Annotated in this window: 111 protein-coding genes and 3 tRNA genes (2 of these 114 cut by a window edge); 66 read left to right on the top strand and 48 right to left on the bottom strand. The window is 54.8% G+C overall.

What is annotated here, in order from left to right; genetic code table 11:
- Positions 1-878, top strand: partial view of a cellulose biosynthesis regulator diguanylate cyclase DgcQ gene (gene dgcQ, locus ACG0Z5_RS04365; protein ID WP_394445615.1) — the 3' portion only. Its footprint begins 826 nt before the window's first position; only the last 878 of its 1,704 coding nucleotides appear in the window; its start codon lies beyond the left edge, outside the window; the stop codon is at positions 876-878.
- Here dgcQ and ACG0Z5_RS04360 read toward each other — a convergent pair.
- Positions 857-1,672 (bottom strand): mannosyl-3-phosphoglycerate phosphatase-related protein, encoded by an 816-nt coding sequence (locus ACG0Z5_RS04360; protein WP_394445613.1) that lies wholly within the window; start codon positions 1,670-1,672, stop codon positions 857-859. The genes dgcQ and ACG0Z5_RS04360 overlap by 22 nt on opposite strands.
- 201 nt (positions 1,673-1,873) lie before the next feature.
- Positions 1,874-2,101, bottom strand: a complete 228-nt coding sequence (gene yodD / locus ACG0Z5_RS04355; RefSeq protein WP_319627754.1) for a YodD family peroxide/acid resistance protein — start codon at positions 2,099-2,101, stop codon at positions 1,874-1,876.
- Positions 2,102-2,242: 141 nt separating this feature from the next.
- Here yodD and dsrB point away from each other — a divergent pair, with 141 nt between their 5' ends.
- Positions 2,243-2,431 carry a protein DsrB gene (gene dsrB, locus ACG0Z5_RS04350; RefSeq protein WP_319627755.1) on the top strand — a complete coding sequence of 63 codons (189 nt, stop codon included), beginning with the start codon at positions 2,243-2,245 and terminating at the stop codon, positions 2,429-2,431.
- A 46-nt stretch (positions 2,432-2,477) separates the two neighbouring features.
- On the opposite strand, the gene rcsA is transcribed toward dsrB, so the two are convergent.
- From rcsA to fliF, 14 genes are all read right to left on the bottom strand, one after another.
- Complete coding sequence (gene rcsA / locus ACG0Z5_RS04345; protein WP_319627756.1) at positions 2,478-3,101, bottom strand: transcriptional regulator RcsA; 624 nt, start codon at positions 3,099-3,101, stop codon at positions 2,478-2,480.
- A 280-nt stretch (positions 3,102-3,381) separates the two neighbouring features.
- On the bottom strand, positions 3,382-4,176 hold the full coding sequence (gene fliR / locus ACG0Z5_RS04340) for a flagellar biosynthetic protein FliR (RefSeq protein ID WP_394445610.1): 795 nt from the start codon (positions 4,174-4,176) through the stop codon (positions 3,382-3,384).
- A gap of 5 nt (positions 4,177-4,181) precedes the next feature.
- On the bottom strand, positions 4,182-4,451 hold the full coding sequence (gene fliQ / locus ACG0Z5_RS04335) for a flagellar biosynthesis protein FliQ (protein WP_319627758.1): 270 nt from the start codon (positions 4,449-4,451) through the stop codon (positions 4,182-4,184).
- Between the two features lie 11 nt (positions 4,452-4,462).
- Entirely contained in the window at positions 4,463-5,200 is a 738-nt protein-coding gene (fliP, locus tag ACG0Z5_RS04330; RefSeq protein ID WP_394445607.1) for a flagellar type III secretion system pore protein FliP, read from the bottom strand.
- On the bottom strand, positions 5,200-5,583 hold the full coding sequence (gene fliO, locus ACG0Z5_RS04325; RefSeq protein ID WP_394445605.1) for a flagellar biosynthetic protein FliO: 384 nt from the start codon (positions 5,581-5,583) through the stop codon (positions 5,200-5,202). The genes fliP and fliO overlap by 1 nt, the downstream gene beginning before the upstream one ends.
- A 1-nt stretch (position 5,584) precedes the next feature.
- Positions 5,585-5,998 carry a flagellar motor switch protein FliN gene (gene fliN / locus ACG0Z5_RS04320; RefSeq protein ID WP_319627761.1) on the bottom strand — a complete coding sequence of 138 codons (414 nt, stop codon included), beginning with the start codon at positions 5,996-5,998 and terminating at the stop codon, positions 5,585-5,587.
- Complete coding sequence (gene fliM / locus ACG0Z5_RS04315) at positions 5,995-6,999, bottom strand: flagellar motor switch protein FliM (protein WP_319627762.1); 1,005 nt, start codon at positions 6,997-6,999, stop codon at positions 5,995-5,997. The genes fliN and fliM overlap by 4 nt, the downstream gene beginning before the upstream one ends.
- Before the next feature lie 4 nt (positions 7,000-7,003).
- Entirely contained in the window at positions 7,004-7,471 is a 468-nt protein-coding gene (gene fliL, locus ACG0Z5_RS04310; RefSeq protein ID WP_394445602.1) for a flagellar basal body-associated protein FliL, read from the bottom strand.
- Positions 7,472-7,576: 105 nt separating this feature from the next.
- The gene (gene fliK, locus ACG0Z5_RS04305) at positions 7,577-8,803 is read right to left on the bottom strand and encodes a flagellar hook length control protein FliK (RefSeq protein WP_394445601.1); all 1,227 of its coding nucleotides are present in this window, start codon (positions 8,801-8,803) and stop codon (positions 7,577-7,579) included.
- On the bottom strand, positions 8,800-9,243 hold the full coding sequence (gene fliJ / locus ACG0Z5_RS04300) for a flagellar export protein FliJ (RefSeq protein ID WP_394445599.1): 444 nt from the start codon (positions 9,241-9,243) through the stop codon (positions 8,800-8,802). Before fliJ ends, fliK begins: the two co-directional genes overlap by 4 nt.
- Positions 9,244-9,263: 20 nt before the next feature.
- A complete protein-coding gene (gene fliI, locus ACG0Z5_RS04295; RefSeq protein WP_394445597.1) occupies positions 9,264-10,634 on the bottom strand; it encodes a flagellar protein export ATPase FliI in 1,371 nt (456 codons plus the stop codon).
- Complete coding sequence (gene fliH / locus ACG0Z5_RS04290; protein WP_394445595.1) at positions 10,634-11,329, bottom strand: flagellar assembly protein FliH; 696 nt, start codon at positions 11,327-11,329, stop codon at positions 10,634-10,636. The genes fliI and fliH overlap by 1 nt, the downstream gene beginning before the upstream one ends.
- Positions 11,322-12,320, bottom strand: a complete 999-nt coding sequence (gene fliG / locus ACG0Z5_RS04285) for a flagellar motor switch protein FliG (protein ID WP_319627768.1) — start codon at positions 12,318-12,320, stop codon at positions 11,322-11,324. Before fliG ends, fliH begins: the two co-directional genes overlap by 8 nt.
- The gene (gene fliF, locus ACG0Z5_RS04280) at positions 12,313-13,992 is read right to left on the bottom strand and encodes a flagellar basal-body MS-ring/collar protein FliF (RefSeq protein WP_394445594.1); all 1,680 of its coding nucleotides are present in this window, start codon (positions 13,990-13,992) and stop codon (positions 12,313-12,315) included. The genes fliG and fliF overlap by 8 nt, the downstream gene beginning before the upstream one ends.
- Before the next feature lie 214 nt (positions 13,993-14,206).
- Between fliF and fliE the strand changes: the two genes are divergently transcribed.
- Positions 14,207-14,518, top strand: coding sequence for a flagellar hook-basal body complex protein FliE (gene fliE / locus ACG0Z5_RS04275; RefSeq protein ID WP_394445592.1), 312 nt, complete (start codon positions 14,207-14,209; stop codon positions 14,516-14,518).
- A gap of 96 nt (positions 14,519-14,614) precedes the next feature.
- Positions 14,615-15,028, top strand: coding sequence for a lipoprotein YedD (gene yedD, locus ACG0Z5_RS04270; RefSeq protein ID WP_394445590.1), 414 nt, complete (start codon positions 14,615-14,617; stop codon positions 15,026-15,028).
- Between the two features lie 53 nt (positions 15,029-15,081).
- Here the strand turns inward: yedD and amyA are convergent, their stop codons facing one another.
- From amyA to fliD, 4 genes are all read right to left on the bottom strand, one after another.
- Positions 15,082-16,569, bottom strand: coding sequence for an alpha-amylase (gene amyA, locus ACG0Z5_RS04265; RefSeq protein ID WP_394445588.1), 1,488 nt, complete (start codon positions 16,567-16,569; stop codon positions 15,082-15,084).
- Positions 16,570-16,650: 81 nt separating this feature from the next.
- A complete protein-coding gene (gene fliT / locus ACG0Z5_RS04260) occupies positions 16,651-17,034 on the bottom strand; it encodes a flagella biosynthesis regulatory protein FliT (RefSeq protein ID WP_394445586.1) in 384 nt (127 codons plus the stop codon).
- A complete protein-coding gene (gene fliS, locus ACG0Z5_RS04255; protein WP_319627775.1) occupies positions 17,034-17,444 on the bottom strand; it encodes a flagellar export chaperone FliS in 411 nt (136 codons plus the stop codon). Before fliS ends, fliT begins: the two co-directional genes overlap by 1 nt.
- A 22-nt stretch (positions 17,445-17,466) precedes the next feature.
- Positions 17,467-18,876: a flagellar filament capping protein FliD gene (gene fliD, locus ACG0Z5_RS04250; RefSeq protein WP_394445584.1), complete on the bottom strand. Its 1,410-nt coding sequence runs from the start codon at positions 18,874-18,876 to the stop codon at positions 17,467-17,469.
- A 278-nt stretch (positions 18,877-19,154) separates the two neighbouring features.
- On the opposite strand from fliD, the gene ACG0Z5_RS04245 reads away from it, so the two are divergent.
- The 9 genes from ACG0Z5_RS04245 to sdiA all read left to right on the top strand — a co-directional run bounded on the left by ACG0Z5_RS04245 (position 19,155) and on the right by sdiA (position 28,488).
- Positions 19,155-20,456, top strand: a complete 1,302-nt coding sequence (locus ACG0Z5_RS04245; RefSeq protein WP_394445583.1) for a FliC/FljB family flagellin — start codon at positions 19,155-19,157, stop codon at positions 20,454-20,456.
- A gap of 163 nt (positions 20,457-20,619) precedes the next feature.
- The gene (locus tag ACG0Z5_RS04240; RefSeq protein ID WP_394445581.1) at positions 20,620-21,351 is read left to right on the top strand and encodes an RNA polymerase sigma factor FliA; all 732 of its coding nucleotides are present in this window, start codon (positions 20,620-20,622) and stop codon (positions 21,349-21,351) included.
- A gap of 52 nt (positions 21,352-21,403) precedes the next feature.
- Entirely contained in the window at positions 21,404-21,952 is a 549-nt protein-coding gene (fliZ, locus tag ACG0Z5_RS04235; RefSeq protein WP_394445579.1) for a flagella biosynthesis regulatory protein FliZ, read from the top strand.
- An 85-nt stretch (positions 21,953-22,037) separates the two neighbouring features.
- Positions 22,038-22,838, top strand: a complete 801-nt coding sequence (tcyJ, locus tag ACG0Z5_RS04230; protein ID WP_394445577.1) for a cystine ABC transporter substrate-binding protein — start codon at positions 22,038-22,040, stop codon at positions 22,836-22,838.
- A 361-nt stretch (positions 22,839-23,199) separates the two neighbouring features.
- Positions 23,200-25,107, top strand: a complete 1,908-nt coding sequence (locus tag ACG0Z5_RS04225) for a hypothetical protein (RefSeq protein WP_394445575.1) — start codon at positions 23,200-23,202, stop codon at positions 25,105-25,107.
- Between the two features lie 102 nt (positions 25,108-25,209).
- A complete protein-coding gene (gene dcyD, locus ACG0Z5_RS04220; RefSeq protein ID WP_394445573.1) occupies positions 25,210-26,196 on the top strand; it encodes a D-cysteine desulfhydrase in 987 nt (328 codons plus the stop codon).
- Positions 26,197-26,208: 12 nt separating this feature from the next.
- On the top strand, positions 26,209-26,877 hold the full coding sequence (gene tcyL, locus ACG0Z5_RS04215) for a cystine ABC transporter permease (RefSeq protein ID WP_319627783.1): 669 nt from the start codon (positions 26,209-26,211) through the stop codon (positions 26,875-26,877).
- Complete coding sequence (gene tcyN, locus ACG0Z5_RS04210) at positions 26,874-27,626, top strand: L-cystine ABC transporter ATP-binding protein TcyN (protein ID WP_394445572.1); 753 nt, start codon at positions 26,874-26,876, stop codon at positions 27,624-27,626. The genes tcyL and tcyN overlap by 4 nt, the downstream gene beginning before the upstream one ends.
- 139 nt (positions 27,627-27,765) lie before the next feature.
- Positions 27,766-28,488, top strand: a complete 723-nt coding sequence (gene sdiA / locus ACG0Z5_RS04205; RefSeq protein ID WP_394445570.1) for a transcriptional regulator SdiA — start codon at positions 27,766-27,768, stop codon at positions 28,486-28,488.
- 71 nt (positions 28,489-28,559) lie between these two features.
- Here sdiA and ACG0Z5_RS04200 read toward each other — a convergent pair whose 3' ends face one another.
- Positions 28,560-28,784: a DUF2594 family protein gene (locus ACG0Z5_RS04200; RefSeq protein ID WP_319627786.1), complete on the bottom strand. Its 225-nt coding sequence runs from the start codon at positions 28,782-28,784 to the stop codon at positions 28,560-28,562.
- A gap of 457 nt (positions 28,785-29,241) precedes the next feature.
- Here ACG0Z5_RS04200 and uvrY point away from each other — a divergent pair, with 457 nt between their 5' ends.
- The 7 genes from uvrY (at position 29,242) to ACG0Z5_RS04165 (ending at position 33,554) form a co-directional block, all read left to right on the top strand.
- Positions 29,242-29,898 (top strand): UvrY/SirA/GacA family response regulator transcription factor, encoded by a 657-nt coding sequence (uvrY, locus tag ACG0Z5_RS04195; protein ID WP_319627787.1) that lies wholly within the window; start codon positions 29,242-29,244, stop codon positions 29,896-29,898.
- Complete coding sequence (uvrC, locus tag ACG0Z5_RS04190) at positions 29,895-31,727, top strand: excinuclease ABC subunit UvrC (protein ID WP_394445567.1); 1,833 nt, start codon at positions 29,895-29,897, stop codon at positions 31,725-31,727. Before uvrY ends, uvrC begins: the two co-directional genes overlap by 4 nt.
- Before the next feature lie 55 nt (positions 31,728-31,782).
- Entirely contained in the window at positions 31,783-32,331 is a 549-nt protein-coding gene (pgsA, locus tag ACG0Z5_RS04185) for a CDP-diacylglycerol--glycerol-3-phosphate 3-phosphatidyltransferase (protein WP_394445565.1), read from the top strand.
- A gap of 150 nt (positions 32,332-32,481) precedes the next feature.
- A tRNA-Gly gene (locus ACG0Z5_RS04180) sits at positions 32,482-32,557 on the top strand.
- Between the two features lie 39 nt (positions 32,558-32,596).
- Positions 32,597-32,670, top strand: a tRNA-Cys gene (locus tag ACG0Z5_RS04175).
- 13 nt (positions 32,671-32,683) lie between these two features.
- Positions 32,684-32,770: transfer RNA gene (locus ACG0Z5_RS04170), tRNA-Leu, on the top strand.
- A 118-nt stretch (positions 32,771-32,888) separates the two neighbouring features.
- Positions 32,889-33,554: a YecA family protein gene (locus ACG0Z5_RS04165; RefSeq protein WP_394445563.1), complete on the top strand. Its 666-nt coding sequence runs from the start codon at positions 32,889-32,891 to the stop codon at positions 33,552-33,554.
- 42 nt (positions 33,555-33,596) lie between these two features.
- Here ACG0Z5_RS04165 and tyrP read toward each other — a convergent pair whose 3' ends face one another.
- The 4 genes from tyrP to ACG0Z5_RS04145 all read right to left on the bottom strand — a co-directional run bounded on the left by tyrP (position 33,597) and on the right by ACG0Z5_RS04145 (position 38,282).
- The gene (gene tyrP / locus ACG0Z5_RS04160) at positions 33,597-34,808 is read right to left on the bottom strand and encodes a tyrosine transporter TyrP (RefSeq protein WP_394445561.1); all 1,212 of its coding nucleotides are present in this window, start codon (positions 34,806-34,808) and stop codon (positions 33,597-33,599) included.
- 175 nt (positions 34,809-34,983) lie between these two features.
- Entirely contained in the window at positions 34,984-35,481 is a 498-nt protein-coding gene (gene ftnA / locus ACG0Z5_RS04155) for a non-heme ferritin (RefSeq protein WP_319627791.1), read from the bottom strand.
- A 193-nt stretch (positions 35,482-35,674) separates the two neighbouring features.
- Positions 35,675-36,004 carry a YecR family lipoprotein gene (gene yecR, locus ACG0Z5_RS04150; protein ID WP_394445559.1) on the bottom strand — a complete coding sequence of 110 codons (330 nt, stop codon included), beginning with the start codon at positions 36,002-36,004 and terminating at the stop codon, positions 35,675-35,677.
- Between the two features lie 106 nt (positions 36,005-36,110).
- The gene (locus ACG0Z5_RS04145) at positions 36,111-38,282 is read right to left on the bottom strand and encodes an HD domain-containing phosphohydrolase (protein WP_394445557.1); all 2,172 of its coding nucleotides are present in this window, start codon (positions 38,280-38,282) and stop codon (positions 36,111-36,113) included.
- Between the two features lie 249 nt (positions 38,283-38,531).
- On the opposite strand from ACG0Z5_RS04145, the gene ACG0Z5_RS04140 reads away from it, so the two are divergent.
- The gene (locus ACG0Z5_RS04140) at positions 38,532-39,170 is read left to right on the top strand and encodes an RpiB/LacA/LacB family sugar-phosphate isomerase (protein WP_394445555.1); all 639 of its coding nucleotides are present in this window, start codon (positions 38,532-38,534) and stop codon (positions 39,168-39,170) included.
- 37 nt (positions 39,171-39,207) lie between these two features.
- On the opposite strand, the gene ACG0Z5_RS04135 is transcribed toward ACG0Z5_RS04140, so the two are convergent.
- A complete protein-coding gene (locus tag ACG0Z5_RS04135; RefSeq protein WP_394445553.1) occupies positions 39,208-40,629 on the bottom strand; it encodes an MFS transporter in 1,422 nt (473 codons plus the stop codon).
- 136 nt (positions 40,630-40,765) lie between these two features.
- Between ACG0Z5_RS04135 and ACG0Z5_RS04130 the strand changes: the two genes are divergently transcribed.
- Positions 40,766-41,020 (top strand): DUF2766 family protein, encoded by a 255-nt coding sequence (locus tag ACG0Z5_RS04130; protein ID WP_319627796.1) that lies wholly within the window; start codon positions 40,766-40,768, stop codon positions 41,018-41,020.
- A 69-nt stretch (positions 41,021-41,089) separates the two neighbouring features.
- Here the strand turns inward: ACG0Z5_RS04130 and ACG0Z5_RS04125 are convergent, their stop codons facing one another.
- Both ACG0Z5_RS04125 and ACG0Z5_RS04120 read right to left on the bottom strand, forming a co-directional pair.
- A complete protein-coding gene (locus ACG0Z5_RS04125) occupies positions 41,090-42,433 on the bottom strand; it encodes an anaerobic C4-dicarboxylate transporter (RefSeq protein WP_319627797.1) in 1,344 nt (447 codons plus the stop codon).
- A gap of 167 nt (positions 42,434-42,600) precedes the next feature.
- Positions 42,601-43,107 carry a non-heme ferritin-like protein gene (locus tag ACG0Z5_RS04120; RefSeq protein WP_319627798.1) on the bottom strand — a complete coding sequence of 169 codons (507 nt, stop codon included), beginning with the start codon at positions 43,105-43,107 and terminating at the stop codon, positions 42,601-42,603.
- Positions 43,108-43,367: 260 nt separating this feature from the next.
- Between ACG0Z5_RS04120 and ACG0Z5_RS04115 the strand changes: the two genes are divergently transcribed.
- The 6 genes from ACG0Z5_RS04115 (at position 43,368) to otsA (ending at position 50,118) form a co-directional block, all read left to right on the top strand.
- Positions 43,368-43,925 (top strand): DJ-1/PfpI family protein, encoded by a 558-nt coding sequence (locus ACG0Z5_RS04115; protein WP_394445550.1) that lies wholly within the window; start codon positions 43,368-43,370, stop codon positions 43,923-43,925.
- 284 nt (positions 43,926-44,209) lie between these two features.
- Complete coding sequence (locus tag ACG0Z5_RS04110) at positions 44,210-45,190, top strand: arabinose ABC transporter substrate-binding protein (protein WP_319627800.1); 981 nt, start codon at positions 44,210-44,212, stop codon at positions 45,188-45,190.
- Positions 45,191-45,247: 57 nt separating this feature from the next.
- Positions 45,248-46,762 (top strand): L-arabinose ABC transporter ATP-binding protein AraG, encoded by a 1,515-nt coding sequence (araG, locus tag ACG0Z5_RS04105; protein WP_394445548.1) that lies wholly within the window; start codon positions 45,248-45,250, stop codon positions 46,760-46,762.
- 22 nt (positions 46,763-46,784) lie between these two features.
- Positions 46,785-47,765, top strand: a complete 981-nt coding sequence (araH, locus tag ACG0Z5_RS04100; RefSeq protein WP_394445546.1) for an L-arabinose ABC transporter permease AraH — start codon at positions 46,785-46,787, stop codon at positions 47,763-47,765.
- Between the two features lie 162 nt (positions 47,766-47,927).
- Positions 47,928-48,719 carry a trehalose-phosphatase gene (otsB, locus tag ACG0Z5_RS04095; RefSeq protein WP_394445544.1) on the top strand — a complete coding sequence of 264 codons (792 nt, stop codon included), beginning with the start codon at positions 47,928-47,930 and terminating at the stop codon, positions 48,717-48,719.
- Positions 48,694-50,118: an alpha,alpha-trehalose-phosphate synthase gene (gene otsA / locus ACG0Z5_RS04090; protein WP_394445542.1), complete on the top strand. Its 1,425-nt coding sequence runs from the start codon at positions 48,694-48,696 to the stop codon at positions 50,116-50,118. Before otsB ends, otsA begins: the two co-directional genes overlap by 26 nt.
- Before the next feature lie 38 nt (positions 50,119-50,156).
- Here otsA and uspC read toward each other — a convergent pair whose 3' ends face one another.
- The gene (gene uspC / locus ACG0Z5_RS04085) at positions 50,157-50,585 is read right to left on the bottom strand and encodes a universal stress protein UspC (protein WP_394445540.1); all 429 of its coding nucleotides are present in this window, start codon (positions 50,583-50,585) and stop codon (positions 50,157-50,159) included.
- A 792-nt stretch (positions 50,586-51,377) separates the two neighbouring features.
- Here uspC and flhD point away from each other — a divergent pair.
- The 17 genes from flhD to cheZ all read left to right on the top strand — a co-directional run bounded on the left by flhD (position 51,378) and on the right by cheZ (position 68,791).
- Positions 51,378-51,728, top strand: a complete 351-nt coding sequence (gene flhD, locus ACG0Z5_RS04080) for a flagellar transcriptional regulator FlhD (protein WP_319785973.1) — start codon at positions 51,378-51,380, stop codon at positions 51,726-51,728.
- 2 nt (positions 51,729-51,730) lie between these two features.
- A complete protein-coding gene (gene flhC / locus ACG0Z5_RS04075) occupies positions 51,731-52,309 on the top strand; it encodes a flagellar transcriptional regulator FlhC (protein ID WP_319627806.1) in 579 nt (192 codons plus the stop codon).
- A gap of 128 nt (positions 52,310-52,437) precedes the next feature.
- On the top strand, positions 52,438-53,328 hold the full coding sequence (gene motA, locus ACG0Z5_RS04070; RefSeq protein ID WP_319627807.1) for a flagellar motor stator protein MotA: 891 nt from the start codon (positions 52,438-52,440) through the stop codon (positions 53,326-53,328).
- Positions 53,325-54,254, top strand: coding sequence for a flagellar motor protein MotB (gene motB / locus ACG0Z5_RS04065; protein ID WP_394445536.1), 930 nt, complete (start codon positions 53,325-53,327; stop codon positions 54,252-54,254). The genes motA and motB overlap by 4 nt, the downstream gene beginning before the upstream one ends.
- A 4-nt stretch (positions 54,255-54,258) precedes the next feature.
- Complete coding sequence (cheA, locus tag ACG0Z5_RS04060) at positions 54,259-56,298, top strand: chemotaxis protein CheA (protein WP_394445534.1); 2,040 nt, start codon at positions 54,259-54,261, stop codon at positions 56,296-56,298.
- 21 nt (positions 56,299-56,319) lie between these two features.
- Entirely contained in the window at positions 56,320-56,823 is a 504-nt protein-coding gene (gene cheW / locus ACG0Z5_RS04055; protein WP_319627810.1) for a chemotaxis protein CheW, read from the top strand.
- Positions 56,824-57,215: 392 nt separating this feature from the next.
- Positions 57,216-57,737, top strand: coding sequence for a spore coat protein U domain-containing protein (locus ACG0Z5_RS04050; RefSeq protein WP_394445677.1), 522 nt, complete (start codon positions 57,216-57,218; stop codon positions 57,735-57,737).
- 80 nt (positions 57,738-57,817) lie between these two features.
- Positions 57,818-58,303 (top strand): spore coat U domain-containing protein, encoded by a 486-nt coding sequence (locus tag ACG0Z5_RS04045; RefSeq protein ID WP_394445675.1) that lies wholly within the window; start codon positions 57,818-57,820, stop codon positions 58,301-58,303.
- 16 nt (positions 58,304-58,319) lie between these two features.
- Positions 58,320-59,084, top strand: coding sequence for a molecular chaperone (locus tag ACG0Z5_RS04040; protein WP_394445532.1), 765 nt, complete (start codon positions 58,320-58,322; stop codon positions 59,082-59,084).
- Positions 59,060-61,447, top strand: coding sequence for a fimbria/pilus outer membrane usher protein (locus tag ACG0Z5_RS04035; protein WP_394445530.1), 2,388 nt, complete (start codon positions 59,060-59,062; stop codon positions 61,445-61,447). The genes ACG0Z5_RS04040 and ACG0Z5_RS04035 overlap by 25 nt, the downstream gene beginning before the upstream one ends.
- Positions 61,447-62,418, top strand: a complete 972-nt coding sequence (locus ACG0Z5_RS04030) for a spore coat protein U domain-containing protein (protein ID WP_394445528.1) — start codon at positions 61,447-61,449, stop codon at positions 62,416-62,418. Before ACG0Z5_RS04035 ends, ACG0Z5_RS04030 begins: the two co-directional genes overlap by 1 nt.
- Before the next feature lie 78 nt (positions 62,419-62,496).
- Complete coding sequence (gene tar / locus ACG0Z5_RS04025; RefSeq protein ID WP_394445527.1) at positions 62,497-64,158, top strand: methyl-accepting chemotaxis protein II; 1,662 nt, start codon at positions 62,497-62,499, stop codon at positions 64,156-64,158.
- A 36-nt stretch (positions 64,159-64,194) separates the two neighbouring features.
- On the top strand, positions 64,195-65,796 hold the full coding sequence (gene tap / locus ACG0Z5_RS04020) for a methyl-accepting chemotaxis protein IV (protein WP_394445526.1): 1,602 nt from the start codon (positions 64,195-64,197) through the stop codon (positions 65,794-65,796).
- A gap of 22 nt (positions 65,797-65,818) precedes the next feature.
- Positions 65,819-66,685 carry a protein-glutamate O-methyltransferase CheR gene (gene cheR, locus ACG0Z5_RS04015; RefSeq protein ID WP_394445524.1) on the top strand — a complete coding sequence of 289 codons (867 nt, stop codon included), beginning with the start codon at positions 65,819-65,821 and terminating at the stop codon, positions 66,683-66,685.
- Positions 66,682-67,731 carry a chemotaxis response regulator protein-glutamate methylesterase gene (locus tag ACG0Z5_RS04010; protein ID WP_394445522.1) on the top strand — a complete coding sequence of 350 codons (1,050 nt, stop codon included), beginning with the start codon at positions 66,682-66,684 and terminating at the stop codon, positions 67,729-67,731. Before cheR ends, ACG0Z5_RS04010 begins: the two co-directional genes overlap by 4 nt.
- A 15-nt stretch (positions 67,732-67,746) precedes the next feature.
- Positions 67,747-68,136 (top strand): chemotaxis response regulator CheY, encoded by a 390-nt coding sequence (gene cheY / locus ACG0Z5_RS04005; RefSeq protein ID WP_319627819.1) that lies wholly within the window; start codon positions 67,747-67,749, stop codon positions 68,134-68,136.
- A 10-nt stretch (positions 68,137-68,146) separates the two neighbouring features.
- Positions 68,147-68,791 (top strand): protein phosphatase CheZ, encoded by a 645-nt coding sequence (gene cheZ, locus ACG0Z5_RS04000; protein ID WP_394445519.1) that lies wholly within the window; start codon positions 68,147-68,149, stop codon positions 68,789-68,791.
- Between the two features lie 42 nt (positions 68,792-68,833).
- Here cheZ and ACG0Z5_RS03995 read toward each other — a convergent pair whose 3' ends face one another.
- From ACG0Z5_RS03995 to ACG0Z5_RS03980, 4 genes are all read right to left on the bottom strand, one after another.
- Positions 68,834-69,919, bottom strand: coding sequence for a fimbrial protein (locus ACG0Z5_RS03995; protein WP_394445517.1), 1,086 nt, complete (start codon positions 69,917-69,919; stop codon positions 68,834-68,836).
- A 55-nt stretch (positions 69,920-69,974) separates the two neighbouring features.
- Entirely contained in the window at positions 69,975-72,530 is a 2,556-nt protein-coding gene (locus tag ACG0Z5_RS03990) for a fimbria/pilus outer membrane usher protein (protein ID WP_394445515.1), read from the bottom strand.
- An 8-nt stretch (positions 72,531-72,538) separates the two neighbouring features.
- Positions 72,539-73,231 (bottom strand): molecular chaperone, encoded by a 693-nt coding sequence (locus ACG0Z5_RS03985; RefSeq protein ID WP_394445513.1) that lies wholly within the window; start codon positions 73,229-73,231, stop codon positions 72,539-72,541.
- A gap of 131 nt (positions 73,232-73,362) precedes the next feature.
- Complete coding sequence (locus ACG0Z5_RS03980) at positions 73,363-73,953, bottom strand: fimbrial protein (RefSeq protein ID WP_394445511.1); 591 nt, start codon at positions 73,951-73,953, stop codon at positions 73,363-73,365.
- 441 nt (positions 73,954-74,394) lie between these two features.
- Between ACG0Z5_RS03980 and flhB the strand changes: the two genes are divergently transcribed.
- From flhB to lpxA, 6 genes are all read left to right on the top strand, one after another.
- Complete coding sequence (gene flhB / locus ACG0Z5_RS03975; RefSeq protein WP_394445509.1) at positions 74,395-75,549, top strand: flagellar biosynthesis protein FlhB; 1,155 nt, start codon at positions 74,395-74,397, stop codon at positions 75,547-75,549.
- Positions 75,542-77,620, top strand: coding sequence for a flagellar biosynthesis protein FlhA (flhA, locus tag ACG0Z5_RS03970; RefSeq protein WP_394445508.1), 2,079 nt, complete (start codon positions 75,542-75,544; stop codon positions 77,618-77,620). The genes flhB and flhA overlap by 8 nt, the downstream gene beginning before the upstream one ends.
- The gene (locus ACG0Z5_RS03965; RefSeq protein ID WP_394445506.1) at positions 77,620-78,012 is read left to right on the top strand and encodes a flagellar protein FlhE; all 393 of its coding nucleotides are present in this window, start codon (positions 77,620-77,622) and stop codon (positions 78,010-78,012) included. Before flhA ends, ACG0Z5_RS03965 begins: the two co-directional genes overlap by 1 nt.
- A 249-nt stretch (positions 78,013-78,261) precedes the next feature.
- Positions 78,262-79,848: an MFS transporter gene (locus ACG0Z5_RS03960; RefSeq protein ID WP_394445504.1), complete on the top strand. Its 1,587-nt coding sequence runs from the start codon at positions 78,262-78,264 to the stop codon at positions 79,846-79,848.
- Between the two features lies 1 nt (position 79,849).
- Positions 79,850-80,989 (top strand): glycoside hydrolase family 105 protein, encoded by a 1,140-nt coding sequence (locus ACG0Z5_RS03955; protein ID WP_394445502.1) that lies wholly within the window; start codon positions 79,850-79,852, stop codon positions 80,987-80,989.
- A gap of 122 nt (positions 80,990-81,111) precedes the next feature.
- Positions 81,112-81,903 (top strand): acyl-ACP--UDP-N-acetylglucosamine O-acyltransferase, encoded by a 792-nt coding sequence (gene lpxA / locus ACG0Z5_RS03950; RefSeq protein ID WP_394445500.1) that lies wholly within the window; start codon positions 81,112-81,114, stop codon positions 81,901-81,903.
- 47 nt (positions 81,904-81,950) lie between these two features.
- On the opposite strand, the gene argS is transcribed toward lpxA, so the two are convergent.
- On the bottom strand, positions 81,951-83,684 hold the full coding sequence (argS, locus tag ACG0Z5_RS03945; protein WP_394445498.1) for an arginine--tRNA ligase: 1,734 nt from the start codon (positions 83,682-83,684) through the stop codon (positions 81,951-81,953).
- A gap of 190 nt (positions 83,685-83,874) precedes the next feature.
- Between argS and ACG0Z5_RS03940 the strand changes: the two genes are divergently transcribed.
- Complete coding sequence (locus tag ACG0Z5_RS03940; protein ID WP_394445496.1) at positions 83,875-84,447, top strand: VOC family protein; 573 nt, start codon at positions 83,875-83,877, stop codon at positions 84,445-84,447.
- Between the two features lie 65 nt (positions 84,448-84,512).
- The gene (gene cutC, locus ACG0Z5_RS03935) at positions 84,513-85,253 is read left to right on the top strand and encodes a copper homeostasis protein CutC (protein WP_394445494.1); all 741 of its coding nucleotides are present in this window, start codon (positions 84,513-84,515) and stop codon (positions 85,251-85,253) included.
- Between the two features lie 229 nt (positions 85,254-85,482).
- Here the strand turns inward: cutC and cmoB are convergent, their stop codons facing one another.
- The 5 genes from cmoB to ACG0Z5_RS03910 all read right to left on the bottom strand — a co-directional run bounded on the left by cmoB (position 85,483) and on the right by ACG0Z5_RS03910 (position 89,082).
- Positions 85,483-86,457, bottom strand: coding sequence for a tRNA 5-methoxyuridine(34)/uridine 5-oxyacetic acid(34) synthase CmoB (gene cmoB, locus ACG0Z5_RS03930; RefSeq protein ID WP_394445492.1), 975 nt, complete (start codon positions 86,455-86,457; stop codon positions 85,483-85,485).
- A complete protein-coding gene (gene cmoA / locus ACG0Z5_RS03925) occupies positions 86,454-87,197 on the bottom strand; it encodes a carboxy-S-adenosyl-L-methionine synthase CmoA (RefSeq protein WP_394445490.1) in 744 nt (247 codons plus the stop codon). Before cmoA ends, cmoB begins: the two co-directional genes overlap by 4 nt.
- A 38-nt stretch (positions 87,198-87,235) precedes the next feature.
- The gene (locus ACG0Z5_RS03920) at positions 87,236-87,631 is read right to left on the bottom strand and encodes an MAPEG family protein (protein WP_319627835.1); all 396 of its coding nucleotides are present in this window, start codon (positions 87,629-87,631) and stop codon (positions 87,236-87,238) included.
- Positions 87,632-87,700: 69 nt separating this feature from the next.
- The gene (locus tag ACG0Z5_RS03915) at positions 87,701-88,519 is read right to left on the bottom strand and encodes a DUF72 domain-containing protein (RefSeq protein WP_394445488.1); all 819 of its coding nucleotides are present in this window, start codon (positions 88,517-88,519) and stop codon (positions 87,701-87,703) included.
- Positions 88,516-89,082, bottom strand: coding sequence for a hydrolase (locus tag ACG0Z5_RS03910; protein WP_394445486.1), 567 nt, complete (start codon positions 89,080-89,082; stop codon positions 88,516-88,518). The genes ACG0Z5_RS03915 and ACG0Z5_RS03910 overlap by 4 nt, the downstream gene beginning before the upstream one ends.
- Positions 89,083-89,328: 246 nt before the next feature.
- Between ACG0Z5_RS03910 and aspS the strand changes: the two genes are divergently transcribed.
- The 4 genes from aspS to ruvC all read left to right on the top strand — a co-directional run bounded on the left by aspS (position 89,329) and on the right by ruvC (position 92,944).
- Positions 89,329-91,116, top strand: a complete 1,788-nt coding sequence (gene aspS / locus ACG0Z5_RS03905; protein WP_394445484.1) for an aspartate--tRNA ligase — start codon at positions 89,329-89,331, stop codon at positions 91,114-91,116.
- Between the two features lies 1 nt (position 91,117).
- A complete protein-coding gene (nudB, locus tag ACG0Z5_RS03900; RefSeq protein ID WP_394445483.1) occupies positions 91,118-91,561 on the top strand; it encodes a dihydroneopterin triphosphate diphosphatase in 444 nt (147 codons plus the stop codon).
- Positions 91,562-91,647: 86 nt separating this feature from the next.
- Positions 91,648-92,388, top strand: coding sequence for a YebC/PmpR family DNA-binding transcriptional regulator (locus ACG0Z5_RS03895; protein WP_319627840.1), 741 nt, complete (start codon positions 91,648-91,650; stop codon positions 92,386-92,388).
- A 34-nt stretch (positions 92,389-92,422) separates the two neighbouring features.
- Positions 92,423-92,944, top strand: a complete 522-nt coding sequence (gene ruvC, locus ACG0Z5_RS03890) for a crossover junction endodeoxyribonuclease RuvC (protein ID WP_319627841.1) — start codon at positions 92,423-92,425, stop codon at positions 92,942-92,944.
- 28 nt (positions 92,945-92,972) lie between these two features.
- On the opposite strand, the gene ACG0Z5_RS03885 is transcribed toward ruvC, so the two are convergent.
- On the bottom strand, positions 92,973-93,560 hold the full coding sequence (locus tag ACG0Z5_RS03885) for a YebB family permuted papain-like enzyme (RefSeq protein WP_394445482.1): 588 nt from the start codon (positions 93,558-93,560) through the stop codon (positions 92,973-92,975).
- 212 nt (positions 93,561-93,772) lie between these two features.
- Between ACG0Z5_RS03885 and ruvA the strand changes: the two genes are divergently transcribed.
- Positions 93,773-94,384: a Holliday junction branch migration protein RuvA gene (gene ruvA, locus ACG0Z5_RS03880; RefSeq protein ID WP_394445481.1), complete on the top strand. Its 612-nt coding sequence runs from the start codon at positions 93,773-93,775 to the stop codon at positions 94,382-94,384.
- A gap of 8 nt (positions 94,385-94,392) precedes the next feature.
- Positions 94,393-95,403 carry a Holliday junction branch migration DNA helicase RuvB gene (gene ruvB, locus ACG0Z5_RS03875; RefSeq protein ID WP_319627844.1) on the top strand — a complete coding sequence of 337 codons (1,011 nt, stop codon included), beginning with the start codon at positions 94,393-94,395 and terminating at the stop codon, positions 95,401-95,403.
- Between the two features lie 32 nt (positions 95,404-95,435).
- Here ruvB and znuB read toward each other — a convergent pair whose 3' ends face one another.
- Positions 95,436-96,221, bottom strand: a complete 786-nt coding sequence (gene znuB / locus ACG0Z5_RS03870; RefSeq protein WP_394445480.1) for a zinc ABC transporter permease subunit ZnuB — start codon at positions 96,219-96,221, stop codon at positions 95,436-95,438.
- Positions 96,218-96,973 (bottom strand): zinc ABC transporter ATP-binding protein ZnuC, encoded by a 756-nt coding sequence (gene znuC, locus ACG0Z5_RS03865; RefSeq protein WP_394445479.1) that lies wholly within the window; start codon positions 96,971-96,973, stop codon positions 96,218-96,220. Before znuC ends, znuB begins: the two co-directional genes overlap by 4 nt.
- A 77-nt stretch (positions 96,974-97,050) precedes the next feature.
- Here znuC and znuA point away from each other — a divergent pair, with 77 nt between their 5' ends.
- The 3 genes from znuA (at position 97,051) to lpxM (ending at position 100,430) form a co-directional block, all read left to right on the top strand.
- The gene (znuA, locus tag ACG0Z5_RS03860; protein WP_394445478.1) at positions 97,051-97,995 is read left to right on the top strand and encodes a zinc ABC transporter substrate-binding protein ZnuA; all 945 of its coding nucleotides are present in this window, start codon (positions 97,051-97,053) and stop codon (positions 97,993-97,995) included.
- Between the two features lie 15 nt (positions 97,996-98,010).
- On the top strand, positions 98,011-99,336 hold the full coding sequence (gene mepM / locus ACG0Z5_RS03855) for a murein DD-endopeptidase MepM (RefSeq protein ID WP_394445477.1): 1,326 nt from the start codon (positions 98,011-98,013) through the stop codon (positions 99,334-99,336).
- Positions 99,337-99,455: 119 nt separating this feature from the next.
- Positions 99,456-100,430, top strand: a complete 975-nt coding sequence (lpxM, locus tag ACG0Z5_RS03850; RefSeq protein ID WP_394445476.1) for a lauroyl-Kdo(2)-lipid IV(A) myristoyltransferase — start codon at positions 99,456-99,458, stop codon at positions 100,428-100,430.
- Positions 100,431-100,491: 61 nt separating this feature from the next.
- Here lpxM and ACG0Z5_RS03845 read toward each other — a convergent pair whose 3' ends face one another.
- The 5 genes from ACG0Z5_RS03845 to ACG0Z5_RS03825 all read right to left on the bottom strand — a co-directional run bounded on the left by ACG0Z5_RS03845 (position 100,492) and on the right by ACG0Z5_RS03825 (position 106,559).
- Complete coding sequence (locus ACG0Z5_RS03845) at positions 100,492-101,721, bottom strand: NupC/NupG family nucleoside CNT transporter (protein ID WP_394445475.1); 1,230 nt, start codon at positions 101,719-101,721, stop codon at positions 100,492-100,494.
- The gene (locus ACG0Z5_RS03840; protein WP_394445473.1) at positions 101,718-102,686 is read right to left on the bottom strand and encodes a nucleoside hydrolase; all 969 of its coding nucleotides are present in this window, start codon (positions 102,684-102,686) and stop codon (positions 101,718-101,720) included. The genes ACG0Z5_RS03845 and ACG0Z5_RS03840 overlap by 4 nt, the downstream gene beginning before the upstream one ends.
- A complete protein-coding gene (locus tag ACG0Z5_RS03835; protein ID WP_394445471.1) occupies positions 102,683-103,897 on the bottom strand; it encodes a PfkB family carbohydrate kinase in 1,215 nt (404 codons plus the stop codon). Before ACG0Z5_RS03835 ends, ACG0Z5_RS03840 begins: the two co-directional genes overlap by 4 nt.
- Before the next feature lie 224 nt (positions 103,898-104,121).
- A complete protein-coding gene (gene pyk, locus ACG0Z5_RS03830) occupies positions 104,122-105,564 on the bottom strand; it encodes a pyruvate kinase (protein WP_394445470.1) in 1,443 nt (480 codons plus the stop codon).
- 125 nt (positions 105,565-105,689) lie between these two features.
- Positions 105,690-106,559: a MurR/RpiR family transcriptional regulator gene (locus tag ACG0Z5_RS03825; protein ID WP_394445469.1), complete on the bottom strand. Its 870-nt coding sequence runs from the start codon at positions 106,557-106,559 to the stop codon at positions 105,690-105,692.
- A gap of 356 nt (positions 106,560-106,915) precedes the next feature.
- Between ACG0Z5_RS03825 and zwf the strand changes: the two genes are divergently transcribed.
- The 3 genes from zwf (at position 106,916) to ACG0Z5_RS03810 (ending at position 111,115) form a co-directional block, all read left to right on the top strand.
- Entirely contained in the window at positions 106,916-108,391 is a 1,476-nt protein-coding gene (zwf, locus tag ACG0Z5_RS03820) for a glucose-6-phosphate dehydrogenase (RefSeq protein ID WP_394445468.1), read from the top strand.
- Between the two features lie 234 nt (positions 108,392-108,625).
- The gene (edd, locus tag ACG0Z5_RS03815; RefSeq protein ID WP_394445467.1) at positions 108,626-110,437 is read left to right on the top strand and encodes a phosphogluconate dehydratase; all 1,812 of its coding nucleotides are present in this window, start codon (positions 108,626-108,628) and stop codon (positions 110,435-110,437) included.
- Between the two features lie 39 nt (positions 110,438-110,476).
- The gene (locus ACG0Z5_RS03810; protein ID WP_319627857.1) at positions 110,477-111,115 is read left to right on the top strand and encodes a bifunctional 4-hydroxy-2-oxoglutarate aldolase/2-dehydro-3-deoxy-phosphogluconate aldolase; all 639 of its coding nucleotides are present in this window, start codon (positions 110,477-110,479) and stop codon (positions 111,113-111,115) included.
- Positions 111,116-111,188: 73 nt separating this feature from the next.
- Here the strand turns inward: ACG0Z5_RS03810 and purT are convergent, their stop codons facing one another.
- Positions 111,189-112,367 carry a formate-dependent phosphoribosylglycinamide formyltransferase gene (purT, locus tag ACG0Z5_RS03805; protein WP_394445465.1) on the bottom strand — a complete coding sequence of 393 codons (1,179 nt, stop codon included), beginning with the start codon at positions 112,365-112,367 and terminating at the stop codon, positions 111,189-111,191.
- Between the two features lie 177 nt (positions 112,368-112,544).
- Between purT and ACG0Z5_RS03800 the strand changes: the two genes are divergently transcribed.
- A protein-coding gene (locus ACG0Z5_RS03800) for a tellurite resistance TerB family protein (RefSeq protein WP_394445464.1) crosses the window boundary here: on the top strand, positions 112,545-112,973 show its 5' portion. Its footprint extends 231 nt past the window's final position; the window shows 429 of its 660 coding nt (coding positions 1-429); its start codon is at positions 112,545-112,547; its stop codon lies off the right edge, out of view.

The following is a 112,973-nucleotide window of genomic DNA, read 5'->3' as shown; positions in this document are numbered from 1 at the left end:
ACGGCGAGTTCCGTTTGTACGACAAGAAAATGAATCTGCTGGCCAGTTCGATGACCAACAATGGCACCACCCCATCGCCGTTAAGCGAACAGGAAAAAGCCCAGTTGGCCCATGCGTTTGAGCGTGATACCCGCGGTGGATTGCGCTTCACCACCCGATACGTGAACTGGGAAAAAATGCGCAATTTCGATGGGGTGCTGGTTCGTATTCATCACCTGGATGAAGGCGTGCGCGGTGATTTCGGTATTATCTCTGTGGCGCTGGGTCTGGTGTGGGCTTTATTTACCTCGATGCTGATCCTGTCGTGGGTGGTTATCCGCCGTATGGTAAGCAACATGAGCACCCTGCAAGCCTCGCTGCAATGGCAGGCGTGGCATGACGGCCTGACGCGGCTCTACAACCGCAGCACGCTGTTTGATTTGGCAGGCAAGGCCGCCAAACAATGCGAAGAGCAGGGACGTTCAGTGTCGGTTATTCAGCTCGATCTGGATTTCTTCAAGAGCATCAATGACCGCTTTGGTCATCAGGCCGGAGACCGGGTGCTGAACCACGTGGCGGGAATGATAAGTTCACAGATCCGCCAGGAAGACCTGGCCGGTCGCGTGGGCGGGGAAGAGTTCTGCATTGTCCTGCCGGGCACAACCCGGGGGGACGCCTGCGCCATGGCCGAACGTATCCGGGCGCGGATAAATAATCGAGAGATATTGATTGGTAAGAGCGAAACGCTGCGCATCAGCGCGTCGTTAGGCGTGAGCAGCAGTGAGGATAAAGGGCTGTACGACATTGAGTATCTGCAATCCATTGCCGATAGTCGACTGTATCTGGCGAAGCAAAAAGGGCGAAACCGTGTCTGCTGTCAGGACGATGACAGCCAGTAATCGAGCCCTTCGCGCCAGCCGTCAGGGCCACTTTGCCGGGTGTGATACGCGCGTTCGGGCGTATCATCCCGCAGCCTGACGCCATCGCGGTTTAACCCTTTCACCACCACTGCGTAATCGGTGGTGTCCAGCAGCGGCGCGTCGTTCGGCCCGTCGCCCAGCCCAATCGATACCCGACGAAACCCTTCGCGCTGCTGATAGCGGCCCAGCAGCCAGGTCACCGCCTGGGCTTTGCCACCGCGCGCATCCAGCACGTGCCAGAAGCGCGCCCCCTGCACAAATTGCAGTCCTAGCGAGGCCAGCGTTGCGCTAAATTCTGCCATTCGTTCATCACTATCACGCCAGATAAGCGTTTCTGACGCCTCATGCAGGCGGGCCAGGGCCGCATGTTTGAGGTTCATGCCGGTCCACTCTGCAATCTGTTGTTCACTGACGTCGGAAAAGGTGGTGAATTTGAATCCGTCATTTTCCCGTAACTGTTGCAGTACATCCTGAATTTCCGCATGCGGTGAGCCGGTTATCAGCCGCGGATACGCATCGTCGTCCTGCCAGGCCTCCGCCAATTGGATGACCGCCCCGTTTTCGGCAATAAGCGGCTGCAGGCCCAATCCAAGTTCTTTTTGCAGCAGCATCATCTCCGCCGCGGTTTTACTGCTGCACAACACCACGGGAACCTTATGCTCCTGTAGGCGCAATAACCAGTCGCTGGCAGGCTGCCAGAGCTGAGTGTGACTGTCGAGCAGGGTGCCCTCAACGTCGGTAAACACGATCAGGGACTGTTGCAGATCAGGCATTACTTCTCCTTAAACGTAAAAGCAGGCCAGAAAATTCCTAAATACATTCATGGTAATTATGAATAATGCTTGTCTTGCAAAAAAATTGAGGATAATGTTTTACCCGCATCAGATTTCCTGGTGTAACGAATTTTCAAGTGCTTCTTGCGAAGGCAAGCTTCAACCCGACCACTCCGTGGCCGGGTTTTTTTTAGCCCGCGTTCAGCGATTCACTTCACTGATGCTGAAGTCGTGAATATCCAGTTCGAAGGCTTCGGCCAGCTCACGCCAGGTGTGGTATTCCCGGCCATCGACGCTGACGTGATGGGTGGAATCCCCGGCGCGGTGTACTTCGCTTTCGCTAATTTCGTTGATGGCATCCAGCAGGGCATCCACATCAACGTTCACCTCGCGCTTGGCGGTGTCGCTGTACTCTTTAGCGGTTTTCATCAGAGGCTCCTCTTGCATGGCTGACGACATTACCCATCACAAAGTATAGTCGGTCGAAAAAAACAGCCATTGGCAGCGCGGACGCTGTCAGGGCGGACGTTTTGTTCTACACTGGCTGAAGTAAAAGACAGGAGAAAAGGTATGCAGGTTAACGATCGCGTAACGGTCAAAACGGACGGTGGCCCACGTCGGCCGGGCGTGGTACTGGCTGTGGAACAATTTAGTGAAGGGACGATGTATCTGGTTTCGCTGGAAGATTATCCAATGGGGATTTGGTTCTTTAACGAAACGGGCCATCAGGATGGCATTTTTGTCGAAAAAGTAGACTAAACGATTTTCCACTGGCGGAGTATTTCCGCCAGTGCTGTCGGCATTTTCAGCGCATATTGACATAGATCCCGCTGGTTACATTATCTGTCAATCGGACAACATGATAAATAACCTGCTTATTGTGGGTTTTTATTTTCTTTTTAATATTACCTTTATGTGATGATACCGTTTTTGCCTTAATATTCATCTGGTCGGATATCTGAATCGTTCCCTGTCCCGACATCCACATTTTCAACATACTTGATTCGGTCCTGCTGAGAGACAACGTGGGGATCTTTACCCGACTCACATTGTCGCTGATCTTCTGCAGGTAATCCGCCAGAATTCCGTCTAATGACTCAGGCTTAATCGACTTCGAACTAATTAACAGATTATCTCGGACCAACAGGTACTCATCAAAATGAATATTGGCAATTGCCATAAATACGATAAACAGTGTCCTGGGGTGTTGATTAATGATCTGCTTAATATGCTGACTGCTTTCTGTATCGTGGATAAAACAGTCTTCATTAATGAACACGACAGCCGGGTGTAACGCCCTGCAGGCCTCTTCAAGCTCACTGATGGTCTCAACGTCGCCGATATCACGTTTTCTGATGCCCCGGCTGGTCAAGTACCCGGTTAATCCAAGCCGGGTGTAACTGCATAGATCCATAATAATCGTTGACATGGCAAACCCTCACTCAATGCATAACGATAATTAACCCAAGCCCGATTACTTCTTATTTGTCACCGTGCGCTAAACCAGCAGTTTCAAAGAGCATGACAGAGAATCGGGCGACCTCAACTATCCCGTAAAGTTACGTATAATTTGCCAGGAATCATCTCAAAGTAAAGTAAATGTTAGGATGTGTGAGGGACCTAAAAACAATTAACCCGCGCCAGAGTTATCCTGGTAGATGTTTTTGCAAAGTGGTTTTAAGAATATCCTTAGGATGCCCCTTTTAATATTAAGGAGAACTTATCTTAGGTAACTCACTGATAATATCTGCCAATAGATCGAATATTTCGCTGAACAGATGTTCACAGAAGGGAGCGATGAGCGGCATTAACGCGGCCATCAAAATAATGCCAACGGTCAAGGTTATCGGGAAGCCGATAACAAACACCGACAGCTGCGGGGCCATGCGGTTCAACATGCCCAGCGCCAGGTTAATGGTCAGCAGCAGGGTGATGACCGGCAGGGCCAGCATCAGGCCGTTGAGGAAGATAAGCCCCCCGGCGCGCGTCAGTGCCATAAATGCGTTGCTGTTCAGCGGCTGGCCGCCAATCGGCAGGGTATGGAAGGTATCCACCAGCATCGAAATCAGCCACAGATGGCCGTTGAATACAAGAAACAGCAGCATCGCCAGCATATCCATAATGCGGGCGAGGACCGGCATACTGAGGTGGCTGCTTGGGTCGACAAAGGTGGCGAACGACAGGCCCATTTGCAGGCCGATAATTTCCCCGGCGGTACGCACCGCGGCGAAGGCAAACTGCATGGTAAAACCGAGCGCAATGCCGATCAGGATTTGCTGCATCGCCAGCCATAGCGCGTTGGGTGAGAAAATCGTCACGTCGGTGGCGGGCAGGGAAGGCGCAATGATAAAGGTAATGATGACCCCGAGCCCCAGCTTGACGCGCTTCGGTACTGATTTTTCGCTCAGAATGGGCGCGGTGGAAATCAGCGCCAGCACGCGCAATAGCGGCCAGAAATAGAGGCTAAGCCAGTGCAGCCATTGGTCGCTTGAGACATGTAACATCCCGCTTATCCGATGATGTACGGCAGGTTGGTAAACAGGGTACGCACATAGTCCAGCAGCAGGTTCAGCATCCACGGGCCTGCCACAATGATGGCGATGAACACGGCGATAATTTTTGGAATGAACGACAGCGTCATTTCGTTAATCTGGGTCGCGGCTTGCAGAATACTGATCAGCAAGCCGGTCACCAGCGCCACCAACAGCAGCGGGGCAGCCAGGGCCAGCGCGACTTTCATCGCTTCCGTGCCAAGCATCATTACCGATTCAGGGGTCATGGCGGCACTCCTTAACTGTAGAAACTTTGGGCCAGCGACCCGACTAACAGCTGCCAGCCATCGACCAGCACGAACAGCATCAGCTTGAACGGCAGGGCAATCGTGGCCGGAGGCACCATCATCATTCCCAGCGCCATCAGCACGCTGGCCACCACCAAATCGATAATCAGGAACGGAATGAAAATGGTGAAGCCAATCTGGAACGCCGTTTTCAGCTCGCTGGTCACGTAGGCGGGAAGCAGGATACGCATTGGCACCGCTTCCGGGCCCTGAATCGGCGGGGTATTCGCCAGTCGGGCAAACAGGGCTAAATCGGCCTCGCGCGTCTGGCGCAGCATAAATTCACGCAGCGGCTGCGCGCCCTTATCAATCGCCTGCTCAAGGGTGATTTTGTCCGCGGTAAACGGCTGATAGGCGTCGGCGTAAATCTTGTCGATAACCGGCGACATAATGAAAAAAGTCAGGAACAGCGCCAGGCCGAGCAGCACCTGGTTTGGCGGTGCGGAGGCGGTGCCGAGCGCGCTGCGTAGCAGGCCAAACACGATGATGATGCGCGTAAAGCTGGTCATCATCAGCAAAATGGCGGGCAGGAAGGTCAGCGAGGTGATAAACACCAATGTCTGCACCGGCAGAGACCAGCTCTGGCCGCCGTTAGGCAACGGCTGGCTGACGAGACCCGGTAGCTGGGCAAAAGCCGCCGGAGACAACAGGCACAGCGTGACCAGCGAAAGGGACAACAGACGGCGCATCAGAGTCTCCCAGGACGCTTGATAACGGATTTCATCAGTGAGGCAAAATCAGGGGTGTCCGCTTTTGGCGCATCGGGGTCGATGACCGTCGGCGGCAGTTTATGCAGCAGCGTGACCTGGCTTGAGGTGACGCCGAGCACCAGACGGGCGTCTTGCACATCGACAATCACCACCCGCTCACGCTGGCCGATCGCCGCGCTGGCGCTGACCTTCAGCTCTTTAGTCGCTGAGGTTTTCACCCCGCTAATGCCAAAGCGTTTCGCCAGCCAGGCCGCGGCCAGGATCAGCAGAATAATCCCCAGCAGCGCGCCGCTGACTTCCATCAGCCCAGACGAGGGGGCGGCCATTGGGGCCGGTTGGAGCATACCTGACTGGGGTTTCATCTTAACGACTCAGACGGCGCATACGCTCGGAAGGCGTAATGATGTCGGTTATACGCACGCCGTATTTATCGGCGACCACAACCACTTCGCCCTGGGCAATCAGATAGCCATTGATCAGGATATCGAGCGGCTCGCCCGCCAGACCGTCCAGCGACACTACCGAACCCTGGGTCAGGCGCAGCAGCTCTTTGATGGTCATCCGGGTGCGGCCCAGTTCAACGGTCAGCTTGACCGGAATGTCCATGATCAGATCGATATCCTGCAAGGTGCCGCTGACGTCGCCGCCGCCTAACTGCTGGAATACCGCATCCGCCGCGCTTTTGCTGCTGGTGGTTTTCTGTTCGCTCAATGCTTCAGCCCACAGGTCGTCCATGTCGCCGTTATTCTCATCGGACGGATTATTCATATCACTCATTTGGGCTGTTCCTCATTCAGCGAATTCAAAATCGGGTTGATCAAATGCTCTACGCGCAGCGCGTATTGACCGTTCACCGTGCCGTACTGGCTGGTCAATACCGGCACGCCGTCCACATGGGCAATAATGCGATCCGGTTTATCGATAGGCAGCACATCGCCGGGCTGGAGTTTTAAAATCTGCGACAGGCGCAGAGAGGTCTCGGCAAAGTTCGCCACCAGTTCAAGTTCGGAGTGCTGTACCTGGCGCACCAGGTTTTCACGCCAGTTCTGGTCTTCGCTGCGGGAGTTTTCCAGCGGCGGGTTAACCAGCACCTCACGCAGCGGCTCAATCATGCTGAACGGCAGGCAAATATTAAACTCACCGGTCAGGTTGCCAATTTCCACATGGAATGGGGTGTTAACCACAATGTCGTTCGGCGAGGTGGTGATATTGGTAAATTTCACCTGCATCTCAGAACGCACGTACTCCACTTCCAGTGGATGAATCGCTTTCCAGGCGTCGCTGTAGCCTTCCAGCGCCAGCTTCAACATCCGGTTGATCACCCGCTGTTCGGTGTGGGTAAACTCGCGGCCTTCCACTTTGGTCGGGAAACGCCCGTCGCCGCCGAACAGGTTGTCCACCGCGATAAACACCAGGCTTGGCGAGAACACAAACAGGCCCGTACCGCGCAGCGGTTTCAGGTGGATCAGGTTCAGGTTGGTCGGCACCGGCAGGTTGCGGGCAAACTCGTGATAGGGCTGAATGCGGATCGCCCCGACGGTAATGTCCGGGCTACGACGCAGCAGGTTAAACAACCCCATACGGAACTGACGCGCAAAGCGTTCGTTGATAATTTCCAGCGCCTGTAGACGCTCACGTACCACGCGACGCTGGGTATTAGGGTCATAGGGACGAATGTCACTTTCGCCGGTAGCTCCGGCTTGCGGTTCGTCGCTCTTCTCGCTGTCGCCGTTCAGCAGCGCATCAATTTCGGCCTGAGAAAGAATACTGTCGCCCATGGGATTACCGGAGTATGAAAGCTGTATACAGCACGTCAGTCACTTCCTGCTTCGGCTGGCCTGCCACCAGAGGCGGCGCAAGTGTCTGTTTAATGGCGTTCACCAGATCCTGTTTCCCGGTGTCGGTCGCCAGTTTGTTAGCATCCTGACGGGAGAACAACAGCAGTAAACGGCTACGGACTTCCGGCAGGTATTCGTTCAGGCGCGTACGGGTCGCTTCATCTTTCAGACGCAGCGTAATGCCCACGTAAAGCACGCGATCGGCGTCGCCCAGATTCACCGTGAAGGTATCCAGCGCCCAGAACACCGGAGCCGGTGGCGGCGGGACTTCTTTTTTCGCATCAGCGGAAGGCTGCTGCTGCATACGCCAATAGCTATAGCCTGCGGTGGCGCAGGCGGCGAGTGTCACCAGCACCAGCAGCGGGATCCAGATTGAACGCTTACTTTTCTTTGTTACCGCGGTGTCTGTCATCTGTTACGTCTTTCCTGTATTCGGTACTGCTTATCGGGTGATTATCCCGACTTAAGTCCAGCCCAAAGGGTGGAAAAGACGGGAATAATCGTGCTACCTCTGGCGTTAGGCGAAGGTGTCGACGGTGCCGTTGCCCCGGATATGTGCCTGTAGGCTGGCAGGAACGCTCAGCATCTCTTCATCATCGGCAGGAAACGCGCGACCTTCAGCAGAACGTTGCGAGGACTGCTGCCCGAAAGAGGACTGCTGTTGCTGCCCGGCAAAACTTTCGCTGCTGACGTTGCTCTGCGACAGCTGAATGCCGTTGTCGGCCAGTTGGGTTCGCAGCGTCGGGATAGCCGCTTCCAGCGCCGCGCGCACGTGGCTATGCGGAGACACCATCTGGATTTGCGCCTGGTTATCGTCAATTTTGAGGGTGATGTTGACCTGACCTAAGTTTTCCGGATGCAGTTTCAGCTCGGCGGTCTGCTGGCCCTGACGGGTGAACAACGTGATGTGCTGGCTGACGTTCTGCTGCCATTCCGGGGTGCCGAGTTGAGAATTGACCGTCACCACCGGATGAGTATTCACCGTCGCGGTGGCGGTGCTGATAACCGGCGAAATATTAACGGTAGGTGCGGCGGCAGACAGTGAGCTATCGGCATCGGCTTTCGCGGCGGCGGCAGCGACCAGCGGCGTGGTCTGGCTGGCGGGGCTGTCATCTGTCTGAACCGCGTGTAGACCGTGGGTCGGCAGGCCCTGTGTTAACGCTTTGCCGCTGTCATGCCCGGTGGTGGCGGTGCCGACAGCGGTTGCCGTGGTAGCGAAGTCCGCAAATCCTTTCCCGCTACTGGCATTGGTCGTTGTAATGGCGGTATTGGCAGGCGAGGTCGGCAGCGCCGCCGGGGTGGTCGCGGTAGGCGGCAGCATCGCCATCAGCGCGCTTAACCCGGCCATCTCTTCCTCGCTCAGGGTCGGCGTGTCCTCGCCTTTGGCCAGGTCTTTCGCCAGCTGTTTCACCACGTCGCTTTTGACTTCCGGCGTTAAGGCATTCAGCACCGACTGTGCATCGGTCAGGGTCGTCACATCGACTTTTTGTGTTTCGTCATCGGCCTGCTGCGCCAGCAGTGTGCTCAGCGTGGTTTTGGCCTCGCCCTGCGGCAGTTGCTGGCTGGCGGCCTTCAGGTCGGCAAGGGTCAGCTTGCCCTCTTTCGCCGCGGCCTTTCCGGACATTGCGCCAGAGAGCAGGGCGAAAAAATCCTGCGCGCCGTCGGCGGCTCCGGTCGTCGCACCGGTCTGAGCAGAAGCGGTGATGTCGGCATCACTGACGATAAGTTTCGGCAGAGTAATCATTCGGGTTTCCTTAAGGTGGCACGCTGGGCGAACTCATCCATTTTTTTCTGGTCCAGACGGTTTTCCGCCAGCAGGGTGGCCGCAGACTGTCTGTCCTGTAGCGTCTGCCATGCCTGCAAACGCTGCTTTTTATCACGCCAGGCGTTGAGCGCCTGTTCGACTCTGCGGTTCCACTGCAACAGCTGCTGGCGATGCTGGTCGATAGCCTTCTCCAGGGTCTGAATAAACTGCTGATAGTTCTGCCAGCGCAGGCTGGCCATGCCCTGAGACATGTTGTCGTTCAGGTTAGTCTGGTACTCAAGCTGGTAGTCCATCAGCATCTTCAACTGCTCTTCCGCCTGCTGACAGCCACGTCGCATCTCGCCCAACTGCAGGGCGGCATTGTCGACGTCTTTTTCGGCCAGTTCTTTCAGCGTGGCTAATGCGCCATGTTGCGCCATGATGGTTTACTCCTGCTAACTCAGGCTGCCGGGAAGATAATCTCTAACGCCTGAAGTGAATCTTCCCAGTCCGCCTTCTCGAAAATACCCTGTTGCAGAAACGCCTCCAGCTGCGGCCACAGCGCAATGGCCTTGTCGAGCATCGGATCGCTGCCTTTGGCATACGCCCCGACGCTGACCAGGTCCCGGTTGCGCTGGAAGCTGGAGAGCAGTTGTTTGAAGTTTCTCACCCGCGCGTAGTGCTTCTCGGTGATGAGGGCAGTCATGGCGCGGCTGATAGAGGCTTCGATGTCGATGGCCGGATAGTGGCCCGCTTCCGCCAGACGGCGGGACAGCACAATGTGGCCGTCAAGGATCGCACGCGCGGAGTCGGCGATCGGATCCTGCTGATCGTCGCCCTCGGTGAGCACGGTATAAAATGCGGTAACGGAGCCACCGCCGCTAATGCCGTTCCCGGCGCGTTCGACCAGCGCAGGCAGCTTGGCGAACACTGACGGCGGATAGCCTTTGGTGGCAGGGGGTTCGCCGATAGCCAGCGCGATTTCACGCTGGGCCATGGCGTAGCGGGTGAGTGAATCCATGATCAGTAATACGTGCTGACCCCGGTCACGAAAATCTTCGGCAATACGCGTGGCGTAGGCGGCACCCTGCATACGCAGCAGCGGCGACACATCCGCCGGGGCGGCGATCACCACTGAACGGGCGCGGCCATCGGCCCCGAGAATGTTCTCGATGAAGTCTTTCACTTCGCGGCCACGCTCGCCGATCAGCCCGACCACGATCACGTCGGCCTGGGTGTAGCGAGCCATCATGCCGAGCAGCACGCTTTTGCCGACGCCGGACCCGGCGAACAGGCCCATACGCTGGCCACGGCCGACGGTGAGCAGGGCGTTAATCGGGCGCACGCCGGTGTCGAGCACGTGTTCGATGGCGGTACGCTGTAACGGGTTAAACGGTTGGGTTATCAGCGCCCCGGTTTCGGTGGTATCCGGAGCCGGTAAGCCGTCGAGCGGTTTTCCCGCCCCGTCGAGCACGCGCCCGAGCAGCGCCGGGCCGAGCGGCAGCTGTTTCCCGCTCTGTAGCCCGTCACCGGAGGCGTTCCGGGCATACACGCGCGCGCCGGGCAAAATGCCTTCCACTTCTTCCAGCGGCATTAAAAACAGGCGCTGACCGTTGAAGCCGACCACTTCGCTTTCTACTTCGCGCGTTTCGCCCCGGTCCTGACGCTCAATCACGCAGGTCGCGCCGAGCGGCAGCTGTAGCCCGGTGGCTTCCAGCACCAGCCCGGTGGCACGGGTTAACCGCCCGTAGCGGCGCACCGACGGCAGCTGCGTCATTTTGGTCTCGAAGTTATCGAGCGTGTTGAGCCAGCGGGTCAGGCGGGCAGTCATTACATCACTCCCGGAGCGGCCAGGCGGCACAGCTCCTGCCAGCGGGTGGCGACGCTGGCATCCAGGTCACCTTCATCGGCCGACACTTTACAGCCGCCGTGATGCAGCGACGGGTCGCCGCGCAGCCGCCAGCCGTGCAGGCTTAAGGTCGCGCCGACCATTTCTTCAACGCGCTGTAAATCATCAGGATGCACGCGCAGCTGCGGTTTGCCGCTGAACAACGGTTCCTGTTGCAGCAGCTCTTGAATCTGCTTGATAAGCGCCGTGTTATCGACCATCGGTGCCTGGCCAATCACCTGGCGGGCGGCTTCCAGCGCCATCTGCATCAGGCGCGACGCAATCACACTGTCGAGCGCATCAAGCGTGTGCTGGAACTCGCTCACGAGCTGTTGCATCCGGGCGTGCAGCGGCACCTGTTGCTGCTGGGCCTGTGCCAGACCCTGTTCCAGCCCCTGGGCTACGCCTTCCTGATAACCCTGTGATTGCCCGGCGGCGCGACCTTCCGCCAGCCCGGCGTTGTAGCCCTGTTCATGAGCCTGCATCTGGATCTGCGCCAGCAGCTGTTGCTGCTTTTGCTCCTCGGAAATTTCATCTACCGGCTCATCGGCGGGGTCGATAAACTCCGCCACCAACGCCTGCATCGGCGGGGCCAGATCGTCAGGCTGCCAGACTTTCCACGGCGTCGAATCAGACATAGGTGTCGTCTCCGCTGCCAATCACCATCTCGCCGGTTTCGGCCAGACGACGCACAATAAGCAGGATGGCTTTCTGTTCGTTCTCGACCTGCGACAGGCGAACCGGGCCACGGTTGGCCAGATCGTCGCGCAGGATATCGGCGGCACGCTGGGACATATTGCGCAGGAACTTCTCGCGCAGCGGCTGCTCGGCACCTTTGAGCGCGATAAGCAGGGATTCGGAATCCACTTCCTGCAACAGGCGTTGAATGCTGCGATCGTCCACTTCGACCAGGTTTTCGAACAGGAACATCTCGTCGATGATTTTCTGCGCCAGTTCGCCGTCGAATTCGCGCACGGCGGTAATGACCGCTTCTTCCTGCTGGGTTTTCATCAGGTTGATAATTTCGGCTGCGGTTCTCACGCCGCCCATTTTGCTGCGCTTGAGGTTCTGGCCGTCGAGCAGGTTGTTCAGCACCTCGGTCAGCTCGGCCAGCGCCGCTGGCTGTACGCCGCCGAAGGTGGCGATACGCAGCATCACATCGTGACGCAGACGCTCGTCGAACAGCGCCAGAATATCCGCCGCTTGCGCACGTTTGAGGTGCACCAGAATGGTGGCAATAATCTGCGGGTGTTCATCGCGAATAAGGTCGGCGGCGCTCTGCGGCTCCATAAAGTTGAGCGTTTCCATACCGCTGGTGGTTTCGCGGGTTTCGAGAATATCTTCCAGCAGGCTGGCGGCACGCTCTTCGCCCAGCGCTTTCACCAGCACCGAACGCAGGTATTCGTTGGCGTTGACGTTCAGCGCCGCGTACTGTTCGGCTTCCTGTTCAAACTCCGCCAGCACGTCGGTGAGCTGTTTATTGGAAATCTGACGGACGTTAGCCATCGCCGCACTGAGGGTTTGCACCTCGCGGGTATTGAGGTGTTTGAACACCTCTGCTGCGCGGTCTTCGCCAATGGTCATCAACAGGATGACGCTTTTATCGGTGCCTGAAAGGGTGTTACTCATGGTCGTTACTCATCCACTGGCGAATGACCAGCGCGACGACGCGCGGATCGTTGTCTGACATTTCGCGAATACGCTGGCTCATCACTTCGGCGCTCAGGCGTTGGTTAGCCCGGCGACTCTGCTGCTGCTCATCTTTGCTGAGGCGAACTTCCACCGCTTCGGCGGTTTCACGTTCGATTTGGGCTTCGGCGAGGACGGCTTTGGCGATCTCCTCGCGGCGTACAAGCTGCGGACGCACCGCTTTACGCCACAGGATCCACGCCACCAGAGCAATCAGCACCCAGCGTCCGGCGGACAATAGCTGATCGATAAACGACTGCTGTTGCCAGAACGGCAGCTCGCCACCGGATTCATCGCCTGCGGTGAACGGCGAGTTAACCACGTTCAGGGTATCGCCCCGGTTGGTCGAATAGCCCATTGCTTCGCGGGTCAAATCTTCAATCTGCTTCATCTGGTCGGCGGTCAGCGGCAGCGGCTTACCGTCCGGCAGATTTTTATAGTTCACCACTACTGCGACCGACAGGCGCTGGATATCGCCCACGTTCATCTTGGTGTGACGGATGGTGCGGTCAACTTCGTAGTTGGTGGTTTCGTTCCGCGATGAATTGCGCGGCCCGCTCTGGGCGGTGGTGCTGGTACTGCTCTGCTGGCCCTGCGCACCGTTCTGCTGATTCGCAGGCGGGGTTGAGATTGGCGCATTTGGCGCCGGGGCAGGGGAGTTCGACAGTGCGCCCGGTACGCCGCCCGGATTCTGTCCGCCAACCTGCTCGCTTTCATTCACCTGACGCGAACGCATCACCGACTTGCTGGCATCGCCATTCGGGCTGTACTGCTCTTCGGTTTGCTCTTTGTTGTCGAAGTTGATCTGCGCGGTGACCTGCGCGTGGACATTCCCGGTGCCGACAATCGGCGACAGAATGGATTCAATGCGACGCTGAACGCGGCCTTCAACATCGGAGGCGTATTTCAACTGCGCGTCATTAAGGTCACGATCGCCAGTATTGGACTGGGTCAGCAGATGACCGCCCTGATCAACGAGGGTGACGTTACCCGGTGGCAGGCCCGCCACTGCGCTGGAGACTAAATGCACCACCGCCGCAATCTGACCTTCGTCGAGCGCGCGGCCCGGTTCGAGATTCAGGGTGACGGAAGCGGACGGGAGTTTCTGTTCACGAACAAACAGCGACGGCTTCGGCATCGCGAGATGCACGCGTGCGCTTTTCACCGGGCCGAGCGTTTCGATAGTGCGGGCCAGTTCACCTTCCAGCGCACGCTGGTAGTTGACCTGCTCGCTGAACTGGCTGATACCGAATTTTTCCTGATCCAGCAGTTCAAAGCCCACCGCGCCACCTTTCGGCAGCCCCTGCTGGGCAAGGCGCAGACGCAGTTCGTGGACTTTATCCGCGGGCACTTCAATTGCACCCCCGCTATCGGCAAAGCGATAGGGGACGTTCATCTGTTGCAGTTGAGTGACGATGGCACCGCCGTCCTGATCGGTCAGGTTACTGAACAGCGTGCGGTAGTCGGGCGCTTTTGCCCACAGCACCAGCGCGACAATAATCGCGACGGCCGCTGCGCTGGCCACCATTAAAGGGATTTTCGGGTTAGCACGCAGGCGAGTGACCCACTCCGGCATTTTCGTTGGTGTCGTGGTCGTAGCTGTCGCGCTCATTGCGCACCTCGTGAATCCAGGTCGATGGCGTTAAACGTGTACAAAAGCAAGGCTGACTCCCGGTCGGCAAAGGCAAAGTAGTAGCGATGCCATTATTTGCCGTTCCCGAATTTTCTATGGCTCAAATAGTCGGGTTTTTTAACGTTAATTAGCGCCTTTATCTCATTGACAAACTGCTAATCTCATCCTCCATGACATCGACCAGGGGATTAACATGGCCATTACGGGTATCGAAGGGGTAGTGACGCAGATGCAGGCTGCGGCTAGCGTAGCGCGCAATCAGCAGCCGGAAGCACAGCCGAGCATCAGCTTTGCAGGACAGCTCAACGCGGCGCTCGACCGCATCAGCGACACGCAAAACAGCGCCAAAGCGCAGGCTGAGAAATTTGCCTTAGGCGAGCCGGGGATTGCACTGAATGATGTGATGACCGACCTGCAAAAATCCTCCGTGTCGCTGCAGATGGGCATTCAGGTGCGGAATAAGCTGGTGTCGGCCTACCAGGAAGTGATGGGCATGCAGGTGTAGTTTTAGCCCTTACCGCCGGGCCTGTGCCGCAGTAAAGGCTGGAAGCCTTAACGCTTTAATGCCACAATATTTTTTTCACGGTTTTCAGGATAGGTGATGAAAAAGATTGCGATTCTCGGCGCACTGCTGGCATTGAGCGGATGTGTGCAGGTGGATAACTATAGTGGCGTGGTGAAAGCGCCCGCTCCGGCCGATCTGGCTGGTTACTGGCAGTCGGAAGGCCCGCAGAGTGCGATGGTGAGTCCGGAAGCGATAGCCACCCTGGTTATCACCAAAGAAGGCGATACCCTGGATTGTCGCCAGTGGCAACGCGTTATCGCGCGCCCTGGCAAGCTGATGCTGCGGGGTGATGACTATTACAACGTCACCGTTAGAAAAGAGATTTATGAAATCGACCGTGACGACGGGCGTCTCGATTACGACCGTATGACGCTCAAGCGCGTTGACCGGCCGACCCAGGAGTGCGCGGATTACCTGCAAAAGAATCCGCTGCTGTCACCTCTGCCATAACGCACCGCATTGAATATCGCCCCGGTAGGCATCGCGCCGCCGGGGTTCGCGCTTTACAGTACATCCTCCATCACCCATACGCTGACGCTGCCGCCTTGGCAGGTAAATACCCCGTTGCCCTGGGCATCGGTTTCGACAATTTCTTCGCGATTATTCAGAAAGTCTTTCCAGCGCTTATTGCCGTAGTTATCTCCCAGCGTGAGCGTTTTTTCACCGTCGTCGCCATTGGACAGTACCACCACGCAGCCGGGTGACTCATCGGTGCCGCTGCGGCTGAAGGCGATGCAGTTGGGGTGATCGAAATAGAGGGTTTGTACCCCGTGGGCGAAGCGCTGACGGGCGTCGATCAGTTCGTGTAACTGCTCAATCACCGGCATCTCGATTTTGTAGGTGTTGCCGTCCCCGCCGGTATCTTCATAGACCGCACCGAACAGATCGGCGTAAAACACCGTCGGGACGCCATTCTCTCGCAGCAAAATCAGCGCATAGGCCAGCGGTTTAAACCAGGGTTCGACCGGGGCTTCCAGCGCCTGCAACGGCTGGGTGTCGTGGTTGGTCACCAACGTCATGGCGTGAAACGGATCGGCTTCCACCAGCGTGCCGGTGAAAATCTGACTCATGTTATAATCGCGACCAAGGCGTGATGCTTCGTGGAATTTCATCTGCAACGGGGCATCAAACAGCAGAGTTTGGCCGTCGACCTGATCGATATACTGCTGGAGTTTATCGACTTCATGTGACCAGTACTCGGCGACGATAAACAACGGTTTCGGTGCCACTTCCTGAACGTGCTCAATCCACTCTTTGTAGAACCACGCCGGGATATGTTTGACCGCATCCAGGCGAAAACCGTCGCAGTGAGTTTGTTCCATCACCCAGCGCGCCCAGTATTTCAGTTCTTCAGTTACCGCATGATTGCGGAAGTCGATGTTTTCCCCCATCAGGTAATCGAAGTTACCCATCTCATCATCGACCTGAACGTTCCAGCCTTCGCCGGTATAATCGTTTACGACCTTGAAGACGCCGTCTTCATCAGGATTTTCGATGTGATCGATGCCGCTAAAGCACTTGTAGTCCCAGACAAACTGCGAATATTTGCCGGCGCGAACCGGGAAGTGGTATTTGGTCCAGGCATCACATTCAATGATTTCATCGTCGATTTGCGTGCGGTCCTGTTCGTTTACGCGCTGTACGCGGATGCGTTCTTTTTCATCGGCACCCATTTTGTGGTTCACCACCACGTCGAGCAGTACCGCGATCTCATTTTTCTTCAGCGCGTCGATGGCCGCCAGCAGTTGGGCTTTATCGCCATATTTGGTGGCTACCGATCCCTTTTGATCAAATTCACCCAGATCGAACAGATCATAGCTGTCATATCCGACGGAATAGCCGCCCGATGCGCCTTTGTAGGCCGGGGGCAGCCAAATCATGTTCACGCCAATTTCGTTCAGATTGGGCGCAAGCGCTTCGACCTCTCGCCACAATTCACCGCCAGTGGGGTAGTACCAGTGAAAACATTGCAACAGGGTTGGATTGCGCATACTCAGACTCCAGCGAGGAAAGAGACTCTAGTATGGAGTACGAAGCGGAAAAACGCCTGGCGCGCAATGCGCGCCAGCGATTCAGTTGGTCGGGGTGTCGCGGATTTCTGTTTCTTGCGGTACCAGGATGTGACCACCCTGTTTGCCGTACGTGGTTAGCACAGATTTCTGGATAGTCGACTGACCCACCAGTTTGGCCAGTTCATCCATTCGCGCCTGTAACAGGCGTTTGACCGCGGTTTCATTCTCCAGAATGGCCCGCAGAACCGGGCGTAACTGATCCTGAGTCGCCGTAGACGGTTCGGTTTTTTGCGTGAGTTCTGCCAGTTTTTGCACCGCACTGACATAATCCATTTCACAGGCGATCAACTCATCCCATTGTCCTTCAGAGGCGAGTCGCAGCATGACAAGGCTTTGGTCAAGCAGCTGCTGGTACAGGCTATACAGGTACGGTGCGGTACTCATTAGACGGCGTCCTGAATCAGAGTGGGCGAGGTGGCAACTTCCTTCCAGGCATCGGCGATGTCGCGCAGCAAAGATTCCACCTCTTCAACGGCGGAAATCTCGTTACGCAGATTGGCCTGCAGGAGACGCCTTACCATATAGGCGTACAGAGCAATCAGGTTTTGCGTGAGCTCATCATCACTTTTTTCATCAAGGCCGACTTTGAGGCCGTTTTCGATGATGTTGATGGCTTTTGAGAGGGAAAGACCTTTCCCCTCCACGTTATTGTCCTGCATAAACAGGCGCGCGCGCACCAGCGCGCTGAGTGCACCATCAAACAACAGAGTCACCAGTTGCTGCTGGCTGGCGCTCATTACTGCGCTTTCGACTCCGATTTTTGCGTAGGCCTGTGTGCCTTTTGCGCCGTACATGTTAGCTCCTGAGCGTGATTAATTAGTTTTTGCTGCTGGAGGACGATTCGAACTGCTGCGTCAGATAGCTGCTGGTGGAGTTCAGCGAGTTCATCAGAACGTCCAACTGGGTAAACTGGGCTTTGTAACGTGCCATCAGGGTATCGATCCGATCGCTGGCGGCGTTGTATTGGGTCGTCAGATTGTTCAGGGTTTTACTCACCCCATCGGTGGCTGCCTGAATGATCCCGGTGCTGGAAAGCCAGCTGGTCAGATTGGTGCCCATGGTGGTGGTGATGCCGGTTTTTTTACCGTCGCCAACGAACATGTCTTTGATATCGGCTGAGTTGGTTTTCAGCGCCGTTTCCAGCTTCGTGCTGTCGACGGTTAGTTTGCCGGTGCTCGGATCAGAGGTGATACCAATCTGCGCCAGGGTTTTGTAGGCAGAGCTGCCGGTGGCGCTGGACAACATGCTTTTCAGCTGGGTTTGAATGGTCCGCAGGGTGCTGTCGCCGAGCAGGGCGCCGTTGCTGGTATCCTGCGCATCGGTACCCGCGTCGACCGCGGTGTATTTGGTCAGCGAGGAGAAGGTATCCTGCAAGGCGTTATACGCCGTGACCCACGCGTTAATCGCTGCTTCTGACTTGGCGTTATCTTTAGAGATAGTCAGCGTCTGGTTGCCGGAGGTGGTGTCATTCAGGTTCAGGGTGATGTCTTCGAGCGCGTCGCTGATGGTGTTGCTGCTGTTCTCAATATCGACATTGTTAACTTTGAGTTTGGCATTCTGCGCGGTAACGCTTTCTTCCATTCCATTGCCAGTACCGGCTGCGTCATAACCCATAAAGCTTTGCAGGGCGCTGTCACCGCTTACGCTGATGCTCATCGCATTATCAGAGCCGGTATCATTGGCGGTGACGGACAGACGATACTGACCGTTCCCGACGTTAATGATACTGGCGCTGACGCCTGAATCGGATTTGTTAATTGCATCGCGAATGCCGCTCAATGAAGAGTCCGCGGCCGAGATATCGATAGTAACGGGCTTCTTCCCGCCACCTTGTTGAATGGTTATCTTGCTGTCGGAGGTCGCAATCGCCGTTTTGCTGTCGGGCTGGGTGTTTTTGGTGGTCAGGGTTTGCGCCTGCGCCAGCTGCGTCACGCTGATGGTATATTTCCCGGCAATCGCATTCCCGGTCGTGGTGGCGCTAAAGGCAGATGAGCTGCTGCTGGTGGTCGTGGCGGTAAACAAATCGGCTTTATTCAGCGCGGTATTTGCCGTCTGGAATGAGACCAGCGCGCTTTTTAATGTTCCGTACGCGCTCAGTTTCGCGGTGTAAGACGACTGCTGCGTAGAGATAGGTTTCAGCCCGGCTTTTTCAGCGGCTTCAAGGTTATCGAGAATCGTGCTTAATTCCAGACCCGACCCAACTCCCAGCGTAGAAATACTTGCCATACTTATTCCTTAATGTAGCGACATGTAGATTGAATACCGGGGTTATCGGCGGGATTGGCGCAAAGTTTACGGTTAATTTTCTTTTTTTAATGGCGGGAATAAAGGCAACAGGGCGGACTATTTCGACGGCTAAGCAATTAATTCTGTGTTTGAGAAAAAAGTGTGAAAAAAAATCTAAAGGTTAGTGGGGTGGCGACGATAACCACAATGACGGCGATTGAGCCGACGGGTGGAAGCCCAAACCGTAACCACAGACTTGAAACACAGGAATCGAAATCATGGCACAAGTCATCAATACCAACAGCCTCTCGCTGATCACTCAGAACAACATCAACAAAAACCAGTCTGCTCTGTCGACTTCCATTGAGCGTCTGTCTTCCGGTCTGCGTATCAACAGCGCGAAAGACGATGCGGCGGGCCAGGCGATTGCGAACCGCTTCACCTCTAACATCAAAGGCCTGACTCAGGCGGCACGTAACGCCAACGACGGTATCTCCCTGGCGCAGACCGCGGAAGGCGCACTGTCTGAAATCAACAACAACTTGCAGCGTGTGCGTGAGTTGACCGTTCAGGCAACCACTGGCACCAACTCCACTTCTGACCTGTCTTCTATCCAGGACGAAATCAAATCCCGCCTGGACGAAATTGACCGCGTATCCGGCCAGACTCAGTTCAACGGCGTGAACGTGCTGGCTAAAAACGGCACCATGTCTATCCAGGTTGGCGCGAACGATGGTCAGACCATCGACATCAACCTGCAGCAGATCGACTCTTCTACTTTGGGTCTGAACGGCTTCTCCGTTGCGCAGGGCGCACTGAAAGTGGGTGCATCTGTAACTCAGATTACTGACACTGCGACCAACACGCCTAAAGATGTTGACCTGAGCGCGGTTGCTACAGCACTGAAAGTTGATGCAAGCACGCTGACTCTGCACAACGTATCAGGTACTGACCAGTATGTTGTTCAGTCTGGTAACGACTCTTACTCTGTTTCTGTTGGCGATACCGCTGCTGACGCAGGTAAAGTTACTCTGAACACCACCACTGTGACTTACGGTGATGCGACTAACGGTATTGCCGCCAACGGCGCATCGATGGCAGGTCAGCCAATTAAAGTCGGTACTGATGCTAGCGGCGTTGTGACTGGCTTTGTTACCGTTCAGGGTAAAAACTTCTCCGTCGCTGCTGCTGGTATGGCGAACACCAAAGACTCCACCGCACCAACCGCTACCACCACTGCTGGCGTTGAGCTGAGCACTGGCGGCGGTCGTACTGCGACTGCTGAATTTGCAGGTGCTTCTACTGCAGATCCGCTGGCAATGCTGGACAAAGCTATCGCATCCGTTGATAAATTCCGTTCTTCACTGGGTGCGGTGCAGAACCGTCTGGACTCTGCCATCACCAACCTGAACAACACCACCACCAACCTGTCTGAAGCGCAGTCCCGTATTCAGGACGCCGACTATGCGACCGAAGTGTCGAACATGTCCAAAGCGCAGATCATCCAGCAGGCCGGTAACTCCGTGCTGTCCAAAGCAAACCAGGTTCCACAGCAGGTTCTGTCTCTGCTGCAGGGCTAATCCTGATTATGCGAACAAACCCCGCCTCGGCGGGGTTTTTCTGTTTTAGCGTTTTACTTAACTCTGCAAATAACCCCTCCTTTTAGCCACTATTCCGTCGATTAAAACCCCTCCAGAAACGGATAATCATGCCGATAACTCAACTATTGCAGGGCTGTTTATCGTGAATTCACTCTATACCGCTGAAGGTGTAATGGATAAACACTCGCTGTGGCAGCGTTATGTACCTCTGGTGCGACACGAAGCATTGCGCCTTCAGGTGCGCCTGCCCGCGAGCGTGGAACTGGACGATCTGCTTCAGGCGGGCGGCATTGGGTTGTTGAATGCCGTCGAACGTTACGATGCTCTGCAAGGCACAGCATTTACCACTTATGCCGTTCAACGCATACGTGGCGCGATGCTGGACGAATTGCGCAGCCGGGATTGGGTGCCGCGAAGCGTGCGCCGTAATGCCCGAGAAGTCGCGCAGGCGATGGGTCAGCTGGAACAGGAACTGGGACGTAACGCGACGGAAACAGAGGTCGCTCAGCGTCTTGGGATTGCTGTCGAAGACTATCGACAGATGCTGCTGGATACCAATAACAGCCAGCTTTTCTCCTACGACGAATGGCGGGAAGAGCACGGCGACAGTATCGAGTTGGTGACTGAAGAGAACCAGCAGGAGAACCCGCTTCATCTGTTGATGGAGGGCAACCTGCGCCAGCGCGTGATGGAGGCGATTGAAGCCTTACCGGAACGTGAGCAGCTGGTGCTGACGCTCTACTACCAGGAAGAGCTCAATCTGAAAGAGATTGGTGCGGTGCTGGAAGTGGGGGAGTCACGCGTCAGCCAGCTTCACAGCCAGGCCATCAAGCGGTTGCGTACAAAACTGGGTCGGTACCAGGAAGGCGGTTAAGCTGTCATGCCTGGAGAAATGCCGCACATAGCATTGACTACCAGGAGTTATCATGACGGTGCAGCAGGTAAAAAGACGGCCTTTAAGCCGCTATCTTAAAGACTTTAAACACAGCCAGACGCATTGCGCCCACTGCCATAAAATGCTCGATCGCATTACGCTGGTGCGTCGGGGCGAAATCGTCAACAAAATCGCCATTTCCCGCCTTGATACGCTGATGGATGAAGCCGACTGGTTGCAGGAACGCCTTGATTGGGTTGCGCTGTGCCGTTTCTGCGGCGATCTGCACTGCAAGGAACAGAGCGACTTCTTCGATATCCTCGGCTTTAAACAATATCTTTTCGAGCAAACTGATATGAGCCCCGGCACCGTACGCGAATATGTCGTGCGCCTGCGTCGCCTTGGCAACCATCTTAGCGCCCTGAAAATCGACCGTGCGGAATTGAACGGCGAACTCGACGAAGCGCTTGCGCAGTGGCTGCCACAGACCAGCACCAATAATTATCGCATCGCACTGCGCAAGTATTCGCAGTTTAAAAGCCTGCGCCCGGTGCTGGAAACGCAGAAGTTCGCGTATCAGGCAACCTCTGATATATATTAAATTTGAATGGCATATAGCGCACGGGTATTAGCTGTTTTTCCCAAACGCCTTACACTGCAAAAAAATTCGAATTTTCGGGGGAATAATGAAAATAGCATTTATGGGCCGTCAGGCTCTGATGGGATTGATGGCCGTGGCGCTGGTTGCGGGTGCAAGCGTAAAAACGTTCGCCGCCGAAAATCTGCTGAACCAGGTCAAAGAGCGCGGTTCACTGCGGGTCGGGCTGGAAGGCACCTATCCGCCTTTCAGCTTCCAGGGCGATGACGGCAAACTGACCGGGTTCGAAGTGGAGTTCGCGCAGGAGCTGGCTAAGCATCTGGGTGTGAAAGCAGACCTGAAACCGACCAAATGGGACGGGATGCTGGCCTCACTGGATTCCAAACGTATTGACGTGGTGATTAACCAGGTGACCATTTCTGACGTGCGTAAGAAGAAGTATGACTTCTCCACGCCGTACACCGTGTCCGGTATTCAGGCGCTGGTGAAGAAAGGCAACGAAGGGACGATCAAAACGGCGGCGGACCTGAAAGGTAAGAAAGTCGGCGTCGGTCTGGGCACCAACTACGAAGAGTGGCTGCGCCAGAACGTGCAGGGCGTGGACGTGCGTACCTATGATGACGATCCGACCAAATACCAGGATCTGCGCGTTGGCCGTATCGATGCGATTCTGGTTGACCGCCTGGCGGCGCTGGATCTGGTGAAGAAAACTGGCAACACCCTGGCCGTCACCGGCGAAGCATTCTCTCGTCAGGAGTCCGGTGTGGCGCTGCGTAAAGGCAATGAAGACCTGCTGAAAGCTATCGATGGCGCGATTGCCGAGATGCAGAAAGACGGCAGCCTGAAAGCGTTGTCCGAGAAATGGTTTGGCGCTGACGTCACTCAATAAACAATTATTACACAAGGGCGTTATCTGAGGCCCTAAATTAAAGAAAAAGCCCCGGTCGCCAGATCGGGGCTTTTTACTTTTTCAGATTACGCAATTTATCCGGGTGACGTTCAGCTAACGAATTATTTAGCTGAATATAGCACTGTGCATCAATACAAAATATTTATAACTGCATGATAAAATGGGTAAAATAGCCTTTGCCCTCAATGCGCGCGATCAATGTTAAACCGCGGGAGTTCATGATAATAGCGGGATAGTCAATTGAGGGAATAATAAATTGAAACCGATAAATTTCATTTTGACGGGAATACTCGTTATTTCCGGCACGTCTGCTGCCACTCATTCTGTCCCGGTGATCCCCATGCCGCCACAAGAGACGCCGGTTATCACTCCCTTCAGAGCCCCGCCAGAAACCGCCTCGTCGATGACAGATCAAGCGGATAGTGTCGTTGAGAATGCGCCTGACGCGGAGCCCGTAAATATCAATGAGGTGGTGAAAACGGCAGAATTGGCCCGGGAAGCGGAAGCGGCTCAGGCCAAATTGGCAGCAAAAGCCGCCGACGCCGTTAAGGCCGCGAAGAGAGCAAAAGCCATTCAAACCGCAAGCGATGCGGAAGCCGCTAAAGCGGCGAAAACGCTAAAGGCGGCGCAGGCTGCCATGGAGGCAAAAATCACGAAAGCAGAACATGCTGCAAAAGCCGCTGAGGCCGCGACCGCCAAAGAAGCGGCTAAGGTCTCGAAAGCCGTTAAGGCGGCAGAAGCGGCCAGAGTCGCCAAAGCGAATGATGCCGAAAAAGCCAAACAGACCACAGAAACGGCGAAAGCGGCAGAGGCCGAAAAAATAGCCCAGGCTGCCAGAGCAGCCGAAGACGTTGCCGCCGCAGAGCGTGCTGCTCAGGCCGCCCTTGCGGCAGCGGAAGAGGCGGACAGAGCCGCGCAAGCCGCTAAAGCGCTGGAAGAGACTAAAGTTGCCGAAGCCGCAAAAGCCACAGAAGCCGCGTTAGTCGCTAAAGTGGCTAAAGTTGCAGAAGCGAACAAGGCGATGGAAGCCGCCAAAGAGGCTATCGCGATTAACGATACCCTTACTGCCCTGGCAGAGGAGGCGGCAAGGGAAGCCGAAGCGGCTAAAGCGGTAGAAAATGCGCAGGCGGCTGCGGCGCTGGCCGCTGCTCAGGCGGCGGCTAATGCAGAAACTACAAAAGTAAATACTACCGTCACGCTAACGGAAGCCAAAACGCAGGCCGTAAGAACCGCAGAGGCGGCAAAAGCCGCAAAAGCGGCCCTATCAGAACACATGAGCGCCGCCACGAAAGCCGCTCAAATCGTGAAAGCAGCAAAAGCCACTGAAATCGCCAGCGCGAAAGAGGCCGCCAAAGCCGAGCAAGAAGCCCGCGAAGCCATCGCTGTAGCGGCGGCGAAAGCCACTGAAGCCGCGAGGGCGGCCGAGCTGGCCGAAACCACGAAAGCCAGCGCGACAATTAAAGTGGCCGCTGCAACGTCTGCATCTGAGGCGACCCTGGCCGCCGTTGCCGAAAATGAACAGGTGGCGCAACGCGTTGCAGACGCGAAAACCAACGCCACGAGTGCAGCCCAGGCGGCGAAAGCCGCAAAAGCAGACGTAGAGGCAAAAGCCGCCGCCGCAGGGCAGGCGGCTAAGGTGGCAGACGCGACCCGGCTCGAAGAGAACACCCTACGGGCTGAGGCGGACAAGGCGGCCGCCGTTGCAAGGGCTGCAGAGGTCGTCCGGGCAGAGAAAGCGGCTGAGGTGTCCAGAACCGCAACGCTTGTCGCGGCGGCCAAAGCAGTGGAAGCGACTGCGCTGGCAGAAGCGGCACAGGCCACCGCAGTGGCTAAAGCAGCAGGCGTCAGTGATGCCCCGGTCTTGACTCCTTCTGACTATTTGGACGAAGAATCGATCACGGCTGTGACGCCAGAAAAGGCGGTGCCCAAAACGCCCCTGAAAGCGATTCCCGAAAGATCAGAACCTTTGACCGTGGAACAGGAAATATTTGGAGATTGTAAGTTGCCTGTCTATTCTGAAAAAGCACGTGCCATGGGCGTGGAGGGGCGCGTCACCTTGAAGGTGAACATTGGAGCCATGGGGCAATTGAAGCGTATCAATACCAAAGGTACGCAAATCTTTCTGCGGGATACCAGCCGGGCGTTTAAACGCTGCACCTGGCCAATGGGATATGCCGGAGAGTATCAAACCATCGTCCGCTTTAGTCTGGCCGAGGGCGTAAGTCTGCAACCAGCCAAATCAAAATAAGATAATCGCACGCCGGGAAGCCCCCTTGAAACCGGGCCAGGACGAGGGGACTTATTTTCGAGGGCAACTGTGTGCATAATAAAAAGAAAATCAGGAGGTGCTATGTCACTGCATAATCTCACACGTTTCCCAAGACTGGAATTTATTGGCGCCCCGACGCCGCTGGAGTACCTGCCACGTCTGTCCGATTATCTGGGGCGCGACATCTTCATGAAACGCGACGACGTCACGCCGATGGCGATGGGCGGCAACAAGTTGCGTAAGCTGGAATTTTTGGCCGCCGATGCACTGCGCGAAGGCGCGGACACGCTGATCACCGCCGGTGCGATTCAGTCCAACCACGTGCGCCAGACGGCGGCAGTAGCGGCGAAACTGGGCCTGCACTGCGTGGCGCTGCTGGAGAACCCAATTGGCACCAAAGCTGAAAACTATCTCAGCAACGGTAACCGTCTGCTGCTGGATTATTTCAACGCCCAAATCGAAATGTGTGACGCGCTGACCGACCCGAATCGTCAGCTTGAAGAGCTGGCGACCCGCGTTGAAGCTCAGGGGTTCCGGCCATACGTGATCCCGGTAGGCGGGTCGAACGCGTTGGGCGCATTGGGCTATGTGGAAAGCGCGCTGGAAATCGCCCAGCAGTGCGAAGGTGCGGTATCGCTCTCTTCGGTGGTGGTGGCATCCGGCAGCGCCGGAACCCATGCGGGCCTCGCCGTGGGCTTAGAACAGTTAATGCCGGAGGTTGAACTCATTGGCGTGACCGTATCACGCAGCGTCGCTGACCAGAAACCGAAAGTCGTCACCCTGCAACAGGCGGTGGCGGAAAGCCTCGAGTTACAGGGTAAAGCTGAAATCACGCTGTGGGATGACTATTTCGCACCGGGTTATGGCACGCCGAACGATGAGGGCATGGAAGCGGTGAAACTGCTGGCGCGCCTTGAAGGTATATTGTTGGATCCGGTTTACACTGGCAAAGCGATGGCCGGGCTTATCGACGGCATCAGCCAGAAACGCTTTAAGGATGAAGGGCCAATTCTGTTTGTTCACACTGGCGGTGCTCCGGCGCTGTTTGCCTATCATCCACACGTATAATAAGAAGACACAATGCAAGAAAGTATCCAACTGGTTATCGACTCGCTGCCGTATCTGCTGAAAGGGGCTGTCTTTACCTTACAGCTCAGCATCGGCGGGATGTTCTTCGGCCTGGTTCTCGGGTTTTTACTGGCGCTGATGCGTATGTCAACCATCGCGCCGGTGCGCTGGCTGGCGCGCTTCTACACCTCGATTTTCCGCGGTACGCCGCTTATCGCCCAGCTGTTTATGATTTACTACGGCCTACCGCAGTTTGGCATTGAACTGGATCCGATCCCGGCGGCAATGATCGGTCTGTCGCTTAATACCGCGGCGTATACCTCCGAAACCCTGCGCGCAGCGATCTCCTCGATTGATAAAGGTCAGTGGGAAGCGGCAGCCAGCATCGGCATGACCCCGTGGCAGACACTGCGTCGGGCAATTTTGCCGCAGGCGGCGCGCGTCGCATTACCGCCGTTATCCAACAGCTTCATCAGCCTGGTGAAAGATACCTCGCTGGCAGCCACCATTCAGGTGCCAGAGCTGTTCCGTCAGGCGCAGCTGATTACCTCGCGCACGCTGGAAGTGTTCACCATGTATCTGGCGGCGTCGCTGATTTACTGGGTGATGGCGACGGTACTCTCCGCTCTGCAAAACTATTTCGAAAACCAGCTTAACCGCCAGGAGCGTGATCCGAAATGAGTGCTATCGACGTTAAAAACCTGGTGAAGAAATTCCATGGTCAGACGGTGCTGCACGGTATCAGTCTGGAGGTGAAAGAGGGCGAAGTGGTGGCGATTATCGGGCCGAGCGGCTCGGGGAAAACCACGCTTCTGCGTAGCATTAACCTGCTGGAACAACCGGAAAGCGGCACCATTCGTGTCGGCGACATCACCATTGATGCCGCCCGCCCGCTGAGCCAGCAGAAAGGGCTGATCCGTACTCTGCGCCAGCATGTAGGTTTTGTTTTCCAGAACTTCAATCTGTTCCCCCATCGCACGGTGCTGGAGAACATTATTGAAGGGCCGGTGATTGTCAAAGGCGAGAACAAAAGCGAAGCCGCCACTCGCGCCCGTGAACTGTTGGCAAAAGTGGGGCTGTCGGGGAAAGAAACCAGCTATCCGCGACGGTTATCCGGCGGACAGCAGCAGCGTGTGGCGATTGCCCGCGCGCTGGCGATGCGCCCGGACGTTATCCTGTTTGATGAGCCGACTTCGGCGCTGGATCCTGAACTGGTCGGCGAGGTGCTGAACACCATTCGGCAGCTGGCGCAGGAGAAACGCACGATGGTGATTGTGACCCACGAGATGAGCTTTGCCCGCGATGTTGCTGACCGGGCTATCTTTATGGATCAGGGGCGCATTGTAGAGCAGGGTGAAGCCAAAGCCCTGTTTTCTAATCCACAGCAGCCGCGTACCCGTCAGTTCCTCGAAAAATTCCTGATGCAGTAATCCCCAATGGCCTGATGACCTCAGGCCATTTCAGAATAATTCCGCATTCCACGATATTTCATATATATAAATAAGATTTATGTGTTAGTTTGAAGTATTCATACGAATGATAATTACTCAGGGAGTTTTCGCTTCAGATATGAGGGATTTCGATTTTTTTCATTGGCGCAAGGATATTTCGCAGCAGTTTCATGCTGCTACGGCAACAGACCAGGTCTATGCCATTTTGCAACAGCAGACTCACTCGCTGGAATATGACTGGTTCGCGCTCTGTGTGCGTCATCCGGTTCCCTTCACCCGGCCTAAACTCTCCCTGCACACAACCTACCCGAAAGCATGGATGGACCATTACCAGGCGGAAAATTATTTTGCTATCGACCCGGTGTTGAAAGCGGAAAACTACCGCAACGGACACCTGCCGTGGAGTGAAAGCTTATTCAGTGAAACGCAGGCGTTCTGGGATGCCGCGCGCGATCACGGCCTACGGCGGGGGATTACGCAGTCGCTAATGTTGCCAAACCGTGCACTCGGTTTTTTATCGGTGTCGCGCGAAAGCAATCAGGCCAATCCTTTGTCAGAGGATGAAACCGAGCTGCGGCTGCAAACTCTGATGGAGCTAAGTCTTGCCACGCTGCTACGGCTGGAAGATACGATGGTCATGGCGCAGCCAATGAAATTCAGCAAGCGCGAACTGGAAATTCTGAAGTGGACAGCGGAAGGGAAAACCTCAGCGGAAATATCGATAATCTTGTCGATATCTGAAAATACTGTGAATTTCCATCAGAAGAATATGCAGAAGAAATTCAATGCGCCTAACAAAACCCAGATTGCCTGTTATGCCGCCGCGATTGGGATAATTTGACAACCAAAGACGTTCTGCGTGTCAGACGCAAAAACGGCTGCGATGAATTGCGAATCGCAGCCGCCTGGCAATTACTGACGGTAAGCTTGTTTAATCTGCTGAACAGTGCTGGAAAAAGCGGCTGCCTGAGCTTCGTCTTCCATCTGCGTGATCTGTTTTTCCATTTTAAGAATCACGCGTCCTGCGTCTGCCTGACCCATCGCTTGCAGCATCAGCGCCAATAACGCTTTCAGGCAAGAAACTTCCTGGGTCAATTGTTGATTATTTTCAGCAGTGGAAAGTTCAGGAGTGCTCATCTATTTCCTCGTAAAAGATTTCAGTGCGCATGCGCGGGGTGTACTGTAAAGGTCGCGCAGTATACCACAAGGGATATCAAAAACGGGAGTGCCGGTTTTTTCTCCTCTGGTAAGAGGTGCTTACGCCTAATTACGGGCTCTCAAGAAACATCCGAAGGCTTATTTGTTTAGCGCAGGTTCTCGCTCGGTTAATTATTGTTACATTTTTGCAATCCTATTTATCATCTTTGCAAAATGCGCTGCTTTAGAGGAATTTTTGAAAATGGGTGTTTAAAAATAGGGTTGTTGTATCTCCCTGTTTTGTGGTTCTTTCCACCGGTTGTACATTCTTATTTCCAGAAACTTTAGCTAAAACCCACCCGACACATTTTTTGCCTTTCATTGTCGAGATAAAACCCGGTAATATGGTCGCGAATTTAGAGTTAGTTGCGTTATCCCTATTCTGGAGATTATTCCTTTGATCAACATCCTCCTTGTTGATGACCACGAACTAGTGCGCGCAGGGATACGACGCATTCTCGAAGATATAAAGGGTATTAAAGTTGTCGGTGAAGTCTGCTGTGGCGAAGATGCGGTGAAATGGTGCCGCGCCAACCCGGTTGACGTCGTGCTAATGGACATGAATATGCCAGGTATTGGCGGGCTTGAAGCCACGCGTAAAATTGCGCGCTCCACCGCAGATACCCGAGTCATCATGTTAACCGTTCACACGGAAAATCCACTGCCAGCTAAGGTTATGCAGGCAGGGGCCGCAGGCTACCTGACTAAAGGGGCTGCACCACAGGAGGTGGTCAACGCCATCCGCGCCGTCTTCGCCGGCCAGCGCTACATTGCATCAGACATCGCTCAGCAAATGGCATTGAGTCAGATTGAGCCAGAAAAAACAGAATCCCCGTTTGCGAGTTTGTCTGAACGTGAATTGCAGATTATGCTGATGATCACCAAAGGTCAGAAGGTGACTGAGATTTCCGAGCAGTTGAATCTCAGCCCGAAAACGGTGAACAGCTATCGCTATCGTATGTTTAGCAAATTAAACATTCATGGCGATGTCGAGCTGACGCACCTGGCAATTCGCCATGGCCTGTGCAATGCGGAGTCGTTAGCAAGTCAGTGAGTGACGTATTTGATTCAAAAGCCTTTCTAAAAACCGTGACCAGCCAGCCCGGCGTCTATCGTATGTACGATGCCGGCGGCACGGTTATTTATGTCGGTAAAGCCAAAGACCTTAAAAAACGCCTTTCCAGCTATTTCCGTAGCAATCTTGCGTCGCGTAAAACGGAAGCCCTCGTCGCGCAAATTTCCCAGATAGATGTCACCGTCACGCACACCGAGACGGAAGCGCTGCTGCTTGAACACAACTACATCAAGCTTTATCAGCCGCGTTATAACGTGCTGCTGCGCGATGACAAATCTTACCCGTTTATCTTCCTCAGCGGCGATACCCACCCACGGCTGGCGATGCACCGTGGTGCGAAACATGCGAAAGGCGAATACTTTGGTCCGTTCCCTAACGGTTACGCCGTGCGGGAAACCCTGGCGCTGTTACAGAAAATCTTCCCGATCCGTCAGTGCGAAAATAGCGTGTACCGCAATCGCTCCCGCCCGTGTCTGCAATACCAGATTGGTCGCTGCCTCGGGCCGTGCGTCGCAGGGTTGGTAAGCGAAGAAGAGTATGCCCAGCAGGTTGATTATGTGCGCCTGTTCCTCGCCGGAAAAGATGAGCAGGTGGTGAATCAACTGGTGGCGCGAATGGAAAAAGCCAGTCAGTCGCTGGCGTTCGAAGAGGCCGCCCGGATCCGCGACCAAATTCAGGCGGTGCGTCGCGTAACCGAAAAACAGTTCGTTTCTAACGAAGGCGACGATCTGGACGTGATCGGCGTGGCCTTTAACGGCGGCATGGCGTGCGTGCACGTGCTGTTTATTCGTCAGGGTAAAGTGCTCGGCAGCCGCAGCTACTTCCCGAAAGTGCCTGCCGGAACCGAGGCGGGTGAAGTGGTGGAAACCTTTGTCGGCCAGTTCTATTTACAGGGCAGCCAGGCGCGAACGCTTCCGGGAGAAATCCTGCTCGATTTCAATCTTGGCGATAAAACCCTGCTGGCCGATTCACTGACCGAGCTTGCCGGGCGGCGGATTAATATCCAGACTAAACCGCGTGGCGATCGTGCGCGTTACCTGAAACTGGCCCGCACCAATGCGGCCACTGCGTTGGTTACCAAACTTTCACAGCATTCGACCATCACCCAACGTCTGCAGGCGCTGGCAACGCAACTGAAGCTGCCAGAAGTGAAGCGCATGGAGTGTTTCGACATCAGCCATACGATGGGCGAACAAACCGTGGCCTCCTGCGTGGTATTCGACATCAATGGCCCGCTACGGGCGGAATACCGTCGATACAACATTACCGGGATCACCCCGGGTGATGATTATGCGGCGATGAACCAGGTGTTGCGCCGTCGCTACGGGAAAGATATTGAAGAAAGCAAAATTCCTGACGTCATTCTGATCGACGGCGGCAAAGGTCAGCTGGGCCAGGCGAAACAGGTGTTTGCCGAGCTGGACGTGAGCTGGGATAAGCATCATCCGCTGCTATTGGGCGTGGCGAAGGGCAGTGATCGTAAGGCCGGGCTGGAAACGTTGTTCTTCGAACCGGAAGGTGAGGGCTTTAACCTGCCGTCGGATTCTCCGGCGCTGCATGTTATCCAGCATATCCGCGATGAGTCGCACGACCATGCGATCGCCGGTCACCGGAAAAAACGCGCCAAAGTGAAAAGTACCAGCACCCTTGAGACTATTGAGGGTGTCGGACCGAAGCGCCGCCAAATGTTGTTGAAATACATGGGCGGATTGCAAGGTTTGCAGAAAGCGAGCGTGGAAGATATTGCAAAAGTGCCGGGCATTTCGCACGGTCTGGCAGAAAAGATCTTCTACTCGTTGAAACATTAGGGGCTCTGTAGCAACATAGGGCTAATTTTACTGACAACAGATAGTTACCGCCGCCATGCAATTTAATATCCCTACGTTGCTCACATTGTTTCGCGTCATCCTGATCCCGTTTTTCGTGCTGGCGTTCTATCTTCCCTTCGTCTGGGCCCCGTTTGCCTGCGCGCTGATCTTCTTCGTGGCTGCGATAACCGACTGGTTTGATGGTTATCTGGCACGTCGCTGGAATCAGAGCACCCGTTTTGGTGCGTTCCTTGATCCGGTCGCCGATAAGGTGATGGTAGCGATCGCTATGGTGCTGGTGGCTGAGCATTATCACTCCTGGTGGGTAACGCTCCCTGCGGCGACCATGATCGCGCGTGAAATTATCATCTCCGCACTGCGCGAGTGGATGGCGGAACTCGGCAAGCGCAGCAACGTGGCGGTGTCGTGGATTGGTAAAGTGAAAACCACCGCGCAAATGGCGGCACTGGTGTGGATGCTGTGGCGTCCGAACGAGTGGGTTGAGTGGGCCGGGATTGGTCTGTTCATGGTTGCGGCGGTGCTGACGCTGTGGTCGATGTTCCAGTATCTGAACGCGGCACGCGGCGATTTGCTTGAACAGTGATCGTTTCGACGTAAATTTCATCAAACGATCCGCTGCGGTGAAAATTAACGTTGACTCAGTGCGTCAGGTAAGTAGAATGCATCGCATCGAACGGCAGCACAGCTTGCCAGACGGTAATAAAATCAAATGATTAAGTTAGTCATCTGATCTGCGGGAATAGCTCAGTTGGTAGAGCACGACCTTGCCAAGGTCGGGGTCGCGAGTTCGAGTCTCGTTTCCCGCTCCAATTTAGAAGCATCGGCAATTGCGGGTGTGATAGTACTTCGGCGCGTTAGCAAAGCGGTTATGTAGCGGATTGCAAATCCGTCTAGTCCGGTTCGACTCCGGAACGCGCCTCCACTTTATTCCCCGAGGCCGGATGGTGGAATCGGTAGACACAAGGGATTTAAAATCCCTCGGCGTTCGCGCTGTGTGGGTTCAAGTCCCACTCCGGCTACCATGGGAAAAAGAATAAAATCAATGATAAGCAGTGTCGTGAAACCACCTTCGGGTGGTTTTTTTGTATTTGCGATCCTGATGTTCTATCTTCAACACACTTCCAACACGAGTACTCAGCGATGAAAACCGGACCGTTAAACGAAAGCGAACTTGAGTGGCTGGACGACGTCCTGGCCCGCTATGGCAACGAGCACTCCGTTATGGACGTCTCAGAGCTGGACGGCATGCTGACGGCGATACTGTCCTCACCTGTTGAGATTGAGCCTGCCGAGTGGATGCTGGCGGTGTGGGGCGGGGCAGAGCACGTGCCACGTTGGGCCAACGATCGCGAGCGTGACCGTTTCGTCAACCTGACGCTGCAGCACATGGATGACATCGGCGAGCGTCTGGGCGATTACCCTGATCAGTACGAACCGCTGTTTGGTACCCGTGAAGAAGAAGGGCAGGAAATCACCATCGTTGAAGAGTGGTGTTTTGGCTATATGCGCGGTGTGGGGTTAAGCGATTGGTCGGCGTTGCCGGAAGATTTACAGCCGCAGTTAGATGCAATTGCCCTGCACGGCAGCGAAGAAAAGTTCGAGAGCCTCGACGAGTTGAGCGCCGAAGAGTTTGTGGCAAGCGTAGATTTGCTGACCCCGGCTGCCATCACGCTGTGCCATTACTGGCTGGATAACCCGCAGCTGGCCCCGGTTAAACAGCCGGTTAAGAATGAGAGCAAGATTGGTCGCAACGATCCTTGCCCATGCGGTAGCGGTAAGAAATACAAAAGCTGCTGTCTGAAATAAGTGAAGAAAAAAGGCCCGAAAGGGCCTTTTTTGTCTCTGGCGTTAGCCCACTGACGGAAGCATCCCGGTGGCAATCGCGATTTGTACCAGAATCACCGCAACACCACAGCTGAAGACCAGCCAGAGGGCCGGGGTGCCACCCGCGACACGGTAAGCCGCATGCGGGTGCTGTTGACGGCTTTTCAGGGTCAGTAACGAAGGCACGATCAGCGCCAGTACCGCCAGCGCTACCCCGGCGTAGCCGAGGGCCATCACGAAACCACGAGGGTAGAACAGCGCAAACGCCACCGGCGGTAAGAAGGTGATCGCCCCGGTTTGCAGGCGTCCGCCGACGCTGTTTTTACGCTGGAACAAATCGGCCAGATAATCAAACAGCCCCAGCGCCACACCGAGGAACGAGGTGGCCAGCGCCAGATCGGCAAACAGATGCACTGCCAGTTCAACGTGCGGGGAAGCCACCACTTCACGAATTGCCTGTAATAGCCCGTTCAGCCCGGCATGGTTAGCCAACAGGGCGTTGAACACCGGGGACTCAATGCTGCCCAGCGTCGCCAGTTGCCAGAAGATATACGCCACCAATGGGATAAAGCTCCCGATGACAAAGATCCGTCGCAGTTTACGCACGTCGCCTTTCATGTAGCTGACAATACTCGGCACGCTGCCATGGAAGCCAAACGAGGTAAAAATAACCGGAATGGCAGACAGCGCCAGGCCCTGTTGCAGCGGCAGCGTCAGCAGGTTCATCTGATGGATGTGCGGCATCAGCAGCGTCAGCATCAGCACTAAAAAGATAATTTTGGCGCTGAACAGGAAGCGGTTGAACAGATCGACCAGCGTGGTGCCGACGCAAATCACCCCGCCACCGACGGCGGTAAACAGCAGTACGCCTCCTGCCGGAGGCAAATCAATGCCCAGCCAGTCGCCGACGCTCGACGCCAGCAATTCTCCTGCTCCGCTAATGTAGGCCGCGGTCAGGGCGTACATCAGGAACAACATGCTGAAGCCCGTCACCCATTGACCGTAACGCCCGAGATAGCGCAGCGCCAATGAACCGAGCCCGGTGTCTGCCGGGACATGTTGGTACACTTCGAGCAGCAACAGGGCGGTGTAGCACATCAGTGCCCACAGACTCAGCAGCAGGATCAGCGTCACGCCAAAGCCTACTCCCGCCGACGCCAGCGGCATCGCCAGCATCCCTGCGCCAATAGTGGTTCCGGCGACAATTAAAATACTCCCTACGGTGCGGTTCTTCACGCTTTCCTCTGTTATTCAGAATAGAGACGGCAAATTATGCCGCGCAGGGTAGGGGAAATCCCGCGGCGCGTCAAATCTGAATTACAGTGGGTGTAACGAGTGGTTTACGGTTTGGCTGGGTGGAATGAAGAAGGCAGGAGAAACGCTGGCAGCGATGGCCGCTGCCAGCCGAGAATTAATTTTGGGTGTCGAGAGTCGCCAGTTCTTTATCGATAAAGTACAGGCCTTCACCGCTTTTACCCACCAGCGACAGTTTGTCGATAACGGATTTAAACAGCTTCTCTTCTTCATGCTGCTCGGCAACATACCATTGCAGGAAATTAAAGGTTGGATAATCCTGATTGGTCATCGCTGCATGCGCCAGTTCATTAATTTTTGCAGTGATCAGCTGCTCGTGCTCGTAGGTCACGCGGAACAGTTCATCCAGCGAGGCATATTCGGCAAACGGTGAGGCAATGGCATTAATGCACGGCAGGCTGCCGGTATCGGTCAGATAATCAAACAGGCGCTGCATGTGGGTCATTTCTTCCTGAGCGTGACGGCGCAGAAACGCGGCGGCACCTTCAAAGCTGTGATAACTGCACCACGCGCTCATCTGCTGATACAGCAGCGAGGAGTGAAGTTCCAGGTTCATTTGCTCATTCAGTTTGTCGATCATTTCCGTTTTTAACATGGGTGCTCCGTCATATTAGGCTCAGGGGAATACGCGGGAACTATAATTTGTAATTAAGTTATTTGCAAAAGGTAAAATAAATAATTAATTTTGTTAAATGCAAATGGGAATAACACGCATTGCAGCTATTAAATAATAAGATGCGAATGGTTATGATTACTGCCGGATTTATTTTCCCGGCAGTGAAATATAATCAGTAATAGGCGTTAGGGGGAATGGCCATTCCGCGACACTGATACTGAATTGTGACGCTTTGATTCATGCACAATGAGCCGCTGGTAACGGTGCAGGTCGTGACTGGCTGACCGAACGGCACGGCAGTGGCGTAGCCCATTTGCTGACACTGTTTGGTGGCGGTACCGTTGGCCACATAATCGTCGGTGGTGGCCGATTGCAACATCGCCTGCCCGTAGGTCAGACGGACAATGCCGCTGGTGGTGTCCACATCGGTGACGTTGGCCTGACGATGTACCGTACAGGCGGAAAGCGCTATCGCTGCGACGACAGGGAGAAGTTTGTTCATGGCTCACTCTGCATAGATGTCCGATCCTGTCATCTTAGCGTCAGGAGGCCAAACCAATTCCCTGAATAGCCCGCAGAATTCCCCTCAGTTTCCGCCACCGCCGTCGTTAGTCTGCCCGGCTGTCATAAATCGCCTGGAATTTCGGATGCAGTTGGCGGAAGCGGTTAATCAGCTCCGGATCAAAGTGACGTCCGGTTCCGGCGATGATCAGCGAACAGGCGTGCTCATGGCTATACCCGGGCTTATACACCCGCTTCTGGCGCAGCGCATCATACACATCCGCCAGCGCCAGAATGCGGGCCTCAATCGGGATTTGCTCCCCGCTTAGCCCTTCCGGATAGCCATTGCCATCCCATTTTTCGTGGTGATAGTGAATGATATTTTCCGCCACCGGCCCGAGGCCCAGCCCCTGAATGATCCGCCAGCCCTTAAGGGTATGCAGTTTCATCTCGTTGAACTCTTCTTCCGTGAGCGGCCCTTGCTTGCGCAAAATTCGCTCCGGAACCGCAATTTTCCCGACGTCGTGCAACGAGGCGTAGCGTTCAATCTCCTGCACCATTTTACGCGGCAGCCCAATGTCCCGCGCCAGCAGGCCACAATAGGCGGATACGCGCTGAATATGGCTGCCGGTTTCATCATCATGGGCGCGATTCACTTTTTCCATCGCCTCGACGATGCTGCGGCTCACCGCCTGGCTTTGCTTCATCTGTCGCCACATCAGCCACAACAGGCACAGGCTGAACAGCACGCTAATGAACAACACAATGCTGATAATTTTGAAGGTATTTTTACTGAAGTCTGGCAGCGTGGAGGCGTCAGGGTGGCGCTCCATCTGTGTGCGATAACTTGAAATACGATGGATTTGCGTCAGCAACGAATGCAGCGGATGTTGGTCATCGACCCATGAGACAATTTTGTAATCTGAGCGCGTCAGACCCGCCACTTTAAGCACGCCACGAAACAGGTCATTCCCGCGCAGTGAACCCTCCAGCGAGCTTAGGTCGCCCAGAATAAAATCAATTTTGTGCTGTTCAACGGCGTCGATCAGCTCTTCAATCGAGGCGGCGGGCAGCAGGGTAACGTCGGTGCCAAAGCGCTGGTGCAGATAGCGGGCTGAAAAAGACCCGCGGATCACGCCGACTCGCTTATAGCGCACCTGTTCTTCGTCCCACAAAAATGGCTCATCGATGCGGTTGTAATACGCGTTATGCCACGATAGCGCTGGGCCAATAATTCCTTCCGCCTGGGATTCATCACCGCTTTCGACAATGTTCACCATCCGCACTGGCCACGCGTCCTGGCGCAGGTGAGAGACATAATCCTCGGTGTACTTCACGTCGAGTTGGATAGGCAGCAGGTCGCGCATGTCGCTGATCATATCCATCACCGTGCCGTGATAACCGTGGCTGTCCTGCCACAACAGCGGAGCAAAGTTCTCGTTTTTGGGCAGCCAAAGGGTGAGCCGGGTGGTACGCATCCAGGCGGCTTCCTCGGGTGTGATATTAATTCGGCTGACCAGATAGTCCCGTTTACTTTGATTTTCCAGCGCTTTCAGCTTGCCGCTCTGCTGCCATTCGCCGATCAGCTGATTGATGTTATCGCGCATGCCGCGTAATTCGGGACTGAACCCCATCACGGACGGCAGACGTAAATCGGAGAATGGCCGCGACAGGGTGTAGTAGTGCTGTGTGTCATCCATCTCGGAATCGTCGTTGATGTAAAAATCCGCCTTGCGGTTACGCAGCATTGCAAACGCTTCGGTACTGCTGTCCACCAGAATGCGCTGACGGAAATGCAGGAAAGGATAATGCTGCAACACCTGATTGCGGGTCGCGTCGTCCTTGCGAAAAATGACCCGGGTATTATTGAGGTCTTCCGGGGAAGCCGCCGTTCGATTGAGACTGGCGGCGAGCACTTCATTATCAAACAGGCGAGCGGAGAGGATTTTACTCTGCGCCCGCGCGCGGGTTTTGATAACGCCGGCATACAGCCCGTAACTGTTGCTATTGAAACGACGGCCAATCTCTTCCCCACCGATCGGTTTCAGTTCGAGATGATAGCCGTAGCGTTTATTTATTTCCTGAATGAGCGTCTGGTAGTAACCCTGATATTGGCCGTGGCCGTCACGCCAGAATTCAAAATTATCGGCATCGAAGAGCCAGACTGGAACGGGGGAGGGGGGAACGACGGCATTTATGGGGGTAGCCCGCAGTAAACCAGCGTACGAAAGGAGTGTAACCCAGAGCAATGTGAGCGACATTGTTAGCACGGAGCGCACAAGAAGGTTCCTGATTTTTATCGTGTCGTTTGTTTTTAGTCTAACTAACTGCCGTAAACCCGGATAGGGATTTATTGATTTTGTGAATAATCATGCGTTCTGGCGATCAACGGTCAAAACTGTGACCGCATCAATGATTAATGAAACAATATTTCATTAAATTTGAATGTGCGTTTAATGCGCGCTATGGTGAACGCATCGTGATTGTCCATTGCGCAGATGACCGCGCGAATTTCAGGAGAGAAAAGAATGAAAATTGCACTGATGATGGAAAACAGCCAGGCGGCGAAAAACGCCATTATCCATCGTGAGCTGAAGGGTGTTGCCGATGAAAAAGGCTTCCCGGTGTACAACGTTGGCATGAGTGACGAGCAGGATCATCACCTGACCTATATCCATTTAGGGATTATGGCCAGCATTCTGCTTAACGCTAAAGCGGTTGATTTCGTGGTCACCGGCTGTGGCACCGGCCAGGGCGCGCTGATGTCGCTGAATATTCACCCCGGCGTGGTATGCGGCTACTGCATCGACCCGGCTGACGCATTCCTGTTTGCCCAAATCAACAACGGCAACGCGCTGTCGCTGCCATTCGCTAAAGGCTTTGGCTGGGGCGCAGAACTGAACGTGCGCTTCATCTTTGAGAAAGCCTTTACTGGTCGTAACGGGGAAGGCTATCCGCCGGAGCGTAAAGAACCACAGGTGCGTAACGCGGGTATTCTCAACCAGGTCAAAGCGGCGGTGGTGAAAGAAAACTATCTCGATACCCTGCGCGCTATCGACCCGGAACTGGTGAAAACCGCCGTCTCCGGTCAGCGCTTCCAGCAGTGCTTCTTTGAGAACTGCCAGGATAAAGAGATTGAAGACTTCGTGCGCCAGATGCTGGCGTAATGCGGAAAGCTCCGGCGGCACCATGCCGCCGGAGTGCTTACTGTTTCCGTTTCGACACTGAACTTCCCGCATCCCGCGTCAGCTGTAACGTATCAATCATTCCCACCAGACAAATTAGCGCGATAAACACAAACGCCAACCGGAAGCTAATCCCCGGGATCGCCGCGAGCTGCAGCCAGTCACTCAGTTTTTCACCCAGCCGAATGCCAATCGCGCCGAGCGTAATCCCCAGCCCGACGGCTAACTGGGTGGCAGTGCTGAACAAGGTATTGGCGTAGCTCATCTGCGGGGACGGCACGTCGGCGAAAGCCAGGGTACTGACGCCGGTAAACTGGATCGATCGGAACACGCCGCCGAGATACAGAATCAGCAGCGTCAGCCACAGCGGTGTGTGCGGGGTGAGGAAAGCACAGGCCATCAGCGCCACCACGTTCAGCGCGCCGTTAATCAGCAACAGTTTGCGAAAGCCCAGCCAGCGGATAAGCGGCGTGGTGGCGGGTTTAATCGTCAGATTCCCGACAAACACCGCCAGCACCAGCAGCCCGGCGTGGAACGGATCCATGCCAAAACCGACCTGAAACAGCAGGGGCAGCAGGAAAGGCACCGCGCTTATCGATGCGCGAAACAACGACCCGCCATACATCGTGACTCTGAAAGTCGGCACCTGCAGCGCATCAAGGCGGATCATCGGCCATTTGACACGCCTGAAATGGCGCAGGGCAAAGAGAAACGTCACAGCGCCCAAGGCCAGAAGCGCAAAGGGTAGCCAGCGCCGACCCTGTTCTGCACCGAATGCTTCCATCGCATAGACCAGGCTCACCATCGCAATGGCGGTGGCAACAAAACCCGGCAGATCAAACGGGCGGCGATCGTCGTCGCGGATATCCGGGATGATGCGCAGCGCCAGGGCGATAGCCACCAGCCCGAGCGGCACATTGATGAAGAATATCCAGCGCCAGTCAGCGAAACGGGTGATGAACCCGCCGAGCGGTGGGCCGATTATCGGTGCCACAAGCGCGGGCCAGGTCAGGGTGGCGATGGCCGTGATTAAATGGTGTTTTGGCGTGGTGCGTAATACCGCCAGCCTGCCGACAGGCACCATCAACGCACCGCCAACACCCTGTAAAATGCGCATTGCGACGAAGCTATCGACGCTGGTAGCGAGCCCGCAAAATACCGAGGCGAGGGTGAAAATGAACAGCGCCAGGGTAAACACCTTGCGCGCCCCAAAGCGGTCAGCAATCCAGCCGCTGGCGGGGATCAAAACGGCGAGGGTAATGAGATAGGCGCTGATCCCAATGTTCAGTGAGACGGCTTCCACGGCAAAACTTTTCGCCATATCCGGCAGCGCAGTGGCAATCACCGTCCCGTCGAGAAACTCCATAAAGAATGCCCCTGCCACCAGCAATGCGGCGGGGGACAGACCACGGCTCTCCTTTGCGGAGATGTTTTCGCTCATGATAACGCTGCCATTTCAAAATGAATCATTGTTTCAGATGACCATAGAGCAAGAAAATGCATGCTTCAGCAGGTTTTTTTGATTTCCGGTCAGAAAATTCAGGTTACTATGACGCCCCTGAAAAAAGGAGAAAATCATGTCCCAGAATCTGACCGAAAACGATGAGCTGGTATCCGACGTTGTCGCTTGCCAGCTGGTCATTAAACAAATTCTCGACGTTATCGATGTCATCGCCCCGGTTGAAGTCCGTGACAAAATGGCTAACCAGCTGCGCGCGATCGATTTTAGCGCCAACCCGGCAGGCGCCGATCCGGTGACGCAGCGTGCGATTCAAAAAGCCATCGCCCTGATAGAGCTGAAGTTTACGCCGCAGGAAGGCAGCACCCATTAATGAAAACGGCGCCACGGCGCCGTTTTTGTTGGCATGACATCCCGGTAAGCATGCGCCGCCCGGTGTTTATCAGTAAATCGCCTCCACCAGCAGATAGCTGGCAACACAGGCACAGCTCACGGCAATCAGGCCCGGCAGAATAAAGCTGTGGTTAATGATGAATTTCCCGATGCGGGTGGTACCGGAACGGTCGAATCCAATACAGGCCAAATCGCTGGGATAGGTCGGTAACACAAAGTAGCCGTAGGCCGCCGGGAAGAAGGCAATCAGCATTTTCGGTTCCACGCCGAGCATTAGCCCCATCGGCGCGACGGCGGTTAGGGCGGCGGCCTGGCTGTTCACCAGTTTAGACACCAGGAACAGCACGATGGCGTAGGTCCACGGATGGCTTTGCACCACGCCTTCTAGCGCCGTTTTCAATTCAGGTAAATGCGCCTGGAAAAAGGTATCACTCATCCATGCCACACCGAACACCGAGAAAATCGCCACCATCCCCGCTTTAAAGACCGCTCCGCTGGAAATGGCAGCGGCGTTGACTTTGCAGGCCATCAGCATCACCGCCCCGGCAATCAGCATCATCATCTGAATCACCAGGTTCATGGAGAGCGGGGCGAGTTTGCCTTTCACTTCGAAGGTAGGCCGCAGTTCCGGTAGCGCGCCGAGTAACACCACCACGACAATCCCGGCGAAGAAAATCCACGTTGACCAGTACGCTTCCCGATTAAAACGCTGGTTAAGCAGCGTTTCGGTGCTGCCGTAGATGTATTCTCGCTGTTTCGGATCCCGAATTTTGGCCTGAAACTCCGGGTCATCGGCCAGGTCTTTACCGCGACGCAGGCTCCATAATGCGGCAATCGCCACCCCAAATAAGGATGCTGGCACGGAGACGGTCAGAATTTCGAGAATGCTCCAGGCGTGGCCTATACCGTGCTGAGCCCCCAGGATCGACACCAGCGAGACCACTGCCACCGACACCGGCGAGGCGGTAATTGCCATCTGTGAGGCAATCGATGCCACCGCCATGGGACGTTCGGGTCGGATGCCTTTTTTCAGCGCGATGTCAGCGATAATGGGAAACATGGTGTAGACCACGTGTCCGGTCCCGCACAGAAACGTCAGTGTCCAGGTGGTAAACGGTGCCAGCAGGGTAATGTGCTGCGGATGCTTGCGCAGCAGTTTTTCTGCACACTGCATCATCACGTTCAGCCCGCCAGCAGTTTGCAGCGTGGCGGCACAGCCAATTACCGCCAGAATGGTAAGCATCACATCCACCGGCGGTTTACCCGGCTCAAGCCCAAACACGAACGTCAGGATAAATAAACCGATCCCGCTGATAAGGCCCAGACCCATCCCGCCAAACCGGGTTCCCACCAGCAGGCACAAAATAATGACAACAAATTCAAGCGTAATCATGTCTCACCGTCTCATCCATAAAGTAGGTCTAAATCATTACATTTTGTGCTGTTATTGAGTGAGAGACAGATCGGGTTTGTAAACAGATGGAAAAACAATCTGATATATACATTTTGTTAACATTTTGGCTGTGCGATTAGGGCGGACAACGCCGCCCTGAGGGTGGCTTAATGCTGCTGGTGGTTGACCACGGTGGTCAAATGTTTGTCGGTTTGTTCCATACACAGGCCCGCTTTATGCGCGCTGCGCACTTCATCAAGAATGGTCTGTAACAGCACGCCGTCCTGCTCCTGCTCTTTTTCCAGAGTATTCAAAAAACGCAGGGTGCTGTCGTCCTGTAAGGTTCTGGCTTCAAGGGTGAGGGCGCACAGGGTTTGGGTGCGCTGATGGTGTTCTTCAAGGGTTTTGAGAAACAGGTCTTCGAGGGTTGAGCAGCGGTTATCACCACAGGGTTTGGATTCTTTCACCACCGGATAGGCGCCAGACTTCTTCATAAATTCGAACATGCGCATCATGTGGGTGACGTTGGACTGCGCTTGCGACCGTAAAAAGTTCGCGGTACCCGTGAGTTTCTGTTCAGAACACCACTCGCTCAGACGCAGGTAAAAGTTGGAGGCGCAAAATTCGAGATTCATTTGCGCATTGAGTTTTTGAACCATTCCCGGGACTGTCATAGCAATATCCTTATTCCGTATTTCAGATATTATTTACGCTTCGTTACATGATGTCGTAAATATTCGATATTACCTTAGTAAAACTCTGTGAAAGCCGAGGTTAACGGCATGATGTCTAATGCAATTATATTCCATGATTATTTAATAAAACTGCGATCTGTCCTGCATTCACTCATATCCATGCTTGGAACTAAAATATTTTTTGGAGACAATTAGACAATTAATCCAGAAACAAAAAAATTGAAATCAGGGAGAGTGTAATGAAAAAAGTTGCGGTGCTGTTGGCAACGGGATTTGAGGAAGGCGAAGCTATCGTCACCATCGATATTCTGCGGCGCTTAAATATTGAAGTGGAAGTGTTGTCCTGCGCAACGACCCGGGGCGTGACCAGCTATCATGCGATCCCGATGGTGGCTGACAGCACGCTCGCGGAACGCAGCGACGTACTGTTTGATGCGCTGGTGCTGCCGGGCGGGCCACAGGGCAGCGTCAACTTAGCGGCCAATACGCAGGTGATTGAATTTGTGAAAAAGCATGACGCAGCCGGGAAGCTCATTTGTCCGATCTGCTCTGCGGCGGCGAGGATTCTGGGCGGGAATGGCCTGCTCAACGGGCGGAAATATGTTTGCTCGGGTGAATTGTGGCAGGACGTAAAAGACGGGCAATATGTCGATGCCCCGGTGGTAGAAGACGGCAATCTCATCAGCGGCAAAGGCCTGGGCCACGTATTTGATTTTGCCTTTACCGTCGCCGCCAGACTGCTCGGTGATGAAGCCCCGGTACGTGAGCACGCGGAACATATTTACTACCGGTGGTGAGATAAGGATTCGCTGACTGCTGATATAGAGTAATCTGCTAACCTGAGGGTGAATTGTCTGACAATTCACCCTTTTTTTATGTCATTTCTCGCTAATTTTATGCACGCAATTACTGTAATTCTGCGGTGTGATGGCGCTCTCCTATGGATAATTAATTTCCCGCTATTAATGGTTCAGCAACAATGTGCTTACAAGCGAAGCCGCTAATGCATTGTTTTAGTGCTAATTAAAATAAGCTGTTCCGTTTTCCCCTACAAAAAAGAACATTAAAGCTGGAGTTACCCATGCACAAATTCACTAAAGCGCTGGCGGCCATTGGTCTGGCCGCGGTTATGTCACAATCAGCTGTGGCTGAAACAATGAAACTCGGTTTTTTGGTCAAGCAGCCGGAGGAGCCGTGGTTCCAGACAGAATGGCGTTTTGCCGATAAGGCCGGGAAAGATTTAGGTTTCGATGTGATTAAAATTGCGGTGCCGGACGGGGAAAAGACCCTCAACGCCATCGACAGCCTGGCGGCTAACGGAGCCAAAGGGTTTGTTATCTGTACGCCGGATCCCAAACTGGGGCCAGCGATCATGGCTAAAGCCCGCAGCTATGACATGAAGGTCATCACCGTCGACGATCAGTTCGTTAATGCCAAAGGCAAACCGATGGACACCGTTCCGCTGGTAATGATGGCAGCCAGCGAAATCGGTGCCCGTCAGGGGGACGAACTGTATAAAGAGATGCAAAAACGCGGCTGGGATGTGAAGGACACCGGGGTGATGGCCATCACCGCCGATGAGCTGGACACCGCCCGTCGCCGTACCACCGGTTCAATGGACGCGCTGAAAAAAGCCGGCTTCCCGGAAGCGCAAATCTATAAAGTGCCCACCAAATCCAACGATATCCCAGGCGCATTTGATGCCGGCAACTCGTTGCTGGTTCAGCATCCTGGCGTGAAACACTGGCTGGTGCTGGGTATGAATGACAATACCGTGCTGGGTGGCGTTCGCGCGACCGAAGGTCAGGGCTTCAAGGCGGCGGATGTTATCGGGATTGGCATTAACGGCGTGGATGCGGTGAACGAACTGTCGAAAGCCCAGGCGACCGGTTTCTACGGCTCGCTGCTGCCAAGCCCGGACGTGCACGGCTACAAAACCAGTGAGATGCTCTACAACTGGGTGACCAAAGATGCAGAGCCGCCGAAGTTCACCGCGGTGACCGACGTGGTGCTGATTACCCGCGACAACTTTAAAGCAGAGTTGGCGAAAAAAGGGCTGTAAGGCCTGACGTAGTCGCCCCCGGTAACTGCCGGGGGCAGGAAAGAATGTGGAGTGCATATGCAACAGTCACAGCCTTATCTCTCATTTCGCGGCATCAGCAAAACCTTCCCCGGTGTAAAAGCCCTGACCGACATTAGCTTCGACTGCTATGCCGGACAGGTCCACGCCCTGATGGGGGAAAACGGTGCCGGAAAATCGACGCTGCTGAAAATTCTCAGCGGCAACTACGCCCCGACAGGCGGCTCCTTGGTGCTGCGCGGGCAGGACGTTATCTTTGCGGATACCACGGCGGCGCTGAACGCGGGCGTGGCGATCATTTATCAGGAACTGCATCTGGTGCCTGAAATGACGGTGGCGGAAAATATCTATCTCGGGCAAATGCCGCACAAAGGTGGGATCGTCAATCGCTCGCTGCTCAACTATGAAGCGGGTCTACAGCTCAAACATCTGGGCCTCGATATTGACCCGCAAACCCCGCTCAAGTACCTCTCTATCGGCCAATGGCAAATGGTGGAAATCGCCAAGGCGCTGGCGCGCAACGCCAAAGTGATCGCCTTTGACGAGCCGACCAGTTCCCTCTCGGCGCGCGAAATCGACAACCTGTTCCGGGTTATTCGCGAATTACGTAATGAAGGGCGGGTCATCATTTATGTCTCGCACCGCATGGAGGAGATTTTTGCCCTCAGCGATGCGATTACGGTTTTCAAAGACGGGCGTTACGTCCGCACCTTCGACGACATGCAGCAGGTCAATAACGACCAGCTGGTGCAGGCGATGGTAGGGCGCGAGATTGGCGATATCTACGGCTGGCAGCCGCGTGACTATGGCGCGGAAAGGCTGCGTCTCGAGAACGTTAAAGCACCGGGCGTGCGCCAGCCGGTGAGTCTGTCGGTCAAAAGCGGTGAAATCGTTGGCCTGTTTGGTCTGGTCGGGGCCGGTCGCAGCGAGCTGATGAAGGGGCTGTTTGGGGCGACACGTATTACCGGCGGTCAGGTGCTGATCGACGGTCAGCCGGTGAATATCCAGAAGCCTGCCCATGCGATCCGCGCCGGGATGATGCTCTGCCCGGAAGACCGGAAAGCGGACGGGATAATCCCGGTGCATTCGGTGCGCGACAACATCAATATCAGCGCCCGCCGCAAACACATTCGCGGCGGATGCCTGATCAACAATGCCTGGGAAGCCAGCAACGCGGCGCATCATATTCAGTCGCTCAATATCAAAACCCCCGGCGCGGAACAGCTGATCATGAATCTCTCCGGCGGCAATCAGCAGAAGGCCATCCTGGGACGCTGGCTGTCCGAAGAGATGAAAGTCATCCTGCTGGATGAACCGACGCGGGGCATTGACGTGGGGGCGAAACACGAAATCTATAACGTTATCTATGCGCTGGCGGCATCCGGGGTGGCGGTGCTGTTTGCCTCCAGCGACCTGCCGGAAGTGCTGGGCGTAGCGGACCGTATCATCGTGATGCGTGAAGGCGAGATTGCGGGTGAGCTGATGCATGACAGCAGTAATGAACAGCAGGCGTTGAGCCTGGCCATGCCGAAAACCACTCAGGCCGTTGCCTGACAGCCTGATGAAGGAGTGAATTATGTCTTCGATGAGCACCTCCGGCCCGCGCCGGAATTCGTTTAGCGTGGGGCGCATTTGGGATCAGTACGGCATGCTGGTGGTGTTCGCCGTGCTGTTCCTCGCCTGCGCCATTTTTGTGCCGAACTTCGCCAGCTTCGTCAACATGAAGGGGCTAGGGCTGGCTATCTCGATGTCGGGGATGGTGGCCTGCGGAATGTTGTTCTGCCTTGCATCCGGTGATTTCGATCTGTCGGTTGCCTCGGTAATTGCCTGCGCAGGCGTCACTACCGCCGTGGTGATTAACCTCTCAGAAAGCCTGTGGCTGGGCGTATTTGCCGGGCTGCTGCTTGGCGCGCTGAGCGGGCTGGTCAACGGCTTCGTGATTGCGCGTCTGAAAATCAACGCTCTGATCACAACGCTCGCGACCATGCAGATTGTACGCGGCCTGGCGTATATCATTTCCGACGGTAAAGCAGTGGGCATTGAAGATGAACGCTTCTTCGCCCTCGGTTACACCAACTGGCTCGGACTGCCTGCGCCTATCTGGTTGACAGTGGGGTGCCTGATTGTGTTTGGTCTGCTGCTCAATAAAACCACTTTTGGCCGTAACACCCTGGCGATCGGTGGCAATGAAGAGGCCGCGCGTCTGGCCGGTGTCCCTGTGGTACGCACCAAAATCATCATATTTGTACTTTCCGGATTAGTCTCAGCGGCGGCGGGGATCATCCTCGCCTCGCGGATGACCAGCGGTCAGCCGATGACGTCGATGGGCTATGAGCTGATTGTTATCTCAGCCTGTGTGTTAGGCGGTGTGTCGCTCAAAGGCGGTATTGGCAAAATTTCCTACGTCGTGGCGGGGATTTTAATTCTGGGAACAGTAGAAAATGCCATGAACCTGCTGAATATCTCGCCGTTCTCGCAGTATGTAGTGCGCGGCCTGATTTTGCTGGCGGCAGTTATCTTTGACCGTTATAAGCAAAAAGCAAAGCGTACTGTCTGATTTTTCCTCAACTTTTAAGTGTAATCTGCCCAACACGCCAGTGGAAATCCCACTGGCGTTTTCATTCGAAAATGGCGAGCCTGGTCACACTGTCTATACTTACACTGCTAACGTTTAGGTAACATTTAACTTTTACCAGAGGTTTTTGTGGAGGTAGGCAGGGTGACAGACCCGTTAACCGTTCCGCCGGTTTTACGCGGAAATTACGCATTTTTCTTCGACCTGGATGGCACGCTGGCAGAGATCAAACCGCATCCCGATCAGGTCATTATTCCCGAGTCCATCCGCACGGCGTTGCACCAGTTGGCGCAACAGCAGCAGGGGGCTCTGGCCTTGATCTCAGGGCGCTCAATGGTCGAGCTGGATGAGCTCGCCGCGCCGTATCACTTCCCTTTAGCGGGAGTCCACGGAGCTGAGCGCCGTGACATCAAGGACCAAACGCATATTGTTGCACTGCCTTCTACGCTCGCCACCGAGGTTGAACAGTGGCTGACAGCGGGCATGGCCATGCTTTCAGGCAGCGAAATCGAAAATAAAGGAATGGCTTTCGCGCTGCACTATCGTCAGGCACCGCAACACCAGTTGGCCATTGAACGACTGGCCCAGGATACCGTTGCCCGTTTTAAGGGCCTGGCGCTACAGCCCGGTAAGTGCGTGGTTGAAATCAAACCCGCAGGCATCAACAAAGGGGCCGCTATTACGGCCTTCATGCAGGAAGCGCCCTTCCGGGGCAGACTGCCGGTCTTTGTCGGCGATGATTTGACGGATGAAGCTGGTTTTGACGCGGTCAATGCCGCAGGCGGTATCTCAGTGAAAGTCGGGCAGGGGAACACGCAGGCGCAATGGCGTTTGGCAAACGTAGCGGAGACCCATCGATGGGTGCTTCAGCTCGCACAACAACACGCGCTAACAGACAGGAGAGAAGGCTATGAGTCGCTTGGTCGTCGTATCTAATCGTATTGCCCCGCCGGATGACAAAAAATCCAGTGCTGGTGGGCTGGCGGTAGGTGTACTGGGGGCGCTTAAGGCCGCAGGTGGATTATGGTTTGGCTGGAGTGGGGAAACTGGCAATGAGGACCAGCCGCTGAAGAAGGTCACACGCGGGAACATCACCTGGGCGTCCTTCAACCTTAATGAGCAGGATCATGACCTGTATTACAACCAGTTTTCCAATGCCGTGCTGTGGCCGGCGTTTCACTATCGTCTGGATCTGGTGAATTTCCAGCGTGAGGCGTGGGATGGCTATCTGCGCGTCAACGCTACGCTTGCAGACAAACTGTTGCCGCTGATTGAGAAAGACGACAACCTGTGGATCCACGATTATCACCTGCTGCCCTTTGCCAGTGAACTGCGCAAACGTGGGATAGATAACCGGATCGGTTTCTTCTTGCATATTCCTTTCCCAACCCCGGAAGTGTTCAACGCGCTGCCGACGCACGCCGAACTGCTTGAGCAGCTTTGTGATTACGATTTGCTGGGCTTCCAGACGGAAAACGATCGTCTGGCGTTCCTCGATTGCGTCTCCAGCAAAACGCGTCTGACCAGCCGGGGCAGCAAAACGCACAGCGCATGGGGCCACACCTTCCGCACCGAAGTGTACCCGATTGGAATTGACCCGAAAGAGATAGCCAGCCAGGCGCAGGGGCCATTGCCGCCTAAACTGGCGCAGCTTAAAGCGGAACTGAAAAGCGTGCAGAATATTTTCTCGGTAGAGCGACTGGATTATTCCAAAGGGCTGCCGGAACGTTTTCAGGCCTATGAGGCGCTACTGGAGAAGTACCCTCAGCACCACGGTAAAATCCGTTATACCCAGATTGCCCCGACCTCGCGCGGCGACGTGCAGGCCTATCAGGATATTCGACATCAGCTGGAAAACGCCGCCGGGCGCATCAACGGTCAGTACGGCCAACTGGGGTGGACGCCGTTGTACTACCTCAATCAGCATTTCGACCGAAAGCTATTAATGAAGATTTTCCGCTACTCGGACGTCGGGCTGGTCACACCGCTGCGTGACGGGATGAATCTGGTGGCAAAAGAGTATGTGGCAGCACAAGATCCCGCTAATCCTGGTGTGCTGGTGTTATCGCAGTTTGCCGGTGCCGCCAACGAGCTGACGTCTGCGCTGATTGTGAACCCTTATGACAGGGATGAAGTCGCTAATGCGCTCGACAGGGCGCTAACTATGCCGCTGACCGAGCGCGTCTCGCGCCATGCAGAAATGCTGGAGGTGATTAAGAATAATGATATCAACCACTGGCAGGAGCGGTTTATTGATGACCTAAAGCAGATAACGCCGCGCACGGAGGAGAGTCGATTGCACAATAAAGTGGCGGCTTTTCCTAAGCTTGCGTAAATAATGAAAACAGCCCGGCGAAATGTGCCGGGCGTATTTTATTCGTCCTCAAGCGAAACCAGCAGCACATCTACCCCGCTATTCCCCACCACGTTTTTGGCGCTACAGGTCGCGCGTGCAAAGAAACTTTTATTATGATTGCCGCAAATGACCAAATCGACCTGCTGCTTCAGACAAAATTCCTTTATATGTTCGCTTAATTCGCCACAGGCGATGGCAGCGTGAGCTATCGGATAATCGGCCCGGGCTTTAAGTTCATCCAGAAACTGACGGGTTTCCTCCTGCATCAACTCGCGAAGGTTCTCGAGCATGGGCGCGGCGAACTGGTTATACATTTCAGGATCGGATGCTGAGGTGATCAGGCTAATTCGGGCATGAACGGGGCGGGCGATAGACACCGCTTTACTGACCAGTTTGTGACTTTCCGGTGTCGGTGCGACAGCGACTAACACATGTAAATACGCCATTGTGCCTCCTGTGGTGGCGAAAACGCCCATTCATTCCTATTACTCTGTTTCATTAGTGGCTGCAAGAGTGAGTACAGACAGGAAATGTGAGGTTGTTCGAATATTCATTAATTATTCTTATATTAAGAATATCGCTTGACAGCGACTTTGAGCGAATTTTTACGCATTTACATGATTCTTAAAAATCTAATAATAAACTCGTAACCAATTCCGCATATTTACTAACAAAATACTCATGGTTTCATTGGGAAACTATCGCAAATAAATGAACGAGTAACTTGCTGTTTTTGAAGGTTAAGATTTGACTTAAAGGAAATGTAAATCACCCAACTTGCGATTTCGCAACATGCTGCTATGAAACTGTCCAAAAAAAGAGCAACAAGAGATGTTCATTTACATTATTCAGATATATGGAATAGAAAAAAACCGCAATTGCATAATATTTGCACAAATCACAATTGTAACTGATGGATTTGCTGCTATGATTCGCCCAAATTATGTGACGCACGTCACATAATTTTCAAATTTAATGTAAAGCCACGTTGTATGTGTCAGAACTGGCGAGTAGAGTTGCCACGAATTAGGAAAAATCTTAGTCAATTGTAAGAATTCTTTAAAATTGTAGGGTTACCCTGATTGCCGAAGTGGATGACCTTACAATCCGCATGGACGCAAACTTAAGTCAGCTATGCATTTTGGCCGTTTCTTTTTTTACCGGGTCTTTTACCCGGCGACATCACGGGGTGCGGCCTTGCCGCATACAATAATGGTTGGTTATTCGGGATGGGAAAAATGCATACATCCGAGTTGCTAAAGCATATTTACGACATTAATTTGTCCTATTTATTACTTGCACAGCGTTTGATTAGTCAGGATAAAGCCTCTGCCATGTTCCGTCTCGGCATCAACGAAGAGATGGCCACGACACTGGGCGGACTGACACTTCCACAGATGGTGAAATTAGCGGAGACCAACCAGCTGGTTTGTCAGTTCCGCTTTGATAGCCATCAAACCATCACCCAACTCACGCAAGAGTCTCGGGTTGATGACCTGCAACAAATTCACACCGGTATTCTGCTTTCTACTCGCTTACTGAAGGAAGCTAGCCTCGCAGACGGCTCTGCTCGGAAGAAAAGGGCCTGACCATGAGTGAAAAAAGCATTGTTCAGGAAGCCCGCGACATACATCTGGCAATGGAATTGATTACGCTTGGAGCACGTTTACAGATGCTCGAAAGCGAAACACAGCTGAGTCGCGGTCGCCTTATCAAGTTATACAAAGAGCTTCGCGGAAGCCCACCGCCGAAAGGCATGCTGCCGTTTTCTACCGACTGGTTCATGACCTGGGAACAGAATATCCACTCATCGATGTTCTGTAACGCCTGGCAGTACTTGTTGAAAACGGGGTTGTGTAGCGGCGTTGATGCGGTGATTCGGGCTTACCGTCTGTATCTCGAACAGTGTCCGCAGCAGGAGAATGGGCCCATTTTAGCCCTGACCCGCGCGTGGACGCTGGTGCGCTTTGTTGAGAGCGGTATGCTTGAACTCAGCGGCTGCAATAGCTGCGGCGGCAATTTTATCACCCATGCTCACCAACCCGTGGGGAGCTTTGTGTGCAGTCTCTGCCAGCCGCCGTCACGAGCAGTAAAAAGACGTAAACTTTCCGGCGAAGGTGCCGATATAACACCACAACTGCTGGATGAACAGATAGAGCAAGCTGTTTAACTGAGAATTTCAGGTGTGGCAAAACACTCCAGCAGCGGACGCAGGTCCGCTGCTTTTTTTTTTGCCAGCGTTTCGGTCATTTGCTCCTTCTTTCATCCCGGGCTTATCAATAGCGGAAGGATGATGTCGTGCTTATCTTATTAGGTTACCTGGTTGTACTTGGTACAGTTTTCGGCGGGTTTGCGTTCACCGGCGGACACCTTGGGGCACTCTATCAGCCTGCAGAACTGGTCATTATTGGCGGCGCGGGGATAGGGGCATTTATCGTTGGCAACAACGGGAAGGCCATCAAGGCGACGCTGAAAGCGCTGCCGTTACTGTTTCGACGTTCGAAATACACCAAAAGCATGTACATGGATCTGCTGGCGCTGCTGTATCGGCTGATGGCCAAGTCACGCCAGCAGGGGATGTTCTCGCTCGAACGCGATATTGAAAACCCGACCGAGAGTGAAATTTTTGCCAGCTATCCACGCATTCTGGCGGATAAAGTGATGCTCGAATTTATCGTCGATTATCTGCGTCTGATCATCAGCGGCAACATGAATACCTTCGAAATCGAAGCGCTGATGGATGAAGAGATTGAAACCCACGAAAGCGAGGCCGAAGTGCCGGCCAACAGTCTGGCGCTGGTCGGCGATTCGTTGCCCGCGTTTGGCATCGTGGCGGCGGTGATGGGCGTGGTACATGCCCTCGGATCGGCAGATCGCCCGGCCGCAGAACTGGGGGCGATGATTGCCCACGCGATGGTCGGTACCTTCCTCGGTATTCTGCTGGCGTACGGCTTTATTTCGCCGCTGGCGACGGTACTGCGTCAGAAAAGTGCCGAAACCACCAAGATGATGCAGTGCGTCAAAATCACTTTGCTGTCGAACCTCAACGGTTATGCGCCGCCGATTGCGGTGGAGTTTGGTCGTAAGACGCTGTATTCCAGCGAACGTCCATCGTTCATTGAGCTGGAAGAGCACGTTCGCGCAGTGCGTAATCCAACGGCACAGCAGACGACTACCGAGGACGCATGAAAAATCAGTCTCACCCAATAGTCGTCGTCAGGCGCAAAAAGCATAAAAGCCACAGCAGTGCAGGGCACGGCTCGTGGAAGATTGCTTACGCCGACTTTATGACCGCGATGATGGCCTTCTTTCTGGTGATGTGGCTGATCTCAATTTCCAGCCCGAAAGAGCTGATTCAGATTGCAGAGTATTTCCGCACCCCATTGGCGACAGCGATCACCGGCGGACCGCGTATTTCCAACAGCGACAGCCCGATCCCCGGGGGCGGCGATGACTACACCCAGCAGCAGGGCGAAGTGAAAAAAGAGCCGAACATCGATGAGCTGAAAAAGCGCATGGAGCAAAACCGGCTGAAGAAAATTCGCGGTGAACTCGATCAACTGATTGAGTCCGATCCGAAGCTGCGTGCGCTACGTCAGTATCTGAAGATAGACCTGGTTCAGGAAGGGTTGCGCATTCAGATTATCGACAGTCAGAACCGCCCGATGTTTAAAACCGGCAGTGCCGACGTGGAATCGTACATGCGCGATATTTTACGCGCGATTGCGCCGATCCTGAATGAAGTGCCAAACAAAATCAGTCTTTCAGGCCATACCGATGATTACCCGTACGCCACGGGCGATCGCGGATACAGCAACTGGGAACTCTCCGCCGATCGCGCTAACGCATCGCGTCGGGAGCTGGTTGCCGGTGGCCTGGACGACGGCAAAGTGCTGCGGGTGGTTGGCATGGCAAACACCATGAAACTGCAGCAGCACGGCGGTGATGACGCGATCAACCGCCGCATCAGTTTACTGGTGCTCAACACTCAGGCTGAACAGGCGATCCTTAATGAGAACGCCGAAAGTCAGAACGAACCGTTAAGCGTATTACAGCAACCGGCGGCGCTGCCTCCGGCGGCCAGTCCCACATCGCCACAATCCTTCCAGAGGTGATAGCGTGAGCATGGATATCAGCGATTTTTATCAGACATTTTTTGATGAAGCCGACGAATTGTTGGCGGATATGGAGCAACACCTGCTGGATCTCGTTCCAGAAGCCCCTGATTCAGAGCAACTGAACGCCATTTTTCGTGCCGCGCATTCCATTAAGGGCGGCGCGGGCACCTTCGGTTTTAGCGTTTTGCAGGAAACCACGCACCTGATGGAAAACCTGCTGGATGACGCGCGGCGCGGTGAAATGCAGCTCAATACCGACATTATCAACCTGTTTTTGGAAACGAAAGACATTATGCAGGAACAGCTCGATGCCTATAAAAGCTCGCAGGAACCGGATGCTGCCAGCTTTGAATACATCTGTCACGCCCTGCGCCAGCTGGCCTTAGAGGCAAAAGGCGAGGCGCAGGTCCCGGCGGCAGGCGCCAAGCTGAGCGTGGTCGAAAGCGACGACTCTGCGCCAGAGGTGGCGATGGCCGCTGAACACAGCGGCGGTCAAACCCGGATCGTACTTTCGCGTCTGAAAGCCGGTGAGCCGGAGATGTTGCAGGAAGAGTTGAGCAACCTCGCGCAGATTAGCCAGGTGGTGAAAACCGCTGATTCGCTCAGTGCCAACCTGGACGGGGCGGTATCGCAGGACGATATCGTGGCGGTGCTGTGCTTCGTGATTGAAGCTGACCAGATTGCCTTTGAAACGGTGTCAACCGCGGTGGCACCGGTTGCCGAAACGTCTGCCCCTGCGGTCGTGGAAACCGCCGACGTGCCTGCGATGGTTAACACTCCGGCGTTGAAAGCCGTACCGAAAGCGGCCGCGAGCGCCCCGCGCGTAGAGCGTGAAAAACCGGCGAAGGCCAGTGAATCCACCAGCATCCGCGTCGCGGTTGAGAAGGTCGATCAGCTGATCAACCTCGTGGGTGAACTGGTTATCACCCAGTCGATGTTGGCCCAGCGTTCGAACGAACTCGACCCGGTCGAGCACGGCGACCTGATAACCAGCATGGGCCAGCTGGAGCGTAACGCCCGTGACCTGCAGGAATCGGTGATGTCGATTCGTATGATGCCGATGGAATATGTCTTCAGCCGCTTCCCGCGCCTGGTGCGTGACCTGGCGGGCAAACTGAATAAACAGGTGGAACTGACCCTGATGGGCAGCTCAACCGAACTCGATAAGAGCCTGATTGAGCGCATTATCGATCCATTGACGCACCTGGTGCGCAACAGCCTCGACCACGGTATTGAATCGCCGGAAAACCGCATGGCGGCAGGCAAATCAGCAGTAGGTAATCTGATCCTGTCGGCGGAACATCAGGGCGGCAATATTTGTATTGAAGTCACCGATGACGGGGCGGGTCTTAACCGCGAGCGTATTCTGGCGAAAGCGATGTCGCAGGGCATGGCGGTCAGTGAAAACATGACCGATGAAGACGTCGGGATGCTGATTTTCGCCCCCGGCTTCTCCACCGCAGAGCAGGTGACAGATGTCTCCGGTCGCGGCGTAGGCATGGACGTGGTGAAACGTAATATCCAGGAGATGGGCGGTCACGTTGAGATCAAATCGAAGCAGGGCTCAGGCACCACCATCCGCATTCTGCTCCCGCTAACGCTGGCGATACTCGACGGTATGTCGGTGAAAGTGAGTGGCGAAGTGTTCATTCTGCCGCTGAACGCGGTGATGGAATCTCTTCAGCCGCGCGATGAAGATTTGCATCCTTTAGCAGGCGGCGAGCGCGTACTGGAAGTGCGTGGCGAATATCTGCCGCTGGTTGAACTGTGGAAAGTTTTCGATGTTCAGGGCGCCAAAACCGAAGCGACCCAGGGCATCGTGGTTATCCTGCAAAGTGCAGGACGCCGCTACGCGTTGCTGGTGGATCAGCTGATCGGCCAGCATCAGGTAGTGGTGAAAAATCTGGAAAGCAACTACCGCAAAGTGCCAGGCATCTCTGCCGCCACCATCCTTGGCGATGGCAGCGTGGCGCTGATTGTCGATGTTCAGGCTTTGCAGGGTTTGAATCGTGAACAACGTGTGGCGTACACCGCCGCCTGATGGCAAGAAGAAGGGAAAAAAATGACCGGTATGACGAATGTAGCAAAACTGGCGGGTGAACCCTCGGGCCAGGAGTTCCTGGTCTTCACGTTGGGGAATGAAGAATACGGGATTGATATCCTGAAGGTGCAGGAAATTCGCGGTTACGATCAGGTGACGCGCATTGCCAACACCCCGGCGTTCATTAAAGGCGTGACCAACCTGCGCGGCGTGATTGTGCCGATTGTCGATCTGCGGGTGAAGTTCAGCCAGCAGGACGTGGAATACAATGACAACACGGTGGTGATTGTTCTCAACCTCAGCCAACGCGTGGTGGGAATTGTGGTCGATGGCGTTTCCGATGTGCTGTCCCTGGCCGCCGACCAGATCCGCCCGGCACCGGAATTTGCCGTGACGCTGTCCACCGAGTACCTGACCGGCCTCGGCGCGTTGGGCGATCGTATGCTTATCCTGGTGAATATCGAAAAGTTGCTCAACAGCGAAGAAATGTCTCTGATCGACAGCGCCGCCATCAGCGCCGCGTAATAATTCCCCCCCCGTGATTGCGGGGGGATCCTTCCTCTTATTGTATCCTTCCTAAAATACCGGTTAGTCGCGCTAATATATCCCTGCTAACGCCACGTGATTCAGATCACAATAACAGCAATATATTCTTTGCAGTGTCTCATTTCCTTCTGCCGTTACGCTTTCAACCTATTGATACTTAATTGTTTATCTCGTCTATACGTCGAACGACTGAATTTATGCCCCAGATTGGTTGAATGAATTTTCCTGAACTAGATTTCAGTTAAGGTCCCGCCACGGTGACCGGTTAACCTTCTGACGCAAAACAAAAAAGCGCCAGGTCTTCTGACTCCGGAGACGAGCCCATGAACAGAACAGGTCTTCTGCTTACTTCCGCAAGTTTACTGGCGCTGATGTCATCAGGCGCACAGGCGGTCACCAGCCTCGGGACGATTGCGGCGACCTTAACCCTGACCAACGGCTGCCTGATCAACGGCTCTCCGAGTCAGAGCGGCATCAACTTCGGTACGCTTGATTTTGGTACGCGGCCGGCGACCTTCTCGACGCTGACTACCCAACTGACCGGGGCCAGCGGCGGCAACAACTTTACCGTTCAGTGCACCACCAGCAGCTATACGGTGACGGTTTCCGGAAATACCAACAGTACCGCGCCAACGACGGTTGTCGGTACACCGGGGACGCCAGCACGGTATCTGGTCAGCACCACCAACGCGGCACAAGGCGTGGCCTACAGTCTGTATAGCGACAGCGGCTACAACAACATCATCGCCAATAACACCGCGTTGCCGATTGCATCCACTACCGCGGGCGTCGATAGCTACACCTTATATGGGCGTATTCAGGGCGGTGGCAACAGCGTCACCGTGGTGCCGGGAACCTACACCGACACGATTAACGTCAGCGTCAATTACTAACCCCACGAATGGCATTGGGTGCATCAGGTTTTCTGCGGGAGACCCGGGAACGGCTACGCCTACGCCTTTTTGGACTGGTGATGGTGCTGAGTATGGGCTTTCCGGTGCAGGCGCTGACGGTCGCCGCCCAGTCATTTAAGGTTAACGCCACCATTACGCCGGGCTGCTCGGTAGTGACCGGTAGCGGTGGGGCGATGGGCACCCTGAACTTTGGCAGCTACAGCGGGGTGAAATCCGGCCAGGTCAGTACCCAGTTTGTGCCGAATGCCTCGCTGTCGCTGGCCTGTACGCCGGGTGTGGCGCTGAGCATGAGCATCAACGGGGGGCAAAATTATACCACGGTGCGCAATATGCAGCGCTCCGGCGGGACGGACCGGGTGCCGTATCGGCTATACAGCAGCAGTTCGCTGGCAGCGAACACCGAAATCGGGGTCAACCAGGCGGTGTCGGTGGCCTACAGCGACAGCAATAATATCGCGCTTACCCTGTACGGGGCCGCGCAGTTGACCGGGTTTAGCCCGGCAGGAAATTACAGCGATCAACTCACCGTGACCTTGTCATGGTAAGCCAGGGAGAATCACCATGAATCGACGTCTTCTGCGCAGATTGCCCGCATTGGCATCCTGGAGTGCTATCTGCCTGCTGTCATCGGAAGTACATGCCGCCGCCACGGTGCTCATTTGGCCTATCGATCCTGTTCTGACGGCGGACAAAAAGGCCACGGAACTGTGGATTGAAAATCAGGGCGTCAACGCCACCACCATGCAGGTGCGGATTGTTCGCTGGCAGCAGGCCGACGGCCATGAACGCTATCAACAGCAGCAAGATGTGGTGGCCAGCCCGCCGATTTTGCGCGTCGATCGCGGAGGGAAACAGCTGATCCGCCTGATCAAACAGGCCCCGGTGCCGCAGGGAAAAGAGCTGGCCTACCGCATTATCATTGATGAAATCCCTCAACCGACCGACAGCACCAAAGCGCAGATTGGCCTCAAGCTGCAAATGCGTTACTCCATTCCGTTGTTCGTTTACGGTCAGGGGATGCCGGTGGCCACGGAGGGGGCCAATCACGTGCAGGTTGACAGCCGCAACCTGAGCTGGAGCACCACCACTCTGGATGGTAAACCGGCCATCCAGGTGCGCAACCGCGATTGGGTACATGTCCGGTTGAGCCAGGTTTCTGTCCGCCAGGGGGGCAGTGAACGGGAAGTTGCCCCGGGGCTGTTGGGGTATGTGTTGCCCGGCCAGAGTCGAAGCTGGCCGCTGCCTGCCGGGGTGACACATCCTACTGGCCTTCGCGCGACGATTAATGCACAGGACGCGAAATGGCAGTCCGACGCGGGCAACTGACGAAACTTGCCATGTGCCTACTGCTAACCAGTTCAGGTCTTTGTCGGGCAGAATCGGGCGACGATTTGCTGCCTCCGCCCCCGGATGCGCGCGCGATCAATCAGCAGGCGCAGTACCAGCTCGGGCTGGTCATTAACCACTACGATACGCAGCTGGTGGTGCCAGTGACGCAGCGTGATAACCACTGGGTCATTGCCAGCGCCGACCTGCAACGGGCCGGGCTTCCGGCAGACAATTTTCCTGCAGGTGACGTGGACCTCACGGCGCTAAGCCAGGTGAAAACGGAGTATGACGGGAACGGGCAACGGCTGCTGCTGACGGTGCCATCCGACTGGTTTGCGGCCAAAGAGGCCACCTTTCAGGACGGCATCAAGCGGGTTAAACCGCTGGACGGCAGCGGGGCGCTGCTCAACTACGATTTCTACACCAGCCAGACCGATCATGGCATGGGGCAGGCCGCTATCTGGCATGAACTGCGTTTTTTCAGCGGGAAAAATAGCTTCTCTTCAACCGGATATGTCCGGCAAACGCTCAGTGGTCAAAACACGCTTGATGACGGATATATGCGCTATGACACGACCCTGAGCTACACCGATGATGACAACGCCCTGGAATGGAATGTCGGTGATACCCTGAGTGATGCGCTGAGCTGGAGTAACAGCGTGCGCGTCGGCGGGGTCCGAATTGGCCGTGATTTTTCTCTGCGTCCGGACTTAGTTACCTGGCCGCTGCCCACCTTTACCGGCGATGCCGCCGTGCCCACCTCGGTCGATTTGTTTATTGATGGCTATCGTGCCGGATCGACCCAACTCCAGCCCGGCCCGTTTACCCTGACCAATTTGCCCTACATTAACGGGGCGGGCAATGCGGTGCTGGTCACCACCGATGCGTTAGGGCGACAGGTCAGTACCACGCTGCCGTTTTACGTAGCCAGCGAAATGCTCAAACCGGGCCTGAGCGATGGGGCGGCGACCTTCGGCGCTTTACGGCGCAACTACGGCATCGAAAACTTTGATTACGGCCCGGCGGTGGGAAGCGGCACTTATCGTTATGGAGTGAATGATTATCTGACCCTCGAAAGTCATGTCGAGGCCGCCGAATCCCTCGCGCTCGGTGGGGGCGGCGCGCTGGTAAAACTCGGGCAGTTCGGTATCGTCAACGGCAGCTACACCCACAGCCAGATGTACGGCGACGGCGGCGAACAGCTGAACTGGGGCTATCAGTACAGTACCGGCGCATTCAGCTTTATTACCCAGCACACCCATCGCGATAAAACCTTTGGCAACCTCGCCCTGTACGATACGCCGCGTTTGTATGACGACCAGCACAACCCGATTGCCAGCCTCAGCCAGCGCAGCGACCAGTATTCGCTGTCGCTGAACATGGGTAACTACGGCAATATCGGCGCGGCGTGGATCGGCGTCGAGAGTTTTGATAGCCAGAAAACCGAGCTACTGAATCTCTCCTGGAGCCGCAGCTTATGGGGTTCCAGCAGCATTTACCTGGCCGCCAGCCGGGATCAGCAGCGCGGGGACTGGACGCTGGCGATGTCGCTGCAAATCCCGCTCGGCGATCGGGACAGCGTGGCGGTCAGTACCGAAAATACGCCGGATTACGGCAATACCCAACGCATTAACTACAACCACACCATGCCGTCGGACGGCGGCTTTAGCTGGAATCTGGCCTGGGCCCGACAGTCTCAGTCGAGTAACTATCAGCAGGCGACACTCGGCTGGCGCAATAACAATGTTGAGTTGCAGGGCGGCGGTTACGGGGAAGAGGACGCCATGACCTGGTGGGGGGAAGCGATGGGATCGCTGGTACTGATGGACGGGCAGCTGTTTGCCGCCAATAAAATTAACGATGCGTTTGTGGTGGTTAGCACCGACGGGCAGCCGTCGGTGCCGGTTAATTACGAGCATCAACCGGTAGGCGAAACGAACGAAAAAGGCTATTTGCTGGTCAGCGGCGTCTCGGCCTGGTATCCAGCGAACTACAGCATTAACGCCCTGAATTTACCGGCGGATACGCAGTTAAAACAGACGGAACGGCGTATTGCGTTACGGCGTAACAGCGGTTATCTGCTTGAATTTCCAATGGAACAGGAAAGGGTGGCCAGCGTTATCCTTCATGATGCCGCAGGCAATGCGCTGCCGGTGGCAAGCGTGGTTTCACGCCCCGGCAAACAGGATGCCCCGGTGGGATATGACGGCATCGCCTGGCTTGAAAACCTCAATGATGCAAATCCGTTGACCGTAAGACTGCCGGACGGTAAACGCTGTGCGGCCAGTTTTGCGACTCAGCAAAATCCACAGCATAAATTGCAGACTTACGGGCCGCTCACCTGCCGGGAGATAAACTAATGCGCCGTGCTTTAGGGGTATTTGCGCTGCTGTGGTTATTCAGTTCGCCGCTGCATGCCGCCTGCACCGTCGCGATGGCTAACGCCTCGTTTGGCAGCCTGTCGTCGTTTACCGTCAGGGGCACCGAACAGCAGACCTCGGCCAATCTGGTGGTCACTTGCGATACCATTCTTAATCTGCTGACCAACGATACGGTGTCGATGAACGTGCTCAGCGCAACGGTCACATCGGGGACGCGCCCGGCGATGAAGCGCACCGATAACACCACTATTCCCGATGTGGTCCCGGTGCGGGTGTGTGGCACCTCGTCGTGTTCAAATACCACCGAAACCGCGGTCGGGCAAACCTACAGCTGGAGCGGGAATACGCTGCTCGGGCTGCTGACGTCGAAGAGTTACACCCTGCCGATATATTTCCGCACGGTGTCCGGTCAAAGCGTCACCGCCGGGCCGTATCAGGTCAACGTCACGTTGAACATCAGCTATAGCGTGTGTCCGACCGGGCTGCTGGGCATTTGTCTCGGCACCCCGCAGACCGGCACCGTGCCGGTGACGACGCAGCTCACTCTGAATGTCACTACCGATTGCATCACCATCAGCGCGCCTGACGTCAATTTCGGCAGTGCGCCGTTGGTGAGTAATTTCCCCTCCGTCTCGCAATCGGTGGCGATCACCTGCACCAAAGGCAGCACCTACACCGTGGGCATTAACAACGGGGTAAACGCGGGCGGGGGGACGGTGCGTAAAATGGTCAACGGCAGTAATTCGATGAGCTACGACATCTATAAAGGCAGCACCAGCAACCGCTGGGGGCCGAGCGGGACAGAACGCTGGGCCAGCAACGCCGCCAGCTCGGTCAGCAGTGACGGCACAGTGAACACCTACAATTACACCGCGCGGATGCTGAGCGGGCAGAATACACCGCCCGCCGGAACCTACACCGACACGCTGGTGGTGGACGTGGCCTTCTGACGTGCAGACATGACTTAAGGTAAAGTTCCGCGGATACGTGCCGATAACACCGCTATCACGTTATTGAAAAGGTGTTGTATGTTGAACCGTATCCGCGTTGTCACCCTGTTGATGGTGGTGCTGGTTGTCTTCGCACTGCTTCAGCTGCTGTCCGGGGGCTTTTTATTCTCGTCCCTGCAGCAAAACCAGCAAAGTTTCGCCCTCTCAAACGATCTGCGTACCCGTCAGGCTGAGCTGAACAAAACCTGGGAGCTGATGTTGCAAACCCGCATCAACCTCAGCCGTTCCTCCGCCCGGATGATGATGGACACTGCGAACCAGCAAAGCAGTGCCAAAACGGACTTGCTCAATAACGCGAAAAAAACACTGGCGGATGCAGCCAAACACTATGCTGCGTTCGGCCAGATAGCTGCGCACACGGAACTGGCGGAGGCCAGCGCCCGGGTGAATGACCGCTATCAGCAATATTTTGCCGGGCTGAGCGAGCTGGTTGGTTTCCTGCAAAACGGTAACATGGATGCGTATTTCGCCCAGCCGACCCAGGGGATGCAAACCGGGTTGGGCGAGGCGATGACCCAATACGCGGCCCAGAGCGAAACGCTCTATCAACACGCTTTCAACACCAGCAAGCGCGACTATAAATTTGCCCAGTGGCAGTTGGCGATTATCGCCCTGGTGCTGGCCGCTATTTTGGCCGCGGCCTGGTACGGCATTCGCCAAATTCTGCTGAATCCTCTTACTGGCGTCATGGCGCATTTACGTCGCATCGCCCAGGGGGATTTGACTCAGCCGGTCAAGGTCAGTGGGCGCAATGAGATTGCCGAGCTGGCAGATACCGTCAACCACATGCAGCAATCACTGATCGACACCGTGACCCGTGTACGTCAGGGCTCTGATGCGATTTATTCCGGCACCAGCGAAATCGCCATCGGCAATAACGATCTCTCTTCCCGTACCGAAGAACAGGCGTCCGCCCTGGAGCAGACCGCCGCCAGCATGGAACAACTGACCGCCACCGTGAAGCAGAACGCCGAAAACGCCCGTCAGGCGTCACAGCTGGCGCTCAGCGCTTCCGAAACCGCACAGCGCGGCGGCAAAGTGGTCGATGGGGTAGTAAAAACCATGCACGACATCGCCGCCAGTTCGCAGAAGATTTCCGATATTACCGGCGTTATCGACGGGATTGCCTTCCAGACCAATATCCTGGCGCTGAACGCGGCGGTCGAAGCCGCCCGGGCCGGGGAGCAGGGACGTGGCTTTGCGGTGGTAGCCGGGGAAGTGCGTAACCTTGCCAGCCGCAGCGCTCAGGCGGCGAAAGAGATCAAAGGCCTGATAGAAGATTCGGTCTCGAAAGTGGATACCGGCTCGGTGCTGGTGGAAAGCGCCGGGGAAACCATGAGCGATATTGTCAATGCCGTGACCCGGGTGACCGACATCATGGGCGAGATTTCGTCAGCCTCGGATGAACAGAGCAGGGGCATCGATCAGGTGGCGCTGGCGGTATCGGAAATGGATCGCGTTACCCAGCAAAACGCCGCGCTGGTGCAGCAGTCCGCCGCTGCTGCTGCCGCGCTAGAAGAGCAGTCCAGCAGTCTGATCCGCGCCGTTTCCGCGTTTCGGATTGCTGCAGTGAGCAGCAACACAGGAAGTAAAAATACACGCGTTCCTCCGGCCAGTCGCGAGCCGTTGCGCCCGCGTGCTGCCACCGCCGGAACCGATGACAACTGGGAAACCTTTTAATTACACGCGGCCTGTTGCCGCATATCGGGAGTGGTGATGTTCAATCGAATTCGTATCTCGACCACCTTGTTTCTGATTCTGGTGGTATGTGGCTTGTTGCAGGTGGGCAGTAACGGGTTGTCGTTTTTAGCGTTTCGTGATGGACAGAAAAACCTCAGTCAGGTGGAGCAAGGGAATTTGCAGTTGAGCAGCCTGATGGATGCCCGGGTTGTGCTATTGCAGGCCAGTACCGCGCTGAATAAAGCGGGCACGCTGACCGCGTTGAGCTATCCACCGGAGGATATTAAGGCGCTGATGGCTCGTGCGCGTCAGAACCTGAAACAGGCTGATAAAGAGTTTGCTGAGTTTATGGCGGTCCCGCCAGTGAACGATGAGGCCAAAACGCTGCAGGCACAAAGCAAGCAGACCTTCGCGAGTCTTCATGCGGCGCTGGAGCACCAGGCGACCTGGCTTGAGAGTAATCAGCTCTCTGATTTTATGACCGCGCCAGTCCAGCAGGCGCAGGATGCGTTCGATACCAACTACCACACCTGGAAGCAGAACATTGGTGCCTACTTACAGGCTGCCCGGCATGACAGTGAAAGTAACTATCACCGTTCGGCGGCTATTTTCATCGCCATGGTGGTGCTTGCGGCGCTGTTGACCAGCGGGGCGCTGCTGTGGACTCGCCGGATGATCGTCCAGCCGTTGAATATTATCAGCAGCCACTTCACCAGCATTGCGCAGGGGAATCTGGCCCGACCGGTGTCGGTGTATGGCAAGAATGAAATCTCGGCGATTTTTGCCGGACTGAAAGCGATGCAGACCGCGCTGCGTGACACCGTCAGTCAGGTACGCCAGGGCAGCCACGCGATGCATACCGGCATTTCGGAAATTGCCGCAGGCAACAACGATCTCTCCTCCCGTACTGAACAGCAGGCGGCATCGCTGGCGGAAACCGCGGCGAGTATGGAGCAATTGACCGCCACCGTGGGGCAGAACGCCGACAACGCTCGCCAGGCTTCTGGTCTCGCCAGTACCGCTGCCGCGACGGCGAAACGCGGCGGTCAGCAGGCTTCACACGTGGCGGATACGATGCACGACATCGCCACCAGTTCACAGAAGATTGGCGACATTATCAGCGTTATCGATGGGATTGCCTTCCAGACCAACATTCTGGCGCTCAACGCGGCGGTGGAAGCGGCACGGGCGGGGGAACAGGGGCGTGGATTTGCGGTGGTCGCCGGGGAAGTCCGTAATCTCGCCAGCCGCAGCGCCCAGGCGGCGAAAGAGATTAAAGGCCTGATTGAAGAGTCCGTGTCCCGCGTCCAGGAGGGATCTGCGCTGGTGGATACCGCCGCCAATACCATGAATGAGATTGTGCGTTCGGTCACCCAGGTGAACGACATTATGGGGGAGATTGCTTCGGCCTCTGATGAACAGCGTCGCGGTATCGAGCAGGTGGCGCTGGCGGTGAGCCAGATGGATCAGGTCACGCAGCAAAACGCCTCGCTGGTGGAAGAAGCGGCGGCGGCGACAGAACAATTGGCAGGACAGGCCGACAGTTTGACCAAATTGGTTTCGTTGTTTGAGCTCGAAGAAAAGCATGTAACGCAGCACGAAGGGGGGCGGTCCATTGCCGTACCCGTTGTTTCCTGAAAGGACGTAAGAAGAAGGCGCTATGACAGCAACTCTGCCCAACGGGCAATCGTCACTACTCACGCAGATGACACAGCGCCTGGCGCTGTCCGACGCGCAGTTTCGTCGGATATGCCAACTGATCTACCAGCGCGCGGGTATTGTGCTGGCCGATCACAAGCGCGACATGGTGTACAACCGATTGGTGCGACGTCTGCGCCAGCTCGGACTCGATGATTTTGGCCGTTATCTGGCGATGCTGGAGGCCAATCAGAATAACGCCGAGTGGCAGGCCTTTATTAATTCGCTGACCACCAACCTGACGGCGTTTTTCCGTGAGGCGCACCATTTCCCGACCCTGGCGGAACACGCCAAGCGTCGGCAGGGTGAGTATCGCGTCTGGAGTGCGGCGGCATCGACCGGTGAAGAGCCGTATTCGATAGCCATCACCCTGGCCGACACCCTCGGCACCGCGCCGGGACGCTGGAAGGTATTTGCCAGCGATATTGATACCGAAGTGTTGAATAAAGCACAGAGCGGCGTCTATCGCCAGGATGAGCTGAAAACGCTGTCGCAGCAGCAGTTACAGCACTATTTCATGCGCGGAACCGGGCCGCACAGCGGGCTGGTACGTGTGCGTCAGGAACTGGCGAACTATGTGGACTTCTCGCCGGTGAATTTGCTGGATAAAACCTACAACGTCCCGGGGCCATTCGATGCGATTTTTTGTCGCAACGTGATGATCTACTTCGATAAGACGACGCAGCAGGACATTTTGCACCGTTTCGTGCCGCTGCTTAAGCCCGGCGGATTACTGTTTGCCGGACACTCGGAGAACTTCAGCAATCTCGTGCGCGAGTTCAGTCTGCGGGGGCAGACGGTGTACGCGCTGAGTAAGGATAAAGCATGAGTAAAATCAGGGTGTTGTCTGTCGATGATTCGGCGCTGATGCGTCAAATTATGACTGAAATTGTCAACAGCCACAGCGACATGGAAATGGTGGCCACTGCGCCAGATCCGTTGGTTGCCCGGGACTTGATCAAAAAATACAACCCGGATGTGCTGACCCTGGACGTCGAAATGCCGCGCATGGACGGCCTCGACTTTCTGGAAAAACTGATGCGCCTGCGCCCGATGCCGGTGGTGATGGTTTCATCCCTGACCGGGAAAGGCTCAGAGGTGACGTTACGGGCGCTGGAGTTAGGCGCGGTGGATTTTGTCACTAAACCGCAAATTGGCATTCGCGAAGGCATGCTGGCATACAGCGAAATGATTGCCGACAAGGTGAGAGCGGCGGCGCGGGCGCAGCTCAGCGCGCATAAACCGCTGGCGGCGCCAAAAGCACTCAAGGCCGGGCCGATGCTCAGCTCAGAGAAACTGCTGGTGATCGGGGCCTCGACCGGGGGGACCGAGGCGATTCGCCACGTGCTGCAGCCGCTGCCGCTCACCAGCCCAGCCATTTTAATTACTCAGCATATGCCGCCGGGCTTTACCCGATCGTTTGCTGAACGACTGAACAAGCTGTGCCAGATAACGGTGAAAGAAGCCGAAGACGGCGAGCGTGTTTTACCGGGTCACGCCTATATCGCACCCGGTGACAAGCATATGGAGCTGGCGCGTAGCGGGGCCAACTATCAAATCAAAATTCATGACGGGCCGCCGGTTAACCGGCACCGTCCGTCGGTGGATGTGCTGTTTCATTCGGTGGCTAAATTCGCCGGACGAAATGCCGTGGGGGTGATCCTCACCGGCATGGGTAACGACGGAGCCGCCGGAATGTTGGCGATGCATCAGGCGGGAGCCTGGACCATCGCTCAGAACGAAGCAAGTTGTGTGGTGTTCGGCATGCCGCGCGAGGCCATCAATATGGGTGGTGTTAGCGAAGTGGTCGATCTCAGCCAGGTAAGCCAGCAAATGCTGGCGAAAATCAGTGCCGGACAGGCAATACGTATTTAAGAGGAGTGAAGTTAAATGGCGGATAAAGAGCTTAAGTTTCTGGTTGTGGATGACTTTTCCACCATGCGTCGCATTGTGCGTAACCTGCTGAAAGAGCTGGGCTTCAACAACGTTGAAGAAGCAGAAGATGGCGTAGATGCGCTGAATAAACTTCAGGCGGGTGGATTTGGTTTTGTGATTTCAGACTGGAACATGCCAAACATGGACGGACTGGATCTGCTGAAAACCATTCGTGGCGACGGCGCAATGGCGGCATTGCCGGTGCTGATGGTGACGGCGGAAGCGAAGAAAGAGAACATTATCGCCGCCGCACAGGCCGGGGCAAGTGGCTATGTCGTAAAACCGTTTACGGCAGCCATCCTCGAGGAGAAGCTGAACAAAATCTTCGAAAAGCTTGGTATGTGAGGCGATGACCATGACTCAACACCCGATAAAACCGACAGACGAGCATTCCGCGGGCGATATTATCGCCCGGATTGGCAGCCTGACGCGTATGCTGCGCGACAGCCTGCGCGAGCTGGGCCTGGATCAAGCCATTGCCGAAGCGGCCGAAGCGATTCCGGATGCCCGTGATCGTCTGGACTACGTGGTGCAGATGACGGCCCAGGCGGCAGAACGCGCGCTGAACTGCGTCGAGCTGTCTCAGCCGCATCAGAACCAGATGGAGAAAGAGGCCAAAGCGCTTTCTGGCCGCTGGGATCAGTGGTTTGAAAATCCGATTGAGCTGAGCGATGCGCGTGAACTGGTGACCGACACCCGCAGTTATCTGGCGGAGGTGCCGACACACACCAGTTTCACCAACGCCCAACTGCTGGAAATTATGATGGCGCAGGATTTCCAGGATTTAACCGGGCAGGTTATCAAGCGGATGATGGATGTAATCCAGGAAATTGAGCGTCAGCTGTTGATGGTGCTGCTGGAGAATATGCCGGATGCCTCGACCCGTCAGAAGCGTGAGAACGACAGCTTGCTTAACGGCCCGCAGGTGGACACCAGCAAAGCTGGCGTGGTCGCCAGCCAGGATCAGGTCGATGATTTACTCGATAGCTTAGGATTCTGATTAAAGAATGGCCCATAACGGGCCATTCTCTTTTTAGGCGTTCTAGCGTAAATCCATCTTGATGGTCACGTTGCCTTCGAATTTCCCCGGCTCCGGTTTTTTGTTGGTGGTACTGACCGGGGCAGCCTTCAGGTGGATGCTGCCGTTGCCGTCGCTGTCCAGCGGCACGTCAAAATCTACCGTTCCATCCATAATGACACTGTTGCTGTTTTCATCAAACATGCGCACGCCAAGGTCATCTCTGTCGAGCATTTTAGCGATTAACCGACTGTCCGTGTCGCTCACACCCTGATCGGCGGTGAGCGATAAGCGTATCTTGCTGCTATTGCTGACCGCGGGTGCATCGCAGTGATAATCAATGTCGACGTTTTTCAGGGTATATCCGGCAGGCGGCTTACCCTGAGCGGTGAATTGTGAACTGATGATATTGCCCATTTCCACTTCAATGGTGCTACCGGCATTTATTGTGCAGCTAAGCGGGGCCGTGATGGAGCCGCCGAGGGAGATGGTTGATACCGGGGTGGCATTCGAAGAATTACAACCGGTGCCTGTGCCAAAAGAGAGGCAGGCAAAGTTCTGTACAACCGGAGTGATGGGTATAATCTCTTCACCAAGAATCTGCTTTTTAATGTATAGCTTCATAATAATCACGTTCCAGCGAAACTGACGTTTGTTAGTGACACCACCCTCCGGACGGCTACTATCACTACACACGCTTGCAGAGTCTTCCCTGGATGTAAAGGTTTCTATTGTGCTGGGTCTATTGCTTGGGCTGGTGGGATATTGATTAATTTTGAGTTCTTCCAAACCGTTGCCATCTGGTGCATTTATAGCATCATTGTACCCAGAAACATCGACATCAATTCTTTCGGTTAAATAACCGAATCCGCTAACGCCTGCAGGTAATGGACTACCCGCCGCACTGAGTTCTGCTATCGGGGTGCTTGATTTCAGGCTTTTCGGACAATCACAATTAGCTTCTATGGTGGTGAGCTCTCCAATCAAATGCTCGTGATGATCCACTACTTCACCCGTACTGTTCTCGTTAGCGGGTAACTCATAATGGTAATCAATGGTATAAGGTGTCGGCCCGGCAAAGCAGTTTTGCAGGATGGTAGCCGCAGCCATTGCACAACCTCCAGGGAAAACGATACACCCGGCAAAAAGACAGGAAAGAGCGGATTTATTTAACATGATTTTCGACCTGCTGACATAAGGCATTGAGCGTACGGATGCCTGTTGGATTAGTGGGCACATCGGCCGCATCAACGTTTATACGTATGGCGCACTGTTGTTCAGGTGTGCCTCCCCATTTAATGGTCAACCGGCTGTTTTCTCCCATGCCTGAGAGATAAAGCGTGCTGGTGTCATCAACAATACCGGTCACACCCGTGATGTCATCACTGGCAATCGCCCCAAATGGTACCGGGCGGTTTCCTGCGCGTACGAGGTTGATCAATACCCGATAACCAATATGCGTCTCCAGAGTGGCGGCAACCGCCGCACTGCGACTCGGGATCGCTGTAATGGCGGTGTCTACCGGATCGACATCCTCTGGCAAGCTGGTGGTGTCCACCCGAATATTGTTGACTTGATACGGGCTGAGTGACGGGATAATAGCGTTGCCAAATACGTCAGTCGTGATCCCGCGTTCATTCTGGAAGCGAATGCCCGAGGCTCCTTTGGCATTGATAATGGCAAACGTATCCCCCAGCGGCTGCGATAGGGTTATACCGTGCGGGTGTGCGACAATAGCACCACTCGCGCCGTAGCTGAGCTGTTGGGAATCGTCAGAAGAGGTGTAATAGCCCGTATTGAAATTGGCATACTGCGACCGGTAGCTAGCGTAAACGCTACTACTGGTGTCACCATCATGATTGCTGCGGCTCTGTTGTAAGGAATAGCTCAGCCGTTGATCGTCCAGCAGCGTGCCGTTTAAGCCCAGGTTCTGGCGGGTGTCGCCATTTTTACTATTGCTAATGTTGTAGCTGGCCCAACTATTCGGCAGCCACCGACTGAGTGGTATGCTGACGCCGAAAGAGAGCATCTGGTCACTGTCACTGTCGTCCATTTTGCTGTACGAGTAAGACAAGTGATAGCTTGCGCCATTAATTGTGCGGTTGATGCCTGCCGACAGGCTGCGTTCTTTCTGCCTGGTGTCCCAGTAATCCTGCTGATAGCCGCTTAAATAGAGGCTGCTGCCCAGCACATTCTGGCTAATGCTGACCTGCCAGCGGTTGTGCTTGTTGTAGCGGAACTGCCAGTCGTCTTCGTCGGCATCATAGCGTTGGTTCGCGTCGGCAAAGCTGTAATAGCCCTCGGATGAGTAGCGATAGCCCGCGAGACTGAAGTTGGTATCGGTACTGTCGATTTTCCCGGTGTATTGGAGACGCAGGGATTTGCCGGTACTGCTTTCGTCGTTATCCAGACGGGCGCGCGCCACGGTGATATCTGCAGAAATTGAGCCCAGAGTCCCTAAGGCTATCCCGCTGCCCACGTTGGCGGCGAGGTAGTCCTCCGAGGTGGTGATGCCCCCGTACAGCGTAGCAACGTTGTTCAGCCCGTAGACGATACTGCCCTGGGCGAACAGCGGCTCGTTAGCGTTGGTGTCGCCATCTGCACGATAACGGGCGACGGTAGCTTCATATTTCATCTGGCCAGGGCGCAGCATAAGCCCAAGGCTGGAATAAGGCTGTGTAAATTTATGCTCGGTGCCATCGGCCTCTTTGATAGTCACTTCCAGATCGCCGCTGTTGGTGGTCGAGTACAGATCTTTAATCTCAAAAGCCCCGGGTGCGACGTTGGCCTGGTAAATGAGGTAACCATTCTGTCGAATTGAAATCTCGGCGTTACTGGTTGCCATCCCGCGAATAATGGGGGCAAAACCACGCTGGCTGTAGGGGAGCATCTCTTCGTCAGTAGCCAGATTCACCCCTTTGTACTGAACGCTGTCAAAAACATCACCTCGGGTGCTGCTTTCCCCGGCGGTAAACTGCGCCTTGAGGATATCGATATCGTGCGCAATCCAGGTATTAATGGTCTGCCACGTATTTGAGTCTGTGGTTTTACTCCAGGTGGAGTAATTGCGTAAGCGCCAGCCACCGAGGTTTGCGCCGCTGCGCAGGTTCAGGTACTGGTTGTTTTCGGTACTATCATCGCTCTCGGTTTGCTGCGAGCCTGAAAAAGAGTAATCAGCAAAGGCGGTGGGTACGCCATCATCCCAACGAGAAGGATCTATGGTATCGCGGGCTAAGGTGTCGATGGCAGCCTGCGGCATACTGATCTGCAACGTCATGCTGTTAAAATCGAAACTGGCCGAGGCGTCGGGAATCGCCTCACCCAGTGAGGAGGTTAAAGGCGTATTGCCCGGTTGTTGTACAAGGCTCGGAAATGCGTCGACCCTGATCCCCCATTTTCGCAGCAGGTCTGGTGTAAGTTCTGGGACCAATACGCCATCTGGACCACTAATGTAGCTGATGCGGGTCTCTTCCAGTTTTTGCTGATTCAGCATAATAATGGAGGAGTAAGTCCCCGGCAGCTGCACATTGCTCTTTGAAAACAAGGAAAGGTCAATGTCCGGCTGTGACGGCCCATCCCCTTCCAGTGAAGAGGGCGAAAAATAGTAGTCGCGGGCGATGACGTCGAACGCAGGTAAAAGAAACACTCCCGCAATGAGACAGCTCAGGGGGGAAAGCGCTACGGGCACCTTAAGAGGTAAAGGATAGCGTATGTCCATCATACCTTTCGTTATCCTTCATTCAGTGCGGAGGAGTATTTTTCACCGGCATTACCGTAATCGGTAATGCAGCGCCAGCTCACATTTTGCCCGTTGGCTGACGTTGGTAACGGAATAAGTACACTGCTTTTAGGTGCGACCATATCGGCTTTTTTTACCGCCACGCTATCGAGATGCACGTTATCGAAGATGCTGTAGAAGTTGCCATTATTGGTGACCTGCAGGGCTGTACCCTGACGGCTAAACCGCAATTTTTGGCAGGTTTCAGTGGTTGTTCCTGTTAATCCCTTCGGTCGCCAGAACATCTTCATACGGGTCTTGTAGATAAGACGCAGGACATTTTTGTCATCATCTTCTTTGGCGACGGCGGGAATTGTGCGAATGTTTATCCAGAACAGCGATTCTCTGTCGATGGGAAGCGTGGCTCCAGACCAGGCAATACGCAGACTTTGTTCTTTTTGTGGATCGAGTCTGAACAACGGAGGCGTCACAATAAACGGGCCACGCGTTTTACCATCGCCGGTGTCTGTCCACGTCTGAATCAGCCAAGGGAGTTCTTTTTCTTGATTAATCAGTGGGAGCGCGACTTCCTTTTTATCTGCATTATAAATAATGCGGGTTCGTCCTACCTGAATGCCTGCCGCATGGCTGACTGACAGAAATAAGAGTGAAACGCACATCGCACCGGGTACAAAAATACGCATGTTAGGGTTTCCTCTGATAAATCGATAGTAATTGACATAATGAAAAATAAACCAGGTGTAGCCTGGTTTATCATATGGATATTTCGTTTATTTATAGATCGTATTGATGCTATGTCTGCGAAATATAGATATCAGCGATATACAATATTGACCGTCATATCGGCATCTGCCGGCCCTGCGGTAACGGGTGTGGCGAAAGCTTTATAACGAGCATTAAATTTTGCCGTCATAACATCGGTGATCACCGATGGCAGATCAATTTCGACCTGCTCATCACTGCCATCAAATGCCAAATCAATACCAGATGACCCTTCCTCATCAACCCAATCGACAGCGATCCCTACACCCGTTGCGGCTGTATCACCAGCCGTGGTGATGGCACTGACATCAAGCAGAGAGGAAGACCCGGTGAGTGCTGTGGCGCCGGTAAAAGAAAGATGAACGTTTGCCAGGCCATCGCTGGATAAAGGACAGTGGGCAAGTTTGATTGTGAACGGGACAAGCTCTGATTCATCTCCGGGAGCTTTGAAAAGAGAGGTTGTATACGTTCCTAAACGAACGGTGCTATCGCTGCCGTTGTCGCCTTCAATCTCGCAGCTTGGCTCAATGATTTCGCCCGTAAAATGGATGATGCCCGCATTCTCTTCTGCGGCATAGAGGTTATGGCTGCTCAGCGCTAATAATGAGGATAATACTATCGCTGATTTAGATATCATATTCATAGAAATCCTTTTGTACGAAAAATCATAAGGCATATAGATAAACCGCCGCCAGTATAGGTCGAGAACTTTATTTTGCACACTAAATAACACTATTAAATAAACTTAATGGCTTGTTGTTGAATGCGAAATGCAATATTAATTACATACGGGTAATTTATTTAATGAATGATTGGGTGTTTTTTCAACATTAAAAAAGGGGGGGTTAAATAAATTGTAAATGAAAACCACTCCCAAAATATATTAACTGTTAAGTTATTGCTCCGCGGAAAATATTATCTTCTTCATTTTTGGTGATAAAAAGTCCGAAAAAAGACAAACCGCATAAAGAGCCTTGAACAAAGGCAAACCGCCTAAAAAGCTGCGAATCGAGCGGCTTTTCCAGCCATTGGTTGATGGGGGCTCTGGCATGATGGCAGCACTCACCGTACCCGGGCAGGCAACGTGGCAGACGAAAGCGATAACGACGACAAAACAGAAGCCCCCACACCCCAACGACTCGAAAAAGCGCGAGAAGACGGGCAGATCCCGCGATCGCGCGAGCTGACGTCGTTCCTGATTTTACTGGTTGGCGTGTGTGTGCTGTGGTTTGGCGGCGAATCGCTGGCACGTCGGCTGGCGAGTTTATTGTCGTCCGGGCTGCATTTCGACCACAGTATTGTCAACGACCCAAACCTTATCCTCGGGCAAATCATCCTGCTCATCAAACAGGCCATGCTGGCACTGCTGCCGCTGATTGTCGGGGTGGTGGCGGTGGCGATTCTTGGCCCGGTGATGCTGGGTGGGCTGGTGTTCAGCCCGAAATCGCTGGCCTTTAAATTTGACAAGCTCAACCCGTTACCGGGGATTGGGCGCATGTTCTCCGCGCAGTCGGCGGCGGAACTGGTGAAGGCGGTCCTCAAATCAGTACTGGTCGGCTGCGTGGCCGGGATATTTGTCTGGGTACACTGGCCGGACATGATGCGGTTGATCAGTGAATCACCGATGACCGCGATGGGCAACGCCCTCAATTTGGTTGGGCTGTGCGCTTTACTGGTCGCACTGGGCGTCATTCCGATGGTCGGTTTCGATGTCTTCTTCCAGATTTACAGCCACATCAAAAAACTGCGTATGTCCCGCCAGGATATACGGGATGAATTCAAGCAAAGCGAAGGCGATCCGCACGTGAAAGGGCGTATTCGTCAGATGCAACGTGCCGCTGCGCGTCGTCGAATGATGGCCGATGTACCGAAAGCCGATGTCATTGTGACTAACCCAACGCATTACGCGGTCGCGTTAAAGTATGAAGAAAACAAAATGAGTGCGCCAAAGGTAGTGGCGAAGGGCGCCGGCCTCGTGGCGCTGCGTATCCGTGAACTGGGTGAAGAAAACCGTATCCCGGTTTTGCAGGCACCGCCGCTGGCACGTGCGCTGTATCGTCATGCTGAAATTGGTCAACAGATCCCCGGCACGCTGTACGCGGCCGTGGCTGAAGTGCTGGCCTGGGTCTGGCAGCTTAAACGCTGGCGCCTGGCGGGCGGCACGCCACCGAAGAAACCTGATAATTTGCCGGTGCCTGAAGCACTGGATTTTTTGAACGAGAATGACACCGATGGCTAATTTAGTCGCAATGCTGCGTCTACCTGTAAACTTTAAATCGACCCAGTGGCAGGTGCTTGCCGGGCCAGTGCTTATCCTGCTTATTCTGTCGATGATGGTCCTGCCATTGCCGGCCTTCGTCCTCGATCTGCTGTTTACCTTTAATATCGCGCTGTCAATCATGGTATTGCTGGTGGCGATGTTCACCCAACGTACCCTGGAATTCGCCGCCTTCCCGACCATTCTACTGTTCACGACGCTGCTGCGCCTGGCGCTGAACGTGGCATCAACCCGCATTATCTTAATGGAAGGGCATACTGGCGGCGCGGCGGCGGGGAAAGTGGTTGAGGCCTTTGGTCACTTCCTGGTAGGCGGCAATTTTGCCATCGGTATCGTGGTGTTTATCATCCTCGTTATCATCAACTTCATGGTTATCACCAAAGGTGCCGGACGTATCGCCGAAGTGGGCGCGCGTTTTGTGCTCGACGGGATGCCTGGTAAACAAATGGCAATCGACGCTGACCTCAACGCTGGGTTGATTGGTGAAGAAGATGCCAAACGCCGCCGCTCGGAGGTCACTCAGGAAGCTGATTTCTACGGCTCTATGGACGGTGCGAGTAAGTTCGTTCGCGGTGATGCCGTGGCCGGTATTCTGATCATGGTGATTAACGTCATTGGCGGTCTGTTGGTGGGCGTGCTGCAACACGGGTTGTCGCTCGATAAAGCCGCCGAATCCTACACCTTGCTGACCATCGGTGATGGTCTGGTGGCACAGATCCCCGCCCTGGTGATTTCAACCGCGGCGGGCGTGATTGTGACCCGTGTGGCCACCGATCAGGACGTTGGCGAGCAGATGGTCGGCCAGCTGTTCAGCAACCCTCGGGTGATGATGCTTAGCGCGGCGGTGCTTGGCCTACTGGGCCTGGTGCCGGGAATGCCGAACTTCGTGTTCCTGCTGTTTACCGCCGCATTGCTGGGCCTGGCCTGGTGGCTGCGCGGCCGTGAGCAACAGGCACCAGCAGAAGCCGCGCCGGTGCGCACCCAGGAAAATCCCCAGGCCATAGAAGCCACCTGGAACGATGTACAGCTTGAAGATACGTTGGGCATGGAGGTTGGCTATCGCCTGATCCCGATGGTGGATTCTCAGCAAGATGGTGAGCTGTTAGGGCGCATCCGCTCCATCCGCAAGAAATTTGCCCAGGAGATGGGCTTCCTGCCGCCAGTGGTACACATCCGCGACAACATGGATTTACCGCCCGCACGCTATCGCATCCTGCTTAAAGGCGTAGATATCGGCAGCGGAGATGCCTATCCGGGGCGCTGGCTGGCGATAAACCCTGGCACCGCAGCGGGTACGCTGCCGGGTGAGCCAACGGTCGATCCGGCGTTTGGCCTGGCCGCTATCTGGATTGAAAGTGCGCTGAAAGAGCAGGCCCAAATTCAGGGCTTTACCGTGGTTGAAGCGAGTACCGTGGTCGCCACGCATCTTAATCATCTGATTAGCCTGCATTCTGCGGAGCTGTTTGGACGTCAGGAGGCGCAGCAGCTGCTTGACCGCGTGACTCAGGAGATGCCGAAGCTGACCGAAGATCTGGTGCCGGGAGTGGTGAATCTGACCACGCTGCACAAAGTACTGCAAAATCTGCTGGATGAAAAAGTGCCTATCCGCGATATGCGCACTATTCTGGAAACCCTGGCGGAACATGCCCCGGTACAAACCGATCCGCATGAGCTCACCAACGTGGTGCGGGTGGCGCTGGGCCGGGCGATCACGCAGCAATGGTTCCCGGGCAACGGTGAAGTGCAGGTGATTGGTCTGGATACTCCGCTGGAACGTTTACTGCTTCAGGCGTTACAAAACGGCGGCGGTCTGGAGCCGGGGCTGGCCGACCGACTTCTGGCGCAAACCCAGGAGGCCTTGGCACGTCAGGAAATGCTCGGCGCACCACCGGTGCTGCTGGTGAACCATGCGCTACGCCCGCTGCTGTCACGCTTCCTGCGCCGTAATCTGCCACAGCTGGTCGTGCTGTCGAATCTTGAACTGTCCGACAATCGCCAGATTCGGATGACCGCCACGATTGGAGGCAAGTAATGCGCCGTCTATTACTGGTGATGCTGTTGCCTCTGGGTGTTCATGCCGCAGGGGAGGGCGCCTGGCAGGCCAGCAGCCGGGGCGTGATGCTCAGCCATCGGGGAGAATCGATGTCCTCTCCGCCGCTGGTGTCGTCCCAACCGGCCAGCGGACGGGTGACGATGATTGCCTGGCGTTACACGTTGATTGGCCCGACGCCTGCCGGTCTACGGGTGCGCCTGTGCTCGCAAACCCGCTGTGTGGAACTGGATGGACAGAGCGGCAATACATGGGGATTACAGAATATCCCCGCCTCAGAGCCGTTGCGTTTTGTCTGGGAAGTGCCGGGCGGCGGGCGTCTGATCCCGGCGCTCAACGTGCAGAGTAATCAGGTTATCGTCAACTACCGCTAACATCCTTCCCCTGCTGGTTTTCTGCTGGCAGGGTCGCAATTTTGACCTCATCTTTTGAATCAATCAAAACGTTGTTTTATAAATCAGTGAAGCACGTACTCTGAGTCTTTGCATTTTTGCCATTCCGGGAGCACAACTGGCAAAAACGAAAAGGTTTACCCGTTGGCATCGCTCTACTGTAGCCGTGTAAGGACATCCTCAGCACTACTGGGGCAGGTTTTTCCTGATAAAACACGGGATTTACGGAATATGAAAACACGTAAAATCGGCTTAGCAAATTATCTTGCCTACGGCTCGGGGGATTTTCTCGGCGCAGGTACGACCGCGTTGACTGCCGCATGGCTTTTATACTTTTACACAACCTTCTGTGGGCTTTCGCCTATTGAAGCCACCTTTATCTTCGCTGCGGCGAGGGTGGCTGATGCCGTTGTCAGCCCGCTAATGGGCTTCCTGACGGACAACTTCGGTTCGACCTGGCTTGGCAAACGCTTTGGCCGACGGAAATTCTTCATCATGCTCGGGATCCCCTGCGTGTTCAGCTACTCCTTCATGTGGGTAGGGGATATGGGATTCTGGTATTACCTGTTGACCTATCTGCTGTTTGATATCGTCTACACCATGATTCTGGTGCCGTACGAAACGCTGGTCCCGGAAATGACCGACGATTTCAAACAGAAAACCAAATTCTCCGGGGCGCGTATCGCGATGGCGCAGATGTCGGCGATTCTGGCATCGTTCCTGCCTGGGGTATTGCTGACCCATTTCGGCAAGGACAACGCGGTCTCCTTCTTCTACGCAAGTCTGGTGTTCTCGGTCCTGTGTGCACTGATGCTGACCTTTGTCTGGTTCTTCACCTGGGAACGTCCGCGTGAAAACTGGAGCGAAGCGGCGCTGCGTGCAGAGGAAGAGAAGAAACAGCTGACGCTGGGGCAAAGCCTTAATCGCCTGATTATCGAGCTCAGCTCGACGCTGCGGATCAAGATTTTCCGCCAGCATTTAGGTATGTACCTCGGGGGCTATATTGCTCAGGACGTATTCAACGCGGTGTTCACCTATTACGTGGTGTTCGTGCTGATGCAGGAGGCGTCTTACGCCTCCAACCTGATGGGCACTATGGCGATATTCCAGTTCATCGCCGTGATCGCGATGATGCCGTTGTGCATTCGCTTTGGACCTGCGCCGTCATACCGGATCGTAGTGGTGCTGTTTGGTCTGAGTTCAATATCCTATGCCGTCCTGTACTACGCGGGCTTAAGCGATATCTGGAGCCTGATGTTGTTGCTCTCTGCGGTGGCAGGGCTTGGACGCGGCGGTATCAACTATGTGCCGTGGAATACCTATACCTACATTGCTGATGTGGATGAAGTCATTACTGGACAGCGCCGGGAAGGGATTTTCGCCGGGATCATGACCCTGACCCGCAAAGCCTCTCAGGCTGGTGCGGTAATGCTGGTCGGGATAATCATGCAGATGTCCGGCTTTGTCTCCGGGCAGAAAGTTCAGCCGCCGGAAGTCAGCCATACCATTCTGCTTATTCTCAGCGTGGGCACCATTTTGGTATTGGCCTGTGGGTTCCTGGTTTCGCTGCGCTTCAAGCTCAATCTGCACACTCACAGCATCCTGCGTGAAGAGACCGCAAAAATGCGCGCCTCAGGACATGCGTTTGCCGAAGCCACCACCCCAGAGGCGAAAGCCACCGTTGAAATGCTGGCCGGTATGCCATTTGAGACGCTGTGGGGTAACAACAATATCGGTTATCTGAATCGCAATAAGCCAGCGGCACCGTCGCTGAAGCAAGATGCACCACTGAATTCGACGTATAACGGAGGTTTGTGAAATGAAAGTCTGGCCTGTCAAACATAGCCCATTACTGTGTCAACCTGAACGGTTCATTGCCCGGGACGAACTGAAGGCGCTGATCCAGAAAGTGACGCACAATATGGTCAATATCAAGGATGAGAGCGGTGAGTTTCTGCTGCGCCTCGACGACGGGCGCGTGATTGACACCAAAGGATGGGCGGGCTGGGAGTGGACGCACGGTGTGGGGCTGTACGGCATTCATCAGTATTTTCAGCAAACCGGCGATGCGCAGATGCGTGACATCATCGACAGCTGGTTTGCTGACCGCTTTGCCGAAGGGGCGACCACCAAAAACGTCAATACCATGGCGCCGTTCCTGACTCTGGCGTACCGTTACGAAGAGACGAAAAACCCGCAGTATTTGCCGTGGCTGGAAAGCTGGGCGGAATGGGCGATGCATGACATGCCGCGCACGGAACATGGCGGGATGCAGCACATCACTCTGGCGGAGGAAAACCATCAGCAAATGTGGGATGACACGCTGATGATGACCGTGCTGCCGCTGGCTAAAATTGGTAAATTGCTCAATCGCCCTGAATACGTTGATGAAGCGGTTTATCAGTTCCTGCTGCACGTGCAAAACCTGATGGACCGCCAGACCGGGCTGTGGTTCCACGGCTGGAATTACGAAGGCAACCACAACTTTGCCAATGCCCGCTGGGCGCGCGGCAACAGCTGGTTGACCATCGTTATTCCTGATTTCCTCGAGCTGGTGGATTTGCCGGAAAACAACGCCGTGCGTCGCTATCTGGTGCAGGTGCTGAATGCGCAAATCGCCGCGCTGGCGAAATGTCAGGATGACAGCGGCCTGTGGCACACCTTGCTTGACGATCCGCACTCTTATCTGGAAGCGTCGGCCACCGCCGGGTTTGCCTATGGCATTCTCAAAGCGGTACGCAAACGCTATGTGTCAGCGGACTACGCTGAGGTGGCGGAAAAAGCGATTCGCGGTATTGTGGCTAATATCTCGCCGGAAGGGGAGCTGCTGCAAACCTCATTCGGTACTGGAATGGGCAGCAATCTGGAGTTCTACCGCCAGATCCCGCTGACCTCAATGCCGTACGGTCAGGCGATGGCGATTTTGTGCCTCGGAGAATATCTGCGCATTTATCTGTAAGTCGAAAGACCTGTCCACTAGGACAGGTCTCACTTCGTGGATAGCTTCTAAAAATAAGAAGTATTGCCCCGCATAATTCATTATGCTCCGTACTCTCGCTTGCCCCCCACCAGGAAAATCCCTTGTCCATTTCGCCCACGTCCCGCATCGCTGCCAGCAGTGTGGTGGAGTCCGGGGCTGTTATCGGTGCGTTCGTCAGCATCGGCCCGTTTTGTGTTATTTCCGCAGGTGTTGTCATCGGTGAAGGCACCCAGGTCGGGGCCTGTTCGGTGATTACGGGCCTAACGACCATAGGCCGCGACAATATCTTTGGTCAGTATTCTTCCATTGGTGACGTCAATCAGGACCTGAAATACGCCAACGAGCCCACCACGCTGGTGATCGGCGACCGCAATCATATCAGTAAAAATGCCACCATTCATCGCGGCACGGTGCAGGGACTCAGTTCGACGATCGTTGGCGATGACAATCGCTTTCACAGTAGCGTGCATATAGGTCACGACTGTGTGGTGGGTAACAGGACAAGGATTGGCGATAACAGCGGTTTGGCTGGGCACGTTGAACTTAATGACGATGCGCAGGTAGGCTTTATGTGTGCCATTCATCAGTTCTGTGTTTTAGGCAGTGGTGCGCGGATCCTCGATCAGGCCGGTGTTGTTCAGGATGTGCCACCCTTCGTGATGGCCGGAGGCAATCATGCGAAACCGATGGGCGTTAATGTAGAGTCGAATGTGTTTCAGGCACTTAACGCAGTGCAGCAGAATCTTATTCATGAACTGTATCAGCGTTTATACCATCAGGCGCTGGCCATTGATGACGTCAAAAGCGCGTTACAAATGTGGGGAAGTGATTTACCTGTGGCCGCGCTTTATGCGCGATTCTTTTCGCGTTCGCGGCGGGGAATTGTTCGCTAATTCGATTGAAACAAGGCTCGCCACCGGGCGTGACGAGCCGTTTGCGATTACATCCGTTCTACGGTTTCAATACCCAGCGTATCCAGACCCAGCTTAAGCGTTTTCGAGGTCAGTAGCGCCAGTTTCAGACGGCTGTTACGAATCTCTTCACTGTCAGCGGTGAGGATAGGGCAGTGCTCGTAGAAGCCAGAGAACAGGCCTGCAAGGTCATACAGGTAAGCACACATCACATGTGGCGTTCCTTCCCGAGCGACCACGTTCAGGGTCTCTTCAAATTGCAGCAGACGTGCCGCCAACTGGGCTTCACGATCTTCGTTAATCACCACCGGGGCGTTAACGATAGCGTTCTCATCGAGGTCGGCTTTACGGAACACTGACAGCACGCGGGTGTACGCATACTGCATATACGGCGCGGTGTTGCCTTCGAACGCCAGCATGTTGTCCCAGTCGAAGACGTAGTCGGTGGTGCGGTTTTTAGAGAGGTCCGCGTATTTCACCGCGCCAATACCGACGGTGTTAGCCAGTTTTTCCAGCTCGTCCGCTGGCATATCTGGGTTCTTTTCCGCCACCAGGCGACGGGCGCGTTCCAGCGCTTCGTCCAGCAGATCGGCCAGTTTAACGGTGCCACCGGCGCGGGTTTTGAACGGCTTGCCGTCTTTACCCAGCATCATGCCAAACATGTGATGTTCCAGCGGTACGGAATCCGGCACATATCCCGCTTTACGCACGATGGTCCACGCCTGCATCAGGTGCTGATGCTGACGGGAATCGATGTAGTAGAGCACGCGGTCAGCATGGAGGGTTTCGTACCGGTATTTCGCGCAGGCGATATCGGTAGTGGTGTAAAGATAGCCGCCATCCTTTTTCTGGATAATGACGCCCATCGGGTCGCCTTCCTTGTTTTTGTACTCATCAAGGAACACCACGGTCGCGCCTTCGCTTTCAGTCGCCAGACCTTTGGCTTTCAGGTCTGCCACGATGCCCGGCAGCATCGGGTTATACAGGCTCTCACCCATCACATCGTCGCGAGTCAGGGTCACGTTCAGACGGTTGTAGGTTATCTGGTTCTGCGCCATGGTGATGTCGACCAGCTTGCGCCACATCTCCAGGAAGTACGCGTCACCGCCCTGCAGTTTGACCACATAGCTGCGCGCCCGCTCGGCGAAGGCTTCGTCTTCGTCGTAATGCTGCTTCGCCTGGCGATAGAAGCCTTCGAGGTCAGCCAGCGCCATTTCCCCGGCGTTTTCCTGCTGCTGTTTTTCCAGATAGGCAATCAGCATCCCGAACTGGGTGCCCCAGTCGCCGACGTGGTTTGCCCGGATAACGTTATGACCAAGGAACTCCAGGGTACGCACCGCGGCATCACCGATAATGGTGGAGCGCAGGTGGCCGACGTGCATCTCTTTCGCGACGTTTGGCGCGGAGTAGTCGACAACCACGGTCTGCGCTTCAGGTTGCGCCACGCCGAGACGGTCAGATTTCAGTGCATCGTTCACACCCTGCGCCAGAAACGCCGGATCGAGGAAGATGTTGATAAAGCCTGGGCCGGCGATTTCGACTTTATTCGCGATGCCGTCGAGGCTCAGATGAGACAGAACCTGCTCTGCAAGTTGTCGCGGCGCCATGCCCAGTTTTTTTGCAACTGCCATCACGCCGTTGGCCTGATAGTCACCAAACTGTACTTTTGCTGACTGACGAACCTGCGGTTCGCAATCGACAGGAGCACCTGCCGCAATCAGTGCCTGACTGACTTTTTCTGAGAGAAGAGCCTGAATATTCACCGGAATACCTTACGTTAATGGCGCTGCGCGGTTGCCAGGGCAACGCCGAAATGAGAACAAATTAAGCCAGCCAGTATACTGCATTTGCACCGGGTCGTCAGCCCTGCAACGGCGCGTTAATCAGCAGTTGGTTGCGGCGTGCCAACAGGGTAAATTAGCGGCCAGCAAAAACAGGACCGAGGGCGAAAAAGTGAACTGGAAAACCAACCAAGCATTACAGGATATCGTGGCAGATTTGCCGCGTTTCACGCAGGCGTTAACTGAACTGGCTGACCGCCTGGGTCTGGACATCGCCCCTCTTGATGCTGACCATATTTCACTGCGCTGCCATCAGAATGCCACCGCAGAGCGCTGGCGCAAGGGCTTCGAGCAGTGCGGTGAGTTGCTCTCCGAGAACATCATCAACGGGCGGCCCATTTGCCTGTTCAAACTGCGCGAACCGGTGAGCGTCGCACACTGGCAGTTCAGCGTGGTGGAATTACCGTGGCCGGGTGAAAAACGCTACCCGCACGAGGGCTGGGAACATATTGAAATCGTGCTGCCGGGCGAGACGGAGACGCTGAGTGCCCGCGCGCTGGCGCTATTATCCGATGACGGTTTGAGCCAGCCGGGTATTTTCTTCAAAACCAGTTCGCCAAAGGGCGAGCGTGAACGATTGCCAAACCCGACCCTCGCGGTTACGGATGGCAAAGTGACCATCAAATTCCATCCCTGGACCCTTGAAGAAATTGTGGCGAGTGAAGCAGACGACACAACAATGTGAGCTTGCCCGGGATTCGATTTTTACGACTGTGTCATCATGCTGCACCGAACGAAAAGGAGAAAGTAATGGCTTTGCTGGAAGTGTGCTGTTACAGCATGGAATGTGCGCGAGAAGCGCAGGAAAAAGGTGCCGACCGAATTGAGTTGTGTGCCGCGCCGCTGGAAGGCGGCTTAACGCCTTCCGTTGGTGTGCTGAAATCTGCTCGTCAGCAGGTGAGTATCCCGGTGCATCCGATTATCCGCCCGCGCGGTGGGGATTTTTGTTACACCGACGGCGAGTTTGCGGCGATGCTCGACGATGTTCACACCGTACGTGAGCTGGGCTTTCCGGGGCTAGTCATCGGTATCCTCGACGCCGACGGCAAAGTTGATATGCCGCGGATGCGCCAGGTGATGACTGCGGCCGGTTCGCTGGCAGTGACCTTCCATCGGGCATTTGATATGTGCGCCGATCCCCTTCAGGCGTTTGATAACCTTGCTGAACTTGGCGTGGCGCGCATTCTTACCTCCGGCCAGCAACAAACGGCGGAGAAAGGACTTTCACTTCTTCGGGAACTAATTTGCCGCCGCGATGCTCCAATCATTATGGCCGGTGCAGGCGTGCGGGCGAACAATCTGGCGTTGTTTCTTGATGCGGGGATAAAAGAGCTTCACAGCTCTGCCGGACAATGGGTGCCGTCGGTGATGCAATACCGAAACCCGGGTCTGTCGATGTCCACTGACCCGACGGCAGATGAATACTCACGATACGCCGTGAATGGCGAATCGGTAGCGGAGATGAAGGCGATCGTTAACCGTTACAGTTAAGTGATTTTTACCGTGCATCATATCGCCCAATGTGATGCGTATTTGTACCAGGCCCCTGCCTTTTAAACAGGGGCCTCTTTTTTTCGCCGTCATATTTTGAGCTACAGCTGTGTTGGCTGCCTCGCTCACCCCAGTCACTTACTGGTGTAAGCTCCCGGGGATTCGCTGCGTTGCCGCCTTACTGTAACTCAAAATATTTAGGCGAAACGGTGCTGAGTAACCAACGGTCTTACGGTTTTTTTGCGATAATCACTGCACGCAGTGGGGCAGGGTAGCCTTCGATGGTTTTACTGCTGTCGTTCGGGTCGAGGAACTCGGCCAGCGATTCGGTGGTCATCCACTCGGTGCGGCGCTGTTCTTCGGTGCTGGTCACGTTCATGTCGACAATGCGCACGTCAACGAACCCGCATTTTTCCAGCCACTGCTTAAGGGCAGGAGCGGACGGGATAAAGTACACATTACGCATTTGCGCATAGCGATCGCCTGGCACCAGAACCGTGTTCTCATCGCCTTCTACCACCAATGTTTCCAGCACTAACTCGCCTTCGCTGACCAACTGATCTTTTAACTGCCAGAGGTGTTCCAACGGTGAACGGCGATGGTAGAGCACGCCCATCGAAAACACGGTGTCGAATGCGTTGAGCACCGGCATTTGTTCTATGCCGAGTGGCAGCAGATGCGCCCGCTGATCGTTGCCGAGCAGTTTGCGCACCGCTTCAAATTGGCACAGGAACAGCTGTGTCGGGTCTATGCCAACCGCCAGCTTCGCGCCCGCACCAATCATGCGCCACATGTGATAACCACTGCCGCAGCCGACATCGAGAATGGTACGACCGGTCAAATCGGACAGATGCGGCAGGACACGATCCCATTTCCAGTCGGAGCGCCACTCGGTATCGATGTTTACGCCATACAGCGAAAATGGCCCTTTGCGCCACGGCATCAGGTTACGCAACAGCTTGTCGATGCGGGTGGTCGGGCCTTCGCCCAGCGGTTCTTCGCTCTCAGCGGTCACACTGTGGAGCAGATCAAGCTTCCACGGCTGCAGTTCCGGCATGAATTCGACCGCGCGCGACCACTGTTTAAACTGACCGTGCAGGGCTTCACGCTGCCAGGCACCAATTTGAGCTGGCAGCGTTTCCAGCCAGCGGGAAAGCAGCGGATCTTTCGCAATCAGCTGATAAAAATTACCAAACTCGATCATTCGTCCACCCCGGCTTTCAGGGCGACTAATGAGCCGAAGTTGAAACACTGGAACCACAATTCACTGTGGGCAAAACCGGCGGCACGCAGACGCGCTTTATGGGTTTCGACCGAATCGGTAAGCATCACGTTTTCCAGCATGCTGCGCTTCTGGCTGATCTCCAGCTCGCTATAGCCGTTAGCGCGCTTAAAGTCGTGGTGCATGTTGAACAGCAGTTCGCCGACTTTGTTATCTTCGAAGCTGAATTTTTCTGACAGCACCAGCGCACCGCCAGGATTCAGTCCCTGATGAATTTTTTCCAGCAATGCCTGACGTTCCGGCGGCTCGATAAACTGCATCGTGAAGTTAAGCACCACCATTGAGGCGTTCTCGATGTGAATATCGCGGATATCACCTTCAATGATTTCTACCGGGGTCGGCGCTTTGTAGGCGTCGATATGACGACGGCAGCGCTCAACCATTGCCGGGGAGTTGTCCACCCCGATGATTTTACAACCTTCCTGCACGATATTACGGCGAATGGAAAGGGTAGCGGCGCCAAGCGAACACCCAAGGTCATACACCTGAGTGTTAGGCAGCACAAAGCGCTCCGCCAGCATGCCAATCATCGAAATGATATTGGAGTAACCAGGCACCGAGCGCTGGATCATGTCGGGGAACACTTCTGCTACCCGTTCATCAAAGGTCCAGTCGCCCAGGCTTGCGATCGGAGCAGAAAAAAGCGTGTCGCGATGGGGCATAACGTGATTCCAGAAAATAAAAAACGGCGTATTGTGCGCTAACGCAGGGAGAAAACCAACTCCCAGGGCAGATACCAGAGGTTTGCCAGCACCATTAGCACCAGCGAACACCAGGTGGCGCTCATCGCCGAGCGACGCCAGCTAAACAGGCGATGGTGAAAACCGTAGTAGTGCATCAGGCGTCCGGCAATCAACATCAGGCCACACAGGTGTACCATCCAAGTTTGCGCGCCGTTCATCTCCATAAACAGCAGCAGTAGCAAACCGATGGGGATGTACTCCACCGCATTGCCGTGAATACGGATGGCGCTTTGAAGTTCGTTGAACCCGCCGTCGCCATAGGCCACGCGGTACTGCATTCGCAGGCGAACCACATCGAAAGAAAACTTAATTAACAGCAATGCACCCAGCACGACATACAGCGCGCTAACCATACAAACTCCATTTTGAATTATGCAGAGAATCGACCCGCTAATAGCACTCACTATGCGAGGAAGGATAACTCAAAATAGAGAAGTTTGCTGCGGGATGGCGGGGGCAGGGCCGATGTCCGGAATTGCAGCCTGCAGGTCATGCCACAAGGCATCAACCAATTCAGGTGCCTGGGCGATATCGGGCGTATGCAGGAAAAGATACGGGGTGGTGGTCTGCGCCCATTGCGGCAACGCTTTGAGCCACACGGCAAACAGTTCACGATTTTGTGTCATGTTATCGCTGCCGATAAACCGTACCATCGGCTGGCTGGCAGTCACCACCGCATGCACCGGAACTTTGGGCTTTTTGCGCTGTGCATCGATTATTGCCTCGGTATGAGGAATGGCGCTGTGCACCGGGCGACTGTCAAGAATCACGCGATTCACACCGCGTTCATTCAGCCCGCGGTTCAGCTGTTTTTCCTCTTCGCCTTTGGCAAAAAAGAGAGGGTGACGCACTTCGACTCCATAGGAAAAGGCATCCGGCAGACGGTCGAGAAAATGCCACAGAGCAGGCAGGTCAGCGGGAGAAAACGTTGCGGGCAATTGCAGCCAGTATTGGCCAATACGCGGGGCCAGCGGATCCATGCGATCGAAGAACTCTGCCGTCAGGTCATCGCAGTGACGAAGTGCCGCCTGATGGCTGATGGTGGACGGAAATTTGAAGCAGAAACGAAATTCATCACTGGTTTGTGCCTGCCACCGCAGCACGATTTCGGCTCTGGGAAGCGCATACAGCGTGGTATTGCCCTCCACACAGTTAAAGTGGCGGGCATACTCTTCAAGACCGGTTATACCCAGCCGCACCCATTTTGGGTGCGACCATTGTGGAAGCCCGATGTAGATCATATTGCCGCGAGGATCTCCTCGGTGCTACGAATGCGGGCAATGCGAGGGAAGATGTGAGTCATGCTGCCCTGGTGCTGTTCGGCATTGGCGGCGCTGCATGCATCTTCGGCGATAACCAGATTGAAGCCCAGTTCCCAGGCATTACGGGCGGTAGACTCCACGCCAATATTGGTAGAGATGCCACACAGAATAATGGTATCAATCCCGCGACGGCGCAGCTGCAATTCCAGTTCGGTGCCGTAAAACGCGCCCCACTGGCGTTTGGTGACTTCGATATCGGTCTCTTTTTTGCCCAGCGCAGGTGGATAGGTCATCCAGTTTTCGGGCAACTGATGTGCAGGCATCTGGGCATCGACCAGGGTGTTAACGGCATCGCCACCATCGGCAGACCAGCCAACGCGAACCATGACAACGGGTGAACCTTGCTCGCGACATTTGGCAGCCAGTTTCGCCGCTTTGGCCACGACGTCACCGGCAGCGTGCGGCCCGCCAGCGAAGGGTAGAATGCCTTCCTGCAAGTCGATAACCACCAGTGCCGTTTTTTGTGCGTTTAATTCCAACATATTTATCCCCGTTAAATCACATAATTAGGTGGCTAACAATACGCTGAGTCAGTCTGGGCGCGCGTCACAAATTTTGTTAATTTTTGTGAGTCTCCGCAACAAGCGTACAGCAAACGCGCGCCTGGTGCGCGACGGGCTTATCGTACGGCAGAATTTCCAGTATAATAGCCCCCTTTTTTCATCCAGTTGTGACATTCAGCTAAAGCTGCAACAAGTGTGCCTGCGGCTAAGTTTAAGGGAACTCTCATGCGTACAGAATATTGCGGGCAGCTGCGTCAGTCCCACGTTGGGCAGCAGGTGACTCTGTGTGGTTGGGTCAACCGCCGCCGTGACCTCGGCAGCCTTATCTTCATCGATATGCGTGACCGCGAAGGCATCGTGCAGGTCTTTTTCGATCCGGATCGTGCCGAGGCCTTAAAGCTGGCTTCCGAACTGCGCAACGAGTTTTGCATTCAAATTACCGGCACCGTGCGTGCGCGTGACGCCAAAAACGTCAACAGCGATATGCCGACCGGCGAAATCGAAGTGCTGGCATCCGACCTGGTTATCATCAACCGTTCAGAATCTCTGCCGCTTGATTCCAACCACGTCAACACCGAAGAAGCGCGCCTGAAGTACCGCTATCTTGACCTGCGTCGCCCGGAAATGGCGAACCGCCTGAAAACCCGCGCCAAAATTACCAGCTTCGTGCGTCGTTTTATGGATGACCACGGTTTCCTCGATATCGAAACCCCGATGCTGACCAAAGCCACGCCGGAAGGCGCGCGTGACTACCTGGTCCCGAGCCGTGTGCATAAAGGTAAGTTTTACGCACTGCCACAGTCTCCTCAGCTGTTCAAACAGCTGCTGATGATGTCCGGTTTCGATCGCTACTATCAGATTGTTAAATGCTTCCGTGACGAAGACCTGCGTGCTGACCGTCAGCCTGAATTTACCCAGATCGACGTAGAAACCTCCTTCATGACTGCGCCTCAGGTGCGTGAAGTGATGGAAGCGCTGGTACGTCAGCTGTGGCTTGAAATCAAAGGTGTGGATCTGGGCGACTTCCCGATCATGACCTTCGCCGAAGCTGAACGTCGTTATGGTTCCGATAAGCCGGATCTGCGTAACCCGATGGAGTTGGTCGATGTAGCAGACCTGGTGAAAGGCGTTGAGTTTGCTGTGTTTGCAGGCCCGGCTAACGATGCCAAAGGCCGCGTTGCCGCGCTACGCGTTCCGGGCGGTGCTGCCCTGAGCCGTAAGCAAATCGATGACTACGGTAATTTCATCAAAATTTATGGCGCGAAAGGTCTGGCTTACATCAAAGTCACCGAACGCGCGAAAGGCCTGGAAGGTATCACCAGCCCGGTCGCGAAATTCCTCAACGCTGAGATCGTGGAAGCCATCCTCGCCCGTACCGGTGCGCAAGACGGCGACATGATTTTCTTCGGCGCTGATAACAAGAAAGTGGTCGCTGACGCAATGGGCGCGCTGCGTCTGAAACTGGGTAAAGACCTGAGCCTGACCGACGAAGCTAAATGGGCACCGTTGTGGGTGGTTGACTTCCCAATGTTTGAAGACGACGGTGAAGGCGGTCTGACTGCAATGCACCATCCGTTCACCTCGCCGAAAGATATGTCTGCCAGCGAGCTGAAAGCCGCCCCGGAAGAGGCGGTGGCGAACGCCTACGACATGGTTATTAACGGCTATGAAGTTGGCGGTGGTTCCGTGCGTATTCACAGCGGTGAAATGCAGCAGACCGTATTCGGCATTCTGGGCATTAATGAACAGGAACAGCGCGAGAAATTCGGCTTCCTGCTCGACGCCCTGAAGTACGGCACGCCGCCGCACGCTGGTCTGGCATTTGGTCTGGATCGTCTGACTATGCTGCTGACCGGCACTGATAACATCCGTGACGTTATCGCCTTCCCGAAAACCACCGCTGCAGCGTGCCTGATGACCGAAGCCCCAAGCTTCGCCAATCCGGCCTCTCTCGGCGAGCTGGGTATTCAGGTTGTGGCTAAAGAGCCAAAAGAGTCTGCGGAGAACAAGTAATATGCCCTTCAAGCGTCCCGTTTCCGTTCTGGTAGTGATTTACGCGCAGGACACGAAGCGGGTGCTGATGTTGCAGCGACGCGATGACCCTGATTTCTGGCAGTCGGTCACCGGCAGCCTGGAAGAGGGCGAAACCGCGTCGCAAGCTGCCGCGCGTGAAGTAAAGGAAGAGGTCGCCATTGACGTAGCCTCAGAGCCATTGGCCTTAATTGACTGTCAGCGCACGGTAGAGTTTGAAATTTTTACGCATTTACGTCATCGCTATGCTCCGGGTATCGAGCGCAATACCGAATCGTGGTTTTGTCTTGCGCTGCCCCATGAACGTCAGATTGAGATAAGTGAACATCTCGCCTGGCGTTGGGTTGCTGCCGTTGAGGCGGCCGCACTCACTAAGTCGTGGAGTAACCGGCAGGCGATTGAAGAATTTGTAATTAACCTTAATTAGTTTTCCCAGGAACTTACGTTCTCAGGAAGGCGGCAAGCCCGCTCACACCTGAGGGCGTAAAGGCGACGGGAAGTGGAGAATTATTTATGGCAGGTCATAGCAAGTGGGCCAACACCAAACACCGCAAAGCGGCACAGGATGCCAAGCGCGGTAAAATCTTTACCAAAATCATCCGTGAGCTGGTGACTGCAGCCCGTCTGGGTGGCGGCGATGCCGCGTCTAACCCGCGTCTGCGTGCGGCTATCGACAAAGCGCTGTCTAACAACATGACGCGCGACACGCTGAACCGCGCCATCGCGCGTGGCGTCGGCGGTGACGAAGACGCGAACATGGAAACCATCATTTATGAAGGTTACGGCCCTGGTGGCACGGCGGTAATGGTGGAATGTCTGTCCGACAACCGTAACCGTACCGTGGCTGAAGTGCGTCATGCCTTCACCAAAACCGGTGGTAACCTCGGCACCGACGGTTCCGTAGCCTATCTGTTCAGCAAAAAAGGGGTGATTTCCTTCGAAGCGGGCGATGAAGATGCGGTAATGGAAGCAGCGCTGGAAGCCGGTGCAGAAGACGTTGTGACCTATGACGATGGCGCGATTGACGTGTATACCGCGTGGGAAGAAATGGGCGCGGTGCGCGATGCACTCGAAGCTGCGGGTCTGAAAGCGGACAACGCTGAAGTGTCGATGATCCCTTCGACCAAAGCCGACATGGATGCAGAAACAGCACCGAAACTGCTGCGTCTCATCGACATGCTCGAAGACTGCGATGACGTGCAGGAAGTCTATCACAACGGTGAGATCTCTGATGAGGTTGCAGCTACGCTCTAATGGGGCAGCTTAACACCACCACTGGAGGCGCGTGATGTCCATCATTCTCGGTATTGACCCGGGCTCGCGCGTCACTGGTTACGGCGTCATTCGCCAGGTCGGACGGCAGTTAACCTATCTTGGCAGTGGATGTATCCGCACCAAAGTAGAAGACCTGCCGTCGCGCCTGAAGCTGATATACGCAGGCGTGTCGGAAATTATCACCCAGTTTCAGCCTGATTTTTTTGCCATTGAACAGGTGTTCATGGCCAAAAACGCCGACTCGGCGCTGAAGCTTGGACAAGCGCGCGGCGCGGCGATTGTTGCTGCTGTGAATCAGGATCTGCCGGTATTTGAGTACGCGGCACGTCAGGTGAAGCAAACGGTGGTCGGAATTGGTAGCGCGGAAAAAGCGCAGGTGCAGCATATGGTGCGAACCTTGCTGAAACTGCCGGCGAACCCGCAGGCCGATGCCGCCGATGCGCTGGCGATTGCCATCACGCATTGTCACGTGAGCCAAAACGCGATGCAGATGAGCGACTCGCGGCTCAATTTGGCGCGCGGAAGATTACGCTAGACCTTTGCCAATCAACCGCAAACGTCGTTTACGGTTGATTCATCTCTGCCGGATGGCTTGCATAAACCATCGATAGCGAAGAATGGTGCCATAGACTGGCGGGTGTCACCGTCTTCCTTTCCCATGGAATAGAACCTAAAAACCAAAATTTCCAGAAATTTAATTTTGCATCAGGATTGTTATTCAATAACTCGCTGAATGTTTCAACGTTCCCAATATTGACCGATAATGCCTCTTTATAAATATCAAAAACAAATTTCGAGCAAAACTGTTTCGAAGAATCATAATCAAATCCGGTGTGATAGATTTTGCGTAACCTTGCAGGAACCTGTTCGAGTAATGAATCTTTCTGGGTGGGTGATAATCCTTCTACCAACCGTTTGATGCAGTAGCGCTCGCTGGCCGAGCGCTTGATGAAGCGATTGAGAGAGGTGGTTGTTGAAAGGGGAACACGGCTTTCGGCAACGACATAATCATCACCATCATGACCTATAATTATTCCTACATGATTGCTCCAGCATTTTGAGGCCGCAGAAATTTGTCCGAAAAGCGGGGTGCCGATACAGGTAAATACGACATCACCGACTTCATATTTTTCCGGGTAATGTTTGGGCATTATTATATTCCTTTAAATAATGATAAAAATAAAAGATAATTATCGGCTATATTATTTTTTTGACCGAAAGTAGCAACAACAGAATCAAGGAAAAGGGAAAATTGTCGTCTGCTGTGAGATTTCCTTACGCCAACACAAATCTCGCTGGATATTTATCCAGTCTTTTTTTATGATATAGCATTCGTACTTTGTCCCCAACGCAGGAGCGTCACGTGATCGGCAGACTCAGAGGCATCATTCTGGAAAAACAACCCCCACTGGTACTACTGGAGGTGGGTGGCGTTGGCTATGAAGTGCATATGCCAATGACCTGTTTCTATGAACTGCCCGATCAGGGCAAAGAGGCCATCGTGTTTACGCAGTTTGTGGTACGTGAAGATGCGCAACTGCTGTATGGCTTTAACAATAAACAAGAACGCACGCTGTTCCGCGAGCTGATTAAAGTGAATGGCGTCGGCCCAAAACTGGCCCTGGCTATCCTCTCCGGCATGTCGGCACAGCAGTTTGTGAATGCCGTTGAGCGCGAAGAAATTGGCTCTTTGGTCAAGCTGCCAGGCGTGGGTAAGAAAACCGCTGAGCGCTTAATTGTTGAAATGAAAGACCGCTTCAAAGGCCTGCATGGCGACCTGTTTACCCCGGCGTCCGATCTGGTTCTGACCTCCCCGGCAAGCCAGGCTACTGACGATGCCGAGCAGGAAGCGGTTGCCGCGCTGGTGGCGCTGGGCTATAAACCACAGGAAGCCAGCCGGTTGGTGAGCAAAATCGCCACCCCGAATGCCAGCAGTGAAACGCTAATCCGCGACGCGCTTCGCGCCGCGATGTGAGGTAACGGATGATTGAAGCTGACCGCCTGGTCTCTGCAGGCAGCGTCGTACCGGAAGATGTTGTTGACCGCGCTATTCGCCCCAAGCTGCTCGAAGAGTATATCGGCCAGCCGCAGGTGCGCTCGCAGATGGAAATCTTTATCCAGGCGGCGAAGCTGCGCGGCGAAGCGCTCGATCATCTGCTGATTTTTGGCCCGCCGGGGCTCGGCAAAACCACCCTTGCAAACATTGTCGCCAATGAAATGGGCGTCAATCTGCGTACCACGTCAGGCCCGGTGCTGGAAAAAGCGGGCGATCTGGCGGCGATGCTCACCAACCTTGAACCGCATGACGTGCTGTTCATCGATGAAATTCACCGTCTGTCCCCGGTAGTGGAAGAGGTGTTGTATCCGGCGATGGAAGACTATCAGCTGGATATCATGATTGGTGAAGGCCCTGCCGCGCGGTCGATCAAAATCGACCTGCCGCCGTTCACCCTGATTGGCGCCACCACCCGTGCGGGCTCGCTGACCTCGCCGCTGCGTGACCGTTTTGGCATCGTACAGCGTCTGGAGTTCTATCAGGTGCCCGATCTGCAGTATATCGTCGGGCGCAGCGCGCGTTTCATGGGGCTGGAAATGAGTGACGAAGGGGCGCTGGAAGTAGCGCGTCGGGCGCGTGGTACACCACGTATCGCCAACCGTTTGCTGCGTCGCGTGCGTGACTTTTCCGAAGTGCGACACGACGGCACCATTTCCGGGGATATCGCCGCGCAGGCGCTGGATATGCTGAACGTGGACGCGGAAGGTTTCGATTATATGGACCGTAAGCTGCTGCTGGCGGTAATCGACAAATTCTTCGGCGGCCCGGTGGGACTTGATAACCTCGCGGCGGCCATCGGCGAAGAGCGCGAAACCATAGAAGATGTGCTGGAACCGTTCCTCATCCAACAGGGCTTTTTACAGCGCACGCCGCGTGGCCGCATGGCGACGGTACGTGCCTGGAATCACTTCGGTATCACCCCGCCCGAAATGCCCTGAACCGCAGAGGTAACGCATGAAAAAACCGCCCCTCACTGGGCGGTTTTTTTACTCATGCTAAGAATAAACATCGCGGCGGCGCACAGCACCACTGACGGCCCGGCGGGCGTGTCGTAAAAAGCCGAGAACGTCAGGCCACCGGTGACGGCAATCATTCCCACGCCGACGGCAATCCCCGCCATCTGTTCTGGCGTCCGCGCAAAGCGACGGGCGGTTGCCGCTGGGATGATCAGCAACGAGGTGATAATCAGCGCCCCGACAAATTTCATTGCCACACCAATGGTTAATGCGGTAACCAGCATCAGCAACAGCTTTACCCGTTGCAGCTTCACGCCATCAACAAATGCCAAATCCGGGCTGATGGTCATCGACAGCAAATTACGCCACTGCCACAGCAAAATCGCCACTACCACAATCACGCCCAACGCAATGGAGATGAGATCCTGCGGGGTGACGGCCAACAGATCGCCGAACAGATAGGCCATCAAATCCACGCGCACGTTGGACATCAGGCTAACCACCACCAGGCCCAGCGATAATGCGCTGTGGGCCATAATGCCGAGTAGGGTATCGATAGCCAGATGCGGGCGCCGCTCCAGCCAGACCAGTCCGCCAGCCAGCAGCAGAGTAATGGCAATCACCGCATAAAAAGGATTCACGTTCAGCAGCAGGCCAAACGCCACGCCCAGTAACGAGGCATGGGCGAGGGTATCGCCAAAATAGGACATCCGACGCCAGACCACAAACGAGCCCAGCGGCCCGGCAGCGCAGGCCAGCATTACACCGGCCAGCCAGCCGGGAAACAGTAATTCAATCATGGGCGGTCGTTCCCTCGGCGCAACACAATGCGTCCTTGTAAGTCGTGACGGTGATTATGCTGATGGCGATAAATGCCCAGCTGTTGCGCGCCACGCGGACCGAACATCGAAATAAATTCTGGATGCATCGACACCACTTCCGGCGTGCCGGAACAGCAGATGTGATGGTTCAGGCACAGCACTTCGTCCGTTTTAGCCATCACCAGGTGCAGATCGTGGGACACCATCAGCACCGCACAGTCGAGTTCAGCGCGCAACTGATCGATAAGGTCATACAACGCGACCTGACCGTTCACATCCACCCCTTGAGTCGGCTCATCAAGCACCAACAGCTGCGGACGGTTGAGCAGGGCACGGGCGAGCAATACGCGCTGTGTTTCCCCGCCGGAGAGTTTTTGCATCGGGGCTTCCATCAAATGGCCTGCCTGAACGCGTTTCAACGCCGGGAGGATATCGTCTTTGCGGGTACCAGGGCGCAGGCGCATAAAACGGTTAACCGTTAAAGGCAGCGTTGCGTCGAGGTGTAATTTTTGCGGGACGTAGCCAATCCGCAATTTGCCCTCTCGCTTGATGACCCCGGCGTCTGGTGCTACCAGACCAAGAACCACCCGGACGAGCGTCGACTTTCCTGCGCCATTTGGCCCAAGAAGCGTAAGAATTTTGCCAGGCTTAAGCGCCAGCGAGATATCAGACAGCACGCGGCGCTGACCGAAGGCGACTGAGACATTTTCGAGCGTTACAAGATTCGTCATCACAATTTGAGGTTGCACAAGTCAGTGAATGTTATAATATCACACTTCTTTAATTCATTACGATGATAAGACGCATTATGTTACATAAAAAGACGCTTCTTTTCGCTGCATTATCCACCGTTATTTGGAGCACTGCTGCGACCCAGGCCAACGCTGCCGTTGTTGCCTCGCTCAAACCGCTCGGATTTATTGCCTCAGCCATCGCCGACGGTGTCACCGATACCCAGGTTTTACTGCCTGACGGCGCATCCGAGCATGATTACTCGCTGCGCCCAAGCGATGCAAAACGCTTACAAAACGCCGACTTAGTGGTATGGATTGGTCCAGAAATGGAAGCATTTATGGACAAGACAGCTACAGCGTTCCCTGAAGCAAAAAAGGTTACGCTTTCGACGCTGCCGGGAGTGAAACCGCTGCTCATGAAAGGGGTAGACGATGACGATGACCATCACGGGCATGACCACGGTTCTGCAGAAAAAGGTGATGAAGATCACCATCACGGGGAATACAACATGCATCTGTGGCTCTCACCAGAGATAGCGCGCCTGTCGGCGGTTGCAATCCACGATAAATTAGTGGAACTTATGCCGCAAAGTCGAGCCAAACTAGACGCCAACCTGAAGGATTTCGAGGCACAATTAGCCGCGACCGATAAGCAGGTGGGTACCGAGCTGGCACCGTTGAAAGGAAAAGGGTATTTCGTTTTTCATGACGCCTATGGCTACTTCGAGAAACACTACGGAATGACCTCTTTGGGGCATTTTACCGTCAACCCTGAAATCCAACCCGGTGCGCAGCGTTTACATGAAATAAGAACACAGTTGGTTGAGCAAAAAGCGACCTGCGTTTTTGCTGAGCCACAATTCAGGCCGGCAGTGGTGGAAGCGGTAGCCCGCGGAACCTCCGTTCGAATGGGAACGCTGGATCCGCTCGGTACCGATATCCCGTTGGGCAAAGCGAGTTATTCCGCTTTTCTGACTCAACTGGCGAACCAATATTCGAGCTGCCTGAAAGGAGATTAACGAGGAAGTGAATACGTGCAACAGATAGCCCGCTCTGTCGCCCTGGCATTTAATAATTTGCCGCGACCCCACCGCGTTATGTTGGGGTCGTTGACCGTTTTGACCTTAGCGGTCGCCGTATGGCGACCGTACGTGTACCACCCCCATTCATCCACGGCCCCGATTGTCAGAACCATTGAGCTCGAAAAAAGCGAAATCCGTTCTCTGCTGCCTGAAGCCAGCGAGCCTATCGATCAGGCTGCGCAGGAAGATGAAGCCATCCCACAGGATGAGCTGGACGATAAAGCGGACAGCGATGCCGGGGTGCACGAATATGTCGTCTCAACGGGCGATACGCTCAGCAGCATTCTTAACCAGTATGGTATTGATATGGGTGATATCAGCCAGCTGGCCGCCGCGGATAAAGATCTGCGTAACCTTAAAATTGGACAACAACTCTCATGGACGCTCAACGCCGACGGCGATTTACAGCGTCTGACATGGGAAATGTCCCGCCGCGAAACCCGTACCTACGATAAAACGGCAAACGCGTTCAAAATGAGCAGCGAAACGCAGCAGGGCGACTGGGTCAATAACGTGTTTAAAGGCACGGTTGGCGGCAGCTTCGTGACCAGCGCGCGAAATGCCGGTTTAACCAGCACCGAAGTCAGTGCGGTGATCAAAGCTATGCAGTGGCAGATGGACTTCCGCAAACTGAAGAAAGGCGATGAGTTCTCGGTGCTGATGTCTCGCGAAATGCTGGACGGTAAGCGTGAACAGAGTCAGCTGCTTGGCGTGCGTCTGCGTTCCAATGGCAAAGATTATTACGCCATCCGTGCTGAAGACGGCAAATTCTACGACAAGAACGGTACGGGTCTGGCGAAAGGCTTCCTGCGCTTCCCGACCTCGCGCCAGTTCCGCGTGTCCTCCAACTTTAACCCGCGTCGTCTGAACCCGGTGACCGGGCGTGTTGCCCCGCATAAAGGCGTCGATTTTGCCATGCCGCAGGGTACACCGGTATTAGCCGTCGGTGACGGTGAAGTGGTGGTAGCGAAACGCAGCGGGGCGGCGGGTTATTACGTAGCGCTTCGTCATGGGCGTACCTACACCACCCGCTACATGCACCTGCGTAAACTGCTGGTGAAACCGGGGCAAAAAGTGAAACGCGGTGACCGTATCGCGCTTTCGGGTAACACCGGTCGTTCAACCGGGCCACATCTGCACTATGAGGTCTGGATTAACCAGCAGGCAGTTAACCCGTTAACGGCGAAGCTGCCACGCACCGAAGGGCTGACCGGTTCCGATCGTCGTGATTACCTGGCCCAGGTCAAAGAGGTAGTTCCACAGCTGCAAATTGACTGATTATTGTGCTTCTAAAGCCGATGCCTGACTGGGCATCGGCTTTTTCTTTTGTGCCAGGCCTGGCACGTCGCTAAACTATCAGCATCTTTCTCTTTTCCCGGTACGACTCAGGAACAGGCATGGAAACGAAAAAAAATAACATTGAGTATATTCCTCAGTTCGAAAAAGCTTTTTTACATCCGCGCTATTGGGGTTCGTGGCTGGGTGTTCTGGCCTTCGCCGGGATTGCGCTGACGCCTGCGTCGTTCCGCGATCCGATCCTTGGCGCACTGGGGAAAAAGGTGGGACGGCTGGCAAAGAGCTCCCGACGCCGGGCGCAAATCAATCTGCTGTACTGCTTCCCGGAAAAAACCGACGCTGAGCGTGAGGCCATCATTGATGAAATGTATGCTACTGCGCCGCAGGCAATGGTCATGATGGCGGAACTTGGGCTTGGCAATCCCCAAAAAATCCTGCAACGCGTTGACTGGCACGGCATTGAAATCATCGAGGAGCTACAGCGCAATAACGAGAAGGTTATCTTCCTTGTACCGCACGGCTGGGGCGTGGATATTCCGGCGATGCTGATGGCCTCGAAAGGGCAGAAGATGGCGGCGATGTTCCACAACCAGGGCAACCCGGTGTTTGATTACGTCTGGAACACCGTGCGTCGCCGCTTTGGCGGGCGGATGCACGCGCGGAATGACGGTATTAAGCCATTCATTCAGTCGGTCCGGCAGGGATACTGGGGGTACTATTTGCCCGATCAGGATCACGGCGCGGAGCACAGCGAATTCGTCGACTTCTTCGCCACCTACAAGGCAACACTCCCGGCGATTGGTCGCCTGATGAAAGTTTGCCGTGCGCGAGTCGTTCCGCTGTTTCCGGTCTACGACGGAAAAACGCATCGTCTGACGGTAGAAATTCGTCCACCGATGGACGACCTGCTAACGGCCGATGACACGACCATTGCCCGGCGCATGAACGAGGAAGTGGAAGTGTTCGTCACACCGCATACCGAGCAATACACCTGGATCCTCAAATTGCTCAAAACCCGCAAAGCGGGTGATATTGAGCCGTATAAGCGCAAAGACCTGTTTCCGAAGAAAAAATAGAAACGCGTCAAGCGCGCTGTTTCTTAGTCTTGAAGGAGCGTCGGCCAGCGCCGACGCTTGTTTAATGCGATAGCGTAAAGAACAGCCCGGTCAATGCGGCACTTAACAAGTTGGATAAAGTACCGGCGAGGATCACCTTCATCCCCATTTTGGCGATAAAGCTTTTCTGAGCAGGAGCAAGGCTCCCCAATACGCCGATAAGCGCCGCAGGAGAGGAAAGGTTGGCGAATCCCGCCAGCGCCATAATCACGATGACCTGTGAATATTCTGATAGCTGGGCTTTCATCGGGATGAAACTGGTGTAAGCGACAAACTCATTCAGGACCAGCTTTTGCCCCAACAGATTGCCCACGGACAACATCTCCGCAGCAGGCACGCCCAGCAGCCAGGCGACGGGGGCAAAAATATAACTAAAGATAAGTTGCAGCGTGAAGCCCTGAAATCCCACCAGACTGAACATCCAGCCCAATAATCCATTCATCATTGCTATCAGCGCAATAAGCGCCAGCAGCATTGCCCCAACGTTAACGGCCAGCCTGAGACCCGTGCTGGCACCGTTTGTAGCAGCCTCGATGATGTTAATCGGTTTCTCTTCAGTGCCGAATGCCGTAGTTGACACATTGGCCACGTTGTTCGGTTCCGTTTCCGGGAACATGATTTTGGCCATTAGCAAACCACCAGGCGCGGACATAAATGAGGCGGCCACAAGATAACGGATTTCAATTCCCATACTGGCATACCCGACCAGCACCGATCCAGCGATGGAAGCCACCCCTCCGCACATCAACGCAAAAAGCTCAGACTGCGTCATTTTCGGCACATAGGGGCGCATCAGCACAAATACATCGGTATTGCCCGCGAAGATGTTTGCCGTGGCGGCCATCGATTCTGCGGGACTTGTACGCAATACTTTGTGGATCCCAGTGCCGAGCAAACGGATAACCCATTGCATGATCCCCAGATAATAGAGCACAGAAAAAAGGGCAGACATGAAAATGATAATGGGCAGAACGTGGAACGCGAATACAAAACCGACTTTGAAACGGCCTAAATCGCCAAATATAAAGTTAATGCCCTCTGATGAGTAATTTAGCATTCCCGACAGAGCAGTAGAAATACTGAGTAGAATGCGTTCACCCGCGGGTACGTAGAGGATGAAGGCCGCAATAGCCGCCTGAATGGCGAATGCGCCACCAACAGTACGAATGTTAATGGCACGCCTATTTTCTGAGAACAAAAGTGCGATGGCTAACAGAACAACGATACCCGTGCAGATAATAACGATTTTCATACCGGGTCCTTATCTGCGTTGATAAGTTGATGAAACATGTCTTTAAACAGTTCATCACGCTCAATGAATTTGACGACCTGAATCAGATGTCGTCGATTATCGAAGCTCCACGCGAGATTGTCGTTGATCAGCGGTGAAGGACGCAGTTCAGTGGTGAACCAGTCTGAATTGAGCACAAAACCGAGGGTGGTAATATCCCAGATCACCTTTCGGGAGGCGAAACCTATCCATGGACAGCGTGGTGCAATATTTGCAAAATAGTTGCCTATCTGGCTGGTGTTTGCCAGGTAATACTGAATTTCGGGTACCGATGATGCCATGCAGTTGGCTACCCCAAAGCAGGGAATTTGAGTCAGGGCGACACCGCTGTCAAACAGAACTCTACTGGCGCGCAAATCCTGCATCAAATTAAATTCCTGATTATCTTTCCAATCGTAACTGTTGCCGCCGAGCCAAATGATATGAATATTATGGATAATGTCTGGTGCCTGAAGCAGAGCGCTGGCCACATTAGTGGGGGCGCCAATCGCAATGACCTGCAATGTATCGGAAGACGCGCGTGCTCGAGTAATTAAATCGCGTGTAGCGGCAGTGGACTCAGGCTCCGATTGCTCGCTGAGATAGCGAGTTGCACCTTTGAATGCCGGTGGCGGATTTTTACACAGAGGCAGCTTTTCGAATACCCGATGAATTTCCTCATAGCTGAGTTGCATACCTGTTGCCGGATTATCGACAAAGGTATGAGAGGCATTCTCGCCAAAAAAATGATTTGTAAAAGGGGCGGCATAAATAGCCTGAAGATCGAGACGGTCGGGTCTTAGCATTCCCCAGGCTATCGCCATTTGGTCATCAATCTCATTAAATGTGTCGCTATCAATCACCACCGGGACCTCTCCGTGGGGCGGAATAGTCATCAGGTCGATGCGCTCGGTACGGGAAAGTTTGGGAAAAAGTGTGGCGGTCATTGCGAACTCCTGTCTTCAGACATTTTCTCGAGTGCTTTTGTGTGCTCAGGCATATTTGCTGCGCCGGACCGTTCGACCGCAAGGGAGGCAAATGCGCTGGCATAGCGAACAGCAAGGTCAAGGCTGTCACTATTGGCCAAACGAGCCGCTAGCGCGCCATTAAAGGCATCACCCGCCCCGGCAGTATCAATATTTACGGCGGGAAACGCCGGATATTCACGGTGTTGCTCACCATCGAACATCCAGCATCCTTCTTTGCCGAGGGTAATAATGACGATGTGGGGACCCAGCAAACGAATTTGCTCCGCGGCCTGGCGAATATCCTGCTTTGAGTGAATCGTCATGGAGGTGATTGCCTCCGCCTCTGTAAGATTGGGCGTCACGATGGTCGCGAAGGGCAATAAATCGAGGACTTCCGGACGCCACGGTGCTGGGTTAAAAATTGTTGTCAGACCACATTTTTGCGCGTAGGTCAGGGCCTGTCCGCTTGCATCCGGATTATTTTCCATCTGGATAAGAAAAACATCTGACTGCGCGATTGAGGTGTGGCATGACGTTATTTCGGCGCTGGAGAATGTTTGATTGGCTCCAGGGTTAATCACGATGGCATTGTCGCCTTCAGATTCTGAGACCATCACAACAGCGCTGCCGGTCGGGCATTGTGGGTGGGTGAATAACGTCAGAGACGCCAGTCCAATGGTTTCAAGAAATAATCGTGCCTTATGGGCATACTCATCTTCACCTATTTTGGCAACAAAGTGTGTGGCAGCCAGGGCGTTAACCGATGCCACGGCCTGATTACACCCTTTTCCGCCCGGTAAGCAGCAAGAATACAACGCTCTGGTCGTTTCACCCGATGCCGGGAAATGTGCCAGACGGTAAACCAGGTCAGTATTAAATGAACCCAAAATAAAAACATTCCCTTTTTTCAAGGCAGATGACGTTTGGGTAGTGGTTGTCTTAACATCCATATTGTTATGCAGCAAAAGTGGATCATTCCAATAAAGGTCGGGGCCCATTTTATTAAGCAATGAAGCTCCGCCGTAATGAATATTAATATTTCCTGTGCGTTTCAATTCCACCAGGTCGCGGCGAATGGTTCTTTCCGTGACATTTAATTGGTTAGCGAGTGTTTTTACGGTGACTTTTTTAAGTCGTCGTATTTCGGTGAGAATAAACTCGCTTCTCATTTTTTTGTAGTTATAAGGCATGACAATGCTCTTTACTGGATGGCATGACCTCGAGTGGTTGGAGCGCATATTAACGGCGTGGTCGTCGAGTGAACGTGTTTGTAGTCACATAAAGAAGGTGGGATCGGACAGTTTGTCCGTTTTATTACTGTATCAACGTCTGCCGAGAAGATAAAAAAAGCCAGGAGCGTTATTTCTCCTGGCTTAGCAATGACATGTGTTGGCGAGCGCCAACCAATAGGGGCTTATTCGACGGTCAGAATGCGCGTGGTATTGGTGGTGCCCACGGTGCTCATGACGTCGCCCTGGGTAACGATAACCAGATCGCCAGACACCAGATAGCCTTTGTCACGCAGCAGATTCACCGCATCGCTGGCAGCAGCCACGCCATCGGTCGCGCTGTCGAAGTGAACCGGGGTCACGCCACGATACAGGGAGGTGAGGTTCAACGTGCGTTCATGGCGGGACATCGCGAAAATTGGCAGGCCGGAGCTGATACGAGACGTCATCAGTGCGGTACGGCCAGATTCCGTCATGGTAATAATCGCGGACACGCCTTTCAGGTGGTTAGCGGCATACATCGCCGACATGGCGATCGCTTCTTCCACGTTGTCGAACTGTACGTCCAGACGGTGTTTAGAGACGTTAATGCTTGGGATTTTTTCTGCACCCAGACATACGCGTGCCATCGCCGCAACGGTTTCTGACGGATACTGACCGGCGGCGGTTTCCGCAGACAGCATGACCGCATCGGTACCATCCAGCACGGCGTTAGCCACGTCCATGACTTCAGCTCGGGTTGGCATCGGGTTGGTTATCATCGATTCCATCATCTGCGTGGCGGTGATGACTGCACGGTTCAGCTGACGGGCGCGCCGGATCAGCGCCTTCTGAATGCCGACCAGTTCAGGGTCACCGATTTCAACGCCGAGGTCGCCACGGGCGACCATCACCACGTCAGAGGCGAGAATGATGTCATCCATCGCGTCCTGGCTGCACACGGCTTCTGCACGCTCAACTTTGGCAACGATTTTCGCATCGCAGCCTGCATCGCGCGCCAGACGGCGAGCATAGTTCAGGTCTTCGCCGCAGCGCGGGAAGGAGACGGCCAGATAGTCGACGCCAATCTTCGCCGCAGTCTGAATATCGGCTTTGTCTTTTTCAGTCAGCGCTTCAGCTGACAGGCCGCCGCCAAGTTTGTTAATGCCTTTGTTGTTAGACAGCGGGCCACCGACGGTGACTTCGGTGAACACTTTCATGCCCTGAACTTCCAGCACTTTCAGCTGTACGCGGCCGTCGTCAAGCAGCAGGATGTCGCCCGGAACCACGTCAGCAGGCAAACCTTTGTAGTCGATCCCGACTTTATCTTTGTCGCCTTCACCTTTACCCAGGTTGGCATCAAGCAGGAATTTGTCGCCGATGTTGAGGAAAACTTTGCCTTCTTTGAAGGTCGATACGCGGATTTTTGGTCCCTGCAGATCGCCAAGAATAGCGACGTGGCGTCCCAGTTTAGCCGCGATTTCGCGCACTTTGTCGGCACGAATTTGATGGTCTTCGGCACTGCCGTGGGAGAAGTTCATGCGGACAACGTTCGCGCCAGCCGCAATCACCTTCTCAAGGTTATTGTCGCGGTCAGTAGCCGGGCCTAATGTGGTCACGATTTTGGTTCTGCGAAGCCTTCTGGACATGTAATACTCCGTTGCTGAAACAATTTGGTGTTGCGTGAAAAGGAATTTAGGGGTTCCACCTGTGCATAGTCTAATGCTGGAACTTACCCGAATGTACAAATAAGTTACAAGCTTGTTATAAACTTTTAATGGTTATCACTGCTCACTCGCAGTTCTTTATCAAACCGCGATTCCTTCAATGCTTCCTTGACCCGCTTCAAGTTATCCCGGAATTTTGCCCCGCGGCGCAGGGTAAATCCGGTTGCGAGCACGTCGATAACCGTTAACTGGGCCAGCCGGGAAACCATCGGCATATAAATGTCAGTATCTTCCGGCACGTCAAGCGTGATGGCTAATGACGCCTCACGTGCCAGCGGCGTGCCTGCCGAGGTGAGCGCTATCACCATCGCATCGTTTTCACGCGCCAGTTGCGCCAGTTCCACCAGACTTTTCGTCCTGCCAGTGTGAGAAATGAGGACCACAACGTCACCCTCGCTGCAGTTCATACAGCTCATGCGTTGCAAGACGATGTCATCGGAATAGATCACCGGCACGTTGAAGCGGAAAAATTTGTTCATCGCATCATGCGCCACGGCGGCGGAAGAACCTAATCCGAAGAACGCTATCTTTTTGGCCTGGGTCAGCAAGTCAACGGCGCGATTGACGGCTGACATATCGAGCGAGTGACGCACGTGGTCGAGACTGGCCATCGCGGATTCAAAAATTTTGCCGGTATAGGCGTCCACACTGTCGTTCTCATCGACGTTACGGTTGACGTAAGGTGTGCCGTTCGCAAGACTTTGCGCCAGATGCAGCTTAAAATCAGGAAAGCCACGGGTATCCAGACTACGACAAAAACGGTTAACCGTGGGCTCGCTGACCGCAGCCTGTAATGCCAGTGTGGCGATGCTTAAGTGGATGGCCTCGGAAGGGGACGCGAGGATAACCTCCGCCACTTTACGCTCGGATTTGCTAAGGTTTTCCAGATGGGACTGGATTTTTTCCAGCATGTTCATGGTTAACAGGCGCTCATCGGTGAAAGCGATTCCATTAATGGGTGAAATCGCCGGGCAATTTAGTGAGAATATACCCCTGTGAACTCTGTAATGCAGAGGAAAGAGAACAATTTACGTTGTTTTTTTTCATTACATGATCACAGTCGACTTTTGCCACTGCCCTTTTGGCGAAACAGCGAGCAAAAAGAGTGAGTTGGCTCTCCTTTGCAGGCGGTTTTTAGCCGAGAAATGCCTTTATCTGGCCTCGGTAGGGCGAAGGGGTTTCGACATTAACGTAAACACAGTACAGTGCAGCGTAAGAAAATTACAAATAGCGCCTGGCAGACGTACCAGGCAATCCAACTGAGGAGAATGACATGGCGGTAACGCAAACGGCCCAGGCATGTGATCTGGTCATTTTCGGCGCGAAGGGTGACCTGGCGCGCCGTAAATTGCTGCCTTCCCTGTATCAACTGGAGAAAGCAGGCCAGATCCATCCGGACACGCGGATCCTTGGGGTCGGACGTGCCGATTGGGACAAAGATGCATACACCAAAGTGGTGCGCGAGGCGCTGGAAACCTTCATGAAGGAGAAGATTGATGAAAGTCTGTGGGACACCCTGAGCGGGCGCCTGGACTTCTGCAATCTGGATGTCAACGACACCAAATCCTTCACCCGTCTCGGCAAACTGCTCGATCAGAAAGAGCGCGTGACCATCAACTATTTCGCCATGCCGCCAAGCACGTTTGGCGCTATCTGCAAAGGCCTGGGCGAAGCGAAGCTCAACGCCAAACCGGCGCGCGTGGTAATGGAAAAACCGCTGGGAACGTCGCTCGCGACCTCCCGCGAAATCAACGACCAGGTTGGTGAATATTTCGAAGAGTGCCAGGTTTATCGTATCGACCACTATCTCGGCAAAGAGACGGTGCTCAACCTGCTGGCGCTGCGTTTCGCTAACTCTCTGTTCATCAATAACTGGGATTCCCGCACTATCGATCACGTGGAAATTACCGTGGCGGAAGAAGTGGGTATCGAAGGCCGCTGGGGTTACTTCGATCAGGCCGGACAGATGCGCGACATGATCCAGAACCACCTGCTGCAAATTTTGTGCATGATTGCCATGTCTCCGCCGTCAGACCTGAGCGCTGACAGCATTCGTGATGCCAAAGTGAAGGTGCTGAAATCCCTGCGTCGTATCGACCGCTCCAACGTACGTGATAAAACCGTTCGCGGTCAGTACACGTCTGGTTTTGCTCAGGGCAAAAAAGTACCGGGCTACCTGGAAGAAGAGGGTGCTAACAAGAGCAGCAACACTGAAACGTTCGTTGCTATCCGTGTGGATATTGACGACTGGCGCTGGGCTGGCGTGCCGTTCTATCTGCGTACCGGTAAGCGTTTGCCGACCAAATGTTCAGAAGTGGTGGTGTACTTCAAAACCCCGGAACTCAATCTGTTCAAAGAGTCCTGGCAGGAGCTGCCGCAGAACAAACTGACCATCCGTCTGCAGCCGGACGAAGGCGTGGATATTCAGATCCTCAACAAAGTGCCGGGTCTGGATCACAAGCACAACCTGCAAACCACCAAGCTTGATCTGAGCTACTCCGAAACCTTCAATGAAACGCATCTGGCCGACGCATATGAGCGCCTGCTGCTGGAAACCATGCGTGGGATTCAGGCGCTGTTCGTCCGCCGTGACGAAGTTGAAGAGGCGTGGAAATGGGTCGACTCCATTACCGAAGCCTGGGCCGCCGATCAGGATGCGCCAAAACCGTATCAGGCTGGCACCTGGGGTCCGGTTGCTTCCGTGGCGATGATCACCCGTGATGGACGGTCGTGGAACGAATTTGAGTGATCGCGGAGATACCCCAATGAGGGTATTTTACCGGTAACATGATCTGACACAGCATCTCATACGATATTTATACTTTTAAGCCCCGGATGGTTCACCACCGGGGCTTTTTTTATTACACTGACGGAAGATGAATTTGCCCCTGAGCTACAGCACAAGCGCGTTTCAGCATTGTTAATGACTCCTGAATATCGTGTTAATGCCTAAGCCCAGACACTCAGTATTTGAGGAGCTATTATGAATCCGTCATTGTTACGCGTAACAAATCGCATTATCGAGCGTTCGAAAGACACCCGTCGCGCCTACCTCGCGCGCATCAATCAGGCTAAATCTGACACCGTTCAGCGCTCCCGTCTGGCCTGCGGTAACCTCGCACACGGGTTCGCGGCCTGCCAGCCAGACGACAAGGCCTCGCTGAAAAGTATGCTGCGTAACAATATCGGCATCATTACCTCCTATAACGACATGCTTTCCGCCCATCAGCCTTACGAGCATTACCCGGACGTTATCCGCAAAGCGCTGCAAGGAGTAAACGCCGTAGCACAGGTTGCGGGCGGGGTACCTGCCATGTGCGATGGCGTAACCCAGGGGCAGGATGGAATGGAGCTGTCTCTGCTCAGCCGGGAAGTGATTGCCATGTCGGCGGCGGTAGGGCTGTCTCACAACATGTTTGATGGTGCGCTTTATCTCGGTGTGTGTGACAAAATTGTCCCGGGCCTGGCGATGGCCGCACTGTCGTTTGGTCATCTGCCATCGATTTTCATTCCGTCTGGCCCGATGGCCAGCGGTCTGCCGAACAAAGAAAAAGTCCGTATTCGTCAGCTGTATGCGGAAGGTAAAGTCGACCGGATGGCGCTGCTTGAATCCGAAGCCGCCTCCTACCACGCGCCGGGAACCTGTACTTTCTACGGTACAGCGAACACCAATCAGATGGTTATCGAGTTCATGGGCATGCAGCTCCCGGGGTCGTCGTTTGTACACCCGGATGCGCCAATGCGTGAAGCATTGACCGCCGCCGCCGCCCGTCAGGTCACCCGTTTGACCGGCAACGGCAACGAATGGATGCCGCTGGGTAAAATGTTCGATGAGAAAGTGGTGGTCAACGGCATCGTGGCGCTACTGGCGACCGGGGGATCCACTAACCACACCATGCATCTGGTGGCGATGGCGCGTGCGGCGGGGATTATCATCAACTGGGATGATTTCTCTGACCTGTCTGACGTGGTGCCGCTGATGGCTCGCCTGTACCCGAACGGCCCGGCGGATATCAACCACTTCCAGGCGGCAGGCGGCGTGCCTGTCCTGGTGCGTGAACTGCTGAAAGGCGGTCTGTTGCATGAGGACGTAGAAACCGTCGCCGGTCACGGCCTGCGTCGTTACACCATGGAGCCGTGGCTCAATAACGGCGAGCTGGACTGGCGTGAAGGGGCCGAGACGTCGCTGGATGACAGCGTGATCGCCAGCATTGATAAACCGTTCTCGCATCACGGCGGCACCAAAGTGCTGAGTGGCAACCTCGGTCGGGCAGTGATGAAAACGTCCGCCGTGCCGGTTGAGAACCAGATTATCGAAGCCCCGGCGGTGGTGTTTGAGAGCCAACATGACGTGCTGCCAGCGTTTGAAGCGGGCCTGCTGGACAAAGATTGCGTCGTCGTGGTGCGTCTTCAGGGACCAAAAGCCAACGGCATGCCAGAATTGCATAAACTTATGCCGCCATTAGGTGTATTATTGGACCGCTGTTTCAAAATCGCATTAGTTACCGATGGACGACTCTCAGGCGCATCCGGTAAAGTGCCGTCAGCCATCCATGTCACGCCTGAAGCCTATGACGGCGGGCTGCTGGCGAAAGTTCGCGACGGCGACATGATTCGCGTCAATGGACAAACCGGCGAGCTGACGCTGCTGGTAGATGAAGCCGAACTGGCTGCTCGTAAACCGCATCTGCCGGACCTGAGTGCATCCCGGGTAGGGACCGGGCGTGAAATGTTTAGCGCACTGCGTGAGAATCTCTCCGGTGCCGAGCAGGGCGCGACCTGCATCACTTTTTAATACGACAAGATTGATCATTCTGGCGAGAGAAAAACTCTGATGAAAAACTGGAAAACAAGTGCAGAAGCTATCCTGACCAACGGCCCGGTTGTCCCGGTTATCGTGGTTAATAAACTGGAACACGCGGTGCCGATGGCAAAAGCGCTGGTTGCAGGTGGCGTCCGTGTTCTGGAAGTGACCCTGCGTACGCCATGCGCCCTGGATGCCATCCGTGCTATCGCGAAGGAAGTGCCGGACGCTATTGTTGGGGCCGGTACCGTGACTAACGTACAGCAGTTGAAAGAAGTGACGGAAGCGGGCGCACAGTTCGCGATTAGCCCGGGTCTGACCGAGCCGCTGCTGAAAGCGGCAACCGAAGGCACCATTCCGCTGATCCCAGGTATCAGCACCGTGTCTGAACTGATGCTGGGCATGGACTACGGGCTGAAAGAGTTCAAATTCTTCCCGGCAGAAGCCAACGGTGGCACCAAAGCGCTGGCAGCGATTGCTGGTCCGTTCGCGCATATTCGTTTCTGCCCAACTGGCGGCATCTCCCCGGCGAACTATCGCGATTACCTGGCGCTGAAAAGCGTGCTGTGCATCGGGGGTTCCTGGCTGGTTCCAGCGGATGCGCTGGAAGCGGGCGATTACGACCGCATCACCAAAATTGCTCGCGAAGCGGTTGAAGGCGCGAAGTAATCACGTTTGCTGGCTGAACGGAAAACTGGGCGGGTCGCGTTAATGCGACCCGCCTTTTTTACCCCTGAACAACTTACCCCTGAACGACCACCGCACCTGTAGCGGCTTTTGCCCGTGCAACCGCCGATTCAACATCATCAGCCGTCGCTAACGCTACGCCCAGCCGACGCGTGCCTTCAATTTCTGGTTTACCGAACAGACGCAACTGCACGCCCGCACCCAGTGCGGCTTCCACGTTATTGAAGCGAACATTCTGGCTGGTCAGTTGGGGCAGAATTACCGCCGAGGCAGAAGGGCCGTACTGGCGAATGGCGCCAATCGGCAGACCCAGAAACGCGCGAACGTGCAGGGCAAACTCCGACAGGTCCTGGGAGATGAGCGTCACCATCCCGGTGTCATGCGGGCGCGGCGACACTTCGCTGAAAATCACCTCATCGCCACAGACAAACAGTTCCACGCCAAACAAACCGTAGCCGCCGAGCGCCAGCACCACTTCACGAGCGACGTTTTCCGCCCGCTCTTGGGCCAGGGCACTCATCTGCTGGGGCTGCCATGATTCGCGGTAGTCGCCATCCTCCTGACGATGACCGATAGGGGCACAGAAATGCACGCCGTCCACCGCGCTGATGGTCAGTAGCGTGATTTCAAAATCAAAATTCACCACGCCTTCAACGATCACACGTCCGGCGCCTGCCCGTCCACCTTGTTGGGCATACTCCCACGCCGCCGCGAGTTGATCTTCGCGGCGAATAAAACTCTGACCTTTGCCGGAAGAACTCATTACCGGTTTGATGATGCAGGGCAGGCCGATTTCAGACACCGCCGCGCGGAAACTCTCTTCACTGTCAGCAAAACGGTAGCTCGACGTTGGCAGGCGAAGCTCTTCTGCCGCCAGACGACGAATGCCCTCGCGGTTCATGGTGAGTTTGGTAGCGCGGGCGCAGGGCACCACGTTTTGACCCGCCAGTTCCAGCTCTATCAGCATATCGGTGGCGATGGCTTCGATTTCCGGCACGATGAAGTGCGGTTTTTCCCGTTCGACCAGCGCCTTCAGCGCCTGCCCGTCCAGCATGTTAATGACATGGCTGCGATGGGCCACGTGCATCGCCGGCGCGTCTGCATAGCGATCGACGGCGATAACTTCTATCCCCAACCGCTGGCATTCAATAGCCACTTCCTTACCCAGCTCGCCAGAGCCCAATAACATTACGCGGGTTGCCGCCGGACGCAGCGCGGTGCCTAGTACAGTCATAACGAATTTCCACAGTAAAAAAATGGACGTCAGTATATACGAAAACGTTTGCGTGTGTCTTGTGGCAACCTGACCCCGGATGAAACGTTGTACTTTGCGCATCTTTAGCCAGGCCAGACATTTCCTGACATCGTCTCGCTTAGGCTAAGGAAATTATTACTGCGTCGTGAGGGCAAAATGGCAAACTGGCTCAATCAGCTTCAATCACTGCTCGGACAATCATCTTCTTCCTCCTCTGCTCAGTCATCGGGCGAGCAGGGCCTCAGTAAACTGCTGGTGCCGGGGGCGCTCGGCGGGTTGGCTGGGTTACTGGTCTCCAGTAAATCGTCACGTAAATTGCTGACAAAATATGGCACCGGCGCGCTGCTGGTCGGCGGCGGGGCGGTGGCAGGTACCGTGTTATGGAACAAATACAAAGACAAGATCCGCACCGCTCATCAGGGCGAGCCGCAGTATGGGCAGCAAACCAGCCCGTTGGATGTGCGCACCGAGCGTTTGATTCTGGCGCTGGTGTTTGCGGCGAAAAGTGACGGGCACATCGACGAGAAAGAACGTGCGGCGATTGACCAGCAGCTGCGTGAAGCGGGGGTGGAAGCGCAGGGGCGT

The sequence above is a fragment of the Scandinavium sp. M-37 genome (assembly GCF_043558715.1).
In the GTDB taxonomy this organism is placed as follows: domain Bacteria; phylum Pseudomonadota; class Gammaproteobacteria; order Enterobacterales; family Enterobacteriaceae; genus Scandinavium; species Scandinavium vulneris_A.
Note: the sequence above shows the minus strand (reverse complement) of the source record. Positions and strands in the feature narration are given on the sequence as shown.

What these genes read in the sequence shown, in the direction of transcription:
- fliN (WP_319627761.1), bottom strand. Translation starts at nt 5,998, where the DNA reads ATGAGTGATATGAATAATCCGTCCGATGAGAATAACGGCGACATGGAC.
- flhD (WP_319785973.1), top strand. Translation starts at nt 51,378, where the DNA reads ATGCATACATCCGAGTTGCTAAAGCATATTTACGACATTAATTTGTCC.
- cutC (WP_394445494.1), top strand. Translation starts at nt 84,513, where the DNA reads ATGGCTTTGCTGGAAGTGTGCTGTTACAGCATGGAATGTGCGCGAGAA.
- yodD (WP_319627754.1), bottom strand. Translation starts at nt 2,101, where the DNA reads ATGAAAACCGCTAAAGAGTACAGCGACACCGCCAAGCGCGAGGTGAAC.
- ACG0Z5_RS03995 (WP_394445517.1), bottom strand. Translation starts at nt 69,919, where the DNA reads ATGGCTGCGGCTACCATCCTGCAAAACTGCTTTGCCGGGCCGACACCT.
- tap (WP_394445526.1), top strand. Translation starts at nt 64,195, where the DNA reads ATGTTCAATCGAATTCGTATCTCGACCACCTTGTTTCTGATTCTGGTG.
- ACG0Z5_RS03960 (WP_394445504.1), top strand. Translation starts at nt 78,262, where the DNA reads ATGAAAACACGTAAAATCGGCTTAGCAAATTATCTTGCCTACGGCTCG.
- fliR (WP_394445610.1), bottom strand. Translation starts at nt 4,176, where the DNA reads ATGTTACATGTCTCAAGCGACCAATGGCTGCACTGGCTTAGCCTCTAT.
- tar (WP_394445527.1), top strand. Translation starts at nt 62,497, where the DNA reads ATGTTGAACCGTATCCGCGTTGTCACCCTGTTGATGGTGGTGCTGGTT.
- ACG0Z5_RS03885 (WP_394445482.1), bottom strand. Translation starts at nt 93,560, where the DNA reads ATGCCCAAACATTACCCGGAAAAATATGAAGTCGGTGATGTCGTATTT.
- ACG0Z5_RS03840 (WP_394445473.1), bottom strand. Translation starts at nt 102,686, where the DNA reads ATGACCGCCACACTTTTTCCCAAACTTTCCCGTACCGAGCGCATCGAC.
- fliD (WP_394445584.1), bottom strand. Translation starts at nt 18,876, where the DNA reads ATGGCAAGTATTTCTACGCTGGGAGTTGGGTCGGGTCTGGAATTAAGC.
- uspC (WP_394445540.1), bottom strand. Translation starts at nt 50,585, where the DNA reads ATGGCGTATTTACATGTGTTAGTCGCTGTCGCACCGACACCGGAAAGT.
- fliJ (WP_394445599.1), bottom strand. Translation starts at nt 9,243, where the DNA reads ATGGCGCAACATGGCGCATTAGCCACGCTGAAAGAACTGGCCGAAAAA.
- fliH (WP_394445595.1), bottom strand. Translation starts at nt 11,329, where the DNA reads ATGTCTGATTCGACGCCGTGGAAAGTCTGGCAGCCTGACGATCTGGCC.
- znuB (WP_394445480.1), bottom strand. Translation starts at nt 96,221, where the DNA reads ATGATTGAATTACTGTTTCCCGGCTGGCTGGCCGGTGTAATGCTGGCC.
- ACG0Z5_RS03915 (WP_394445488.1), bottom strand. Translation starts at nt 88,519, where the DNA reads ATGATCTACATCGGGCTTCCACAATGGTCGCACCCAAAATGGGTGCGG.
- nudB (WP_394445483.1), top strand. Translation starts at nt 91,118, where the DNA reads ATGCCCTTCAAGCGTCCCGTTTCCGTTCTGGTAGTGATTTACGCGCAG.
- fliS (WP_319627775.1), bottom strand. Translation starts at nt 17,444, where the DNA reads ATGTACGGCGCAAAAGGCACACAGGCCTACGCAAAAATCGGAGTCGAA.
- fliP (WP_394445607.1), bottom strand. Translation starts at nt 5,200, where the DNA reads ATGCGCCGTCTGTTGTCCCTTTCGCTGGTCACGCTGTGCCTGTTGTCT.
- ACG0Z5_RS03985 (WP_394445513.1), bottom strand. Translation starts at nt 73,231, where the DNA reads ATGCGTATTTTTGTACCCGGTGCGATGTGCGTTTCACTCTTATTTCTG.
- dcyD (WP_394445573.1), top strand. Translation starts at nt 25,210, where the DNA reads ATGTCACTGCATAATCTCACACGTTTCCCAAGACTGGAATTTATTGGC.
- ruvB (WP_319627844.1), top strand. Translation starts at nt 94,393, where the DNA reads ATGATTGAAGCTGACCGCCTGGTCTCTGCAGGCAGCGTCGTACCGGAA.
- ACG0Z5_RS04130 (WP_319627796.1), top strand. Translation starts at nt 40,766, where the DNA reads ATGTCCCAGAATCTGACCGAAAACGATGAGCTGGTATCCGACGTTGTC.
- pgsA (WP_394445565.1), top strand. Translation starts at nt 31,783, where the DNA reads ATGCAATTTAATATCCCTACGTTGCTCACATTGTTTCGCGTCATCCTG.
- fliM (WP_319627762.1), bottom strand. Translation starts at nt 6,999, where the DNA reads ATGGGCGACAGTATTCTTTCTCAGGCCGAAATTGATGCGCTGCTGAAC.
- otsA (WP_394445542.1), top strand. Translation starts at nt 48,694, where the DNA reads ATGAGTCGCTTGGTCGTCGTATCTAATCGTATTGCCCCGCCGGATGAC.
- zwf (WP_394445468.1), top strand. Translation starts at nt 106,916, where the DNA reads ATGGCGGTAACGCAAACGGCCCAGGCATGTGATCTGGTCATTTTCGGC.
- ACG0Z5_RS03980 (WP_394445511.1), bottom strand. Translation starts at nt 73,953, where the DNA reads ATGAATATGATATCTAAATCAGCGATAGTATTATCCTCATTATTAGCG.
- ACG0Z5_RS04030 (WP_394445528.1), top strand. Translation starts at nt 61,447, where the DNA reads ATGCGCCGTGCTTTAGGGGTATTTGCGCTGCTGTGGTTATTCAGTTCG.
- ACG0Z5_RS04165 (WP_394445563.1), top strand. Translation starts at nt 32,889, where the DNA reads ATGAAAACCGGACCGTTAAACGAAAGCGAACTTGAGTGGCTGGACGAC.
- ACG0Z5_RS04135 (WP_394445553.1), bottom strand. Translation starts at nt 40,629, where the DNA reads ATGAGCGAAAACATCTCCGCAAAGGAGAGCCGTGGTCTGTCCCCCGCC.
- edd (WP_394445467.1), top strand. Translation starts at nt 108,626, where the DNA reads ATGAATCCGTCATTGTTACGCGTAACAAATCGCATTATCGAGCGTTCG.
- ACG0Z5_RS04225 (WP_394445575.1), top strand. Translation starts at nt 23,200, where the DNA reads ATGCCGCCACAAGAGACGCCGGTTATCACTCCCTTCAGAGCCCCGCCA.
- pyk (WP_394445470.1), bottom strand. Translation starts at nt 105,564, where the DNA reads ATGTCCAGAAGGCTTCGCAGAACCAAAATCGTGACCACATTAGGCCCG.
- cmoB (WP_394445492.1), bottom strand. Translation starts at nt 86,457, where the DNA reads ATGATCGAGTTTGGTAATTTTTATCAGCTGATTGCGAAAGATCCGCTG.
- fliG (WP_319627768.1), bottom strand. Translation starts at nt 12,320, where the DNA reads ATGAGTAACACCCTTTCAGGCACCGATAAAAGCGTCATCCTGTTGATG.
- tcyL (WP_319627783.1), top strand. Translation starts at nt 26,209, where the DNA reads ATGCAAGAAAGTATCCAACTGGTTATCGACTCGCTGCCGTATCTGCTG.
- motB (WP_394445536.1), top strand. Translation starts at nt 53,325, where the DNA reads ATGAAAAATCAGTCTCACCCAATAGTCGTCGTCAGGCGCAAAAAGCAT.
- rcsA (WP_319627756.1), bottom strand. Translation starts at nt 3,101, where the DNA reads ATGTCAACGATTATTATGGATCTATGCAGTTACACCCGGCTTGGATTA.
- ACG0Z5_RS03910 (WP_394445486.1), bottom strand. Translation starts at nt 89,082, where the DNA reads ATGTTGGAATTAAACGCACAAAAAACGGCACTGGTGGTTATCGACTTG.
- ACG0Z5_RS04245 (WP_394445583.1), top strand. Translation starts at nt 19,155, where the DNA reads ATGGCACAAGTCATCAATACCAACAGCCTCTCGCTGATCACTCAGAAC.
- cmoA (WP_394445490.1), bottom strand. Translation starts at nt 87,197, where the DNA reads ATGCCCCATCGCGACACGCTTTTTTCTGCTCCGATCGCAAGCCTGGGC.
- ACG0Z5_RS03810 (WP_319627857.1), top strand. Translation starts at nt 110,477, where the DNA reads ATGAAAAACTGGAAAACAAGTGCAGAAGCTATCCTGACCAACGGCCCG.
- aspS (WP_394445484.1), top strand. Translation starts at nt 89,329, where the DNA reads ATGCGTACAGAATATTGCGGGCAGCTGCGTCAGTCCCACGTTGGGCAG.
- ACG0Z5_RS04120 (WP_319627798.1), bottom strand. Translation starts at nt 43,107, where the DNA reads ATGACAGTCCCGGGAATGGTTCAAAAACTCAATGCGCAAATGAATCTC.
- cheR (WP_394445524.1), top strand. Translation starts at nt 65,819, where the DNA reads ATGACAGCAACTCTGCCCAACGGGCAATCGTCACTACTCACGCAGATG.
- cheY (WP_319627819.1), top strand. Translation starts at nt 67,747, where the DNA reads ATGGCGGATAAAGAGCTTAAGTTTCTGGTTGTGGATGACTTTTCCACC.
- ACG0Z5_RS03965 (WP_394445506.1), top strand. Translation starts at nt 77,620, where the DNA reads ATGCGCCGTCTATTACTGGTGATGCTGTTGCCTCTGGGTGTTCATGCC.
- fliK (WP_394445601.1), bottom strand. Translation starts at nt 8,803, where the DNA reads ATGATTACTCTGCCGAAACTTATCGTCAGTGATGCCGACATCACCGCT.
- ACG0Z5_RS03825 (WP_394445469.1), bottom strand. Translation starts at nt 106,559, where the DNA reads ATGAACATGCTGGAAAAAATCCAGTCCCATCTGGAAAACCTTAGCAAA.
- ACG0Z5_RS04125 (WP_319627797.1), bottom strand. Translation starts at nt 42,433, where the DNA reads ATGATTACGCTTGAATTTGTTGTCATTATTTTGTGCCTGCTGGTGGGA.
- fliT (WP_394445586.1), bottom strand. Translation starts at nt 17,034, where the DNA reads ATGAGTACCGCACCGTACCTGTATAGCCTGTACCAGCAGCTGCTTGAC.
- ACG0Z5_RS03990 (WP_394445515.1), bottom strand. Translation starts at nt 72,530, where the DNA reads ATGATGGACATACGCTATCCTTTACCTCTTAAGGTGCCCGTAGCGCTT.
- yecR (WP_394445559.1), bottom strand. Translation starts at nt 36,004, where the DNA reads ATGAACAAACTTCTCCCTGTCGTCGCAGCGATAGCGCTTTCCGCCTGT.
- fliI (WP_394445597.1), bottom strand. Translation starts at nt 10,634, where the DNA reads ATGACTGCCCGCCTGACCCGCTGGCTCAACACGCTCGATAACTTCGAG.
- ACG0Z5_RS03920 (WP_319627835.1), bottom strand. Translation starts at nt 87,631, where the DNA reads ATGGTTAGCGCGCTGTATGTCGTGCTGGGTGCATTGCTGTTAATTAAG.
- ruvC (WP_319627841.1), top strand. Translation starts at nt 92,423, where the DNA reads ATGTCCATCATTCTCGGTATTGACCCGGGCTCGCGCGTCACTGGTTAC.
- znuC (WP_394445479.1), bottom strand. Translation starts at nt 96,973, where the DNA reads ATGACGAATCTTGTAACGCTCGAAAATGTCTCAGTCGCCTTCGGTCAG.
- dsrB (WP_319627755.1), top strand. Translation starts at nt 2,243, where the DNA reads ATGCAGGTTAACGATCGCGTAACGGTCAAAACGGACGGTGGCCCACGT.
- yedD (WP_394445590.1), top strand. Translation starts at nt 14,615, where the DNA reads ATGAAAAAGATTGCGATTCTCGGCGCACTGCTGGCATTGAGCGGATGT.
- cheW (WP_319627810.1), top strand. Translation starts at nt 56,320, where the DNA reads ATGACCGGTATGACGAATGTAGCAAAACTGGCGGGTGAACCCTCGGGC.
- ACG0Z5_RS04360 (WP_394445613.1), bottom strand. Translation starts at nt 1,672, where the DNA reads ATGCCTGATCTGCAACAGTCCCTGATCGTGTTTACCGACGTTGAGGGC.
- ACG0Z5_RS04040 (WP_394445532.1), top strand. Translation starts at nt 58,320, where the DNA reads ATGAATCGACGTCTTCTGCGCAGATTGCCCGCATTGGCATCCTGGAGT.
- amyA (WP_394445588.1), bottom strand. Translation starts at nt 16,569, where the DNA reads ATGCGCAATCCAACCCTGTTGCAATGTTTTCACTGGTACTACCCCACT.
- ftnA (WP_319627791.1), bottom strand. Translation starts at nt 35,481, where the DNA reads ATGTTAAAAACGGAAATGATCGACAAACTGAATGAGCAAATGAACCTG.
- lpxM (WP_394445476.1), top strand. Translation starts at nt 99,456, where the DNA reads ATGGAAACGAAAAAAAATAACATTGAGTATATTCCTCAGTTCGAAAAA.
- znuA (WP_394445478.1), top strand. Translation starts at nt 97,051, where the DNA reads ATGTTACATAAAAAGACGCTTCTTTTCGCTGCATTATCCACCGTTATT.
- araH (WP_394445546.1), top strand. Translation starts at nt 46,785, where the DNA reads ATGTCTTCGATGAGCACCTCCGGCCCGCGCCGGAATTCGTTTAGCGTG.
- tcyJ (WP_394445577.1), top strand. Translation starts at nt 22,038, where the DNA reads ATGAAAATAGCATTTATGGGCCGTCAGGCTCTGATGGGATTGATGGCC.
- ACG0Z5_RS03895 (WP_319627840.1), top strand. Translation starts at nt 91,648, where the DNA reads ATGGCAGGTCATAGCAAGTGGGCCAACACCAAACACCGCAAAGCGGCA.
- ACG0Z5_RS04200 (WP_319627786.1), bottom strand. Translation starts at nt 28,784, where the DNA reads ATGAGCACTCCTGAACTTTCCACTGCTGAAAATAATCAACAATTGACC.
- ACG0Z5_RS03955 (WP_394445502.1), top strand. Translation starts at nt 79,850, where the DNA reads ATGAAAGTCTGGCCTGTCAAACATAGCCCATTACTGTGTCAACCTGAA.
- ACG0Z5_RS04035 (WP_394445530.1), top strand. Translation starts at nt 59,060, where the DNA reads ATGGCAGTCCGACGCGGGCAACTGACGAAACTTGCCATGTGCCTACTG.
- ACG0Z5_RS04110 (WP_319627800.1), top strand. Translation starts at nt 44,210, where the DNA reads ATGCACAAATTCACTAAAGCGCTGGCGGCCATTGGTCTGGCCGCGGTT.
- ACG0Z5_RS03845 (WP_394445475.1), bottom strand. Translation starts at nt 101,721, where the DNA reads ATGAAAATCGTTATTATCTGCACGGGTATCGTTGTTCTGTTAGCCATC.
- cheZ (WP_394445519.1), top strand. Translation starts at nt 68,147, where the DNA reads ATGACTCAACACCCGATAAAACCGACAGACGAGCATTCCGCGGGCGAT.
- fliE (WP_394445592.1), top strand. Translation starts at nt 14,207, where the DNA reads ATGGCCATTACGGGTATCGAAGGGGTAGTGACGCAGATGCAGGCTGCG.
- fliQ (WP_319627758.1), bottom strand. Translation starts at nt 4,451, where the DNA reads ATGACCCCTGAATCGGTAATGATGCTTGGCACGGAAGCGATGAAAGTC.
- sdiA (WP_394445570.1), top strand. Translation starts at nt 27,766, where the DNA reads ATGAGGGATTTCGATTTTTTTCATTGGCGCAAGGATATTTCGCAGCAG.
- fliL (WP_394445602.1), bottom strand. Translation starts at nt 7,471, where the DNA reads ATGACAGACACCGCGGTAACAAAGAAAAGTAAGCGTTCAATCTGGATC.
- ACG0Z5_RS04050 (WP_394445677.1), top strand. Translation starts at nt 57,216, where the DNA reads ATGTCATCAGGCGCACAGGCGGTCACCAGCCTCGGGACGATTGCGGCG.
- flhA (WP_394445508.1), top strand. Translation starts at nt 75,542, where the DNA reads ATGGCTAATTTAGTCGCAATGCTGCGTCTACCTGTAAACTTTAAATCG.
- ACG0Z5_RS04140 (WP_394445555.1), top strand. Translation starts at nt 38,532, where the DNA reads ATGAAAATTGCACTGATGATGGAAAACAGCCAGGCGGCGAAAAACGCC.
- ACG0Z5_RS04045 (WP_394445675.1), top strand. Translation starts at nt 57,818, where the DNA reads ATGGTGCTGAGTATGGGCTTTCCGGTGCAGGCGCTGACGGTCGCCGCC.
- ACG0Z5_RS04115 (WP_394445550.1), top strand. Translation starts at nt 43,368, where the DNA reads ATGAAAAAAGTTGCGGTGCTGTTGGCAACGGGATTTGAGGAAGGCGAA.
- fliF (WP_394445594.1), bottom strand. Translation starts at nt 13,992, where the DNA reads ATGAGCGCGACAGCTACGACCACGACACCAACGAAAATGCCGGAGTGG.
- ACG0Z5_RS03835 (WP_394445471.1), bottom strand. Translation starts at nt 103,897, where the DNA reads ATGCCTTATAACTACAAAAAAATGAGAAGCGAGTTTATTCTCACCGAA.
- tcyN (WP_394445572.1), top strand. Translation starts at nt 26,874, where the DNA reads ATGAGTGCTATCGACGTTAAAAACCTGGTGAAGAAATTCCATGGTCAG.
- purT (WP_394445465.1), bottom strand. Translation starts at nt 112,367, where the DNA reads ATGACTGTACTAGGCACCGCGCTGCGTCCGGCGGCAACCCGCGTAATG.
- fliO (WP_394445605.1), bottom strand. Translation starts at nt 5,583, where the DNA reads ATGAAACCCCAGTCAGGTATGCTCCAACCGGCCCCAATGGCCGCCCCC.
- araG (WP_394445548.1), top strand. Translation starts at nt 45,248, where the DNA reads ATGCAACAGTCACAGCCTTATCTCTCATTTCGCGGCATCAGCAAAACC.
- flhC (WP_319627806.1), top strand. Translation starts at nt 51,731, where the DNA reads ATGAGTGAAAAAAGCATTGTTCAGGAAGCCCGCGACATACATCTGGCA.
- ACG0Z5_RS04010 (WP_394445522.1), top strand. Translation starts at nt 66,682, where the DNA reads ATGAGTAAAATCAGGGTGTTGTCTGTCGATGATTCGGCGCTGATGCGT.
- fliZ (WP_394445579.1), top strand. Translation starts at nt 21,404, where the DNA reads ATGACGGTGCAGCAGGTAAAAAGACGGCCTTTAAGCCGCTATCTTAAA.